Raw genomic sequence first — 97422 nt, forward strand, 5'->3', positions numbered from 1 at the left:
GGTCGCTGCCGGCGTCACGGCCGTCGCCGCGCTCGTGCCCACATCCATCTGGTTCCAGACGAGGGCGACCACACCCACGAAACCGATCACAAGCCCTGCTACGCGCAGCCCGGTCAAGCGATCCTTCAGCCACAGGAACGCGACGATAGCGCCCCACAGAGGCGTGGTGGCATTGATCACCGACGTCACGCCCGCGGACAGTGTGAGTTCGGCATACGCAAACAGGCAGAACGGCGCGGCCGAGTTCAGGATGCCCACAACGAAAAGTGGCCACGCATGCGTGCGCAGCGTATGAAAAGCATCGCGGGCGGACCTGCGCGTGATCAGCACGATCAGCAGGAACAACGCGCCGATGCCAACGCGCAACGCCATCAATGGCGCAACGCCAAAGTCGGTTACGCCGACGCGGATAAAAAGGAACGAGCCTCCCCACAGGGCGGCGAGGATGAGCAACTGGACGATGTTTATAGGATTCATTTTTGTGGGCGTCGAGCGCAGTGGAGTCGCGACGTGAAGCCATCGTAAGGGCGCAGCAGGGCTGGATGGTTCACGCTGGCGTGAAATGAAGACGTCATATGGCTATACGTATACGGCTGGATACGGCTGCCATCGTAGGCGTGCACCTTACACCGGCCAAACGAACATTTCTCACCGTTATGTGAGAAATATTACGATCGGGAAGCGTGGCAAGGGAATTGGCGCTGGTATGTACCGCGTCCTCAGGGTTATCTCTAGTATCTCGAAAATCTTCAAAATTTGTATGATGACCATATCACCCAACAAATCAGAGACTGCATGTTCGATAAAATTCCTGCGCAGGCTTTGAGCGACACGGTCGCGCAGCAGATTCAATTGCAGATCGAAAAGGGCAGCTTCGTGAAAACCGGCAAGCTGCCGACCGAAGCTGTGCTCGCCCAGGAGTTTGGCGTGAGCCGCACGGTGATCCGCGAGGCCATATCGCGGCTGAAGAATGAAGGCATGGTCGAGCCGCGCCAGGGCAGCGGCGTGTTTATTGTCGAGCGCGCGGGTATCAGGCCGCTGCGTATCGACTACGCGCAAGCCGTCGAGCCCGGCGCGGTCGTGCAGATCCTTGCGTTGCGGCGGGCGATCGAAGCGGAAGTTGCGTCGGAAGCGGCGATGCGCCGGACCGACGAGCAGATGGATGTGATCGAAGCGAAGCTGGCGCAGATCGATGTCGCCGCCGCGCAAGGTGAGGACGGCGTGACCGAGGATGTCGAGTTTCATCGTGCGATTGCCAGTGCAACCGGCAATCCGTATTTCCTGACCACGCTTGCCTTTCTGAACCAGTATCTCGAGGCCGGCACGCTCGTTACGCGCCGCAACGAAGCGCTGCGGGAGGACTTTTCGCGGCAGGTCCGCGAGGAGCACGCCCGGATCGTAGCTGCCATTCGCGCCCGCGATCCCATGGCTGCGCGCAACGCCGCGCAGACCCACTTATACAACGCCGCTCGCCGCCTCGCGGAAGCGGGCATTTGCTGATCAGTCAATTCGAAGGATAACGAAATGTCCAGAAACGTCGGAGTAGTCGGCTTGGGTGCAATGGGCTTGGGCGTCGCGCGTTCGTTGTTGCGCGCGGGCTTCAAGGTTCATGCCTGCGACGTGCGGTCCCAGGTGCTCGAAGCGTTCGCGGCCGAGGGCGGTATTGCGTGCGCGACGCCGGCCGAGTTGGGCAGCCAGTGCGAGGTCGTGGTGACCGTTGTCGTCAATGCGGCGCAAACGGAAACCGTGCTGTTTGGTTCCGACACTCAACCCGGCGCCGTCTCCACGATGAAACCCGGCAGTGTCGTGCTGGCCTGCGCGACGGTGTCGCCTGCCTTTGCGGTCGAACTGGGCAAACGCCTGGAAGCGGCTCGGCTGCATATGCTCGATGCGCCCCTGTCCGGCGGTGCGGCGCGCGCCGCGTCCGGCGAAATGACGATGATGACGTCCGGTCCCGCATCGGCGTACGCGGCCTGCGAGGATGTGCTCGAGGCGATCGCGGGCAAGGTTTATCGGCTGGGCGAGGCTCATGGCGCGGGCTCGAAGGTGAAGATCATCAACCAGCTGCTCGCGGGCGTGCATATCGCAGCGGCGGCCGAGGCAATGGCGCTTGGCCTGCGCGAAGGCGTGGACCCGGAGGCGCTCTATGAGGTCATCACGCACAGCGCGGGCAACTCGTGGATGTTCGAGAACCGCGTGCCGCACATTCTCGCAGGGGACTACACGCCGCTGTCAGCCGTCGATATCTTCGTGAAGGATCTCGGCCTTGTACTCGATACGGCACGCACGTCGAAGTTTCCGCTGCCGTTGTCGGCGGCGGCGCACCAGATGTTCATGATGGCGTCGACGGCCGGACATGGCGGCGAAGACGACTCCGCTGTGATCAAGATTTTCCCGGGTATCGAAGTGCCGAAGGGAGCCAAATGATGACGAAGGCCTTGCTAGGCTGCATCGCCGATGACTTCACCGGCGCGACCGATCTCGCCAACATGCTCGTGCGCGGCGGGATGCGCGCGGTGCAGAGCATTGGCGTGCCGGCATCGGATACGAAGATTGAAGCGGACGCGCTGATCGTCGCGTTGAAATCGCGCACCATTCCCGCAGCGGAAGCGGTTGCGCAATCGCTCGCCGCGCTTGAATGGTTGCGCGCGCAAGGCTGCCGGCAGTTCCTGTTCAAGTATTGCTCGACCTTCGATTCCACCGATAAAGGCAACATTGGCCTGGTCGCCGATGCACTGCTCGACGCGCTCGGCGACAACTTCACCATTGCCTGTCCCGCGTTTCCCGAGAACGGCCGCACGATTTTTCGCGGCAACCTGTTTGTGGGAGATGTGCTGCTGAACGAGTCGGGTATGCAGAACCATCCGCTCACGCCGATGACCGATCCGAACCTCGTGCGTGTGCTGCAGCGGCAGACGAAATCGAAGGTCGGGTTGATCGCTTACGACGTGATCGCCAAGGGTGCGCAAGCCGTGCATGACAAGATTACCTCGCTCCGCAACGATGGCGTACGTTTAGCCATCGCGGATGCAGTCTCGGACGCCGATCTCTATGTGCTGGGCGAGGCGTGCTCGGATCTCAAGCTGATCACGGGCGGCTCGGGCATTGCGCTTGGCTTGCCGAATAACTTCCGCGCAGCGAACCTGTTGACCGAAGCCGGCCACGCGTCGGACCTGCCGAAGATCGACGGTAAATCGGTCGTGCTGGCGGGCAGCGCATCGAAGGCGACCAACGAACAGGTCGCGCAATGGCGGGCGACGAGACCGAGCTTTCGCATCGATCCGCTCGCGTTGTCGCGCAGCGAGCCCGTGGTCGAACAGGCCGTTGAATTCGCGTCGAAACATGCCGGTGAACCCGTGCTGATCTACGCCACGTCCACGCCGGACGAAGTCAAGGCCGTGCAGAAGGAACTGGGCGTTGAGAGAGCGGGGCATCTGGTCGAACAGGCGTTAGCATTGATTGCAAGCAGGCTTCGCGATGCGGGCGTGCGCAAGTTCGTGGTTGCGGGCGGCGAGACCTCGGGCGCGGTCGTTCAGGCGCTTGGCGTGAAGTCGCTGCGCATCGGCGCGCAGATCGATCCGGGGGTGCCGGCGACGCAGTCTATCGGCGAAGAACCGCTTGCGCTGGCATTGAAGTCGGGCAATTTCGGCACGAAGGATTTTTTCGTGAAGGCGCTGAAGTCTCTCGACGGAGCCGCTTGATCATGACGACCATCGAAAGCCGCATCCGGGAAGAAATCTGCGAGACCGGCGCGAGTCTTTACGAACGGCGTTATACCGTCGGCACCGCTGGGAACATCAGTGCACGGCTCGACGACGGCTGGCTCATCACGCCGACCGATGCCTGCCTCGGACGCCTCGATCCAGCGGACATTGCCAAAGTCGATACCGAGGGTAATCACGTGTCCGGCGGCAAGCCGTCGAAGACGCTGGCGCTGCATCGCAAGATCTATGAGAACAATAGCGAGACGCGCGGCGTCGTCCATACGCATTCCACGCATCTGGTCGCGTTGACGCTTGCCGGTGTCTGGCGTCGCGACGACGTGCTGCCGCCAATCACGCCGTACTACGTGATGAAGGTAGGCCATGTGCCGTTGATTGCTTATCGGCGTCCGGGTGACCCTGTAGTCGCGGAACAAGTTGCGGCGCTTGCATCGAAGGTGCGCGCCGTATTGCTCGAAAGGCTCGGACCGGTCGTCTGGGAAAAATCGGTCAGCCACGCGTCGTATGCGCTGGAAGAGCTCGAGGAAACGGCTCGGCTCTGGCTCCTCGCGCGCTCGACCAACGAACCGCTTCCAGAACCGCTCGAGGAAGCGGACATCGAGGATTTGCGCAAGACCTTCAACGTGCGCTGGTAGCGCCTTGCCTGGTCGAATCACCAACACGAAACTGCCTCCCGGAGACAAGCATGACCCCTGACCAAGCGGTGCCTGGCGGCTCGCGCACGCCTGTAGCATCTGGCTACGAAATCGAAGAACTCACTCGCACCTATTCGAAGGTGTTCTGGCGCATCGTGCCGTTCCTCATGCTGTGTTATGTGGTGGCGTATCTGGATCGTGTGAACGTTGGTTTTGCGAAGCTGCAGATGTCGCAGGATCTGGGTTTCAGCGAGACCGTATTCGGCCTCGGGGCGGGCGTGTTTTTCTTCGGATACTTTTTATTCGAACTGCCAAGCAATATCCTGATGCACAAGATCGGCGCGCGGATATGGATCGCGCGGATCATGATCACCTGGGGCATTCTCTCGGCACTCTTCGTGTTCGTGAAGACACCGACGCAGTTCTACATTCTCCGTTTCCTGCTCGGTCTGGCCGAAGCGGGTTTCTATCCGGGCGTGATCCTGTACCTGACCTATTGGTTTCCATCGCATCGGCGGGCGAAGATTGTCGCCGTGTTCATGTCGGCTATTCCGGTGGCCGGGATCTTTGGTAATCCGCTGTCTGGCTGGATCATGCAGACCTTCTCGGACAGCAAGCACTTCGAAGGCTGGCAGTGGATGTTTCTGATTGAAGCGGTCCCGGCGCTGCTGATTGGCATCGCGACTATTCTTTATCTCGACAACAACATCCGCAGCGCGAAGTGGCTTAGCGAACGCGAAAAGCGCCTGCTGGAAGATGAAATCAGCGCGCAGCCACAGCATGCTGGCGACAGGACGAAACATTCGCTGCGCGCGCTTTTCGCCGATAGCCGCATGTGGTGGATGTCGCTCATCTACTTCGCGTTCGTCACCGGGCAATACGGTCTCACGTTCTGGATGCCGACCTTCATCAAGTCAACGGGTGTGAGCGGAGCATTCAATATCGGTTTGCTGAGCGCCATTCCGTTTCTTGTCGCGATCGTCGTGATGAACGTACTGGGACACAGCGCGGACAAACGCCGTGAGCGCCGCTGGCACCTGATCGTGCCCGCGCTTGGAGCGGCGGTCGGCTTCTCGGTGGCGGCATCGTTCGCGGGTAGTACGGCGGTATCGATCGTGGCGCTCTCGGTGGCCGCGGCTGGCGTACTGACCTGCGCGCCCTTGTTCTGGTCGCTGCCGACTGCCTTCATGTCGGGCGCCGCGGCGGCCGCCGGGATTGCGGTCATCAATTCGATCGGCAATCTGGCGGGCTTTGCGAGCCCCTACATGATCGGTTACCTGAAGGACCTGACGCACAGCACGGCGACGGGCATGTACGTGCTCGCCGGCATGCTGGTGATCGGCGCAATCGCCACGTGGCTCGTGCCGGCCAAGCTCGTGAATCGCTGAACTCATTCAAGGAGTCGATGTTATGCCCCGTTTTGCCGCCAATCTCACGATGATGTACACCGAACACGCGTTCCTCGACCGCTTTGGCGCTGCAGCGAAGGACGGTTTCAAAGGCGTGGAGTTCCTGTTCCCGTATGACTTTGCCGCAACCGATATCAAGGCTCGGCTCGACGAACACAGCCTCACGCAGGCCTTGTTCAATGCTCCGCCGGGCGACTGGGCGGCGGGTGAACGCGGGATCGCGTCGCTGCCGGGACGCGAGGAAGAGTTCGCGCGTGCGCTCGATAAAGCGTTGGAATACACCGCCGTGCTCGGCAACAAGACCTTGCATGTGATGGCCGGTCTCATCACGCCGGAACAGTCGCGCGAAAAACATCGTGCGGTCTATCTTAAGAACCTGGAACGGGCGGCGAGCGCTGCACGTGCAGCCGGTATTACGATCGTGATCGAACCGATCAATACGCGCGACATCCCCGGCTTTTTCCTCAACCGCCAGGACGACGCGCAGGCGATCTGCGAGGAGATTGGCGCAACGAACCTGCAGGTGCAATTCGATTGTTACCACTGCCAGATCGTGGAGGGCGATCTCGCAGTCAAGCTCAAGCGCGACATGAAACGCCCACATGCGGGCATCGGCCATATCCAGATCGCGGGCGTGCCGGAGCGGCATGAACCGGACCTGGGCGAACTGAATTATCCGTATTTGTTCGACCTCATCGATTCGCTCGGCTACGAGGGCTGGATCGGCTGCGAATACAGGCCGAAAGCAGCAACATCCGACGGACTCGGCTGGATTAAACCTTATCTGCAACGTGCGTGAGGGCACCATGAAAATTCTTATTACCGGCGGTGCCGGTTTTCTCGGACAACGGCTGGCACGCCGTCTTCTCGAGCGCGGCAATTTGATGGGCAAGCCGATCACAGGGCTCACGCTGCTAGACGTCGTGCGTCCGCCGGATCTTGGTGACGAGCGCGTGCGAGCCGAGACCGGCGACATCGCGGACCGCAGTGTGCTGGAACGGTGCGTTGGTGCTGACACGCAGGCTATCTTTCATCTTGCCGCGATCGTGAGCGGTCAGGCGGAAGCGGATTTCGACCTTGGCATGCGTATCAATCTCGATGCATCGCGGCTGCTGCTCGATGTGTGCCGCTCGCTCGGACACGCGCCGCGGGTGCTGTTCACGAGCTCGGTCGCGGTGTATGGCGGCACGCTGCCAGACGTGGTTCGCGACGATACGGCGCTGAACCCGAAGTCATCGTATGGAACGCAGAAAGCGATCGCTGAATTGCTGCTATGCGATTACTCGCGACGCGGTTTCGTCGATGGCCGCGTGCTGCGCTTGCCCACTATCAGCGTGCGCCCGGGGCGGCCTAATGCGGCGGCGTCATCGTTTGCCAGCGGCATCATTCGCGAGCCGCTGAATGGCGAGCGCGCAGTGTGTCCGGTGAGCGGCGATGTTCGCTTGTGGCTGTTGTCGCCGCAAAAGGCGATCGAGTCGCTGATCGCTGGTTGCGAACTCGAGCAGGAGGCGCTCGGCACATGGCCGGTGGTCAACATGCCGGGACTCTCGGTCAGCGTGGCGGAAATGGTCGATGCATTGAAAGAAGTGGCGGGGGAAGAGGTCGCTTCGCTGATCGACTGGCAACCGGACCTGAAGATCGAAAAGATCGTGGGAAGCTGGCCGGGTGCCTGGGAGACGTCGCGAGCCGAGAAGCTGGGACTGGCGGCCGATCGTAATTTCAGCGACGTCATTCGGGCTTTCATCGCAGAAAGCAAAGCTGCTTGAACGATCGAGGGGGGCGTCTCGTTTGGCGCAGACGCTGGACGAGACTCTTGCCCGCTAAAGCTCCAGCCGATACCCCACGCCGTACACTGAAACAATCGGCTCGCTGTCCGGGCGCACGACCTGGAGCTTGCGGCGTAGATTCTTGATGTGACTGTCGATGGTTCGATCCGTCACCACGCGATGGTCATCGTAAAGCTGGTTGAGCAGGTAATCACGCGGGAAGATCCGGCCCGGCGATTTCATCAGCAACGCCAGCATGCGCAGCTCGACCGGCGTGAGCTTCAGTTCCTCGCCGTCGAGCCGCGCGCTATGGAATTGCTGGTCCACTTCAAGGCCCGTTGCAACCGGTGCAGCGGCCACAGCCGGGGGGGCCGCGCGGCGCAGAATGGCCTTCACCCGGGCGACCACCTCGCGCGGACTGAACGGTTTGCAGACGTAGTCATCGGCGCCAATTTCAAGTCCACGCAGGCGATCCGCTTCATCCACGCGCGCGGTCAGGATGATCACCGGAAGGGTCGAAAACTGCCGCAGTTCACGGCAGATATCCACGCCATTGCGTCCCGGCAACATCAGGTCGAGCAGCATCAGCGAGGGTGGGGTGGTGCGAATGAATGGGATCACCTCAGCGCCGTCGCTGATCGACGTTGTTTCGAATCCCTCGACATGCAGATAGTCCGCCATCACCGCCGCCAGCTTCGGTTCATCCTCGACGATCAGGATTCGAACGCCGCGTCGCTCGGTACTCATGAAACGCCTCCTTCCGGTTCAAAATGTGCCGTTATCCAGACGCCGCCCAACGGCGACGGCCGCGCCATCGTGGTCCCGCCGTGCGCCGTCACGATCGCCCGGCACAACGCGAGACCGAGGCCGGCGCCACCGCTCTGGCGGCTGCGCGATTCATCGACGCGATACAGGCGCTCGAACAGATGCGGCAGCGCTTCGGCGGGCACGCCCGGCAGCGAATCCTGAACATCGAGTTGCCAGCCGCGGGGGCCGACCGACACCGAGACGCACACGCTTCCGCCCGGATCGGTATAACGCAGCGAATTGAGCAGCAGGTTTTTAAGCAACTGCACAAAGCGGGCGGGATCGACCTGGAAGGTCAGGCCGGACGTGCCATCCGCAGGGGACTCGCTGGACGCCTCCGGCAGCGTCAGGCTCAGCGCAATCTGCTTGGCCCTGAACGATTCCCGCATCGACTCGACCGACGCGCGGACAAGCTGGCCGACGTCAGCCGGCACTTTCCGGTAGCTCAACGCACCGACATCGCTCAACGATAACTCGTAGAGGTCCTCGATCAATTTGTTCAGCATCGCGACCTCGTTTTGCAGCGAGGCCAGGGAATGGCGATCGAACGCATGCACACCGTCTTCGATCGCTTCCAGTTCGCCGCGCAACACCGCCAGCGGGGTGCGCAACTCGTGCGAAATATCCGCGATGAAGTCCCGGCGCGAGCGCTCCGCGCGTTGCAGCGAATCGGCGAGCACATTGAAATCGCCCGCGAGCCGGTCCAGTTCGTCACGACGCCCGGCCGCGACCCGCGTGGTGTAGTCGCCGCCCGCAAGCCGGTGGGTCGCGATCATCAGCCGCTTGACCGGCGCCAGCACGATGCGCGCGAGCAACATGGCGACCAGCGCGGCCAGGATGACGGCCACGCCGGCGATCTCCCAGGTCGCGCGCGCCTGCTGGGCCTGGAAGGCGATATCGGCGGCATCGGAGAGCGTATTAGGCGCATTGGCGGCGACCCAGCCGACCACCTTGCCGTTGTAGACCACCGGCTTGAGCATCGCGTCGGGCGGTGGTTCGGAGTCCGTCGTAGCGACCAGATCATGGTTGGCGTCGAAGAGCGTGGCGGGCTGACGGTCGCCGCGTCCTCCCCGTGCCATCGGCGGCATGTGCGGCGGCGGACGGTCATAGGGCGGTTCGTCGAGGACAACGCTCCTGTCGACCCGGTCGTGGCTCGCCACCACGCCGGAGTCGGCGAACGCCGGGGCGGGCAGGCGCATTCCCCAGTGCGGACCTTCCTCCTTGCCCGACAGGGGGCCAAGCAGTTGCTGCACGCTGGCGCTGCCCGGAAAGGTGCGCCAACTGGGCAGCTTGTTCGTCTGCGCCTCGACCATTTCCTGCCGCAGCGCCTGGTCATGCGCGGCGTCGAGCAGCGCAACCCATTCTTCGGGATGCTGACGCAGGAAGTTCCAGCTGCCGTGAGCGGCGTATTCGGCCGTCACCTTCGCCATGACGGCGTTCAGACGCCCGGCGTCGCGCGCACGGACGTAATGCAGGAAACCGTTCTCGAAGCTCAGGCGCAGCGCATATCCCATCGTCAGGGAAATGGCGAGGCAGGCAATCAGCACCGCCAGAAACATTTTCCACGTAATGCCGAAACGAAACTTCCCGGCCCCCGCCCGCGAGCGGTTTCCGATCACTTTGAGACAGTTGCGCGAACCGGGGCCCTGCAGGTCGCCGGATGGTTCGGCCGGCGTTTTTGGGGCCGCTTCACCGGCTGCTCCGCCTAGGGGTGCGCCGAGTAGTTCGCTATGGGTTTCGCTGTGCATTCGCGGATTCTAGTGGAAACAGGGGGGTGTTTTACGTTTCCGCGACGTTCCCGCGCAACCTCCACGATTTCTCCTTCTTTTGTTCATCGTCAGTGCGAGATGCCTGACTACTATTTGATCCTGCCAATGGCGTCATTCCACCTACGCCACTTATCTGCCAACTTATCCGCCGATTTTGGAGAGAACACACATGCAAACCGCTTCGAGCGTTCAGCGCACCCCATCGAAGGTCTTCGGGCGCGGCGCGGTATCGCCCCGGAACAACGATACGCGGCCAGCGGCTGATGCGCCCGAGGCCGCGTCAGCGACCGGTGCGCACCGGGTCATCAAGCTGCGTGGCGCGCGCGTCTCGGACACGTTGCCGCGGGCCTGGGGCGAGTGCTGCCGGATTGTCGAATGGGTCAATCGCGAGGGGCAGTATTCGTGTCTCGCGGTGCCGGGCGACGCGTCGGAAGAAGAGATTCGTCATCGCATGCGCTCGCACAGGAATGGCCCGCAGCATCTCGTGACGGACGATCGGGAGTTGCCCGCTCGTGTCGTATTACCCCGCGTATAGCGGCAAAGCGATGGTTGGGCACGCTCGTTGAAATTCAGAAAATCCTTCAGGAAGTCGTCCAGGAAACACAGATGAAAACACGCATCTTTTTTGTCGAGGCCAATCCGGCGGTCCACGGGAAGCTGCGCGATGTCCTCGAAAGCCGCTACAAGGATGTCCATACGCTTGGCAGCGGTTACGCGTTGATCAGGCGCATGGAACAGGACGTCCCCGCGCTGATCGTGCTGCGCGACGGCTTACCCGACATGAGAGCCTCGGCGGTGCTGCAGGCGCTGCACCAGGCCGGCCACGACACGCCGGTTATCGTGATCGGAGACACGATGAGCACGCTGGGCTCGGTAGATTTGATCGTGTGCCTCGAACTGGGTGCCGACGACTACGTGAGAATGCCTTGTCACCCGCGTGAGTTGCTGTCGCGTGTCGAGAACGTGCTGCGTCGCGTGCCGCACAAAGCGCCTGCGCTTGCCGGTGCCCTGGGGCAGTGCGACATCGGCCAATTTGTCCTCGATTTCCACACCCGCCGGCTGACGCGCAACGGCGTGCCTGTCGCCATGCATTCGAGCATGTTCGCGTTGCTGTGCCTGTTCGCGGAACATCCGCTGGAGGTGCTGTCCCGGCGGGTTATTGCCGACAGGTTGCGAGGTGCCGGCGAAGGGCACTGCGACCGTTCGCTGGACGTGCTTGTCTGCCGGCTGCGGCGGATTGTTGAATCGGACCCGTCGAGGCCTCGTCTGATTCAGACCATCAGGGGGCGGGGTTATGTCTTTACCCCAGCTGGGTTGGGTGCCGCTCCGATTGAATTCGACGACGAGCCGCGTGTTATGCCACCGGAAGCCGCTTGGCAGCGGGCCACTGCCGTCAGGAGCTACGCGTAGCGGGCGGGGTTGGTGCTGGGTTGCTGCTTTCGACCTTAGCGGTCTGCGTGAGTTAGTTGATCTCTTGATCACTATTAGCCACTTTGCGTGGCGGCACGTCATTTTTGCAAACACGCAAAGAAACGAAGCAAAGAAACGCGTTTCCAACCGTCGGCAAGTTAGTGTCCCTAGCGTGCAGGCTAGAAGTTTCTGGCACCTGATAGCACGGTGCTCGCCAGATTGACGGATGTTTGAAGCCCGACCTCCGAACACGGATACCCACACGCTTCGCCACCAGTGACTGAACCTGCCACAGGTTCACCCCACGCTATCCGCGTACAACCGCCCACGAAAATAGGCACGCAGTCCACGTAGCCAACCCACCACGAAATGAGGCAACCAGCGCACGTCAGGCCGTCATGGTCTAGGGGCTTTGGACAAAGAAATGACGGGCGGCCACGCACAGTGGCTAACAGTGATAAAAAATACAGCTAACTCACGCAGACCACTAAGGCCGAAAGCACCAACCCGGCATTGACCCAGCCCCACGACCGCAAGAACCCCAAACCAAACCCCGAGTGCGAACGAACACCCCGCGAACGAGCTAACCTGCCTGCCGGGTCAGCCGCGCAAACGCCGTCAGGACCCGGTTGCAGGTCAGCGTGTGCCGCCAGAACCGCTCTTTCAGGTACGCGGTGGGCACCCACTGCCACGGCAGCACCACATCGACGAGACCCCACGCGGGCCGCCACCGCTCCGCCACCCGGCGACGCCGGAACAGGCTGATGCTCGGAATGCCGAGATTCGATGCCAGATGCCCGATGCCCGAGTCGTTGCCGATGAACCACCCCGATTCGTACACCCAGCAGGCCAGCTCGTGCAGGTTCGCGAAATGGGGCGCGGGGATATCGAACTTCTCCAGGTCGCGCCAGCGTTCGCGCTCGTGCGGCGCGATCACGAACTGCACGTCATAACCGCGCTTGCGCAAGCGCTGGGCCAGCCTGACGAACCGATGCGAGAACCAACGTTTGTCCTCGGTGCTGGCCTCGGGATGGATCATGACGCGCTTGGCGTTTCTCCGATGCTGGAGGCTCGCAGGCGCTGTAATCCCGTTATCCAGCACCGGTGCAGTGAGTGCCAGATCATCACGGCAGAAATCGGCGAAACGCTGCGCCATGCAGCCTGGACGGTCGCCGAACTCCACGTCGTGCAACGTCAGTACGTGCGGATGGACATCGACAAGATCGACCAGCGGCTGGTTCCATTGCATCTGGAAGAGCGTGTCATAAGGGGCAAACGCGGCTCCGATGTTTTCCTGCGGAAGCGGAAAGATAGCCACGCTGGGAAACCATTGCCGCAGCGCATGCGCCGGGGTGCCGTAGACGGTGACGTCGAAACCGTGGTCGATCAGGTTCCTAACGATCACCATGGAAACCAGCGTGTCGCCTATCGCGTTGGAGGCGACGAAAGCCACCCGGCCGACTGGGGCGCGAGGAGCGGGTGAAGTGTGAGTATTCATGCGTTGGCAGTGAGTGCGCGTAGCCGGTCGAACGCATCCGCCACCTTGTTGACCGACAACATGTATTTCCAGTAACGCTCCTTGAGCCGCCCAGTCGGCAGAAACGCGCTGCCGATCAGCACCTGACCTACCCCCCAGCCCGGGCGCCATGTGCGGGCCGTGCCGCGGCGCATGAAGAGCGAGAGCGTGGGGATCTGAAGGCTCGATGCAAGATGGCCGATGCCCGAATCGTTGCCGATGAACCAGCCGCATTCATACAGCCACGCGGCAACCTGGTCGAGCGGGCCCAGATCCGCGAGCGTGAGCCCCAGGCGCTCAATATGCGTCCAATGCTCGCGCTCTTCCGGCGCAACAACGAATTGCGGGTCAAAACCGCTGTCGCGCAGCTTGATCGCCAGGCTGATAAAACGGGACGGCAGCCAGCATTTGTCGGTTGTGCTCGCCATGGGATGGATCGCGACGCGCAGTGGGCGGTGCCGGTGCTGCAGGCCGGGCAGGGGCGTGATGCCATTGCCTTTGTCGACCTGGGCGAGGCGCAATTCGTCGCGGCAGAAGCGGGTCAGGCGTTCCGCCATGGAATCCGTCGAATTGGCGCTGCAAAGATGGGCGAGGATGAGGACTTTCGGATGCAGCCTTTCAAGATTGATGAACGGCTTGTTGGCGTGAAGTTGAATGACCGTGTCGAAGCGGGCGAGTTTTGCCGCGCAGTCGTCCAGTCGCAATTCGGGTTCGATGTCGATGCCGGGAAACCAGCTACGCATGTTATTGATCTGTTGGCCGAACACCGTGACCGCAATACCGTTCAGTCGAAGGTTGCGTGCCACAGTCATCATCAACAGCGAGTCGCCGAGCGCTGAAGACAGGATCAATGCCACGCTGGAAAGTGGCTGGGTTGCGTGCGGCATATATGCCTCCGGCGACGCGCTCCGCTGTCGGGGGAGTGCATTCCGCTCAAGTTGTATCCCTGAGCCGGAGGGAGTCTAAGATCACGCTCCATTACTTGGGTTACGGCATAACTTACCAATACTTAAGAGCACCATATTCTGAGGCAAAAAAATACCGATGTCGCGAGAATTTTTTATGATGGAGGGCCATCGAGTCTGGCGCTGATTAAGTGGGTGCGGTTTCAGGCCCGGCTGGCGTTACCGACCCCGAGGCGTACTTTAACAAAGTGCCCCGACCACGGGGCGCTCATGAGCGATTCCAGCGGCTGCAAATGCCGGTCGCTGGTTACATGCTGGTTACATAAATATAGTGCGGGGCCGCTGGCCTCGGGGACGAAAGCGAGGCGTGTCGGTGTGGCGATGGGCAGGGTGAAAGGTGCCCCACAATGACACCATCGGCACGGGGCTGTGTCGCGGGATGCGCTATCTGCGAGGAACCGGTAGCTCAAGAAATAGCCGCAGCCGGCTGAGTCCACGCGACCAGTTGCTGCAATGCTTCGTCCACGTTCAGATCGGATGTGTCGAGTGTCGCGTTTGTTAGCTGATAGAGACTCTCGCGCGCATCGAGCATCCTGTGGATGTGTTCCAGCGCCTCGCGCTGCAACGCCGACGTGGCGATCCGCGCGTCGTTTTGCGCCATCACGCGCGCGAAATGGACCTCCGGCCGCGCCTTCAGCCAGACGGTGAAAAACGTGCGCAGCAGGAGCTCGTAAGTCGCGGCCTCAGCAACGATGCTGCCCCCAGGCGCGAGCACCACGCGCGGATGGGTATCGATGATCCGTTCAATACATCGCCGCTCCAGCCGGCGCATGCCGGTCTGCCCATAGAGCGTAATCACTTCCCCGATCGCGATGCCCGCTTCCTGCTCAATCAGCTTGTCCAGCTCGACGAAGGGTGCATCGAGCTGTGCCGCAAGCAACGCACCGAGCGTCGATTTGCCGGCGCCGCGCAAGCCGATCAACGCAATGCGGTCGCCATGACCCATGCCCGAAAACCCCGGCGTCGAGATCAACTGTTGCCGCAGCCGCGCCAGCGTGGCGGGTGACTGCTGCTTCAGGAACTGCACGAGCATGGTGAGGTCGGCGTTCTGCGCGGCGGCATCGGAGAGGAAATCCTGCATGGGCACGTTGAGCGCCACGGACAGCTTGTGCAGCAGCGCCACCGACACGTTTCCTTCTCCGCCTTCCACACGCGCCAGATAAGGCACCGATACGCCCGACTGTTCGGCGAGCTGCTTGCGTGTCATGCCGCGCTGCGCCCTCAGGATGCGTACGCGCCGCGCCAGATGGCCGAGCAGGGTGTCCTGCGCGGACTTCGTGGTCGGCAATGGCGAAGCGTCACGGGTCTTGGTCGCCATATCGGTTCTGGAAGGGAAAGCCGCATTTTACGCGAGCGTCGCGCTGTTTTCGGGGTCGATGCGGGCGCAGTCATGCGCTGGATGGCCTTGGGTCTGCGTCATGAATAAGTATATTAAAAGATATATATCCGTGTATACGGTGATAGATGATCATCCATTTACGGATCAACGAGCACAAAATTTAGGGGTTTACGCCGAATTCTCACTTTTCGATTGCTCATGAAAAAATATCTTATAAGATATGTTCATCGAACAACCCTGGTGAATGAATGGCACACGAACTCCTCAACGTGCGAATCGACGGCGCGATAGCGCATGTCGAGTTGCATCGTCCCGAGAAGCGCAACGCGCTCAACAACGCGCTGATCGAGGCGCTCCATGCCGCTTTTGCAAGCTTCGGCGATGAGGTCAGGGCAATCACCCTGTCGGCGTCGGGCGCGCACTTCTGCGCCGGCCTCGATCTCGCGGAGAACAGTGTGCGCAGCTCCATCGAGGTACTACGCACATCGCAGCGCTGGCATCAGGTGTTTCAACGCATCCAGTTTTCGGACAAGCCGGTCATCGCCGTCATGCAGGGTGGGGTGATCGGCGGCGGGCTGGAACTCGCGCTTGCCGCGCATGTGCGCATCGCCGAAGTGGACGCGTTTTTCCAGTTGCCGGAAGCGCAGCGCGGGATTTTCGTGGGCGGCGGCGCGTCGGTGCGTCTTGCCCGCGTGATCGGCGCGGATCGCATGACCGAAATGATGCTGACAGGCCGCAAATATTCCGCCGCCGATGGGCATCGTCTGGGTCTCGCGCATTACCTCGCCGAGCCGGGTGGCGGGCGGCAGATGGCAGCAGAACTCGTCGCGCAGGTGGCAGCGAATGCGCGGTTATCGAACTGGGCCGCAATCAATGCGGTGGCGCGGATTCAGGACATGTCAATGAGCGAGGGTTTGTTCACCGAGTCGCTGACCGCCGCGTTGACGCAAAGCAGTCAGGATGCGCCCGAAGGGATGAAGGCGTTCCTGAACGGCGGCCGTTCGCCGGAGAGGGGGCAGGGATGAGTACCGAGACTGGTATCAAGCGCGTTGCGGTTGTTGGCACCGGCGTGATTGGGGCGAGTTGGGCCGCCTATTTTCTCGCGCAGGGCCTTCAGGTCAGCGCCACCGATCCGGCTCCGGGTGCGCGCGAACGGCTCACCGAAGCAGTCTTGCGGCATTGGCCGACACTGGTTGAAAGCGGGCTTGAAACGGGCGCGTCGTTCGACAATCTTAGCTTCCACGACACGCTCGAAGCCGCGCTCGAAGGTGCCCAGTTCGTGCAGGAAAACGGTCCTGAGCGCGCCGATCTGAAGCTCGCGTTGTTCGCGCGCATGGATGCAGCGCTCGACCAGAACGTCGTCATTGCATCGAGTTCTTCCGGCTTGTTGATGAGCGATGTACAGGCGGCGTGCCGCCATCCCGAGCGTGTGGTGCTCGGACATCCGTTCAATCCGCCGCATCTGATTCCGCTGGTTGAAGTGATCGGCGGGAGGCGGACATCGGCAGAAACGATCCAGCGGACGCTCGATTTTTATCGTGCCATCGGCAAGCGGCCGATCAATCCGAAGAAGGAAGTCAAAGGTCATATTGCGAACCGGCTGCAGGCCGCGTTATGGCGCGAGGCGTTCCATCTGGTGGCGATTGGAGCCGCGAGCGTGAGCGACATAGACGATGCCATCGCCTACGGTCCCGGCTTGCGCTGGGCTGTCATGGGGCCGTTTGCAAACCTGCATTTGTCGGGCGGCGAGGGTGGCATGCGGCATTTGCTCGACCACCTTGGCGGACCGATCGAAAGCTGGTGGGGTGACCTGGGCATGCCGGTGCTGACGCCGGAACTCAAGCAGAAAGTAGTCGACGGTATCGACACCGAACTGGCGAACCGAAGCGACACACAGATCACAACCGAGCGCGACGAACTGATCCTCGCGATGCTGCGCGCGAAGGCGGCGGCAGCGTCGATCCCGTGACTTGGCTGCATTGGAAATCAAAAACATTCGACGGAGACAAACATGAGCAAACCCAAAGTCATAGTGACCATTGCGCCAACGGGTGGCATGGCCAGCAAGAAGCAGAATCCCAGCCTGCCTACGCAGCCCGATGAAATTGCACGTGATGTCTACGACTGCTATAACGCCGGCGCGAGCGTGGTCGCCGTGCATGCACGACGACCCGACGATGGCGCGACTTGCAACGCGGATATCTATCGCGACATCAACACGCGGATTCGCGCGAAGTGCGACATCGTGATCAACAACTCGACCGGCGGTGGCGTGCACGGCGACATGATCGCGCAGGCGCCGAACGGGTACTGGGAAATCCTGTGGGAAGAGCGCCTGAAGGGCATGGATGCCGGCGCGGAAATGTGCACGCTCGACGCGACCACGATCATCGCGACATTCGGCGATAAGGAGTTGCTCATGCACACGTCGCCGGAACGGTCGAAGCATCTCGCCATCGAGATGAAAAAGCGCGGCATCAAACCGGAGTGGGAAGTCTTCAGTCCGACGCATATCGTGCAGGACGTCGCCGCACTGACAGCCGCGGGTTTCGACGACGAACCGTTCTTCATCAACCTGGTACTCGGCGTTCATCGCAACTTTCAGAACGCGATGCCTTATACGCCACGCGTGTTGCAGTCCATGGTCGATCTCTTGCCCAAAGGCAGCATCTTTTGCGTAAGCGGGATCGGTCCGGCACAACTGCCGTCGGCGATGAACTCGCTGTTGCTCGGCGGGCATGTACGCGTTGGGCTCGAAGACAACCTGTACTACGGCCCCGGTGAACTCGCGACCAATCTGCAACTGACCGAACGCATCGTCAGGCTCGTGCGCGAGATGGGCTACGAGCCGGCCACGCCAACTGAAGCGCGTGAAATCATGGGACTGCCGCGCAAGAACGGTCCGAGCCCCGACTTCGCGATGCGCTGAGCCCGACCGCCCCACAACAATAAAGCAGGAGACAAACGATGTCACAGTCACGCCGAAAGCTAGCGTTGGCCTATGGCGGTACGGGTCGCGCGCTGGTCGTTGTCAGAGGTGGCCAATGGGTCCTGAACTGAGCGCTCCGATTTGCAGGTTGCGCGAAGGGCTCGCGCAACCCGATATCGCGCGGGAAACGAGGCCCGATGGCAGTTTCGTGCTGCGTTCGCGTACGCCGCTCGCGCCGTTCCGGCGCAGCGTGATCGACTGGCTTGTGCATTGGGCCATGCTCACGCCCGATGTGCCGTTCCTCGCAGAACGGGTTCGCCGGCAAGGTGAAAGCGCAAGCTGGCGCGTGGTGACCTATGCCGATGCGCTGCGCCAAACGCGCTCGATCGGTCAGGCGCTGCTCGACTTGACGGTCGCTCCCGAGCGGCCGGTGACCGTACTCTCCGACAACAGCATCAATCATGCATTGATGACACTCGCGGCCATGCTCGTCGGACGGCCGAGCGCGACGGTGTCGTCGGCTTATGCGCGGGTGGCGAAGGACATGACGAAGCTGCACGGCATCTTGAGGCAACTCGATCCGGCGCTAGTTTACGTCGAAGACGGCGATGCTTACGGCCATGCGCTCGCCGCTGCACCGCTCGATTGTCCGATCGTCGCGACCATTGCGCCGAAGGCTGGATGGCTGCCATTCGATGCGTTGCTGTCAACCGCTGCAAGCTCTGACGTCGATGCGGCTTATGCGCGGATCGCGCCTGACGATATCGCGAAGCTGCTGCTGACATCGGGTTCGACGGGCAGGCCGAAGCTTGTCATCAACACGCACGGGATGCTGAGCGCGAACCAGCAAATGATCGCGCAGTGCTGGCCTTTCGTCGATGGCGCAGCGCCGGTCGTGGTCGACTGGCTGCCGTGGAGCCATACCTTCGGCGCCAATCACAACTTCAATCTGGTGCTGCGCAATGGCGGCACGCTGCATGTAGACGATGGACGTCCGGTGCCGGGTCTCATCGAACGCACGGTCGAGAACCTGCGCGACGTGGCGCCTACGCTGCATTTCAACGTCCCGCGCGGCTTCGATGCGCTCGCGCCGTTTCTCGAAGCCAACGACTTGTTCGCCGCACGATTTTTCGAGCGCCTGCAGATGTTGTTTTATGCAGCGGCGAGCCTGCCGCCCGCGCTGCGCGATCGTTTCGAGCGAGTGGCCGTGCGCCATCGCGAAGCACCGGTTTTCTTCGCATCGGCATGGGGTTCCACGGAGACTTCGCCGGTCGTCACGAGCGTCCATTTCCATCATGACGTGGCCGGCAACATCGGCGTCCCGACGCCCGGCAATGAGCTCAAGTTCGTGCCTTGCGCCGGCAAACTCGACATGCGGGTGCGCGGTCCGTCGGTGTTTCCCGGCTATCTGAACGATCCGGCGGCGACGGCAGCCGCCTTCGACGAAGAGGGTTTCTATCGCATCGGCGACGCCGGCAAGCTCTGCGATCCAGAGGATCCCAATGCCGGTGTGGTGTTCGACGGACGCATTGCAGAGGACTTCAAGCTGTCGAGCGGCACATGGGTATCGGTGGGCACGCTTCGACTGAAAGCCGTTGGCACACTCGCGCCTTTCGCCCTGGACGTGGTGGTCGCGGGTCATGACCGCGATGAAATCGGCCTGCTGATTTTCCCGACACAGGCGTTGCGCGCGCTTGCGGCCGACCTCCCTCTATTGGAAAGCACGGGGGAGCAATTAGGTCGTCATCCAGCCGTTCGCGAGACCGTGCTCGAAGGCCTGCGTCGCATGGCACGCGATAGCGGCACATCGCAACGCGCCGCACGGGCTGTGATCCTTTCCGGCGCGCCTTCGCTCGAGGCGGGTGAGATTACAGACAAGGGTTACGTCAACCAGCGAGCTGTGTTGACCCTGCGCGCAGACGAAGTGCAACGGCTTTTCTCCCACGCGGACTCGGTGATCGTCATCGAGTAACGCGAACCGAAGCACGCAAAGAAGGAGGTCAAGAAACCGATCGCATCCATCGCGATAGCCGGAGCCACATCCGGCGTCGCAAGGGGACGGCTTGTCCACGTTTTACACACAACAGGCCTGCGTGACGTCGTAAGGACGTGATTACTACCGCGTAGGGAGGGCGCGATCGGGCAATGAAAAAGGATGCCCGTGTCGCGCCCTGTTCTACCTATGTCATCGCATGCGATGCTTGAAATAGATCGTTGAACAAACATTTCTTCAGCATGTTCAAACAGCCGGCAGGGCGTTGCCGGCGCGTTTCGACGCAGGTCCGGGAAAACCTTCGCAGAAACCGGTTGATTGGCTAGCGTTACGAACTATATTTAAGAGAATAAAGAACACGGTCATGCAGGCGAAACGTTTAACTGCGGCTTACTCACTGTTTAACCACGTGTTTAACCGCGGTTTAAATATCGGCCTAATGCAGACCGGAAAGGCGAGCGAATAGACAGACCAAAGCGGCATCGATCGATCGCCGTGCTTGATCTATTCGCGCAAGGCGGGTCCCCGCCACGGCCGGCAACAGACACGTTGCAATCCGCGGGGGTGTCACAAAATCGCCAGCAGGCGAGGAGGTTCCGCCATGGATCCGGAAAGCGCCATTCCGTATGGCCGCAAAACTCAGCACGCCCCTGCACTGAAGGAAGTACACATCCTGTGGATTACCGCGGGCCTCGGTTGCGACGGCGATTCAGTATCTATTACCGCCGCTACGCAGCCCAGCATTGAAGACGTGCTGCTCGGCGCAATCCCTGGACTGCCGAAGGTGCATCTGCACAACCCGGTGCTGGCGTATGAAAACGGCGCGGAGTTCATGGCCCCGTTTCATGCTGCGGCGCGGGGTGAGATGGACAACTTCGTGCTCGTCATGGAAGGCTCGATTCCGAACGAAAAAATTAATCGCGAAGGGTACTGGGCCGCCATGGGAACGGATCCCGACACGCACGAACCCATCACGATTCCGCAGTGGCTCGATCGCCTCGCGCCCAAGGCGCTGGCCGTCGTCGGCGCAGGTACGTGCGCGACTTACGGCGGCATTCATGCGATGGAAGGCAATCCCACGGGTTGCATGGGCCTGGCGGACTATCTCGGCTGGGACTGGAAATCGAAAGCGGGCTTGCCTATCGTCAACGTTCCCGGTTGTCCGGTGCAGCCGGACAATTTTTATGGAGACGCTGCTGTACCTGCTTTATCAACTTGCAGGTCTCGCGCCCATGATTCCGCTCGATGCCGCGCTACGTCCGAAGTGGCTGTTTACGCGTACCGTGCACGATGGCTGCGACCGCGCGGGCTCCTATGAGCAGGCGCTGTTCGCGACGGAATATGGGAGTCCGAACTGTATTGTCAAGCTGGGATGCTGGGGACCGGTGGTCAACTGCAACGTGCCGAAGCGCGGCTGGATCAACGGCGTTGGAGGCTGTCCGAACGTGGGCGGAATCTGCATCGGCTGCACGATGCCGGGGTTCCCGGACAAGTTCATGCCGTTCATGGACCAGCCACCCGGCGCGGTCCTGTCATCGAATCTCATCAAGTCTTATGGCGGGCTGATTCGAAGTTTGCGCAAGCTCACCAATACGACCATCAACGATGAACCTAAATGGCGGCATAACCGTCCTGAGCTGACGACTGGCTATCGTCGCTGAACGGCTGCGCGGAACACATGGAAACCGCCGCTGGATGAAGGGTAATGAACCTAACGGCGGTCCCAGCGAGAGACAGAAGTATCCAGGAGGGGGTCATGGCGGACATTGCAGCACCTGAACTAAAGTCGGGCAAGGCATCACAGCCTGCCAAACTGGTCGAGATGAACTGGGATCCGATCACGCGGATCGTCGGCAGTCTCGGCATCTATACGAAGATCGATTTCGAGCAGCGCAAGGTCGCCGAGTGCTACAGCACGTCGTCGATTTTTCGCGGCTACAGCATCTTCATGAAGGGCAAGGATCCGCGCGACTCGCACTTCATTACCAGCCGTATCTGCGGCATCTGCGGCGATAACCACGCGACCTGCTCGGTGTATGCGCAGAACATGGCCTACGGCGTGAAACCGCCGAACATGGCGGAGTGGATCGTCAATCTCGGCGAAGCGGCCGAGTACATGTTCGACCACAACATCTTCCAGGACAACCTGGTGGGCGTGGATTTCTGCGAGCAGATGGTCAAGGAAACGAACCCGGGTGTCTGGGCGAAAGCGCAAAAGGCCGCCTCGCCACATGCGGAGATCCACGGCTACAAGACCATCGCGGACATCATGACCGCGTCGAATCCGTTCACCGGCGAGTTCTATCGCGAGACGCTGCATGTCAGCCGTTATACGCGGGAGATGTTCTGCCTGATGGAAGGACGTCACGTGCATCCGTCGACGCTGTATCCCGGGGGCGTGGGGACAGTGCCGACCGTGCAGTTGTTCACCGACTACATCACGCGGCTGATGAAGTATGTGGAGTTCATGAAGAAAGTCGTGCCGTTGCACGACGACCTGTTCGACTTCTTTTATGAAGCGCTACCGGGTTACGAGGAAGTGGGTCGCCGGAGGATTCTGCTGGGGTGCTGGGGATCGTTCCAGGACCCGGACGTGTGCGACTACAACTACAAGACCATGACCGACTGGGGCCGCAGCATGTTCGTCACGCCGGGCGTGGTGGTGGACGGCGAACTAGTGACAACCGATCTGGTCGAGATCAACCTGAACATCCGCATCCTGCTCGGCAGCTCGTTCTATGAGGACTGGGATCACGAAGAAACGTTTGTTCGTCAGGACCCGTTGGGCAACCCGATTGACCGCAAACATCCCTGGAACCAGACCACCTTGCCGCGGCCGCAAAAACGCAAGTTCGACGGCAACTATACGTGGGTGATGTCGCCACGCTGGTACGACAAACGCACCGGCGATTACCTTGCACTCGATACCGGCGGCGGTCCGATCGCACGTTTGTGGACGACCGCGCTCGCAGGTCTGGTGGATATCGGCTATGTGAAGTCGACGGGCCACAGCGTGAAGATCTATTTGCCGAAGACGGCGCTCAAACCCGAAGTCGAGTTCGAATGGAACATTCCAAAGTGGAGCAACGCGATCGAACGTGACCGCGCGCGCACTTACTTCCAGGCGTATGCGGCAGCTTGTGCGCTGCATTTCGCGGAGAAGGCGCTGGCCGAATTGCATGCGGGCCACACGCGCACCTTCACGCCGTTCCAGGTGCCCGATGAAGCCATCGGCTGTGGTTTTCATGAAGCGGTGCGTGGGGTGCTGTCGCATCACCTCGTGATCAAGGGCGGCAAGATTGCGAACTATCATCCGTATCCGCCGACCCCGTGGAACGCAAATCCGCGCGATATCTACGGCACGCCTGGACCGTACGAAGACGCGGTGCAGAACACGCCGATCTTCGAAGAGAACGGGCCGGACAAGTTCAAAGGCATCGACATCATGCGCGCGGTGCGCAGCTTCGATCCGTGCCTGCCGTGTGGCGTCCATATGTACGTGGGAGATGGCAAGACCGTCGATGTCGCGCATTCGCCGACCTTCGGCGTTCCGTCGGGCATGAAACCGGGAGGGCACTTATGAGCGGCGCGCGCGTGCTTGAAGAACAACAACAGCGCATCGACGAACTGATTGCAGCACTGGCGGCGCTGGACAACAAGCATGCGCGAGACATTGCGCAAGCGTTGCTGCAGGTGGTGCTTGATCTGCATGCAAGTGGTCTTGCGCGGCTGGCCGAAATCGTGACGGAGGCAGACGGCGCCGACGGGCCGATTGTCGCCCGGCTCATGCAGGACAAGCAGGTCAGCGCATTATTGTTGCTGCATGGACTGCATCCGCAGGATCTGGCAAGCCGGGTGCGGCACGCGGTCGAAGGGCTGCGCGCCCCGCTCGGTGCGCAAGGCATGGGGATCGAACTGGTCGATGCGCGGGAGGACCTGGTACGCGTTCGTCTGGCGGGCGTGCTGACTGGCAAGCACGTCACGCCTGCCGATGTGCAGAACGATATCGAGCGGGCAATTTTCGAACAGGCGCCGGACGTAGCGCACATTGAAATAGACGGGATGCCGGACGTCAATGTCCATGAGCTGCGGTTTGTTGCAACGCTGCCTACATCATGAACGCGCGCGGGGAGGGTCAACCCGGGCAACCCGGACAACCCGGCTGGGTTGCCGCGTTGCGGACGTTTGCCCGGCCACCGGTGACGACGTTATGCGAACTGTGTGGCGAACCGCTCGACAATGTCCATCCGCATCTGGTCGAACCGGAGCAGCACGCGCTGCGTTGCTGCTGCCGCGCGTGTGCGCTGCTGTTCGGCAATCAGCAGAATGCGCGATATAAGCGGGTGCCGGAACGCGGTACCTGGCTCGGCGGCTTTCATCTCAGCGACGAACAATGGGACGCGCTGGCGATCCCGATCGGTATCGCGTTTTTCTACCGGGATTCGGCGGCGCAACGCGTGATCGCGATGTATCCCGGTGCGGCCGGTGCGATGCAGTCGTCGCTCGATCTGAACGCGTGGGATCGTCTCGTTGTCGATAACCCCATCCTCGATACCCTCGAACCCGACGTTGAAGCGCTGTTGGTCAACCGCGTGGAAGGCGCACGTGAGTATTATCGCGTGCCTATCGACCAGTGTTATGCGCTGACCGGCGTGATTCGTGTGCGCTGGCGTGGCTTGTCGGGCGGTGTCGATGCATGGCGTGCGATCCATGCCTGTTTCGCCGCGCTGAAAGCGGGCGAGCGTTTGCCCGAGGGAGTGCCGAATGCCTGATCTTGACTTCGTCGTCGAGGGTGCAGAGGTCGCGCTGCATTCGGTGTCGCCGCTGCTGTTGTTCAAGCTGCGGGTGACCAATATGAAAACACCGAACGCGTCGAACACGCACGACGAGATAGCGAGCCTCGCGCTGCATTGCCAAATCCAGATAGAAGCGACCCGGCGTAGTTACGAGCCGGTCGATCAGGCGCGGCTTAGCGAATTGTTCGGCGTCCCGCAACGCTGGTCGCAAACATTGCGGACCCTATTGTGGACGCATGCGAACGCCGCTGTTCCTTCGTTTGCCGATACCTGCACGGTCGACCTGCCGGTGCCGTGCACGTTCGACTTCAATGTCGCGGCGACGAAGTATTTCGATGCGCTGGGAGACGGAGAGATTCCGTTGATGCTGCAATTCAGCGGCACTATTTTTTATCGCGACAGCGACGGCACGTTGCAAGTCGCGCGTGTTCCGTGGCACAAGGAAGCAGCGTTCCGCCTGCCGGTCGCAACGTGGCGCGCGATGCGCGATTACTACTACCCGAACAGCGCATGGCTGTGCGTGCAGCGCGGCGTGTACGAGCGGCTGGAGCGCTACCGTATCGAGCGGGGATTAACCGGCTGGGACGAGGCACTGACTGCCTTGCTGGACGATAGTCGCAGCGAACAGGCGTGGCCCGCGCAGGGAGGGTTGCAATGAACCCCATCGACGGGATCGTTCAGGCCGTGCTGTACGAGGGATACATGCTGTATCCGTACCGTGCGTCCTCGGTCAAGAACCGGCAGCGCTGGACCTTTGGCAGCGTGTATCCGCGAGCATGGGCCGACTGGTCCGGCAGCGATGCTTCGATGATGCAGACCGAATGCGTGATCGAAGGCGACGACGAAACGAGTGTAACGGTGCGTCCGTGTTTCCTGCATCTGATCGAACGGGACGTGCGTGAGTTGAACGAACCTGCGGCTGCATGGACGGGCGCAGATGAATTGTCGTCGCGGCCGGTGGCGTCGCTGGAAGTGGGCGGGCGGCGTTTCGACGCGTGGCAGGAGGCCGGGGAGCAGCACGTCGAGGTTCCGGCGCTGACGCTGGATGAATTGTGTATCGCGGGGCTGCGCCTGCCGTTTTCGCTACCCGGAAGCCGTGTTGTCGAACCGCTGATGGAGGCGGACGGCCGCGTGCTCGGCGCGCTCGTGCGTACAAGGGCGGCTATCGATGGCCGTGTGGAATGCTGTGCAACACGACTCGCTGAGCGCACCTTCCGGCTCACGGTACGCATAGTCAACGCCACGCCGGTTGACGAACCGCAGCGCTTGAATCGCGATGCGGCTTCGTCGTTCGCCTTGCTGTCATGCCACGCAGTGCTGGCGGTGGAGGGCGCCGCGTTCGTCTCGTCGATCGAGCCGCCGGACGAGCTCGCCGAAGCGGTTGCCTCTTGCATGAACATCGGTTTGTGGCCGGTGCTGGTCGGCTCCGCCGAGCGGCGCGACACCATGCTCGCGGCGCCGATCATCCTCTACGACTATCCCCAGGTAGCGCCGGAAAGCGCCGGCGATCTCTTCGATGCCACCGAGATCGACGAGATCCTGACGCTGCGAATCCTCACCATGACGGACGCCGAGAAACGCGAGATGGCCGCGGGCGACGAACGTTCGCGCGCGCTGCTCGAACGCACGGAAAACCTGTCCGCGAGCGACTTGCAGCGCCTGCACGGGACCTTGCGCGAAGTGCGGGTGGATACGGGGGGCTGGCCGGATGTATCGGAGGAATCAGGAGACCAACCCAACGCCGCTGCTCCATGGGCCGAGCTCGACGCCAAGCCGCGGCTCGTTTGCGTCAACGTCGACGGCGTGGCGTTGCAGGTAGGCTCACGCGTCGTGCTGCATCCCCACGCGCGCGCCGATATCTTCGACCTGGCCTTGCGCGATCAGATAGCGACCATCGAATCGATCGAGCGCGATTTCGAGGGCAACGTCCATGTGGCGGTAACGATCGACTGCGATCCGGGGCGCGACTTCGGACTGGCGCGCATGCCGGGTCATCGCTTCTTTTTTTCGCCCGACGAGATCGAACCGTTGCGCGAGGAGCGGTCGTCATGACCTCGATCCTGGTGGCCGGAGTCGGCAACGTATTCCTTGGCGACGACGGTTTCGGCGTCGAAGTCGTGCGGCGTCTGCACGCAAGACGACGCGATGCCTGGCCGCCGGATATTCGTGTGATCGACTATGGCATCCGGGGGATCGATCTGTATTACGCGCTGCTGGACGGCGTAGACCTTGCCATCCTCGTCGATGCAACGCATCGCGATGGACCGCCCGGGACGCTGTACGTGATCGAACCTTCTACAAATAACACTAATGAAGGTTTCAAAGGCGATGCCCCGCCCGTTCTGTTATCACCGCACGATCTGGATCCGGCGAAAGTCCTTCAGGCAGTGGCGGCGATGGATGGCGAAGTGGGGCGTATCGTCCTGATTGGTTGTGAGCCGGAAAGTCTGGGCACGGAGGAGGGGCAGGAAGGTCGCATGGGACTGAGCGAACCCGTCGCGGCGGCAGTGAAGGAAGCGGTAGAAACCATTGAAACGATGCTCGAAAACACGCAGGCGCAGACCACCGTGGTCAACGCCGGGCGCGTGTCGCAAGACCACTGGAGAGCATGATGAAGCTCTTGATGAAGTACTTGTTATTGCCGGCATTGATTGTCGGCATTGCGGCGAACCTGAAGGATATCCGCCGCTATATCCGCATTCGCAACATGTGACGGGCACGGCCATGAGCCCGTGCCCGTCACCGGTTCGCGACGAACCGCCCGTGATATCGCGGGTCGGTGCGGTTATTCGTGTGCGCGGACTGGTGCAGGGTGTGGGTTTCAGGCCAGCGGTATGGCGCCTTGCGCGCGATTGCGGTGTGAGTGGCGATGTATGCAACGACAGCGAAGGCGTGCTGATCCACGCATGGGCCGACGCAACCACACTCGATGATTTTGTCGCGGGCTTGCGCAGCGGCTGTCCGCCGCTTGGGCGGATCGATGCCATCGAGCGTTACGCGCTCCACCAGATACCGCCGCCTTACGGCGGGTTTCGGATTGTCGCGAGCGAGGGCGGGCAGGCGCATACCGGGGTGGTGCCGGACGCGGTAACGTGCCGTGCTTGTATCGACGAGACCTTCGATCCGTCGAGCCGTCGATACGGTTACGCGTTCACGAACTGCACGCACTGCGGGCCGCGCTTGTCGATCGTTCAGGCGATCCCTTATGACCGCCCGAATACAACGATGGCGGTGTTTCCGCTATGTGCCGCGTGCAGAAGCGAGTATGACGATCCGGCCGACCGGCGCTTTCATGCGCAACCGGTTGCATGTCCGGCTTGCGGACCGCACCTATGGCTGGAGCGAGCCGATGGCGCGCTCGAACAAGGTGATCCGCTGGATGCCACGCGTTGCTTGATCCAGCGCGGCGAGATCGTCGCGATCAAAGGGCTTGGCGGTTTTCAGCTTGCGTGCGCCGCGGCGGATCATGCGGCAGTTGCGAAATTGCGTGCGCTGAAACATCGCGAGCGCAAGCCGTTCGCCCTGCTGGCGCGTGACGTGGCGATGATCGAACGTTACTGCGTGGTGAGCGACGCGGACAAGGTCCTGCTGGCAAGCGCAGCCGGGCCGATCGTCATCATGCCGATGATCGATCGCGGCGCAAGCGATCCGTTTCCGGGCGTTGTACCGGGCATCGCCACGCTCGGTTTTATGCTGCCTTCAACGCCGCTGCATCATCTGATGATGCAACCGCTCGACAGCCCGGTCGTGCTGACCAGCGGCAATCTCGCCGACGAACCGCAATGCATCGATAACGACGAAACCCGCACACGTCTCGCAGGCATGGCCGATGCGTTTCTGATGCACGACCGCGATATCGCGCGGCGCGTGGACGATTCCGTCGCGCGGGTCATGGGCGGCGTACCGCGGTTGCTGCGCCGCTCGCGCGGTTATGCGCCCGCGCCGCTGCGTTTGCCGCGCGATTTTTCTAGTGCACCCGCGATTCTTGCGATGGGCGCGCAGCAGAAAAACACATTCTGCCTGCTGCGCGATGGCGAAGCGGTCGTCTCGCATCACATCGGCGAACTGGAGAACGGCGAGACGTATCGCGATTACATGGCGTCGCTCGCGCGTTATCAGCATCTATTCGAACACGACGCGCGTTTTGTCGCGGTCGACCTGCATCCCGAGTATCTGTCGCGCAAGCTTGGCATCGATATCGCGCGGCAACGGCATTTACCGCTGGCCGAGATCCAGCACCATCACGCGCATTTTGCAGCGTGTCTTGCGGAAAACGATATCGGCTTGGATACGGAGGTGCTCGGCATCGTGCTCGACGGGCTGGGCATGGGCTTGGACAACGCGCTTTGGGGCGGCGAATTTTTGCTCGGTGGATACGTGGATTTCGAGCGATTGGCTAACTTCACACCGGTCGCGTTGCCTGGAGGTGCGCACGCGATCCATGAGCCGTGGCGCAACACGTATGCACATCTGCGTGCCAGCCTCGGATGGCGGCGTTTCGTGAAGCAGTACGCGAAACTGGAACTCCATCGTTTCCTCGCCGACCGGCCGCTGACGGTCCTCGATCAGATGATCGACGGCGGGATCAATAGTCCGGCCGCGAGCTCGGCGGGCCGTCTGTTCGATGCTGTCGCCGCGGCGCTAGGCGTCTGTCGCGAACGTGTGCAATACGAAGGACAGGCTGCGATCGAACTCGAAGCGCTGATCGATACACGCACGCTCCATGACGAAGACGATGCGCTGGCGTATCCATTCGGCATCGTGGAAACGAATGGGCCGTCGTTAATCGACCCGCAGCCGATGTGGATAGCGCTGCTCGACGACTTGCTGCGTCCCACGCCGGTACCGGTAATCGCCGCACGTTTTCACAAGGGCCTCGCGATCGCCCTAGTGCAGATGACCAGCCGTTTGCTTGCATCCACGAAGGTCAATACCGTCGCGCTCTCCGGCGGCGTCATGCAGAACCGCGTGCTGTTCGAACAACTCACCGTGCGCCTGGCAGCGCGCGGCCTGAATGTGCTGGCACATCGCCAGGTGCCGTCTAACGACGGCGGCATCGCGCTGGGGCAAGCGGCAATAACTGCCGCGCGTGCCCTTGCGTCCGCGTATGTTGAACCACGGAGTACGTCATGTGCTTAGGCATTCCGGGACAGATCGTCGAGATCCGCGACGCGGACAATAACCTCGCATTAGTCGATGTAGGCGGGGTGCAGCGGGTCATCAATATCGCGTTCGTAGTGGATGACGACCGGCCGCTGTCCGCGTGTGTCGGTGACTGGGTGCTCGTGCATGTCGGCTTCGCGATGAGCCGTCTCGACGAGGCCGAAGCCATGCGCACGCTTGCGCTATTGCGTGAACTCGGCGAAGCGCAAGCGGAGATGGCCGCGATGATGGAAGGGGGCGGTGAGCTGCCACCCCCTGAGCAGTTTTACAACCACAACGGAGCCCGCCATGACTGAACATCGGGCGCTACAGGGGCTATATCCGTTCCTCCACGGCGATCATCAGGACGCGGCGAAACTTGATGCCGCGCTGCTCGAATCGATCGCGCAGAAGGCGCAGGCGAGCATCGACGCGAAGCGTACGTTTTTCGCGGATAACGCCGCGGCCGTGGTCGCCGTCGCGCATGCGATTGCGGATGTTTATCGTCGTGACGGCAGGCTATTTTCAATGGGCAACGGAGGGTCGAGTTGCGATGCCGCGCACATCGCAGTGGAGTTTCTGCATCCCGTAACTGCCGGACGTCCGGCGCTCACCGCTGTCAATCTCGTCGCCGATACCGCGATGATGACGGCCGTGGGCAACGACGTCGGTTTCGCGCATATCTACGTACGGCAACTGGTAGCGCAGGCGCGTCGCGGCGACGGGTTGATCGGTGTATCGACGAGCGGCAATTCCGACAACCTGCTCGCTGCATTCGCCAAGGCGCGCGAGATGGGCGTGGTGACCATCGGCCTCGCAGGGCACGACGGCGGCAAGATGGCAGCGCCGGGTGCGCTCGATCATTGCCTTGTGGTACCGAGCGACAGCATTCATCGCATCCAGGAAACGCACGTCGCGATTTATCACATCTTGTGGGACCTCGTCCATACGTTGCTCGCCGATGAACGCGGCAGCCTGGGTGTTCCCGACGCAGCGGAGCGCGCGTCATGAAATACGTCGACGAATTCCGCGATCCGGACAAAGCGCGCACACTTACGCAGGAGATCCGCAAGCTGGTCGAGCGCATCGTGCGCGACCGTGGCGGCTTAAAGCGGCCCTTGCAGATCATGGAAGTCTGCGGCGGCCACACGCATTCCATTTTCAGGTACGGGATTCACCAGATGCTGCCGCCCGAGGTCGAGTTCGTCCACGGCCCCGGATGCCCGGTCTGCGTCTTGCCGATGGGCCGCGTGGACGATTGCGTCGCGCTCGCCGAGCGGCCCGAAGTGATCTTCACGACCTTCGGCGACGCGATGCGGGTACCCGGTTCGCGCAAGAGCCTGCTGAAAGCGAAAGCCGATGGAGCAGATGTACGGATGGTCTATTCGCCGCTCGACGCGCTTGCGCTTGCACGTGCCAATCCGCATCGCGAGGTGATCTTCTTCGGGTTAGGTTTCGAGACCACGATGCCAAGCACCGCGATGACCGTGCTCCAAGCTCACGCCCAACGCATCAATAACTTCTCGCTGTTCTGCAATCACATCACGATCATTCCGACGATCAAGGCCATCCTCGACTCGCCCGACCTGCATCTCGACGGTTTTCTTGGACCCGGACATGTCAGCATGGTGATCGGCACGCGACCGTACCGTTTTATTGCCGAGCATTATCGGCGGCCAATCACCGTCGCCGGGTTCGAACCGCTCGATGTGCTGCAATCGGTGTGGATGGTGCTGCGGCAGATCGCCGAAGGCCGCTGCGAAGTGGAGAACCAGTACGGCAGGATCGTGCCGGAAGACGGCAATGCGCAGGCACTGTCGGCGATCGAGCAGGTGTTCGAGTTGCGCGAGTTCTTCGAATGGCGTGGCCTGGGATCGATCGATCATTCAGGCGTACGGATACGCGAGCCGTTCGCCGCATTCGATGCCGAACGCAAGTTCCCCGTCGCCAACCTGAAGATCGCCGATCCTAAATCCTGCCAGTGTGGCGAAGTGCTCAAGGGCGTTATCAAGCCGCAGCAGTGCAAGGTGTTCGGCACCGCGTGCACGCCGGAGACGCCGCTCGGCTCGCTGATGGTGTCAAGCGAAGGCGCATGCGCGGCGCATTACCGTTATGCCCGCATCGATACATCGGCGTTGTATGCGCGCGGTGCTGCGTCGGACAAGCTCAAGCAGGGAGTACAGGCATGAATGACCGGATCGGCAGGCTACGCGATGTCACGATCAATCTTGCGCACGGCGGCGGCGGCCGGGCAATGCGCGATCTGATCGAGGACGTGTTCGTCATCGCCTTCGATAACCCCGCGCTCGCCTCGCTCGAAGACCAGGCGGTATTTCCGCTCGCGGACCTCGCGCGGTTGGGCGACCGGCTTGCGTTCACCACCGATAGCTATGTCGTCGACCCGTTGTTTTTTCCGGGTGGTGACATCGGCACGCTAGCGGTATCGGGCACGGTCAACGACCTCGCCATGTCTGGTGCAAAACCCCTGTTTCTATCGTGCGGGATGGTGATCGAAGAGGGGCTTGCAGTGGATGTTCTGCGTCGCGTGGCAGCCAGCATGCAGCGTGTCGCGATCGAAGCCGGCGTGTCGATTGTCACCGGCGACACCAAGGTCGTCGAGCGTGGCTGCGCGGACAAACTGTTCATCAATACAGCAGGCATTGGCGTCGTTCCACCGGGAGTGAATATATCTGCGCGCCGTGCGCAAGCGGGCGACGTGGTGATCGTGAACGGCTTTCTCGGCGATCACGGCGCGGCAATTTTGGTCGCGCGGCAGCAGCTTGCACTGCAAGCCGATATTGCAAGCGATTGCGCGCCGCTGGGTTCGCTGGTCGATGCGATGCTGGGCGCGTGCAAGGACATTCATTGCATGCGCGATGCGACGCGCGGTGGCGTTGCTACGGTGCTGAACGAGTTCGCGGTGTCGTCCGGTGTGGCGATCCGCATCCAGGAAAACGCGCTGCCCATTCGCGAGGAAGTGAAGGGCGCCTGCGAGATCCTCGGCCTTGATCCGTTGTATCTCGCGAACGAAGGCAAGCTGGTTGCGCTGGTTCCTCCGTATGCCGCGCAACGCGTGCTTGCGGCGATGCATGCGCACCCGGCTGGCACACGGGCGGCGATCATTGGCGAAGTGGTAGCGGAGCCCACGGGCATCGTGGTGCTGCACACAGTGTTTGGCGGACAGCGCATCGTCGACATGCTGACGGGCGAGCAATTGCCGCGGATCTGTTAGCGAGTTTCGGGCACAAGGGGCGCAGCGTCATGCATGAACTGAGCATCGCGAATAGTGTCGTCGAGCTGTGCGCCGAACGCGCGATGGGCGCACGGGTGCTGAGCGTGACGCTGGAGATCGGCCGGTTGTCGGCGGTGATGCCCGACGCGATCCGCTTTTGCTTTGACGTTTGCGCGAAAGATACGGTGGTGGAAGGCGCGGCGCTGGAGATTGTGGAGACGCCGGGGCGCGCTCGCTGCCTGGACTGTGGCGGTAGCGTGGCCATGACCGACCTGCTAGATCGATGCGAGTGCGGAAGCGTCAACCTCGAACTGCTGGCCGGCAGCGAGCTGAAGATAAAACAGATGGAGGTGGTCTGATGTGTACCACATGCGGTTGCTCTAAAGGCGCAGGCACGGTCATGACAGACCCTGAGACCGGCGAGCGGATTGAAACGCCGGCGCAAGGGGAAAGCGGTGCTGCGCGCGAGCCGGGTTCGTGGCGGAAGCTTGCGGCCGGGCCGGGCGTCGGGAGCGTGGCCGCGCATCTGCACGCGCGGGCGCATCAGCATGGTCATGCTCACGCCCATGCTCATGCGCATGGTGGACACGAGCACGTTCACCACCACTATATGCAGGCGCCCGAAGCCGGCGCTGCGCACTTGGAAAATCACCCGAACACTGAACACGCGCCCACAACCGAAGCCGCGATCTCTGCTGCAACCCACGGCACGACGATCGCACTCGAACAGGACGTGCTCGCGAAAAACCAGTCGATAGCCGAACGCAATCGCGGCTGGCTGGCAAGCCGCCGGATCACCGCGCTGAATCTGGTCAGCTCGCCGGGGGCAGGCAAGACCACGCTGCTTGAACGTACTATCCGCGATCTGCACGATCTACACGACACGCAACCGATCCAGGTAATCGAAGGCGACCAGGCGACCCTCAACGACGCCGAGCGAATCCGCGCGACCGGTTGCCGCGTGGTCCAGATCAATACCGGTACTGGCTGTCATCTCGATGCCGGCATGGTGTCGCGTGCGCTGGAGCAACTCGACCCGCCGCGCCATTCGTGGCTGATGATCGAGAACGTCGGCAATCTCGTGTGCCCTGCGTTATTCGATCTCGGCGAGCAGGCGAAGGTCGTGATCCTGTCCGTCACCGAGGGCGAAGACAAGCCACTCAAATATCCGCACATGTTCCGCGCAAGCCGCCTGATGCTGCTGAACAAGATCGACCTGCTGCCGCACTTGCGTTTCGACGTCGAGCGTTGCATTGCGTATGCGCGGCAGGTGAATCCTGTAATCGAGGTACTGCAGGTATCCGCTGAAACGGGCGCAGGGATGGAGGCGTGGTATGCGTGGTTGCAAGCGACAGCGTTAGCCGAAGTTGGAGAAACAGTGCGTTAAGGCGTGAACCGGGCGGTCGGAACGTGAAAGGTATGAGTGCGGGGCTCATGATGCTAAAAAACATGTCTCAGCTTTTCAACGACCGCCCGACGAGTCTTCGGCACAAGATTACCGGCATCTACGCGTTTCTGCTCGTGCTGAATGTAGTGGCGTGGGCATGGGCGCTAACGGCTTTTTACGGGCAGCCGGCACTGCTCGGCACGGCGCTTCTCGCCTATACGTTCGGGCTTCGCCACGCCGTGGATGCGGACCACATAGCCGCTATCGATAACGTCACCCGCAAGCTGCTCCACATCGGCCGCAGTCCGCTCGCCGCCGGCTTGTTCTTCTCGCTCGGGCACTCGACGGTCGTGGTCGCGCTGACCGTCGCTGTAGCCTTCGCGGCCACTGCGCTGACGACGCATTTCGATGCCCTGAGAGGCATCGGCGGCCTCATCGGCACCGGCATTTCGGCGATGTTCCTGTTCGTCCTGGCCTTCGCGAACCTGGTTGTGCTGGCGTCCGTGATCAGGACGTTTCGCGCCGTTCGCCGCGGTGAGCCGCTGGTCGAAACGGACCTCGACCTGCTGCTGAACAATCGCGGTTTCCTCTCGCGTTTGCTTCGGCCGTTGTTCAAGCTGGTATCGCGCAGCTGGCATCTTTACCCGGTGGGTTTCCTGTTCGGACTCGGATTCGACACCGCGACCGAGGTGGCGTTGTTCGGCATTTCGGCTGCCCAGGCGTCGCACGGCGTGTCGTTCTGGTCGGTGCTCGTGTTGCCGATTTTATTCACCGCGGGCATGTCGCTGGTCGATACCACCGATGGCATCCTGATGCTCGGTGCTTATCGCTGGGCCTTTGTCCGGCCCATGCGCAAGCTTTACTACAACATCACGATCACGTTCGTGTCGGTGGTGGTCGCGGTGCTGATCGGCGGTATCGAGGTACTGGGTTTGCTTCAAGACCGCTTGGGGCTGAAGGGCGTCTTCTGGGATGCGATCGGCAGCCTCAACGAGCACTTCGGGCTGTTGGGCTACATCGTGATCGGCGTATTCATCGTGAGCTGGATCGTCTCCATAGCCATCTACAAGCTGAGGCGCTACGACGATATCAACGTGAAAACGCTATGACGTCAGCGCTGGAATAAATTGTAAGGAGTATCTACAGCCCAGTGGATCCAGAGTTTCCATGGGCCTTCGTGAACGCCTCGCGCCGCAAGAGCAGGTAAACTCTGCGGACTACAACCCCCAACCCGGACCGCCGGGGAGTTTTCTGCTAGCGTATAACCGGTTATCGGCATCAAAGAAGGAAGACGCATGATCAAACTTCATCCGAGACTGCAACTCGATCCGGATGCAGCGTCCGAGCGTCGCTGGCCTGTTACAGGATATCCCCTCACACTGAAGGTCACTGCTGCCTGGCACGCGCTTGCGCTGGCGGGCTGCGCCGCCGCGCCTGAAATGTGGCCATGGTGGCTGGCAGGCACGGCGCTCAACCACGCGACAGTCACGGTAGCGGGACTATGGCCGCGTTCGACGCTGCTCGGTCCCAACTGGACGCGCTTGCCTGCCATCCCCCGCAATGCAAACGCCATTGCGCTCACGCTGGACGACGGTCCCGACCCAGTCGTGACGCCCCAGGTCCTCGATCTGCTCGATGCATACGAGGTACGCGCCACGTTTTTCCTGATCGGCGAACGTGCGCGCCGCTATCCCGCGCTGACCCGCGAGATTGTCGCGCGCGGGCATAGCGTGGAGAACCACTCGCAGAAGCACGTGCATACGTTTTCCGTGACGGGCATGGGCGCGCTGAGCCGGGAAATCGATGCGGCACAGCGCACGCTGACGGAACTGACCGGCGAGCGGCCGGCTTTCTTTCGCGCACCGGCGGGCTTGCGCAATGTCCTGCTCGAGCCGGTCTTGCAAAAGTTCGATTTAAGGCTGGCCGCCTGGACGCGACGCGGCTTCGATACGCGCGAACGCGATCCGGAGGTCGTCGCACAGAGGTTGCTGCGCGATCTGGCACCGCGGGACATCCTGCTGCTCCATGATGGCGACGCCGCGACCACCGACGACGGTCAGCCCGTCCTGCTCTCGGTATTACCCCGTGTCATCGGCGCCGCTAAAAAGCAAGGGCTGCACTTCGTGACATTACGGGAAGCCTTCTGACTTCCCGGCTGCAGCTCGTACGCGAGTCGTCCGGGAAAATCGGCAGACGATTAAGTAAGAGACGTTACGCATTGTACGAAGCTGAGCGAGCCATCGATTAAGTCACGATTGCCTGACTTAATGCGCGCGGAACGCTCGGCAAACCGCTTGGCACGACATAGCGCTCTACGCGAAGCCTGCCGCTTCAGCGCCGTCGCCATGATCGACATGGCGAAACCGTGCATCGCGGATGCAGCCAATCAGACGCGGCATAGCGGCTTCAGTGCCCTGACAATGCCAGTGCACCGAGCGCAATGTACATCCCGTAACTTTTTCGACTTGGACAAGCTGCGAAAGGCGGCTAAATTTCCATGACCCAAGAGAGGAAACCGGTTGGCTTTTAAATGAATTTCTGGCGTTTCGTCGTATATGTGAGACTGATACGCCCGGATACTTTTTTCCGGCTGATTTAGCAGGCAAATTTCAGTATGATTTGCCCTCCATGCGGAGCTGATCCAAGTTCAAATAATTCATTTACCCGCATATGGCATTAAACAATCGGCACAAACTGCCGTTAAGTCGGTACGGGCGCCGGACTATCTGCCGGTCATCTTCTGATAGCCGATTAAAAATCCTCCGGCCAGAGCGGGCCCATTCATGTGCTGCCCGCGCAGGCGGGTCCTCATGAGGTGCTGGTGCCTTTCAATTCGTAAACATCGTATGCACGATCTGCGCTGGACCATGCCCGTTGCCCGATGGTCTGCCACCGCTGCCGCTGTCGCCGCCGATATTAGCTTCATCGAGCCGATCGTCCGCCGTCGTCTGAGCAGCCTGTCCCGTATCGCCCTCAAGGTCGCCCACGACTGCGTGGCTGAGCGCGACCGCGTGCGAGTTGTATTCGCGTCCCGGCACGGCGAACTAAGGCGCACCACGGACATCCTTCGCGCCATCAGCGCGGGCGAGCCGGTGTCTCCGACTGCATTCAGCCTGTCCGTCCTCAACGCAATGACCGGCATATTCGGCATCGCCCGCGGCGACCGTTCGCCCGCCAGCGCGATTTCCGCCGGCGCGGAAACGCTCGGGTATGCATTGCTCGAAGCCCATGCGCAGTTCGCGGCGGACCCCTCGTCGCCCGTGCTCATGGTGTATGCGGACGAGCCGGCCGATGCCGCGTACGGCACGATTGAAGACGAGGTGCAAGGCGGAGCGCTCGCGATCCTGCTCGACACCCACGCGGCGGCAGGACGTCTTGCATGCACAATATCGGGTACAGGGGGCCGCTCCGACGCTCCGGCGCCGACATTGGCAGCGACATTGGCTCCGGCTCCTGCGCATGACAACTTCCGTACGCAGAGCGAAGCGGTCCAACGTTGTCTTGACACGCATGCGCCCGCAGCATGGCAAAACGCCGGCACCACCTGGCAATGGAGCTGGCATGAAGGCGCGGCTTAACTACGGCTGGCGCCTGGTCGCCACGGGCATGAGCTTCGTCGTGTTCGGCGTCTGCGGGCTATTGTTCTCGGTGCTGGTGTTTCCGCTCGCATGGCTGTGGCCGCATCGTGCGTCGCGTCAGCGTGCGGTCACGACCATCATTCACTGGTTCTTCCGTGCGCTGGTCACCGTCTTGCAGTGGATCGGCGTGATGGAACTGGAAGTGAAGGGCGCGGCCGCGCTACGTGCGAGCGGGCCCGTGATTGTCGTCGCGAATCATCCGACCTACCTCGACGTGGTGGTGCTGCTCGCGCTCACGCCTTCTGCGTGCTGCGTGGTCAAGAACGCCCACTGGGGTAATCCGTGTTTCTGGGGCATCGTCCGGGCCGCCGAATACGTGAGCAACGTCGACCCGATCGAACTCGTGGAAGCGAGTGCACGCCAGATTGCAGCGGGCTATACCATGATCATCTTCCCGGAAGGCACGCGCAGTCCCGCGCCGAACCGGTTGCACGCATTCTCGCGCGGTTTCGCGCACATCGCCCTCAAGGCGGGCACGCCGATCCTGCCGGTGCTCATGGATTGCGACCCGCCGGCATTCACGAAACAGATGCGCTGGTATCACGTGCCATCGCGGGCGTTTCGCATCCGCGTGAACGTGCTCGAGCCGGTCGCGGCCGACAGGCTCGAGGCTCACGATTCTTCTTCCCCGGCCCTTGCCGCGCGCACTTTGACCAGCGCTATTGAGGCACACATTAACCAGCGCCTGTTCGACTATGGATTCTTTGAAACTGGAAATTAAGCAGCTTCTGATCGATGCACTCGATCTGGAAGACCTGACACCTGCCGACATCGGCGACGATGCGCCGCTCTTCGAAACCGATGGCATCGGGCTCGATTCGATCGACGCGCTCGAGATCGGTATCGTGCTGCGCAAACACTATCAATTGACTATCGCGGCGAACGACGAACGCACGCGGGAGCACTTCCGTTCGATCAGCACCCTTGCGGCGCTTGTCGCCAGCCAGCAAGGCGGGTTGAGCATCGCGAACGACACCGGGGAAAAGGGGAATAAATCGTGACCGAGACAGAGATCCTTGAGCGCATCCGCGCCATCTTCAAAGAGAACTTCGCGATCGAGCCTGACCGCGTGACGCCGCAAGCGCATCTGTACGAGGACCTCGACCTCGATAGCATCGACGCCGTCGATCTTGCGATCAAGCTGCAGGAAATGACCGGCCGGCGCATCAAGCCGGAAGAGTTCAAGTCGGTCCGCACGGTCGGCGATGTGATCGGCGCCGTGGAGTCGCTGCTGGCGGAACAGGGGTGATGCAAGCGGAGCATTCACGTTCCGGCATGCAGGATACCGCGGCGGATAAACCGGCGGCGGGCGAGGCCTTGACCTTGGGCGTTAAGCCTCTTGGCTGGATGCGGGCAGTCCTGCAAGTCGCCTTGAAGCTTGCTTACCCGATCATGATCTTGTGCGCATGGCGCTGGGATTCGCCGCGTTACATCGGCGCCGCACTGTTCGCGCTGCTGTGGCTGCAGCGCTGGGCCGGGACGGGCAGGTTCGCCACGTCGCTGCGGCAGCTTACCGCGACGGACTGGTGCGTAGTGGGCCTTCTGAGCTGCGCATCGGCGGCGATCGTGTTGTCCGGCAGCGTATTGCTGCTGCATCTATACCCCTCACTTGTGAACCTTGGCCTGCTGGTCGCGTTCGGCTCGACGCTCGTGCGTGGGCAAACGATGATCGAAAAATTCGCGCGCATGGGCAATCCAGAACTCGGTGAGCATGCGGTGCGGTACACGCGCCGGGTGACTCAGGTCTGGTGCGTGTTCTTTGTGCTGAACGGCGCGTTTTCCGCGTATACCGCGTTGTTCTGGCCGCCGGCTGCGTGGTCGCTGTACAACGGCGCGATCGCGTATGGCCTGATCGGCGTGTTGCTGGCCGGCGAGATCGTATGGCGCTATCTGGCCGTGCTGCCGCGAGCCGCGCGGTCGGAGGCCGCATGATTGCGTTGCACGATGTATTGTGGGCCAAGCGCGATGCCGGCACGCCGGTTTGCCGCGACGGTGCCGACATGCTCGATTTCGCCGGGTTCCGTGCGCGAGCGCTGGCCATCGCCGCGTGTTTGAGCGAGCAGCCGGCGCGACGCTATGCGTTGTGTATCGACGATCCATTCGACTTCGCCTGCGCGCTGTTCGCGTTATTCGCTTGCGGCAAGGAGCCGATGATTCCGGCGCATGCCGCGCCCGGTTATCTGGCCGATCTCTCCAATGCCTACGATGTTGCACTGACCGATGCCGACATGCCTTCGCTGGTCTCGCTGCCAGCGTCTGCCCGGATGCCCGCGTTGATCGATCCTCACGCGCCCCTCACGCTGTACACCTCCGGCAGCAGCGGCACACCGAAGCCGATCCGCAAGACGCTCGCGCAATTCAACGCCGAAGTCCATACGCTCGAGAAGCAGTGGGGCGAGCTTGTCGGCGACGCAACGGTGCTTGGCAGCGTCCCGCATCATCACATTTATGGACTGCTGTTTCGTGTGTTCTGGCCGCTCGCTGCCGGGCGCGCATTCGACCGTGCAATCAGCATCGAGCCACAACATTTGCAGGCGCGGATCGCGCAATGCGGGCAGGGGGGATCGGTCGTGGTGTCTACGCCCGCGCAACTTTCGCGCTGGCCCGAACTCGATGGTTTCGCAAGCCTGAGTCCCGTGCCGCGCGTGTTCTTTTCGTCGGGCGGTCCGCTTGCGGCAGAGGCAGCCAGCAAATATGCCGAGGTCTTCGGTGCTGCGCCGGTCGAGATCTACGGCAGCACGGAGACGGGCGGCATTGCGTGGCGTCAGCAGGATAAAACGGATGCGTGGCAAGCGTTGACCGGTATCGAGGTTCATCGCGGCGACGACGGTGCGCTTAATCTGCGCTCGCCGCATCTGGGCCACGACGACTGGCATCGTACCGACGACACCGTCGCGTTCGACCCCGATGGCCGTTTCCGGCTGCAAGGCCGCCTCGACCGCGTGATCAAGCTTGCGGGCAAGCGCGTGTCCTTGCCGGAACTCGAAGCACGGCTCGCATTGCATCCGTATGTAGGGCAGGCGGCGGTGGTGTCGCTTGAAGGGATGTCGCGCGAGCGTGTCGGCGCGGTGGTGGCGCTCACCGAAGCCGGCAGCGAAGCGCTGCTGGAACGAGGGCGCGTGGCGCTCGCGAAGATCTTGCGCCGCCACCTTGCGGTGTATTTCGACATCGTCGTGCTGCCGCGTTTCTGGCGCTTCCGTTTCGCGCTTCCCTTCGATGCCCGCGGCAAGTTGCCGGCGGCCGCTGTTGCCGCAGCATTCGACGCGCGCGCAGACGGTCTCGAAGTGCTCTCCGAAGCCCGCAGCGAGAAGGCGTTGCACTACGAGCTCCGCGTGCCGCCGACGCTCGTGCATTTCGCTGGTCACTTCCCCGGCTTGCCGATCCTGCCGGGTGTCGTACAGGTCGACTGGGCGATGCGATTGGCGACTGACCATGTGCCGGGCGTCCGCGCGCTGGCATCGATCGATCAGTTGAAGTTCAAGGCGCCGGTGCCACCGGGCGCGCTGCTCGATCTCACGTTGACGCATGACGCGTTGCGGCAGCGTGTGCAATTTGCGTATCGGCTGAGCGGTCGGGATTGCGCGTCGGGTGTTTTTGTTTATCGGGTGATCGCATGAGCTTCGCGCCGTGCATCGTCATCCCGATCTACAACCACAAGGACGCGATCGGCGCGACTGTCGCGAATCTCAGCGTGCACGGCTTGCCGCTTTTTATCGTCGATGATGGCAGCGATGACGCCACCCAGCACGTACTCGCCGCGCTTCGCCAACAGTACCCGGACAAGCTCAAGCTGATCCGTTTGCCGGTCAACGGCGGCAAGGGCGCAGCGGTGATGGCGGGCCTGCGGGCCGCGCTCGAGGCTGGTTTCACGCATGGCTTGCAGATCGACGCCGACGGACAGCATGACGCCGCCGATGTGCCGCGCTTCATCGAAGCGGCGCGTGCGGGGCCGGGCGCGGTAATCCTCGGTCGTCCTGTCTACGACGAATCCGTGCCGAAGTCGCGTCTCTACGGCCGTTATCTGACGCATGTGTGGGTGTGGATCGAAACGCTCTCGTTCACGATCCGCGACTCGATGTGCGGCTTCCGCCTGTATCCGCTCGACGTGGTCTGCGCGCTGATCGATGACGTCCGGTTGCCGACGCGCATGGATTTCGACATCGAGATCCTGGTGCGTTTGTACTGGCGCAGGACAGCGTTCCGTTCGATTCCGACACGCGTCACGTACGCGAGCGACGGCGTTTCACACTTCGACGTGCTGTGGGACAACGTGCGTATCAGCCGTACTCACACGCGGCTTGTCGCGGGCATGCTGTGGCGGCTGCCGATGTTGCTTGCACACAAGCTGATGCCGCGAGCTTCGGCCACATCGGCGGATGAGAACGATCAGCACTGGTGGCATATCGCGGAACGCGGCAGCCATCTCGGCATGTCCTTGCTTGCGCTGAGCTGCCGTCTCTTCGGCACGCGCTTCACGGCGTTATGGCTGCATCCGATCGTCGCGTATTTCTTGCTGACAGGGCGCAGTGCCCGGGCTGCATCGCGCAGCTACTTCATGCATCTTCAACAGGCAGCGCCGCAAGACGGGACACCTCGGCCGGGATGGCTGTCCGCGTATAAGCACATGCTGGCATTCGCGCAATCCGGCTTCGATAAACTCGCCGCATGGTCGGGCCGCGTCAACATAGAGGACGTGAAGTTCGACGATCCTGCCGCGTTCGAAGCGTTGAGCGCGAGCGGGCGCGGTGCACTCGTGATCGGCGCGCATCTCGGCAACCTCGAGATGACCCGGGCGCTCGCCACGCGCGGTGCGCACGCGAAGGTCACCGCTGTTGTCTATACCGAGCACGCACGCCGGTTCAACAGCGTGCTGGCATCGGCGAATAGCGAGTTCGCGCAGCGTCTTGTCGAGGTCAGCGACTTCGGCCCCGAGACGGCGATGATGATGCAGGACCGTGTGGATGCGGGCGAGTTGCTGGTGATCGTCGGCGACCGTGTGCCGGCGCATGATTCGGGCCGCACGACCGAAGCGCAGTTCCTGGGTTCGACGGCGCCTTTCGCGCAAGGGCCTTATGTGCTCGCCCATGCACTGGGTTGCCCCGTGTACCTGTTTTTCTGCCTGAAGGAAGCGCAGGGTTACCGGCTCTATTTCGAGCCGTTCGCGGAGCGTATCGAGTTGCCGCGCCGTGAGCGTGCGCAGCATCTCGCGGCGTGGGCGCAACGTTATGCAGCGCGTCTCGAACACTATTGTCGCAAGGCGCCTTATCAATGGTTCAATTTTTTCGATTTCTGGGCGCGTCCCAATGGCAATGGAGGCGCGAATGGCCGAACATGATCTGAGTCCCAACGTACGTAACGTAGCGCTTATGGCCGACGAAGCAATCGTCATCGGCGGCCGGCGGTTGACTATCGAAGAAGTCGTTTCGATTGCGCAGCGGCGCATGCCGGTTGCGTTGAGCGCCGATCCGGCATGGCGGGCACGCATCGAACGCGGCGCCGAATTCTTGCGCCGGCATTTGGCCCAGGGCGCGACCGTCTATGGCGTCAACACCGGTTACGGCGACTCGTGCGTGGTCGATGTGCCGATGGAACTCGTCGAAGTCCTGCCCCTGCAACTGCTGCGTTATCACGGCTGCGGCATGGGCCAGCATCTCGACGACGCGCAGACCCTCGCGGTCATCGCCGCACGGCTCAATTCGCTTGCATACGGCTTTTCCGGCGTGCGGACCGTGCTGCTCGAACGGCTCGCCGACCTGATCAATCATCGTGTGCTGCCCAGGATTCCATCGGAGGGGTCGGTGGGGGCGAGCGGCGACCTGACGCCGTTGTCCTACGTGGCAGCGGCGCTCGTTGGCGAACGCGACGTGCAGTACGGCGGCGAGTTGCGCGATGCGCGCAACGTCTGGGCCGAACTGGGCCACGCGCCGCTTACGCTCGCGCCGAAGGAAGGGCTCGCACTGATGAACGGCACCGCGGTCATGACGGGGCTGGCGTGCCTCGCGTTCGCCCGAGCCAGTCATTTGACGCGGCTCGCCGCACGCCTGACCGCGCTGTCCACCGTCGCGCTCGACGGCCGCGCTGCGCACTTCGACCCGATGCTCTTCGAAGTGAAACCGCACGCGGGCCAAGCCGAAGCCGCGACATGGATTCGCGAGGATCTCGCCGGCCGCGAGGACACGCCGGGCCATCGCCTGCAAGACCGCTACTCGATCCGTTGTGCGCCGCATGTGATAGGCGTCGCGCGCGACGCGCTGTCATGGGTGCGTCGGGACGTTGAAAACGAACTGAACAGCGCCAACGACAATCCGCTGATCGATCCCGACGGCGAACGCGTGTTGCATGGCGGCAACTTCTACGGCGGCCACATTGCCTTCGCGATGGACTCGCTGAAAGTCGCCGTCGCGAATCTGGCCGACCTGATGGATCGCCAACTGGCGTTGCTGGTCGACGATAAATTCAACAACGGCCTGCCGCGCAGTTTGTCGGGCGCGGCGCCGGAGCGCGCATCGATCAATCATGGCTTCAAGGCTGTGCAGATATCGTCGTCGGCGTGGACGGCGGAAGCGCTCAAGCTGACCATGCCCGCCAGCGTATTTTCTCGTTCGACCGAAGCGCATAACCAGGACAAGGTAAGCATGGGCACGATCGCCGCACGCGATTGCCTGCGTATCCTGGAGTTGACCGAGCAGGTTGCCGCGGCCCATACGCTCGCGACCGTGCAGGCTGCACGTTTGCGTCAACGTTTCAACAATACGACGCCCATCCCCGCGCCACTGCACGCATTCATGGAGAGCGTGACGGCCGCATCACCGTTCGTCGATGAAGACCGCGCGCTCGAAAGCGACCTGCGCGCGTTGACTGCGCGGATCGCGGCGTGCGAGCTGGTGAGCGGTTATTGTGGAGAAGGACAGCATGACTGAAGCTGAGGCACCCAAGGTCCTGACGGCGAGCGCGACAGTCGAAGTGCCGTTCCACGACGTCGACGCCATGAACGTCTGCTGGCATGGGCATTACTTGAAGTACTTCGAGATCGGCCGGGCCGCGCTGTTGCGCGTGTTCGACTACGACTATCGCGAGATGCAGGCGTCGGGATATCTCTGGCCCATCGTCGAAGCGCATCTGAAGTACGTGCGTCCAGCCACCTATGGGCAGCAGATTGAAGTCCGCGCGCAATTGCTGGAGTATGAAAACCGCCTGAAGATTGGCTATGAGATCGTCGATGCCGCTTCCGGCGAGCGGCTAACGAAGGGTTACACGATCCAGGTTGCCATCGACGCAGCGACGCAGGAACTGCAATTCGTGTCTCCGCCGGTGGTGTTCGAGAAGCTGGAGCGCGCATGGGCACGTTGAAGCTGCGCAGTGTCATAAGTGTCATAGCGGCTGCGTTTATCGCGTTCTCGCCGGCGGTGCTGGCCGCATCGGCGAATGATACGGGCCTCGTTTCGCAGATAGCGGCGCATCTCGCGCAAGCGAAGGGCGTTCGCGCGCAGTTCACGCAAACCCAAACGCTTTCAGCGATGAAACAGCCGCTCGTCAGCACGGGTTCGCTGATTTTCTTCCGCGAGCGCGGCGCGATCTGGCAGATCGATACACCGTACAAAGCGACCTACGTCATCACCGATATCGGGGTGAGCGAGGTGAACGCCAGCGGCCAGCGCACGAGCACGAATAGCGGCAACGGCGTGCGTGGTGTGGCGCAAGTTTCGCGGATGATGCGCGCGATGCTGGGTGGCGATCTCTCGGCGCTCTACGCACAATTCGACGTGCACGCCGACGGCACGCCCGCGCAGTGGCGTATGCAACTGACGCCGAACCAGCCGCAGCTCGCCCAGTCGATCAAGGGCCTGGAGATGAGTGGCGGCGGCTATTTGCAGGCGTTGCGCATCACGCTCGCGAATGGCGACATCACGCGTATCGACTTCGCGAACAGTGCGGCGGTGAGTGAACTGGCGCCGACTGAGCGCACGCTTTTCGGAGCGCCGTAATGCAGGTGCCGCAATCACGAGCCGCGAAACCGGTGTGGCGCACACGTGCCGCATGGCTGCTGCTCGCGCTTGTCGCAGCGCTTTATTGTGTGTGGCGTTTCGCCGGGCCTTCGCCGCTGCAGACGAACCTGCTTGCGTTATTGCCCGCGACGGAAGCCGATCCGGTCGCTGAAAAAGCCGTCGATACGCTAGCCACCGCGCTCGGTGATCGTACGGTTTTTCTCGTGACCAGCAACGACGCAGCACATGCGAAAGCTGCGGCGAAACAGCTTGGCTCGACGTTGTCTGTAAGCGGGGCGTTTGGCTCGGTAACCGCAGAGTTGCCGCCGTTCGATGTATCGAAGATTGCCGGGCTCTACATGCCATATCGATTCGGCTTGCTTGCACCGGCCGATCGCGCGGCGCTCATGGACGGCACCGTCTCTCTGCACGACACACTCGCGCGACGCCTCTACAGCCCGCTGCGTAGCGGCCTCGCGACTGAGCTCGCCGACGACCCGCTCGGCTGGCTCGAACACTGGCTTGCAGGCTTGCCGCTTGCGACCTCAAACCTGGAGATTGAAGACGGGATGCTGGTTGCGCATCGAGGGAATGCAACCAGCGTTCTTGTGATGGCGACGTTGCCGGGTTCGGCGTATGAATCAAAGGTTCAGCATGCCGTCCATGACTCCGTGGCGCGCAGTGAAGGTGCGCTCAAGCACGATTTCCCCGATGTAACCCTGGCCCGCACCGGCGCTGTTTTCTACGCCGAGGCGGCGCGTGCCGCCTCGGAGCGTGAGGTACATCTGATCGGCGTCGCGTCGGTCTGCGGGATTGCGTTGCTGATGTTATGGGTGTTCCGTTCGCCGCGGCTGATTCTGCTCGGGTTCGTTTCGACGGCGCTTGGTATCGTGTGTGCGCTCGCTGCCACCATGCTGATATTCGGCAAGCTGCATCTGCTGACGCTCGTGTTCGGCGCGAGTCTGATCGGCGAGGCAGTCGATTATTCGATCCAGTATTTCGTGGTCTATCTCGGTGCAGGACGTGACTGGGATGCACAGCGCGGCGTGCGTGCCGTGCGGCCGGCGCTGATGGTCGCATTGACGACGAGCCTGCTGGGCTACACCATCCTCACATGGGTGCCGTTTCCCGCGCTCAAGCAGATCGCGTGTTTTGCAATCGTGGGGATCTGTACCGCGTTCGCGTCGGTGTTGTGGTTGTTGCCGGCGCTGCTGGTTCGAGCGCCCAAGCGCAGTCCGCAGCGCGTATTCGCCGGAGCGGCGCGTCTGCTTGCCACGTGGCATGCGTTGATTGGCGGGCGGCGGGCCTGGGGTGTCGCGGCTCTTCTGCTGATCGTTGCAGCGCCGGGCTGGCTACGGCTCACGAGCGACGACGACATCCATCTGCTGATCGAACGCGATCCTGTGCTCATGGCGCAAGAGCAGAAGGTGCGCGACGCGGTCGGTGTCGACAACAGCACGCAGTTTTTCGTCGTGCGCGGCGAGACGTCCGAGATCGTGCTAGAGCGTGCTGAAGCGCTGGGCGCGAAGCTCGACGGTTTGACGGGCGCAGCGAGGCTGAGTACCTGGCAATCGGTGACGTCGTTCGTACCATCGGCGAAGCGGCAGGGTGAGGACCATACGCTGCTGAGCCAACGCGTATTCAGCGATCCGGCCGCGTTGCGCGCGACGCTCGTTCAAGCCGGTTTCCGCGATGAAGTGGCCGATGCATGGCTCGCGGCCTACGCGAAGTCGGGCCACGCGGTGCTAACGGTCGATAGCTGGCTTGCGGCGCCGTGGTCGCAGCCGTTCCGTCATCTATGGCTCGGCAAAATGGACGTTGCTGGCTATGCCGCCGTCGTGATCCCGCAGGGCGTTACATCCGCGAACGAACCTGCGCTGATCGCAACCGCGCACACGCTGCCGGGCGTAAGCTTCGTCGATAAAGCCGCGAGCGTCTCGACGCTGTTCGGCGCGTATCGTGTCGACAGCGGCATCTGGCTCGCGGGCGCGCTGTTGCTCGTGCTCCTGCTGATGATGGTGCGCTACCGGCTGCTCGGCGGCATCGTCGTCACGCTGCCAGTTCTGCTGGCGGTCGGCGTGACGCTCGCGGTGTTTGGTTATGCAGGCGTGCCGCTGAACCTGTTCAACTGGCTCGCATTGATGCTGGTGCTCGGCGTGGGCGCAAACTATGCGGTATTTCTGCGCGAAGGCGCCGCGCGCGCCGACGCGGATCTCGGCGCGGTGTGGACGGGCGTGCTGTTATCGGCGGCAACGACCTTGCTTTCCTTCGGTTTGCTCGCCATGAGCGCGATGCCCGCGCTGAAAAGTTTCGGCGCGACGCTGGCGCTCGGTATCGCGGTATCGGCGCTGCTTGCGCCGGTCGGCATGCCATCGGAACGAAGGAGGGCCACATGAACGCGCCACGTGTTTATCTGCATGCGCTGGGGTTGATCAACGCGCTCGGGGGGAGTGTCGACTCGATCGTGCCCGCGCTCGCCGCCGGTGTTGCACCCGGCATGGGGACGATCCATACCGGTATCGGCGATGCTTTTGTCGGTAGCGTGACCGTGCCGCTCAACGTCGCGCCGCCGGAATCGCTTGCGCGTTACGACTGCCGCAACAACCGGCTGTTGCTCGCCGCGCTCGCGCAGATCGCGCCGGCTGTGGAGGCCGCCCGTGAACGTTACGGCGCGCACCGGATCGGCGTGGTGCTTGGCACGAGCACGTCGGGCATCGAAGCGGCCGAGGCTGCGTTCGTCTACCAGGCACAAGCGGGCAAGTTGCCGCTGAGCTTCGACTACCGGCAGGTGGAGATCGGCACGGTGGCGCCGTTTGCCGCGGCTGCACTCGACATCCACGGCCCCGCATTCACGATCTCGACCGCGTGTACGTCCAGCGCGAAGGCGTTCGTCTCGGCACGCCGGTTGTTGCAATTGCACTTGTGCGATGCGGTCGTGGTCGGCGGGGTCGATTCATTGTGCGAGTTGACCGTGCAGGGTTTCGCGTCGCTCGAATCGACCAGCGTGGTCCGCTCCAATCCGATGAGCCGCAATCGCTGCGGGATCAACGTGGGTGAGGGCGCGGCCGTGTTCCTGATGAGCCGCGACGAAGGCCCGGTAGTCCTCACCGGCGTGGGCGAATCGAGCGATGCGCATCATATCTCCGCCCCCGATCCGCACGGCGCGGGCGGTGAAATTGCATTGCGTGCTGCACTGGCGGACGCGGGTCTCGCGCCGTCTGATATCGCTTACGTGAACCTCCATGCAACGGCGACGCGCAAGAACGACGACATGGAAGCGCATCTGATGGCGCGGGTATTCGAGGGCGGCGTAGCGGCGAGCGGCACCAAGCCGCTGACCGGGCATCAACTCGGCGCAGCGGGCGCGACTGAGCTGGGGTTCGCGTGGCTTACGCTTGCGCGCAACGACGTCGCGTTGCCGCGTCATCTGTGGGACGGCGAGGCCGACCCGGCTTTGCCGCGGCTCGATCTTGTCGAAAACGCGCGCTATCTGCCACGCGCGACGGGTACGACGGGCACGCAGTACGTGATGAGCAATTCGTTTGCGTTTGGCGGCAGCAACGTCAGCCTGATTCTCGGCCGGTGATGACCATGACGATCCATACGACCGGCCACGGCTTCGGCCCTATTGAAACGATCTTGCCGCACCGGGGCACGATGCTGCTGCTCGACCGGGTCAGCGACTGCACGGACGAGACCCTGACAGCCTACGCAAGCGTGCGCGCCGATGCCTGGTACGCCGATGCCGATGGCGCGATGCCGGCGTGGATCGGCATCGAACTGATGGCGCAGGCGATTGCCGCGCACGTCGGTTTGCTCGCGATGCGCGCAGGCGGTCGGGCACGTCCCGGCGTACTGCTCGGCTCACGCCGATACGAAGCGCATATCCCGGCATTTGCACGCGGCGCCCAACTGCGCATCGAAGCGAAAGAACTGCTGCGCGGCGACGATGGCCAAGGCCACGGCGCCTACGAATGCGCGATCCATCACGACAGCGTGTGCTGCGCCGAGGCGGTCATCAAGGTGTATCAACCGGCTGATTTTCAGTCGTTCATCGAAGGGAGTTTCGGATCATGAGCCGGCGTGTTCTTGTAACGGGCGCAAGCCGCGGCATCGGCCGCGCGATCGCGTATCAACTCGCGGCGGATGGCTTCACGGTCTCCGTGCATTGCCGCAGTGGGCGCACTGAAGCCGAAGCTGTCGCGACCGGCATTGCCGCGCAGGGCGGCACGGCAAAGGTGCTGCAATTCGATGTACGCGACCGTGCCGCGTGCCGCGAGGCCCTGGAAGCGGACGTGGCGACGCACGGTGCGTATTACGGCATCGTCTGCTGCGCGGGCGTGACGCGCGATGCGGCGTTTCCAGCGCTTACCGAAGAGGACTGGGACATTGTGATCGAAACCGGCCTCGACTCCTTTTATAACGTCGTACATCCGCTGACCATGCCGCTCGTGCGGGCGCGGCAGGGAGGGCGCATTGTGACGATCGCCTCCGTCTCGGGCGTGATGGGCAATCGCGGCCAGGTCAACTACAGCGCAGCGAAGGCCGGATTGATCGGCGCCACGAAGGCGCTCGCCGTCGAACTGGCAACGCGCAACATCACCGTCAACTGCGTGGCGCCTGGACTGATCGATACCGGCATGCTTGATGGTGTGCCGCTCGAGCAGGCGTTGAAGACGGTGCCGATGAACCGCGTCGGGCAACCGGCCGAAGTGGCGTCCGTGGTGAGCTTCCTGATGTCGGATGCGGCCTCGTATGTCACGCGGCAGGTGATCGGCGTCAATGGCGGGATGATTTGATGAAACGCGTGGTCATTACCGGCATGGGTGGCGTTACGGCGTTCGGCAACGCCTGGGACGAGATCGAAGCGAAGCTGAAAAGCGGTCGCAACGCCGTGCGCCGGATGCCCGAGTGGGACTACTTCGAGCTGCTGCATACGCGGCTTGCGTGCCCATTGCCCGACTTCACCGCACCGGCACATTATCCGCGCAAGAAAACCCGTTCGATGGGCCCCGTCTCCCTGTATTCGGTGCGCGCGAGCGAACTGGCGCTGACCGATGCGGGTCTCGTCGACGACCCGACGATCAAGGACGGGCGCATGGGCGTGGCCTACGGATCGTCGTCGGGATCGGTGCAGCCGATTCGCGCCTTCGGCACCATGCTCGAAACCGGTTCGATGAGCGACGTGACATCGAATAGCTACGTGCAGATGATGCCGCACACAACGGCCGTCAACGTCAGCCTGTTCTGGGATCTGAAAGGCCGCATTGTGCCGACGTCCTGCGCGTGTGCATCGGGCAGTCAGGCGATCGGTTACGCCTACGAGATGATCGCGGCCGGCAAGCAGACGCTGATGCTCGCGGGCGGCGCGGAAGAACTGTCCGGGCCGGCCGTTGCTGTGTTCGACACGCTTTATGCCACCAGCACGCGCAACGACGAGCCGCATCTGACGCCGCGCCCCTTCGATGTCGCTCGCGATGGCCTCGTGGTCGGTGAAGGCGCAGCCACTTTAGTCCTTGAAGAGTATGAACACGCGCTCGCACGCGGGGCGCGCATTCATGCGGAGATAGTCGGCTTTGGTTGCAATTCCGATGGCGCGCACATGACGCAGCCATCGGCCGAGACCATGGCCTTCGCCATGCAGCTCGCACTGCGCGACGCGCAGCTTCCCGCCGAAGCAATTGCTTATGTCAACGCGCATGGCACGTCGACGGATCGCGGCGATGTAGCCGAAAGCCACGCGACCGCGCAGACCTTCGGCGCACGCATGCCGATCAGTTCGCTGAAGAGCTATGTCGGCCATACGCTGGGCGCATGCGGTGCGCTGGAGGCGTGGTGGACCATCGAGATGATGAAACGCAACTGGTATGCGCCGACGCTGAATCTGACGCAGGTCGATCCGGCTTGCGCGCCGCTTGATTACATCTTGGATAGCGGCCGCACGATCGATGCCGACTATGTCATGAGCAACAACTTCGCGTTCGGTGGCATCAACACATCGCTGATTTTCAGGCGCGTGCCATGAGTGCGGTTATGCCTACACCTACGCCTGCGCAGCGCGGCTTGTCACGCGTGGTCGTGACCGGCATGGGCATTGTTTCCTGCCTGGGCAATACGCTCGACGAGGTCTCCTCGGGTTTGCGCGAAGGCCGTAGCGGCATTACGCGCGTCGATGCGTGGCGTGAACGTGGTCTCGCAAGTCAAATCGCGGGCGTGGCGTCAGTCGCGGGCGAACCGCCATTCGATCGCAAGCTCGAACGCTTCATGGGCGACACGGCTCGTTTTGCATGCCACGCAGCGCGCAAGGCGATAGACGATGCGGGACTCGATCCCGCCACGTTACGTTCGCCGCTTGCTGGCGCGGTGATCGGTTCGGGTACCGGCACGATCTCCGCCTACGATGCCGCAATGGCGATTGCCCACGCGCGTGGTATCGAAAGAGTGTTGCCGTATGTGGTCCCGCAGGTGATGGGCAGCACGGCATCGGCGAATGTTGCGCAAGTGTTCGGGCTCGAGGGCGTGACGTATTCGCCGTCCTCGGCTTGCACGACGTCGGCGTTGGCGATCGGCCAGGCGATGCAACTGATCCAGACCGGCCGCCAGCAGATTGTGCTGGCCGGCGGCAGCGAAGGTTTGCACGACAACATGACGCTGATGTTCGACGCCATGGGCGCATTGTCGAGGCATTTCAACGACACGCCGGAACGTGCATCGCGGCCCTATGACAGCACGCGCGACGGTTTCGTGATTGCGTCGGGCGGTGGCGTGCTGGTGCTTGAATCGCTGGACCATGCGTTGTCGCGGGGCGCACGCATCCATGCGGAATTGACGGGCTTCGGCCATTGCACGGACGGCGCAGGCATGGTGACGCCGCACGCATCGGGGATCGCGCGCGCCATGCGCGGCGCACTCGATGAAGCAGGCACGCGCCCGGCCTATATCAACACGCACGCACCGTCGACACCGCTTGGCGACATCGAAGAACTGCATGCGTTGTCCGCTGTATTCGGCAGTGACATCCCGTTGTTTTCATCGACGAAGAGACTGTCGGGTCATCCGCTCGGAGCATGCGGCGTGCACGAGGCGATCTATACGTTGCTGATGATGCGCGATGGTTTTATCGCCGGAACGGGACCGATCGAAACGCCCGATCCGTGCTTGAACGACATGCCGATCGTACATACAACCCGCGCGATGAAGATCGATACTGCGATGTCAGTTTCATTCGGATTCGGCGGCAGTTGCGCCAGCCTGATCTTCGATGCGTGGAAGGGTGTCTGAAGTTTCCGATGACCGTAACGAACATAACAAACACAAAGACCGTAACAATAACTAACCGGGGAAACACGATGAAGAGCAAGTATGCGTTGGGCGGGCTGATGGTGGTTGTAGCGACGTTGACCGGGTGCGCGACTCAAGTGAAGTCATTGCCGCTTGCGCCGGTTGTCGCTCAGTCGGCGCCGGGCGCGCAGGTTGCGTTGTACTTCGGCTCGCAGGCTCATCCTGCGGTGCAGAGTCAGTTGGGACAAACCTCGACGTCGGTGCGTATCGCGCGTGACGCGAACGGGCAGGATGCGTCCTGCAATCGGGCGCTTGCCGATGCGTTGCAGAAGTTGCGCGCGTACGCGCGTGATCACAACGCGAATGCCGTCATCAACATCGGGACGAGTTTTCATAGCACTGAATCGGCGTCGGCGACCGAGTTCACGTGCGGCGTGAGCATGAGCGCAGCGGCTTTGCGGGTGCGTGGGGATATGGTCGTGCTCGACGCGCAGTAACGCTGAATCGATGCAAAGCTGCAATCAACTGACCTTGGTCGCAGCAACATTGACGAGCGTTTCACGACGCTTGCCGGGCAGCGGCCGATGCAACCCGAGCCGCTCAAGGAGTCCGAAGTCAGCCGCACGGCTCCACCACAGGTAAGGCATGGAAACGTTCTGTAAACCGAATGTGAACCCGGCATCGTGGATCATATCGAGGTAACCGTTCGCACTTTTCTGCACGTGCATGGGATGGCGAAACAGCAGCCGGATCACCCAGGACTTGATGTAGGCATCGGTAGATTCGGCGAATAGCAAAACCCCGCCGGGTTTCAATACCCGGCGAAATTCATCAAGGGAACGGCCTTGCTCGACGAGGTGATGAAAGGTCTGGTGGCAGAACACGATGTCGGCGCTCGCATCGGGCAAGGGCAGCCGCGCGCAGTCGCCGTGCAGCAACTCGATCTCGCCGGTCCAGCCGTCGTCCTGCAAGCAAGCCCGTGCGGCCTCCTGGGCTTCCACGAGCGAAGGCTCATGGAAATCGACTCCAATGATCCGGCCGGGCCCGAACGCCTTTCCGAGCAGCCGGAACGATTGGCCTTGCCCGCAACCCACGTCGACGATCACGGGGGCCTCGGGCAGCGTTGTATCGACCAGCCGCTTGAGGTCGTTGATCGCCACGCGCAGTACGTGATGTTCCCAGATAGCGGTGCGCAGAAACCAGAGCCCGAAGGCCGTCTCCGGCACAAAGGCAACGCGGGATGTTTCGGATGACGACACGAGTTGCTCTCCGGCAGGAAATGACGCGATCAGGGCGCACGTCATTGTAATGGCAAGTAAGGCATGTGCAGAAGCACGAGATTGACAACGTGCGCCGCACGACCCTCAGAGATAGTCCCAGACAAACGAGGTCCCATTGAATACCGATTCATCGCAGCAAAACATGACCGTCGATGTCGCTATCATCGGCGCGGGTCCCTCGGGTGCGGTAGCGGCCGCGCTGCTGAGAAAGGCGGGCCGCTCGGTCCTCGTGCTGGAGCGCCAGCATTTCCCGCGCTTTTCGGTCGGCGAGAGCCTGCTGCCGCAAAGCATGGCGTACCTCGAAGAGGCCGGCATGCTGCAAGCAGTTGTCGAGGCCGGCTTCCAGTACAAGAACGGCGCGCATTTTGTCTATCGGGACCAGTCGTCGTCCTTCGATTTTCGCGATAAACACTCGCCGGGCTGGGGCACGACGTATCAGGTCGAACGCGCCGTATTCGACGATCTGCTGATCCGGTGCGCAGCGGAGCAGGGTGCCGAAGTGCGTTTCGGCCACACCGTGCAGGCGATGCAAACGGGTGCCGAACCCGAGCTGGATGTCATCGATGAAGCAGGTGAAGCGTACCGCGTGCAAGCCCGTTTTGTACTCGATGCAAGCGGCTTCGGCCGTGTCTTGCCGCGTCTTCTGAATCTCGAAGCGCCGACGCGGATGCCCACGCGCGCGGCCATCTTCACGCATGTTCGCGACGGCATTCCGGCCGGCGCCACGGACCGCAACAAGATCTGCGTCGCGACCCATCCTGAGCATCGCAATGTCTGGTTCTGGATGATTCCACTGGCGGGCGGACGCTCGTCGGTCGGGTGCGTAGCCGAAGCGAGTTTCCTCGAGTGTCCCGAGAGCGAACGCGATGCAAAATTGCGTGCGCTGATCCAGCAGGAGCCGACGCTCAACGGGCTCATCGGGCAGGCGCCGTTCCTGATGCCGGTGCGGCATATCGGCGGGTATTCGGCGAACGTCGAGCGGCTGCACGGTCCGGGTTATGCGCTGCTCGGTAACGCCGGCGAATTCCTCGATCCGGTGTTTTCATCGGGCGTGACGATCGCGCTGCGCTCCGCGCATCTGGCGGTGCAGACGCTCGAGCGGCAGCTCAACGGCGAGACGCCCGACTGGCAAACGGCTTACGATGTGCCGCTGCGAAAGGGTATAGATACGTTCCGTGCGTTTGTCGAACGGTGGTACACGGGCGAGTTGCAAGACATCATTTTTTATCCGCATAAAACGCCTCCTATCCAGCGTTTTATCAGCGCGGTGCTGGCGGGTTACGCGTGGGATGAATCGAATCCGTACGTGGCCGATCCGGTGCGCAGGCTCAACGCGCTTCACGAGATATGCAAGGGCGCCTGATCGCCGATGCATGAGTCTTGCGGGCATCACTCCCTGTCCCGTGAAGCCTGCGGTGCGCGGTAAGCACAGGCTTGTCCAAGCCATCGCCATGCCGCGTAAACTTTCGTTCCGTAAGGATCGGGCCGTGCAGACATAGGCATTAAACGGGTAGCATGTAACGCCTCGGCAAGCACACGGACCCTGCTTGGCCGAGCCGATCCTGCGTTCGCTCGCGGCGTCGCAAACGAGCATCGTAGATAAAAAACGTGCCGTACCGGAGGAGACAAAGTATGCGCAAGATGCGTTGGATGGTCGTATTTCTATGCTTCCTGGCAATCGCGATCAACTATGTCGATCGTGCGAACCTCGCTGTCGCCGCACCTCAGATAGAGAAGGCGCTCAATATCGGCCCCGCACAAATGGGCCTCGTGATGAGCGGCTTCTTCTGGACCTACGCGTTGATGCAGATGCCGTTCGGCTGGTTCGTCGATAAAGTCGGCGCGCGCATTGCGTTACCGCTCGCCGTAGGCTGGTGGTCGGTGTTCACCGCGCTGACGGCGGCGACCACGAGCGTCGCAGGCATGTTCGGCTGCCGCCTGATGCTCGGCGTCGGCGAAGCGGGCGCGTATCCGGCGTGTGCGAAGCTTGTCGCGCAATGGTTCAAACCGGCGCAACGTGCGTTCGCCACCAGTATCTTCGACAGCGGCTCGCGGGTCGGCTCGGCACTCTCCATCCCCGTCGTTGCGCTGATCATCAGCGGGTTCGGTTGGGAAGCATCGTTCGTCGCGACCGGAGCGGTCGGTCTCGTGTGGGTGCTCGGCTGGTTCCTGATCTACCGCAATCCGTCGCGCGGCGACCTGACCGGCGCTGAAAATGCAGCGCCCACACCGCGTGAAAAAACATCGAGCCAGAACGTCACGTGGGCATCGCTGTTCAGGCATCGCACGCTGTGGGGCATGATGCTCGGCTTCTTCTGCCTGAACTTCGTGATCTACTTTTTCATCACGTGGTTCCCGAGTTATCTCGTGCAGACACGCGGTTTTTCGCTCAAGTCGCTTGGCACGCTCGGCATGATTCCGGCGCTTATTTCGATTCCTGGCGGCTGGCTGGGTGGCATCGTTTCGGATGCGCTTTATAAACGCGGCTGGAGCCTGACGAAGTCGCGCAAGACCTGCATGGTCGGCGGCATGCTGCTCTCGTCGATCATCACGCTGTCCGCGTTCACCACGAGCACGTATGTGATGCTCGCGTCGTTCGGCATTGCTTACGGCAGCCTCGCGTTCGCCGCCGCCAGCATCTGGTCGCTTCCCGGCGACGTCGCGCCAACGCCGGATTACGTTGCATCCATAGGCGGCATCCAGAACTTTGCGTCGAACCTTGCGGGTATCGTCATCACGACGTTCACCGGCTTCATGGTCCAGCTCACCAAAGGGTCGTTCACCATTCCGCTGGTTGTCGCGGGCGGATTCTGTTTCCTCGGTGCGTTCAGCTATCTCGTGATCGTGGGCAAGATCGAGCCGCTTCGGATCCGCGATGGCGAGGCGTGCGACATCGCTGCATCGCAGGGTGCGGAGGGGGCTTAGCGCTGTGGGGGTGTAAGTCCGCTGTGGGGGTGTAAGTCTTGAGCCAACTGGACCGATACCCCACAGCAGCCTTTGCTGCGTCGCACGAGAAAATTTCGCATCGTCCGATGTTTCGTTGTATACTGCGTCCCCGATTGAGCAAACGGTTGTGGAGCAAGGCTAACCGGCCGTGCTGACCTCGTCTTCGATCGTTGCAAAAGATGTAAAAAAGGAGTGGTAGTTCAGTTGGTTAGAATACCGGCCTGTCACGCCGGGGGTCGCGGGTTCGAGTCCCGTCCACTCCGCCAGCATTCACGAGAAAGGCGAACTCCGGTTCGCCTTTTTTATTGCCCGCTGCTGTAACATCGGGCGTTTCGTATTAGGCAGAATCGTCACGCATGCTCGACTTTTTCCGTAATCACCAACGCCTGATGATGGCCCTGTTGATCCTGATCGTCGTGCCGGGATTGGGAATTGTGGGTATCCAGGGCTTCAGCAGTTTCTTCGACGAAAACGCCAATGTCGCCAGCGTCAACGGCCACAAGATCACGCGTGTCGAATTTGACGGCGCAATGCGCCAGCAAGTCGATCGCGCGCGGCAAATGCTCGGCGCCCAGTTCGACCCGAAGATGTTCGAAACGCCGGAAATGCGCGCCTCGCTGATCGACAGCCTGGTGCAGCAGCGCGTGCTCGCCGACGAAACCCAGCGGCTCCATCTGACCGCCTCCGACGAAGCCGTGCGCCGCGCATTGCTGGCCGACCCGACCATCGCTTCGCTGCGCAAGCCCGATGGTTCCATCGACGTGGAACAGTACAAACAATTGCTCGCCATGCAGGGCATGACGCCTGAGCAATACGACGAACGCGTGCGTTATGGCCTCGCTTCCCAACAGATTCCAGGCAGCATCCAGGCCACCGCCTTCACGTCGAAGACGCTGGCGCAAAGCCTGACCGAGATCGCCGAGCAACGCCGTGACGTACAAGGTCTCGCGTTCCGCACCGTCGATTACACAGCGAAGATCCAGCCCACCGACGCGCAACTGAAGTCGTATTACGACGCGCATCGTACCGAGTTCGCGACACCTGAGTCGGCGACGATTCAATACCTGGTGATGTCGCCGGCTACGTTGTCGGCAGCGGTTAAGCCGTCCGACGCCGACTTGAAGAAGTATTATGACGACAACATCGCGCGTTTCAAGACGCAGGCGCAAGTCCGCGTGAGCCACATCCTGATCACGGCGCCGAAAGACGCAAGCGCCGCTGACAAAGCCAAGGCCAAACAACAAGCCGAAACGCTGCTCGCGCAGGTCAAGGCGCATCCGGACCAGTTCGCGCAGATCGCGCAGAAAGATTCGCAGGACCCGGGATCGGCGTCGAAGGGCGGTGACCTCGGTTATTTCAGCCGCGGCATGATCGCAGGCGGCCAGGCATTCGACGACGCCGCATTCGGCCTCAAGAAGGGTGAAATCAGCTTGGTCGTGCAAACCGATTTCGGCTATCACATCATCGAAGCAACTGACGTGAAGCCGTCTGTCACGCAGTCGCTCGACGAAGTGAAGGACACGATCACGAGAGACGTCGTCGCGCAGCAAGCGGCGAAAAATCTGGCTGACGACGCGGAAGGGTTCACCTCGACGGTGTACGAACAATCGAAGTCGCTGCAACCCGCCGCCGATAAATACAAGCTGCAAGTCCAGACCGCGACCATTGGATCGAAGCCCGATCCGAAGCTGCCGCCCGATAGCCCGCTGAACAATCCGAAGTTCCTGGCTGCCGTATTTGCGCCCGACTCCGTGAAGCAGCACAACAACACGCAGGCTATCGACGTCGGCAGCAGCACGCTGATTGCAGGCCGTGTGACGGACTACAAGCCGGCAGCAATCCCCGCACTCGATGCGATCAAGGACGCGGTACGTACCAAGGTCGTGGCAGAACAAGCGGCACAAGCTGCGCGCAAGGACGGCGAAGCCAAGCTGGCCGAACTGCAGAAGTCGAAAGCGACTACGGGTTTTTCGTCGGTATCGAAGGTATCGCGTAACGACGCGCAGGGCATGCCGCCCGCCGCGCTCGCAGCAATCTTCAAGGCGGATTCATCGAAGTTGCCAACCTATGTGGGCGTCGATCTGGGTGCTGACGGATACGCTATCTATCGTGTGAATGGTGTCGAAAAGCCTGAGCCGGTGACCGCGGATCGTCTGACCGGGGCGCAACAGCAAGTAGCGCAGGTGTACGCGCAGGCCGAGATGGAGTCGTATCTCGACGCATTGAAGGAACGCTCGAAGGTGAAGATCACGAACGTGCCGACCACGGCCGATCAGACGCAATGATCCTCGTGATCTAAGCTTTGCGACATCCATAAAAAACCCCGCTGGCGCAAACCAGCGGGGTTTTTTCATATCGGGCTTCTTCAAATCGAAGGCGCTCGATGGAAGGGTTGAAAGAAGACCTGAAAGGTCAGAGGCAAGCCTGGATGTCGCCGGTGGTGTCGCTGCCGGCCGCGCCCGCAGCGCGGAAACCGACCCATGAGCCCGGACCCGAATAGTTGGGGCGTACGACGGCGGCAGCGCCGTTCGGCGGTTGCTGACCCGGAACATAGACATCGGTTGCCATGTCGTTCGCGAGTGTGTCCTGCGAAATGACTTGTTGCTGTGATTTATCGGCCCATTTCTGCGCGATACATTGTGCGACGGCTTTCGGTGGTTGCTGGCTCGTGCCAACCTGGCTGACGCCAGGGGACATGGGCGCGGCGCAAGCCGACATCGCAACGGTCAAAGCGAGAACTGGTAAATATTTCACGTTACCTCCTTTCAATGCGCTCACAGCGGAGCCGGGGTTTTTCAGGGTTACGCGAAAGTCTTGATACTGAATCGTGGCCCTATTCCGCGCATGGCTGAAAGCCAACCGGGCGGCGCGCTGACAGGATTCAAGCCGGGGCGATATCATTGAATTGCTTCAATAGTGAGGTCCCCCGGTCATTTCGATGGCGCGCCCAGCAAAGGTCTTAAAACTGGCCAGACGTTGTTCAATAGCAAAGGCTGGGCCTGAGGGGTCGGATGAATCTGGTCGGCCTGGAACATTTCCGGCTTGTTTTCAATACCCGCCAGTAAGAACGGGACCAGCGGCACGTGTTTTTCTTTCGCTAATTGTTCATAGACGCCGTGAAACTTTTGCGAGTAGTCGAGGCCATAATTAGGCGGAACGTACATGCCGACGAGTACGACTGTCGCGTTGATCGCCTGGGATTTCTCGACAATGCTCCGCAAGTTCGCTTCGGTCGTTGTAAGCGGCACGCCGCGCAGCGCGTCGTTGGCGCCGAGTTCCACAATGACAATCTTCGGCTTGAGCCGGTTGAGCGCGGCGGGCAGGCGGGCGAGGCCGCCGCTGGTGGTGTCGCCGCTGATGCTTGAATTGGCGACGCTATAATCGAAGTGCTCCTGCGTCAGCTTCGTGCGCAGCAACGCTACCCAGCCTGTATCGCGCGGCAGGCCGTATTCCGCGGAAATGCTGTCGCCGAGGACCACGATCGACGGGTTGCCGGCCGTGGCCGCCACTGCGGCCGCGTTAGTCGTTGTGTCCGCAGCAAGGACACGCGTAGCGCACGTGCATACAAGCAAGGCCAGCGTGGCGCGGGTTGTCCAGTTCACCTTAAGTCTCTCCATGCAAAACAATATCGAACCAGTCATTGAAGTACGGGGTTTAAGCAAGCGGGTGAAGGACGCGACGGGCGAATTGATCATCCTCGATCAGATCGACCTGTCGATCGAAAAGGGCAGCAGTGTCGCCATCGTCGGCGCGTCGGGCTCGGGCAAGTCGACGCTGCTCGGTCTGCTCGCCGGTTTGGACAGCGCCACCGGCGGCTCGGTTCGCCTGCTCGGGCGCGACCTGGGCACGCTCAACGAAGACGAGCGCGCGGCATTGCGGAGCGGCTCGGTGGGATTCGTATTTCAGTCGTTCCAGTTGATGCCGCATCTGACCGCGCTGGAAAATGTGATGCTGCCGCTCGAATTGCGCGGCGACGTGCCGCATAAGGAGATCGCGACGCGTGCACGGGACCTGCTCGAACAGGTCGGTCTTGGTCAACGCACGGCGCACTATCCCAAGCTGCTGTCCGGCGGCGAACAACAACGTGTCGCGCTCGCGCGTGCATTTGTCACGCATCCGGCGGTGCTTTTCGCCGATGAACCCACAGGCAGTCTGGACGCAGCAACGGGTTACGCGATCATCGACCTGATGTTCGAGATGAACCGGCGCAATGGGGCAACGCTGATCCTCGTTACGCACGATGCTGAACTCGCCGAGCGATGCGACGCGACGGTGACGATAGAAGCCGGGCGTCTCGTGAACGGCTTGAACGTGTAGTGGGTTGCGGGCGTCTTCTCATGCGAAGACGCCCGCAACTCGACAGCAGCGCTTACAGACTCTTCAATGCAGCCTGCGCACGCGCGATCAATGCCGACGTCGACGAATCGTGCTTGGCGGGATCAGCCTTCTCGCTGGTGATATCGGCTTCAACCACCTTGCCGAGAATCTTGCCCAGCTCCACGCCCCACTGATCGAACGAGTTGATGTCCCACACTGCGCCTTGCACCAGCACCTTGTGCTCGTAGAGCGCGATAACTGCGCCGAGCGTCTCCGGCGTGAGGGCATCGAGAATGATCGTGGTCGTCGGGCGATTGCCGGGGAAGCTCAGGTGCGTCGCGAGTTCTTCCTTGCCCGGTCCCGCAACCTTCTTCGCTTCTTCCAGCGTGCGTCCGAGCATCAGCGCTTCGCTTTGCGCGAAGCAATTGGCGAGCAGCTTGGCGTGATGATCGATAAGCGGATGCTCCGGCGTCAACACCGCGATGAAGTCGATCGGAATCAGCGTCGGACCTTGATGCAGCATCTGATAAAACGCGTGCTGGCCGTTCGTGCCGGGCTCACCCCAGATCACGGCGGCGGTCGGGTAGTCGACCATGGTGCCATCGAGCCGCGCCGACTTGCCGTTGCTCTCCATCTCCAACTGCTGAAGATACGAAGACAGGTAACGCATGGCTTGCGAGTACGGCGCGACCATCACGCTTTGCGACTCGAAGAAGTCGCGATACCAGATGCCGATCATGCCCATCAGCACGGGCAGGTTGCGTTCGAACGGCGCGGTGCGGAAATGCTCGTCCATTGCATGCGCGCCGGCCAGCAGCTTTTCGAAATTCTCCGGGCCGACCGAGATCACGATCGACAAGCCGACGGTAGACCATAGCGAGTAACGGCCGCCGACCCAGTCCCACATCTCGAAGACGTTTTCCTTCGCGATACCGAACTTGACCACTTCCTCAGGATTCGCCGATACCCCCACGAAGTGCTTCGACAGCGCTTCTTCAGGGCAACCGCTTTTCAAGAACCACTCGCGCATGGAGCGCGCATTTGTCATGGTTTCGAGCGTGGTGAACGTCTTCGATACCACGATAGCCAGCGTCTCCTCGGCATTCAGGCCCTTGAGCACGTTGTAGATATCGGCGCCATCGACGTTGGAGACGAAATGCGTGTCCAGACCCGGCAATGCGAGGTGCTGCAATGCATGCACGACCATCTTCGGCCCGAGATCCGAGCCGCCAATACCAATGTTCACCACATGCCGGATCCGCTTGCCCGTATAACCGGTCCACGAGCCGTCGCGCACCTTGTTCGCGAACGCGGCCATCTTGGCTTTTTCAGCGCGGATTTCTTTCTGGAACGGGGAGTGGTCGTCGGTTGCGCGCAGGGCCGTGTGCAGCACCGCGCGATGCTCCGTGACGTTGACGATATCGCCGGCAAACACGGCGTCGCGCTTTTCCGCGACCTTTGCTTGCTGCGCGAGTTCGACGAGCAGCTTGAGCGTGGCTTCGGTGATGCGGTTCTTCGAGAAATCGATGGAAATGCCGCCGCCGTCAAAAGTCAGGCGCTCGGCGCGGGAAGGCGTTGTGTCGTTTTGCGGCGCGAACCAGTCGCGCAGGCGCTCGTCACGGATGGCATCGTAATGCGTCTGGAGCGCCGGCCAGGCAGGGAGCGAATTGAGCGTCATAACGGTCCGTTTGTCAGAGGGTGGCGGGGAAATGCGAATCGCACATCGAATCGCACATCATCACGCGGGGTCTGATTATGTTCCATCCCGACCCGCTTACGCGCGAGTCAACAAGTATAGCCACGATGGATGAAAGAATGCTTGCATGGCGGCAAAGGCATGCTGCCCGGGGTTCCGTGCGCCACGAATGAATGTCTCGCGCGGCCTGGTCACGCCGCGTAGAACAGCCGGTTGAGCAAACTGCGCACCTTCGGCGCCAACTCGCCCGCGGTCAGTCCCGCCGGTCCCTGGCCCTCTTGAGTCAGCACCTCCGCAGCCAGCCCATGCAGATAAACGCCTGCAAGCGCGGCTTCATAAGGGGGCAGCCGCTGCGCCAGAAACGCGCCGATCAAGCCGCCGAGCACGTCGCCCGTCCCGCCCGTCGCGAGCGCTGCGTTGCCGGTGGGGTTCACCGAAACACGGCCATCCGGCGACGCCACGATCGTGCCCGTGCCTTTCAACACAGTCACCGCGCTGTAACGCGCCGCCAACTGCCGCGCCGCCGAAATGCGGTCCACCTGCACCTTTTTAACATCGGAGCCGAGCAGCCGTGCCGCTTCCAGCGGGTGAGGCGTCAACACGCACGGATCGCCGCGAGCACCCCGTTCAGCCACCCCGGCTGCCAGCTTTTCATCCGATGAAATCAGGTTCAGCGCGTCGGCATCGAAGAGCTTGGGGACATGGAGTGCGAGGACATCGGCGAGAACCTTCTTGGCGCGCTCGCTCTGGCCCATGCCGCAGCCCACTGCGAGCGCGTCCATTTTGTCGAGGGAAAGCTGGTCCACGTGGTGGAGCATCAGTTCGGGATGCGGTGGGTCGTAAGGCGGCGAATCGGTGCCGATGAACGCCACGTTCACCTTGCCCGCGCCCCCGTACAACGCCATGCGTGCCGCCAGAATCGGTGCGCCGCACATGCCGGTGTCGCCGCCGAGCACGGCTAGCGTGCCGAACGTGCCCTTGTTGGTCGCGTAATCGCGAGGTGGTAAATGCGTGCCGAACAACGACGGCGCGTTGAGCACGATGGACGGTTCGACCGGCGGCTTGACGCCCAGATCGGCGATATAAAGCTTGCCCGTCAGGTCGCGGCCATCGCCGGTGAAATGACCCGGCTTCGCGCCGATAAACGTCATGGTGTGTGTGGCGCGCACGGCTTGCGGACGGCCGTCGGCGCTGCGGCTGACCGGTTCGCCTGTATCGCTCGACAAGCCGCTCGCGATATCCAGCGCAAGCACGCCGCCGCTCGCTTTCGAGCGCCGCGACAGGCGCGCGGCAAGATCCGCGAATACGCCTTCCAGCGGCCGTCCGAGACCAATGCCGAACATGCCGTCGACGAGCCAGCCGAAGTTATCGAAGAAAGGGGGCGGTTCGGTCGTGATTTTCACGCCGGCTTTTTTGGCTTCGGCCAGCGCCCAGCGGGCGTCGTCGGGTTTGACTTCCACCGGCAGGCAGACTTCCACGTCGATACCCGTTTGCTCCAGGCGCGCCGCCATCACAAGCGCATCGCCGCCATTGTTGCCGGGGCCGGCTACGATCCAGACGGGAAGCCCGGCGAGATGCGGAGCGTGCCTGTCCGTATCGACGACGAATTGCGCCGCCGCAGCCCCGGCGCGTGCCATTAGCGTATTCGCGGGCAGGGCGGCCGCCGCGCGGTGTTCGAGCGAGCGGAGTTCATCGAGTGTGAGGAGTGCCAGCGCGTGATCGCGTGGCTCAACATACAGCGGGGGAGTATTTGAGGTAGCGTCGGTCATGGCGGCAGCGGAGGAGAAGTGCGTGAGCTCACCGCAATTATCACGCCCAAATGCCCGCAAGCGTCGAACGCCGTGGATTTGTAAAGCGCCTTGCTTCCGCTAAGGACGCTTACGACCCCAACATCGTGCCCGATGCCCGTCAAACCCTCCTAGAACCGGTCCATCCGCAACGCGCTCAGCGTTTCCATGGGTACGTCGGGCATGGTCCCGGAGACCATCGCCGCGATCACTTTAGCGGCCCCGCAAGCGATGCCCCAGCCCGCCGGACCATGCGCCGCGTTGACAAACAGACGGGCGTGCGCGCTCGGACTCACCACGGGCAAACCATCGGGCGAGATCAGCCGGATGCCGTCCCACGCCCGCGCCGCCGATACCTTCGCCGCTCCCGGAATCCAGTCGTGTGTCGCCTGGCCGAGCAGCGCCAAGGCGCGGCGCGTCATGCTTTCGGTCATCGGCTTGTGCGCCTTGGCCACGCTTTCCAGTACCGCGCCGCCCGTCACGCGCATGCGCTGGTTGATCCGCGTCATCGTGATGCGTTTCACCGAATCGACGACCGTGATGTGCGGCGCGCGTTCCTCGTAAGCAATCGGCGCGGTCAGCGTGTGCAGGCGCAGCGGATGCAAGGGCAACGCGATTCCCAGAGTGGCCAGCAAGGCTGGCGTGCCGGTACCGGCCGCCACCACGATGGCATCGGCGCCGATCAGTTCCACATCGCGGGACTTGCGGCCCCGGCCGTCGACTTCACCCGCGCGCGGTCCGAGTTCCACGGCGGCGCGCTGGGCATCGGCGCGGATGGCCGTTACTTCGCGGCCAAGCTGAAACTGCACGCCGCTGTCTTCCAGCACCTGTTTCAGCAACTTGGTGAACAACGGGCAATTGGCGGTGCGGGCATCGCCGAGCAAGACCCCGCCGGCGAGCGGCGGATCGTCGGGAATGGACGGCTCGGCGGCCACGCATTCGTCGGGTGTCAGCATCTTGTGTGGCGTCTCGAAGCGCTGCAGCAACGCAATGGCCGACTGCGCCAGTTCGAGATCGCGTTCATCGCGGAATACGTGCAGCACGCCGGTGCGTTGTTCGTAATCGAGCGCGTATTTCGTGTCGATATCTGCGATGACATCGCGCGATATCTCCACCAGCGGCCGCAACGCCGCGTATTGCTCCGTGAAACGCTCGGGATCCTTGAGCAGCGCAAGTTGCTTCGCAAACTCGCGGGTATCGGAATTGAAGCCGGGTTTGAACACGACGCCGGTTTTTGCTGCGCGGCGCGTCTGCATGAAGGTTGGTCCGAACCACACATCGAGCGGCGAGGGCAGCACGGAGCCGCCATGACCGTAGGTCGCGCCCTGCGCAACAGTGGCATGGCGCTCGACCACGCAGACGCGGTGCCCGTTTGCACGCAATTGATACGCGGTGGCGATGCCGGCGATTCCGCCGCCGATGACGATGACATCCATGATTCGTTCTCGCCCGAAGGCGCAAGACCAGACTGGTTCACGAGCCGGCGCCCGAACATGACCGGGCGCCCGGGATTCGCCGGGATTCTCGTGAGAGAAGCGAGCCGGCGTTTAACGACGACTACGCCGGTCGAGGAAAGCGCGCCATGATAGCGCCAAACGCGCGCCGCCGGGACGGCGAGAGGCCCGCCGCAGGCCAGCCGAAGCCCCATCCGGCAGCGGAAAACCCAGGCGTGGCAAGGCTTCTGAAGCGCATCGCAGCACCTTCGCAAAAACATTACAGCGGCATTTGAGAGATCGGGGCATCCCCTTCGGGGCGTTTCACGGCTTGGCTGCGGGTCCGTTTTCGAGACACTTCCGGGTTATAATCCGGGTCTTCTCACCGCCAAATGCGGCACTGCCGCAAGCGGCTCCGACGTCGCTCGTCTTGACGTCTGCCTCGGCGTCTCAGACGTCATTTAAGCACCGTGACAATGGCCCACTTCTCGTGTTTCCCCGGCGCTTCGGCCCTCTCCGATTTCCGTCAAACCCGCCTGCTCGAAACATTGACGCGCATCGACCCGAATATTGTCGGCGTGCGCGGCCAGTATCTGCATTTCGTGAACTCGATCGAACCGCTCTCCGATGAAGACAGCAACCGCATCCATGCGCTGATGCACTACGGCACGCCGTTTGAGGCAATAGCCGAACGCGGCGCGCACGAAACCTTCATGGTTGTGCCGCGTTTCGGCACCGTGTCGCCGTGGGCGAGTAAGGCCACCGATATTGCACATCACTGCGGCCTCACGCAGGTCCGCCGGATCGAGCGCGGTATCGAATATACGGTTTTGCTGAAGGGCGGATTGCTCGGAACCGGTATTGGCGGCAAGAAGGCGCTGAACGAGCAAGAGCGCACGGCGGTTGCCGCCGCACTGCATGACCGGATGACCGAAAGCGTGGCGCCGTCGCGGGACCACGCGCTGCATCTCTTCGACGAACTGCCGGCCCAGCCGTTGCAAGCTGTCGATATCCTCGGCCACGGCCGCGGCGCGCTGGAAACGGCGAACGCCGAACTGGGTCTGGCGCTCGCGGATGACGAAATCGACTATCTCGTTGATTCGTTCAAGCAGTTGCAGCGCAACCCAACCGACGTCGAACTGATGATGTTCGCGCAGGCCAACAGCGAACATTGCCGCCACAAGATTTTCAACGGGCAGTGGACCATCGACGGCGAGCCGCAGGACATTTCGCTCTTCAACATGATCCGCAACACCGAGAAGCTGAATCACGCCGGCACAATCGTCGCGTATTCGGATAACTCGGCGATCATGGAAGGCGGCACGGCCGAGCGCTGGTTCCCGCGTGGTTCCAACGAGCATTACGGCCGTCACACCGAATTGACGCACACGTTGATGAAGGTCGAGACGCATAACCACCCGACCGCCATTTCGCCGTTTGCGGGCGCCGCGACGGGCTCGGGCGGCGAAATTCGCGACGAAGGCGCAACCGGTCGCGGCGCGCGTCCGAAAGCGGGTTTAGCGGGGTTCACGGTATCGAACCTGGACTTGCCCGATGCACGCCAGCCGTGGGAAAACGCCCGCGACAGCGCCGTGCCGGTGCCGCAGCGTAATCCCTCCGATGCCCACGAGCCGTATGGACGGCCGGAGCGTATTGCATCGCCGTTGCAGATCATGATCGATGGTCCTATCGGCGCGGCTGCGTTTAATAACGAATTTGGCCGACCCAATCTGGGTGGCTATTTCCGCGCTTATGAGCAGAACGCCGCCGGACGCGTGCGGGGTTATCACAAGCCGATCATGATCGCGGGCGGGATCGGCAACATCTCGGATCAGCACACGCACAAGATGGATTTGCCTGCGGGGTCGTTGCTGATCCAGATCGGCGGTCCGGGCATGCGCATCGGTATGGGTGGCGGTGCGGCGAGTTCAATGGCCACCGGCGCGAACACCGCACAACTCGACTTCGATTCCGTCCAGCGCGGTAACCCGGAAATCCAGCGTCGCGCGCAGGAAGTGATCAACGCGTGCTGGCAGTTGGGCGCCGAGAACCCGATTCTGAGCATCCACGACGTGGGCGCGGGCGGGTTGTCGAATGCGTTCCCTGAACTGGTCGATGGGGCGGACAAGGGCGCGCGTTTCGAACTGCGTCGTGTTCAGCTTGAAGAATCCGGTTTGTCGCCGCGTGAAATCTGGTCGAACGAAGCGCAGGAGCGCTACGTTCTGGCGATTGCGCCGGAAAGCCTCCCGGCCTTCGAAGCCATCTGCACGCGTGAACGCTGCCCGGTAGCCGTGGTGGGTGTTGCGACGGAAGAACGCCAGTTGCAGTTGATCGACGACTTGAAGAGCACGGACGAAAAGCTCGAACCCGTCGATATGCCCATGGAGGTCCTGCTCGGCAAGACGCCAAAGATGCATCGCGATGTGAAGCGCGAGGTCTTGAAGTTCGAACCCGTCGATGTGACCGGCATGGTGTTGTCGGAGATCGCGGTCAGCGTGCTCAAGCACCCGACGGTTGCGAGCAAATCGTTCTTGATCACGATTGGTGATCGGTCGGTGGGCGGCACGACTGCGCGTGATCAGATGGTCGGTCCGTGGCAAGTGCCCGTCGCCGATTGCGCGATTACCACGATGGACTACGCTGGCTTCCGCGGCGAAGCGATGACCATTGCCGAGCGCACGCCGTTGGCTGTTATCGATGCACCGGCGTCCGGCCGCATGGCCGTGGGTGAAGCGGTGACGAACATTGCGGCGGCGCCTATCGAATCGTTGAACAAGCTGAAGCTGTCCGCTAACTGGATGGCTGCATGTGGCAGTCCCGGCGAAGACGCAGCGCTGTTTGACACTGTGAAGGCCATCGGCATGGAATTGTGCCCGGCGCTCGGAATCAGTATTCCTGTCGGCAAGGATTCGCTGTCGATGCGCACCAAGTGGCAGGACGCCACGGGCGCGGCGAAGGAAGTGGTGTCGCCGGTATCGCTGATCATCTCGGCGTTCGCGCCGGTTGAAGATGTACGCCGCCAGCTCACGCCGCAGTTGCAGCGTGGCACGGATACTGTGCTGATCTCCATCGATCTGGGTCGCGGCAAGAACCGTCTCGGCGGCAGCATTCTGGCGCAAGTGACGCAGCAAATCGGCGATACGGTTCCTGACGTCGATGACGCCGAGGACCTGAAGCGTTTCTTCAACGCGATCCAGTCGCTCAACGCCTCAGGCAAATTGCTCGCGTACCACGACCGATCCGATGGCGGCCTCTGGGCGACCGTCTGCGAAATGGCGTTCGCGGGGCACGTGGGTGTGTCGCTGAATGTGGACATGCTGATACTCGATCCCAACCACGAATCGGATTACGGCGATGCCAAGGACTGGGCGAAGCAGACTAGCGGACGTCGTGAGGACCGGACGATTCGCGCGTTGTTCGCCGAGGAGTTGGGCGGCGTGATCCAGGTGCCTCTGGCCGATCGCGATGCTGTGCTGGCGGTGTTGCGCGAACACGGGCTGTCGGCGTGTTCCGAAGTGATTGGCAAGCCGAACGAGCGTGATGCCATCGAAATTTATCGCGACGCGAAGAAGATCTTCGACGCGCCGCGCCATGAATTGCAGCGTGCGTGGAGCGAAGTGAGCTGGCGCATCGCACGTCTACGCGATAACCCCGCCTGCGCCGATGCCGAATACGACGCGTTGCTCGACCCCGCAGATCCGGGCATTTCGCCGGTTCTGACTTTCGATCCGGCGCAGGATGTGTCGGCTCCATTCGTTGGCAAAGGCGCGCGTCCGCGTGTCGCGATCTTGCGCGAGCAGGGCGTCAATTCGCATCTGGAAACGGCTTACGCGTTCGACCGGTCGGGCTTCGATACGCACGACGTTCACATGAGCGACTTGCTGGAAGGCCGCGTCACGTTGGCGGACTTCGCGGGCGCGGTGGCGTGCGGTGGTTTCTCCTACGGCGACGTGCTCGGCGCAGGCGAGGGCTGGGCGAAGACCATCCGCTTCAATCCGCGGCTTGCTGACATGTTCGCCGAGTTCTTTGGCCGTGCGGATACCTTTGCGCTGGGTATTTGCAACGGTTGCCAGATGATGAGCAGCCTCGCTTCGATGATTCCCGGCGCCGATGCATGGCCGAAGTTCACGCGCAACAAATCGGAGCAATTCGAGGCGCGCTTTTCATCGGTTGAAGTACAAAGCTCCCCGTCGATATTCTTCGCCGGGATGGATGGCTCGCGAATTCCGGTCGCGGTTGCACACGGTGAAGGCTTTGCGGATTTCTCGCAGCAAGGCGATTCGGCGAACGCTCTAGTCGCCATGCGTTTCGTCGATAACCAAGGCGCTGCTACCGAGCGTTATCCGTTTAATCCGAACGGCTCGCCGCAGGGGATTACGTCGGTGACAACGCCTGATGGACGCTTTACGGTGCTGATGCCGCATATGGAGCGTGTGCACAGGAACGTGCAGATGAGCTGGACGCCGGATGAATGGACAGAGGACGGGAGCCCGTGGTTGCGTGTGTTCCAGAACGCGCGGCGCTGGGTGGGATAAAGAAGGAACGGGTGCCCTTGGCTAAACCAAACAAGGGCGCCAACTACGGAACTGAAAGCGCAATGAAAAAGCCCCGCTGGCGCAAACCGGCGGGGCTTTTTCACATCGGCGAAAAGCCGACAATTACTTGATAACAGCCTTTTTCTGCAAACCTTCTTCAAAAGCCTGCAGCTTTTCCTGCTGAATCTGCTTCGCAATCTGATCCTTGACTTGCTCAAGCGGAGGCGGCGCAACATCGCGAATATCGTCCAACCGAATGATGTGCCAGCCGAACTGCGTCTTCACCGGCGTATCCGTCATCTCACCCTTCTTCAGCTTCTCGGCAGCCGCACCAAACTCCGGCACATAAGCCTGCGGGCTCGACCAGTCCAGATCACCGCCATTCTTGCCCGATCCCGGATCCTTCGAATACTGCTTCGCCAGATCTTCAAAGCTCGCGCCAGCCTTGATCTTCGCAATCAAGTCCTTAGCCTGGGCTTCATCGGCTACCAGGATATGGTGCAGGTGATATTCCTTGCCACCACCGGCTTGTTTCACCATATCGTCGTAACGCGCCTTGATTTCAGCATCGGTCGGCGCATTGGTCTTCACGAAATCTTCAATCAATGCCCGCAATACCACCGTCTGCTGAGCCACGGCAATCTGCGCCTTCACGTCAGGACGCGTCGCAATACCGCGTCGCATCGCTTCCTGCATCAGGATCTCGCGATTCACCAGCTCTTGACGCACGGCCGCCTGCAATTGCGGCGTGTCCTGCTGACCCTGCTGAACGAGCTGCGCAACGAGAGCATCCACACGGGACTTAGGAATCGGCGTGCCGTTCACCACGGCAATGTTCTGAGCAAACACAGGCGCCGCCGCGAACGCGGCCAGCAGCACCCAGATACGGGGATTTTTAAAAATCATCAATAGTTCCTGATCAGAACGAGGGCTGGGAATCTTGGCTGAAAGCACAACTGAGCTGAGGGACGGTTACTCGGTCACTCGAACTGTTCTGCGAATTCTTCGGGTGTAAAAGCCTTGATGGCAAGTGCATGAATTCCCTGCCGCAGCTCGTCGGCCAGCGCATCATACACCAGCCGGTGCCGCGCCACGCGTGGCTTCCCGGCGAATCGGACCGCCACAATAGTGACCGTATAGTGGCTGCCCGCCGAGGCTCCGGCATGGCCGGCGTGCGCCGCGCTGTCGTCGTCGATATGAACCGACTCGGCATCCAGCGCCGCGTTAAGCCGCGCTTCAAGATAGGCAATCTTGCCTTCAGCCGACGCGTTGACGAAGTTCTCGATAAAGCCGGGATTGCTCATTTCCCTTCATCCTCTTTCATGTACTTCGCGAGCCACAAACTCTGCGCGACGATAAACACCACCAAACACCCGGTCGCGCCGAACAGCTTGAAGTTCACCCATTGATCCGTGGTGTAGTTGAAGGCGACGAACAGGTTGACCACGCCGAGGATGGCGAAGAACAAGGCCCACGCGAGATTCAACTGACCCCACACGCGATGCGGCAATACGATCTGCTTACCCATCATCGCTTCAATGAGGTTCTTCCCGAAACCGACCTGCGACACGATCAGCGCGCCGGCGAAAAGCCAGTAAAGCGCGGTAGGTTTCCACTTGATGAACGTGTCGTTATGCAGCACGAGCGTGGCGCCGCCGAACACGACCACGACACCGAGGCTGACCCACAGCATAGGGTCAACTTTGCGATGCCGGAACGCGACCCACGCAATCTGCACGAGCGTGGCGACAATCGCGACAGCAGTCGCGGTGTAGATGCCCCAGATCTTGAATGCGACGAAGAAGAGGAGGATCGGAAACAGATCGAACAGAAATTTCATGTCGTAGGGACGAGGAGGGCATCGATTTGAAAGCGCGCACGCATCGCGCGTAACCGAATCACAACCGCAGGTCATGACCGGCACGCGACGACGCCTGGCGAGTGGATAACCGCAGGTCAGGCCGCATTTATCTGAAAGCGCGCGGCGAGTTGACTTGCCGCGGCAATGCCGACTGACTGGCTCACTCGCCTGACGCTTACTTGGGTTCGAATTGTAGCGCAGCCGAGTTGATGCAGTAGCGCAGGCCGGTCGGCGCGGGACCGTCTTCGAAGACGTGGCCCAGATGCGCGCCGCAGTTTTTGCATTGCACCTCGATACGCAGCATGCCGTGCGCGTGGTCGGTCTTTTCCTTGATCACTTCGCCGTTGATCGGCTTGAAGTAGCTCGGCCAGCCGCAGCCGGCATCGAATTTCGTATCCGATTCGAACAACGGCGTGCCGCAGCACACGCAGTCATACACGCCACGTTCCGTGTGGTCCCAGTATTCGCCGGTGAACGGCCGCTCGGTGGCGGCGTGGCGCGTCACCTGGTACTGGATATCGGTCAATTCCTTGCGGTAGGCGGCGTCGTCCTTCTGCAGCGGAGCAACGGGGTCCTTCGTAAGGTCGTCTCGGTTCATGGTTCTATCTCCAGAGCTTGAGTTGCGCCTAACAAGGCGGCTCAATTATTTGGGGGCTGTTTCAGGAAGAGCAACTGACTTCCAGGTCGCTCGCCCAGTCGGGCGGCAGGCCGGCATACGCTTCAAATTCAGGTTGTTCGTCAAAGGGACGGCGCAGTACGCGCGCCAGTCGCTCGACCTCGGAAAAATCCTTTTCCTTCGCCAGCCGGATGGCGTTTTCGGCCAGATGATTGCGTAAGACATACTTTGGATTCACGGCGTTCATCGCACTTGCACGCGCTTCGTCGCTCTGTGTTTCCTCCGACAAACGCAGCCGGTAGTCGTTCGCCCAGACATCGAAAGCGGCCCGATCGAGGAACAGATCGCGTACCGGCGCGTCGCCGGAAGCATCCGCCTTGCGCATTTTGGCAAGATTGCGGAACGTCAGCGTGAAATCGGCGCGATTCGCGTTCATCACTTCGAACAGGCGGTTGACGAGTTTGTCGTCGCCTTCGCGGATCTCGGCCAGACCGAGTTTCGCGCGCATCCGGCGCTCGAGCGCGGGCGCGAAACGGTCCTTGAACCCTTCCAGCACCCGCTGCGCGTCTTCGATGACCTGTTCGTTGCGATTGTCGCCGTCGTATTGCGGGCCGAACAGCGGCACCAGCGCCTGCGCGAGGCAAAACAGATTCCAGTAGCCAATCTGCGGCTGCATTTTATAAGCGTACCGGCCCTGCGAGTCCGAGTGATTGCAGATGTGATTCGCGTTGAATCCATCGATAAACCCAAACGGGCCGTAATCGATCGTCAGCCCGAGAATCGACATATTGTCCGTGTTCATCACACCATGGCAAAAACCAACGGCTTGCCAGTCCGCCATCAGGTCGGCGGTGCGTTGGGTGACTTCGTTGAGGAGCGCGAGATAAGGATCGCCGGGATCGTCGGCTACGCGGCAGTGCGGGTAGAACCGGTCGATCACGTGATCGGCGAGCTTTCGCAGTTCGTCCACGCGGTCGTTCGCGTAGAAGTGCTCGAAATGCCCAAAGCGCACGAAACTCGGCGCGACCCGCGTCACAACGGCCGCCGTTTCCATGGTTTCGCGCCTGACCGGCTGGTCCGATCCGATCACGCACAACGCCCGCGTGGTCGGAATGCCAAGATGGTGCATGGCCTCGGAGCACAAATATTCGCGTATCGATGACCGCAGCACCGCGCGCCCGTCGCCCATGCGCGAATACGGCGTGCGTCCCGCGCCTTTTAGCTGCAGCTCGAGGCGCTTGCCGCCATGCTCGATCTCGCCCAGGCCGATCGCGCGGCCATCGCCGAGTTGACCGGCCCACACGCCGAACTGATGCCCCGAATACACCGACGCATAGGGCAACTTCTCCGCCGGCCATTCGCGCGCGGGATTGCCTGCGAATAACTCGGCAAACGCCGGATCCTGCGCATCCGCGGCGTTGAAGCCGAGTTGCGCGGCGATATCGGCGGAAATGCCTACCAGATAAGGCTCCGGCAACGGTGCGGCGGGCAGGCGGGTGAGGAAGGCGGAACCGAGTGAAACGAACGCATCGGGCCTGTCGGTTTCGATCGACGCGAGCAGCGAATCCACGGGCGCAGGGCTTGCCGGTTCGGCAACTGCTGCGGTGCTGCTTGGGGAAAACGACATATTGAGCACCTCATGATTAACCGATATTGTAAATCCGCGCCCGCGCCGCTGCACAAGCGCGCGCCACGCGGCGTCGGCATTGGGCTCCCGCATTAGATTAAGAATCAACTCAGGAGTCGAAAAAGACATCAATTCAGTCGTAGATCAGGCATTAAATCCCGTGCATCCGGACTTGTGAGGAACTCGCCCATGACGTCGCCGCTTTTCGGCCAGATGATGGATGTACCGCTGCTCGCTTCATCGTTGATATCCCACGCTGCACGCCATTTCGGGGATACCGAAATTGTCTCGCGCCGTATTGAAGGCGATATTCATCGCTATACCTGGCGCGATTGCGAAAAGCGCGCGAAACAACTGGCGCAGGCGTTGACCGGGCTCGATGTCAAACCCGGCGAACGGGTGGGTACATTGGCGTGGAATGGATATCGCCATCTGGAATGCTATTACGGCGTGACCGGCATGGGCGCCGTCTGCCACACGATCAACCCGCGGCTTTTCCCCGATCAGGTTGCGTTCATTGTCAATCACGCTGACGATGAATACATCGTCTTCGACATGACGTTCAGCGCGCTCGTCGACATCATTGCGCCGGAGTGTCCGAACGTGAAGGGCTGGATTGCGCTGGGCGACGAGACCTGCATCAGTACCCATCTCGCTAATATGGCCACGCCCGTGCTCAGCTATGAAACGCTGCTGGCGAAATACGACGGCGACTATACGTGGCCGGTCCTCGACGAACGTTCTGCATCGTTTCTCTGCTACACGTCCGGCACGACCGGTAATCCAAAGGGCGCGCTCTACACCCATCGATCCACTGTGCTGCACGCGTTCGGCGCCTCGCTCCCGGACGCCATGGGCTGTTCCGCCCGCGACGCGATCCTGCCTGTCGTGCCCATGTTCCACGTCAACGCGTGGGGCATTCCACACGCTGCGCCGCTGGTCGGCGCGAAGCTCGTGCTGCCCGGCAACTGTCTCGATGGCAAAGCGCTCTACGAACTGATGGAAGCCGAAGGCGTGACGTATTCGGCAGGTGTGCCAACAGTCTGGCTCGCCTTGCTGAACTACATGAAGCAGGCGGGGGTGCGCTTCACTACGCTCAAGCGCACGGTGATTGGCGGCTCGGCGTGTCCGCCGGCCATGCTGCGCGCATTCGAGGACGACTACGGCGTGGAAGTCATTCACGCTTGGGGCATGACGGAGATGTCGCCGCTCGGCACGCTTGCCAAACTGACCTGGAAACAGCAGCAACGCTCGCCGGAAGAACAACGGCATCTGCGTGAGAAGCAGGGTCACGTGATGTTCGGCGTGGACATGAAAGTAGTCGGCGATGACGGCAGCGAGCTGCCGTGGGACGGCAAGTCGTTCGGCGACCTGCACGTGCGCGGGCCGTGGGTGATTGACCGGTATTTCCGCAAGGACGATTCGCCGCTGATCGACGGCTGGTTTCCGACTGGTGACGTAGCGACTATCGATGCCGATGGTTTCATGCACATCACCGATCGCAGCAAGGACGTGATCAAGTCGGGCGGCGAGTGGATCAGCTCGATCGATCTGGAAAACGTGATGATGTCGCACCCGCAGGTGGCGGAAGCGGCGTGTATCGCGTGTTCGCATCCGAAGTGGACGGAACGGCCGCTGGTGGTGGTCGTGCTGCGACCGGAAGCGACCGTCACGCGTGAGGAATTGCTCGCGTTCTACGACGGCAAGGTGGTGAAATGGTGGAAGCCCGACGACATTGTTTTCGCCGATGAACTCCCGCATACGGCCACCGGCAAGCTGCAAAAGCTCCGGCTTCGCGAGTTATATCGTGAACATGTGCTGCCGACCGTTGCCGAAAAAGTCGTCTGATTTTGATTGAGGAAAGCAATTTGCACATTGCTGGTTCGGATAAACCAGTTGCGAGACGCCCAGCCGGTCATCAACGACGTAGGGATGGCCGCGCTGGCATTATTGGTGGCCGAGTCAGCGCCGCCCCAAAAGGAAACCATTGTTCGGTTAATCGAGAACATGCTTGCACTGCCGCAGCGAGCCTGAGTCGTATAGCGCTCCGTTGATTCATACACATTTCCCTCGATATCCACCCGTTCCCTCCCGGGCTTCTTCCATCTCAAAAATAACGAAATTGAACGAGCGTTCTTTTTGTGTATTCTTGTCAGGCAACTCACAATCACAGCAACAGGATAATCAGCGCTTTCCGGGCATTTCCCGGAAAATCTGGTTAGCGCAGGCATCGAATGGAGGTAGACAAATGGCAGTGGATTACACGACCCGCGACGGCATCGCCGTTATTACGCTGAACAATCCGCCGGTGAACGGCCTTGGATTCTCCACCCGGCTGGGCTTGGTGGATGGCGTCGAGCGCGCGCAGGCGGATGCGTCCGTCAACGCGATCGTGATCATCGGCGCGGGGAAGGCGTTTTCCGGCGGCGCCGATATCACCGAATTCAACACGCCCAAAGCGACGCAGGAACCCACGCTTCACACGGTCATCAAGGTCGTGGAAGGCAGCGCGAAGCCTGTAGTCGCGGCACTCCACAGCGTGGTCATGGGCGGCGGCCTCGAACTGGCGCTGGGCGCGCATTATCGGGTGGCGTCGGCGGGCGCGCAGGTCGCGTTGCCCGAAGTCAAGCTCGGCCTCCTGCCGGGCGGTGGCGGCACGCAGCGCTTGCCGCGCGCGGTCGGCCTGGAAACGGCGCTCAACATGATCGTGTCGGGTGCGCCGGTGTTGTCAGAGCAACTGGCGGGCACGCCGTTGTTCGATCACATGGCAGAAGGCGATCTGCTCGACGAAGCGATCAGGTTCGCGCAAAAAGTAAGCGCGCAAAGCGGTCCGCATCCGAAGGTTCGCGATCGCAAGATTGAACATCCGAACGCGGAAGGTTTTATCCAGTTCGCGCGCAACATGGTCACGCCGGTGGCGAAGAACTTTCCGGCGCCGCTCAAATGTATCGATGCAGTGGAAGCCGGCGTGAAGCTCGGTTTCGATAAAGGCCTGACTGCCGAGCGCGAATGTTTCGTGGCGCTGGTGCAGACGCCGGAAAGCCGCGCGCTGCGGCACGCGTTCTTCGGTGAACGTGCGGCGAGCAAGATTCCGGACGTGCCTTCGACCACCCCGGTGCGCAAGATCGAACGCGTTGGCGTGATTGGCGCGGGGACAATGGGCGGCGGTATCGCGATGAATTTCGTCAACGCCGGCTTGCCGGTCACGCTACTGGAGACGAAGCAGGAAGCGCTCGATCGCGGTCTCGCCACCATCCGCAAGAACTATGAAAGCGCCGTGAAGAAGGGCCGTCTGACGCCGCAGAAGCTTGAAGAGCGGCTTGCGCTGATCACGCCGACGCTTTCCTACGATGCACTAAGCAACGCGGACCTGATCATCGAAGCGGTATTCGAAGAACTCGGCGTGAAAGAGCAAGTGTTCTCGAAGCTCGATCAGGTGGCGAAGAAGGGTGCGATCCTGGCATCGAATACGTCTACGCTCGACGTCGACAAGATCGCCGCGTTCACCAAGCGTCCCGAGGACGTGGTCGGCATGCACTTCTTCAGCCCGGCCAACGTCATGAAACTGCTGGAAGTCGTGCGTGGCGCGAAGACGTCGAAGGACGTGCTCGCGACCGTCATGCAACTCGCCAAGAAGATCAAGAAGACGGCCGTAGTGTCGGGCGTCTGCGATGGTTTTATCGGCAACCGGATGATCGAGCAGTATCTGCGCCAAGCGCTTTTCATGCTTGAAGAAGGCGCGTTGCCGGCGCAAGTGGATCGCGCTATGGAAAAGTTCGGCTTTGCAATGGGACCGTTCCGCATGAGCGACCTGGCGGGTAATGACATCGGCTGGGCGATTCGCAAACGGCGTTATCTGGAGAAGCCGGACCTGAAGTATTCGAAGATCGCGGACCGTTTGTGTGAAACCGGACGCTTCGGACAGAAGACCGGCGCGGGCTGGTACGACTACAAGCCGGGCGATCGGACTGCACAGCCCTCGAAGACTGTGGACGAAATGATCGTTGCGTATTCCAAGGAACGAGGTGTCACGCGCCGCAAGATTTCCGATGACGAGATTGTCGAGCGGCTGGTGTTCGCGCTCGTCAACGAAGGCGCGCTGATCCTGGAGGAAAGGATTGCATCGAAGGCATCGGACATCGACATGGTCTACCTGACCGGCTACGGTTTCCCGCTGCATCGCGGCGGGCCGATGCTGTATGCGGACACGGTCGGCCTGTACAACGTCGAGCGCGCGATGCGCAAGTACGCCGCGCAACCGAACGGCGATGCATGGAAACCCGCGGCGCGCGTGACCGAACTGGCTGCGGCGGGCCGCGGCTTCAACAGCTAGTGACTACCCGGTGAGATCTGCAATGAAAGGCGCTGACGAAGTCCTGCTTGTGATAGATGTCCAGAATGATTTCATGCCTCGCGGCGCGTTGCCGGTCGCTCACGGTGACGAAGTCGTGCCCGTGATCAACCGGCTGGCGAGTGCGTTTTCGCATGTCGTGTTGACCCAGGACTGGCATCCGGCGAAGCATATTTCATTCGCCGAACATCACCCGGGGCGCGCGCCTTTCGACATGGCCACGCTGAGCTACGGTCAGCAAGTCCTGTGGCCGACGCATTGCGTGCAGGACACGGACGGCGCGGCGCTGCATCGCGATCTGCATGTGCCGAACGCACGGCTGGTGATTCGCAAGGGTCATCACGTGGATGTCGATAGTTATTCGGCCTTCATGGAAGCCGATCGCAAGACGCCGACGGGCCTCACGGGGTATCTCCGCGATGTCGGCGCAAAGCGCGTCTATTGCTGCGGGCTGGCGACGGATTATTGCGTCGCGTGGTCCGCACTCGATGCGCGCAGCGCGGGCTTCGAAGCGGTCATTATCGACGACGCCTGTCGCGCGATCGATCTCGACGGCTCGCTTGCGCGGGCGTGGGAGCAGATGACGGCGGCGGGTGTATCGCGGATCGGATCGACGGACTTGCTGCGCTGAACACGGTGGACCGGATGATCCGGATAAACCAACAACACTATTCGTATTCGAAGTGGAGACAAGCATGACTGACGCGGTAATCGTATCGACGGCACGCACGGGCCTCGCCAAATCCTGGCGCGGCGCATTCAACATGACCCACGGCGCGACGCTCGGCGGCCATGCAACGCAGGCGGCTGTGGCGCGAGCGGGCATCGACCCGGCGCGCGTGGAAGATGTGATCATGGGTTGCGCAAATCCGGAAGGCGCGACCGGCATGAACATCGCGCGGCAGATCGCGCTTCGGGCGGGCCTGCCGGTCAGCGTGCCGGGCATGACCGTCAACCGCTTTTGTTCGTCGGGGTTGCAAACCATCGCGCTGGCGGCGCAACGCGTGATCGCCGGCGAAGGCGATGTGTATGTGGCGGGCGGCGTGGAATCCATCTCGTGCGTGCAGAACGAGATGAACCAGCACATGCTGTTCGACGGGTGGTTGAAGGAACACAAACCCGGCATCTACTGGTCGATGTTGCAGACGGCCGAGAACGTCGCTAAACGCTACGAGATCTCGAAAGAGCGGCAGGACGAGTACGGCGTGCAGTCGCAATTGCGCGCGGCGGCGGCTCAGGCTGCGGGCAAGTTCAACGACGAAATCGTGCCGATCACGGTGCTGGCCGGTGTCGCCGATAAAGCCACAGGCCGCATGTTCACGAAGGAAGTCACGCTATCTTCCGATGAAGGCATTCGCGCCGATACAACGCTCGAAGGGGTATCGAAGATTCGCACCGCGATGCCTGGCGGCGTTGTATCGGCGGGCAATGCCAGCCAGTTTTCCGATGGTGCGTCGGCGTGTGTCGTGATGAACGCGTCGCTTGCCGAGAAGGAAGGGCTGAAGCCGCTGGGAATTTTCCGGGGTTTCGCGGTTGCGGGTTGCGAGCCGGATGAAATGGGTATCGGACCGGTGTTCGCGGTGCCCAAGCTGCTGAAGAAAGCGGGCCTGAAAGTCAGCGATATCGACTTGTGGGAACTGAACGAAGCGTTCGCCGTGCAAGTGCTGTATTGCCGCGATACCCTGGGCATTCCCGCCGACCGCCTGAACGTGAACGGCGGTGCGATCGCGGTGGGACATCCGTATGGTGTCTCGGGTGCGCGGCTCACGGGGCATGCGTTGATCGAAGGCAAGCGGCGCGGCGCGAAGTTTGTCGTGGTGACCATGTGCATTGGTGGCGGGCAGGGTGCAGCCGGGTTGTTTGAAGTGGTGTGATTTTGTACGGTCGCCCGGCGTTTTGGATACGCTCGGGCGACCCGTCGCGGCACATCATCACCCCCGGCCTTAAAAGGTTTAGCCAAAGGTCTTCCTCAGCGTCGCCACCGAGATGTGCGGCCATCCCAGGTTCACGAAGGCAGGGGGGGTAGGCGGGACGGTCTGAGCTGGGTTAAGCAGATGAAATATCGGGAAGTCCAGCAGCACCATTTGCGCGTATTGCAGTTGCATAAATGAGTGACCGGTGTTCTCGTTCGTCGCGGTTTCGATCCAGAACGTGGCATAGACGATAGCCGTCTGAGCGTTTTCTTCCGGTTGCGGGTTGCCCCCGACGGTGACGGTCTCTCCGACGAGAAACTGAATATTTTCGATGCCGCCACCGAACTGTGGCAAATCCACAGGCACGGTAGGGCCTCCTGCCCCAATATTGGCCGTGGCTAAGAACGTGACCGGCCTTTGGGTGGCAATGTTGAGGGCAGTTCCTTTAAATGTATAACCTTCATTGACTAGTTTTTGGATATCGTTTTGTAGAAAGACGATAGGGTCGTTCACCAATGCCTGATTTTGCGGCGTGTTCAGTATCGGAGGTTCTGGCGGAACCGTTTCATATGGAGTTCGGGTGTTAAGGTTAAAGATCGCCTGCAAGGGCGGCGGAAGTGGCGTGGGGGCAGGAGGAATGCTGAGATCGTACTGCGGGAACGGTGTCGCCGGCGCCTTTATAGTGAGCTTTTCTGACGATCCGGCTGCGTTGAAAACAACACCCGGTGCATTCGGCGGCACCCCAAAAGGCGTGCTGTTGAAAGATGGAAATTTCGAAAAACTATATTCAGAGCCTGGAATCTTCAGCACCGGGGGGCCAGTGAAAGGCTCGGCAATACCTTCCGCGAGCAGTGAATTCCCGTGTGGAATCGTTCCCATGCGAGCAACGAGTTGCGCGGGACCGGGGATACTCTCGGGTGGAAAAGTGGTGTCCGGTTGCGTGATCCAGATACCCGGTTCAATGTGCAGCGCCCCGTCATGGCCGGCGTCGCTGATCTTCTGCAGATAGGTTAAGCCGAACAGCGGAATGTCGTCTTGTCCAAAGCCGCGATTAGGAATCACTGATCCAATAGGGTCCAAAATCAGGGTTTCGCGAGTATGGTTCAATTGAAGGTAAAGATCCGTTTTATCATGAAAATCCGGACGGGCTATTAGATTGAATCCGTGTCCCTTCCACGTGCCTGCGAGGGCTGCCAGCAGCCCCAAGCCAGCGGTGATGTCACTGGGAGTGAATCGTCCTGATGATATTCTGGGCATGACAAGTATCTCCATATGTCGATTGAAAAATCCCGGCATTTATCCCGAGCGCGACTTAACTCGTGGGTGTTATGCGGGGTGTTACGCGTTAACCTTGCTTGCAAGTACGGTCAGCTTTTTATATGCACGGACCGCTTGCAGCCACTATGCATTCGACCATCAGCGACGGATTATTAATTTATAATAGTGATTCGTTTTATTTTTATGATAAATGTGATTCGATATATATTTGAATAATAATTTTATTATGAATCGCACTGATCAATTTTTCGAATATTCGACTTCCGTTGCTTATTGCTATAAATTACCCCGATCTAAAAATTGATCCACAGGCATTACTACTGATTCGCTTAGCGTTGATGCGCAAACGTTTGCTAAAAATCGTATTTTTATATCGAAAATATTTAAAGTAACTTGCTCCCTTTGCAAGGGAGCATATGTGCGTTTGCGCACATTCAGTGACAGGCTTTTTTAAATTTACAAGTCTTAAAACCAATCGAAAGTTTCCCGTTTTATCGCCTGCAGCCGACGAGACGAGTTGATCTCCTGCCAGACCAACTCGCAGGCTTCATCGCGGCGCTGCCTCGCCTGCTGCTAATTGAGGTCGGATAGTCATCGATCGCGAAGAGATTTCCCTTCCCATCAATCCGAAAACGATATCTGCACAGCTTCGACTCACTGGGTTTAACCTCCAGGTAAAAGCCGTGGGAATCTGTTAATTTAATGGCCGCGCCGTTTGGCATCGCTCGCCGGATGTTGATGCCGGTCAAGGCAGCAAGACAGCATGTAGCGTTCCCGTCGACGGATGTCCGAGCCGAACGATATCCCCTTCAGTAGGCGCTTGTTTCCCGACGCATGGCGACGGGCAACACATGAAGATGAACAGCCGTTTATGCCGATGGCAACGCCAGAAGGGCTTAGCGGAGATTTATTGCACACTAACGAACGAAGGTGAACAGGTTGCTAAGACACATCGTCATGTGGAAGTTGAAGGAAAGCGCCGAGGGCGCCACCCGCGCTGAAAACATCGTCAGGCTCAAAGCCAAACTCGAAAGCTGCCGCAGCATCGTTTCGGGGCAAGGCCACTTCGAAGTCGGCGTTGCACAGCCCGGCTATGAAGCCACGTACGACGTGGTCCTCGTCTCCGATTTCGACAATCAGGAAGCCCTCCAGGCCTATCAGGTCCATCCCAAGCACCTGGCGATCAAGGACTTCGTTGCAGCGGTACGTGAATCGCGCCAATGCATCGATTACGATGTCTGAGGCCATGACCGATTTTTCCACACTCCCCGAAAGCCCGTTCGTCGATTCGCTCGGCGTGCAGCTGGTCACCGCTGAAGATGGCTCAAGCGAAGTCGTGCTGCCATTGACCGGCACGCACATGAATACCTGGGGCATTGCGCACGGCGGCGTGACCATGACCCTCGCCGACGTAGCCCTTGCGATGGCCGCGCGCAGTCTCGCCGATGACGGTATCGGCGTGGTCACTGTCGAAATGAAAGTCAACTTCATGCAGCCCGGCCGCGGCGAACTCCGTGCATTTGCCCGCGTGCTGCACCGCTCTACCACCATGGCGTATTGCGAAGGCGAAATTCGCGACAGCGAAGGCCACTTCGTCGCAAAAGCGCTTGGTACGTTCAAATACATGCGCAAGCTCGCCGTCGGCCGCGATATCGCGCAGCAACGCCTTCGTTCCGATCCGTCCGCAACACCCGGTCCCAGCGACGCCTGACGCCGCTACTGGGGCGCGGCTCGCGCCCCGGCTTATCCCGGGACCGTACAGGAGCATCACGATGTCAGCACACAATTCAATCAATCGCCAGATCCTCCTCGTCTCGCGCCCGCAAGGCGCGGCAAGCGTCGAAAACTTCAAACTCGTCGAAACCTCGCTCGAGCCGCTGGCCGACGGTCAGGTGCGCGTGCGCAATCACTTCCTCTCCCTCGATCCGTACATGCGCGGCCGCATGGACGAGTCGAAGTCATACGCCGCATCGCAGCCGCTCAACGAGGTGATGATCGGCGGGACGGTGGGCGAAGTGGTGGAATCGAAGAATCCGAAATTTGCTGTCGGCGACAAGGTGGTCGGGATCTACGGCTGGCAGGAATTCGGTACATCGGATGGCAAGGGTCTGCGTAAGGTCGACGATACCCATATCCCGCTTTCAGCCTATCTCGGCCCGGTCGGCATGCCCGGCGTGACCGCGTGGCTCGGGCTCAACAAGATCATCGAGCCGAAAGCAGGGGAGACGGTCGTCGTCAGTGCAGCGAGCGGCGCGGTGGGCAGTGTGGTCGGCCAATTGGCGAAAGCGGCAGGCTGCCGCGCGGTGGGCATCGCGGGCGGGGCGGACAAATGCCGCTATGTCACTGAGACGCTCGGCTTCGACGCGTGCGTCGACTATAAAGCCGGCAACCTCTATGAGGACCTCAAGGCGGCGTTGCCTAACGGCGCCGACGGTTATTTCGAAAACGTCGGTGGCGAGATACTGGACGCCGTGTTGTCGCGCATGAACGCGTTCGGCCGCATTGCGTTGTGCGGAATGATTGCCAATTACGACGGTTCGCCGATGCCGCTCAAAAAACCCGGCCTGCTACTCACGCAACGGTTGAAGGTGCAGGGTTTTATCGTCAGCGAATCTCCGGAAGTGTGGCCCGAGGCGCTCAAACAACTCGGCGGCCTCGTTGCGCAAAACAAGCTGCAATATCGCGAGACCATCGCGCAGGGACTGGAAAATGCGCCTGAAGCGTTTCTCGGATTGCTCAAAGGCAAGAACTTCGGCAAGCAGCTCGTCAAGCTGATCTGAACGTTCGGGTTTATAAGATCGAAAGGAGACACAGTGGACCAGTTCGACGGCAAGGTGGCCGTGATCACGGGCGCCGGCAGCGGATTTGGCCGCGAGTTCGCCTTGAAGGGCGCGGCGCTTGGCATGAAGCTCGTGCTCGCCGATGTCGATGTGAAAGGCCTCGCGGAAACGGTCGAGATGGCGCGCGGTTCGGGCGCTGAAGCGCTCGGTGTGCCTACGGACGTCTCCGATGCAACGCAGGTCGACGCCCTCGCACGCGCCACCATCGATGCATACGGCGCCGTGCATCTGCTCTTCAACAACGCGGGCGTCGGCACGGGCGGCTTCGTCTGGGAAAGCAGCGCGAACGACTGGGCGTGGGTGTTCGGCGTCAACGTAATGGGCGTCGCGAACGGCGTGCGCGCGTTCACGCCGTTGATGCTCGCGCAGAACGAACCCGCGCATATCATCAACACGGCGTCGGTGGCGGGTTTGCTGTCGGCGCCGGGGATGGGCGTCTATAACGCATCGAAACATGCGGTCGTCGCGTTGACGGAGACGCTGTATCACGACTTGAAGATTGTCGGCGGGCCGGTGGATTGTTCGCTGCTGTGCCCGGCATTCGTGCCTACAGGCATTGCAAACGCCGAGCGGGTGCGGCCCGAGGGCTTGCGCAACGATGAACCGCTGACGGCTTCGCAACGCACGGCCGGCCAGCAGCTCACCAAGGCAGTGGAGGGCGGCAAGTTGAGCGCGAAACAGGTAGCGGAATTGACCTTCGAGGCCGTGCGCGAACGGCGGTTTTATGTGCTGACGCATCCGAAGATTCTGGCGTCGGTGCAACTGCGTTTCGATGACATCACGCAACTGCGCAATCCAACCGATCCGTTGTCGTTGAAGCCTGAGGTGAAGACGCGGACGTAGGGTGATGGTGAATTGACGCCGGCCTTATGTCATCATCGCGAACTTTCAACGCCAGTCACTGCCCATGCCGCTGAATCCCGCCGTTGCACAGGTACTCGAACTCATCGCGAAGGCCAAGCGGCCGCCGTTCCATACGCTTGAGCCAACTGCCGCGCGGGCTTCCTACGAGCGCAGCGCGCTGATCCTCGACATCGCGCCGGCAGAGATGTTCAACGTTCACGAATTCAACATCCCCACGCGCGATCACGCATCCATCCGAGCGCGCCTCTATTACCCTGTCGAACCCAACTGGGCCGCACCTACACCAACGCTGGTCTACTTCCACGGCGGCGGTTTCATGGTCGGCAGCATCGATACCCACGATTCACTGTGCCGACGCCTCGCCGCTGACTCCGGTTGCGCGGTGGCATCGGTCGATTACCGGCTCGCACCCGAGCACAAGTTTCCAACCGCCGTGCACGATGCCTTCGACGCCCTCACGTGGGTCCACGCACAAGCGCCGTCGCTTGGCCTGGACAGCACGCGTTTCGCGGTCGGCGGCGACAGCGCGGGCGGCACGCTAGCCACCGTGTGCGCATTGCTCGCACGCGATGCCGGCATCGCACTACGCCTCCAGTTGCTGATTTATCCCGGCGTAAGCGCGCGGCAGGACACGCAATCTCATGCGCAATTTGCCGAGGGTTTCGTGTTATCGGCGAGAACTATCCAGTGGTTTTTCTCGCACTATCTACGCAACGATAAAGACCGCGACGACTGGCGTTTTGCCCCGCTGGATGCGCGTGGACCCATGCCGGATTTCACCGGCGTTGCCCCTGCGTGGATCGCCGCCGCCGATCACGATCCGCTCTTCGACGAAGACATAGCGTATGCGGCCAAGCTCGAAAGGGCAAACATCCCGGTCGAATTGATCCGCTATGAAGGCATGACGCACGAGTTCTTCAAGATGGGTGGTTTCGTGCCGGAAGTGGCGAAGGCACATACGGACGCAGTAAATGCGTTGCGCCGATACCTGGACGTCAGTGAGGGCTAGAGAGGGGCGGCAAAAACTTTACGCGCACAAAGTTTCGCTCGAAAGTCCTAAGCCACCCGCACGATCGTGAACGCATCGCTTCGTTTGAACGCACCGGGGCGTTTGATCTGATGTGAACCGTCGTCGTCGCTGAGTTCTTTGATTTGCAGCGTCAATTCGCCGTCGACGGCCGCTACCCGCAGGGCAGTCGTACTGCGCGTGCCATAACCTTCCGCCTCGATAAACGCCGCCGACAACACGCGCTCACGCTCAAGCGAGAGACCGGTGGACGGCAGCAGGTGGTCATCGGCGAGTTGAGGGTTGCGCATGGTCTCGATCAACTGGTCCAGCGACGGCCTCTCGTCGACATGAACCAGGTCTCTTAGTGCCTCGCGTTGCGCGACGAGCTTGGGCCAAGGTGTGTCGAGCAGACTATTCGACAGCCCGTGAATGCCCGCGTCGAGCAGCGAAGGCGGGGCATCGGCGCGATTACCGTACCAGGCGAGTTCACGCCGCGTAAAGTCGCCGACAATCAGATTGAAGCCGTTGTACAAATGCCCGTCGCGCGCTACGGCGTCCAGATAGGCCATCGGCGCGACCGGTTCACTGGATAAAAAATCACTGACCAGCGTGCCGCGAGTGGGCGCGTTGGGCCGCATTTCCGCGGGCGCCCGATAATTCGTCAGCGCAGCAAAACGGCCATCGCGCGTGACGCCAAGCCAGGTTCCGCCGCCCGTGAGATCGCGTCCAGCTAGCACGCCCGGTGCGTTTTTCCACCAGTGCAACGGCTCGGTTTCGCGATGAAAAAACTCGTCGCGATTGGCGGCGAGTGTGAGCAACGGACGGTCAAACCCCGACGACACCGCGTCCAGTTGCCAATCGAAGACAATCAGGCACATGAGCGAACCGTCCGCGATAAGTCAGGCTTCGCTCGGCAGCGCATACGGCAGCGGCGAAAATTTGAGCGTTGGGCCATCGGCTGCCCCGACGTGCACCGAGCCCTGATCCAGCGCCGCGAGCTTGATTTCAACCAGCGCATCCACGCCGCCTTCGGGCGCGGGCGCTACGTTGACCACGAGGCCGCAAGGCTGGCCGGGGTCGTCGGAGTGGAACAGTTCGTCTCCGGGTTTAGCGGCATCGGCATGAGCGAGTGACGTCCGCCGCTTGATCGTGCCGCGATATTGGCTGCGCGCGACAACCTCCTGCCCCGGATAACACCCTTTCTTGAAATTGACGCCGCCGAGCACATCGAAGTTGACCATCTGCGGGACGAATTGCTCCGCAGTCGCGTGCGTGATGCGCGGCTCGCCGGCGTGAATGTCGAGCCAGTCCCATAGCTCGGCCGGCGCGCGCGTCAACTGGTTCTCCATCGCGGCGAGGCGCGCTTCGACTTCGGCTTTCGGGCCAACCCACAAAAAGCGCGGCCGGCCTGCGGCATCGGGGACGCGGATCAGCGAGCCCAGCGGACCGTCCACTTTCACATGCACGCCGTCAGGCATGGCGTCGAACAGATGGGACAGCGTCTTGCGGACATCGCCGGCAAAACCGACGGCGGCGAGCGACGGCGTCGCATCGACGAGCTTCGCTTTCGCGCGCATCACGAACATCGACAAGCGTTTTTGCACCGATACCTGCACGTCGGCGGCGAGCATCAACCGCACTGCGTCACCGCAGCGCCACATCAGGAACGACGCCAGCAAGCGGCCTTTCGGCGAGCAATAACCAGCCAGACGCGCCGTGGATGCATCGAGATGCTGGACATCACTCGTCAATTGCGTGTGAAGGAAAGCGGCGGCGTCGTCGCCGGTGGTGTCGATGATGCCGAACTGCGTCAGCGGCACGAACACGCCTGCATGAAGGACGGCATCGAAAGGGGATGAAAGCGATGAGACGGTCGGGGAATTCATGAACCTGACTTTGACGGATGCGAACAAAGTTATTATATGGGTCTAATCCCGAGCGTGTTTCGCATGTCCCTTTTAAAGAAATGTTTGATCGCGGCTGTCGTCGCGGTCGTGGTTGCCGGTGCGCTCGTTGCGGGCATGCTCAAGTGGGCGAACAGCCCGGTCGACCTGGCCTCACCTGAACTCGACATCACCATCAAATCCCACAGCACGCTGCGCAGCGTGGCCCTCCAGCTGGACCGCGGCGGCGCGCACGTCCAACAGCAGTTGTTCGTGCTGATGACGCGCGCGCTCGGTCTTTCTGCGCAGCTCAAGTCCGGCAACTACGCGTTCAAGACGGGCATCACGCCGTATGAGATGCTGCAGAAAATTGCCCGCGGCGACGTCAACGAGTACGTGGCGACGGTGATCGAAGGGTGGACGTTCCAGAAAATGCGCAACGAACTGGACAGCAATCCGGCGCTGCAGCACGACACCGCCGGCATGACCGACACCGATTTGCTGAAGGCGATCGGCGCGCCGGACGACGTGATTGCGCGAGCGAGCGCGGAAGGCCTGTTTTTCCCCGACACCTATCTCTTCGATAAAGGCACCAGCGATATCGCCGTCTATAAACGCGCGTACAAGCTGATGCAGCAGCGCCTGAGCGAAGCCTGGAATACCCGCGCGCAGAATCTGCCGTACAAGACGCCGTATGACGCACTGATCATGGCGTCGATTGTCGAAAAGGAAACCGGGCACGCTGCCGACCGGCCGCTGGTCGCGGCCGTGTTCGCCAACCGGTTGCGCATCGGCATGCCGCTGCAGACGGACCCTTCGGTGATCTACGGCCTGGGCCCTGCCTACGGCGGCCGGCTGCACAAAAAAGATCTGCAAACCGACACTCCGTACAATACCTACACGCGCATGGGCCTTCCGCCCGGTCCGATCGCGCTGCCGGGCGTCGCGGCGCTCGCGGCGACGGTCAATCCTGCGTCCAGCACGGCACTCTATTTCGTGTCGCGCGGCGACGGCAGCAGCTTCTTTTCAGACAATCTCGGCGACCACAATCGGGCCGTCGACAAGTACATCCGGGGTCAATGATGGTGCGCGGCAGATTCATTACGTTTGAAGGCATCGACGGGGCGGGTAAAACGACGCACCTCGCGTGGTTTCGTCAGCGCCTGGACGAAAAAATCGCATCGACGGGCCGCTCGGTCGTGATCACGCGCGAACCCGGCGGCACGACGCTGGGAGAAAGCCTGCGCGACTTGTTGCTCAATCAGCCGATGGACCTCGAAACCGAAGCGCTGCTGATGTTCGCCGCGCGCCGGGAACATCTGGCCCAGATCATTGAGCCGGCGCTGGCCCGGGGGGACTGGGTCCTGTCGGATCGTTTCTCCGATGCCACCTTCGCCTACCAGGGCGGCGGCCGCGGTTTGCCGCGCGACAAGCTCGAAGCGCTGGAGCGGTGGGTGCAGGGCGGTTTTCAGCCGGACCTGACCGTGCTCTTCGACGTGCCGACGAACGTAGCCAGCGAACGGCGCGGCGCGGTCCGCTCGCCGGACAAGTTCGAGAGTGAATCCGATTCGTTTTTCGGGCGCACGAGGGCCGAGTATTTGCGGCGAGCCGCGGAGTCGCCTGAACGGTTTGTGATAATCGACGCTACGCAGTCGATTATCGATATACAGAAACAACTTGAGAAAGTTATCGCAAATATTTGATTTTTATAAATATACTTGAACATAGAAACTACTTTAAGTCTCCGTGCCCGAAGGCTCTTGATCGTTAAAGCAGCGCCATACCGATCTCGAAAAAACTTCAAATATTGTCAACAAGTATTTGAATTCATTGAATTTCACTTGCAAGTTAAAGTAAATTGAAACTTGCAGGATTGCGTCGCAAACATCTGATCCAAAAGACTTTTCATGATCTATCCGTGGCAAACCGATGACTGGTCCCGTCTTGAGCAACTGCGTGCAAGCTGGCCGCACGCGCTGCTCCTGCACGGCCGCGCGGGTATCGGCAAATTGCAGTTCGCGCAGCATCTTGCTCAAAGCCTGCTCTGCGAATCGCCGACTGAAACGCGCGAACCGTGCGGACATTGCGTTGCCTGCCTGTGGTTCAGCCAGGGTAACCATCCCGACTATCGCGCGCTGCTGCCGGAGGCGCTCGCCGGCGAATTGATCAGCGACGACAAGGTGGCGGACACCGAGGACGGCAAGAAATCGAAGGTGCCGAGCAAGGAGATCAAGATCGATCAGGTGCTCGGACTGATGAATTTTTTTAGTATCGGTTCGCATCGCGGCGGTTTGCGGGTCGTGCTGGTGTATCCGGCCGAATCGATCAACGTGTTCGCCGCGAACGCGCTGCTCAAGACGCTCGAAGAGCCGCCGGCCGGCGTGGTATTTATCCTCGTGACAGCACGCATTGACCGCTTGCTGCCGACGATCATCAGCCGCTGCCGTCAATGGCCGATGAGTCTCCCAGCCACCGAGCCCGCCATTGCGTGGCTGGCGCAGCAGGGCGTCGAGCGTCCGGCGGCTTTGCTGGCGGAAGCGGGCGGTGCGCCACTGACTGCACTCGCGCTCGCCACCGATGAAAATCGCGCGCTGCGCGATTTCGCGCTGGCACAACTGGCCGCCGGTCCCGCTTGCGATGCTTTTGCATGCGGCGAAAACCTGCAGAAGCTGGCGGTGCCGATGGTGCTCGGCTGGCTCCAACGCTGGCTTTACGATCTGCTCGCTCAGAAAACGGCGGGGCGGCCGCGCTACTTTCCGGCGGCATCGAAGGCGCTCGAGCGCTGCGCCGCGCAGATCGATACCGAGCGTTTTGCCCGCTTTCAAAAGATGGTGACGCGGCAACGCGCGGTGGAAAATCATCCGCTGAACGCGCGACTGGTCTTCGAGGAACTGTTCCTGGGCTATCGCGACGTGTTTAACACCGCCTGATTAGCGACTCACTTTTTTGCACACGAACACACTATGAAACCCAATTTCCGCGACGCTACGCTCGACGATCTCCCCGGCATCGTGGCCATCTACAATTCCACGGTGCCGTCGCGTCTCGTGACCGCCGATCTGGAGCCGGTCACGGTCGAAAGCCGGCTCGCGTGGTTTCACGCTCACGGCCCGCAGGCACGCCCGCTATGGGTGGTCGAAGAAAACGGCACGGTGGTCGCGTGGCTGAGTTTTTCCGATTTCTACGGCCGCCCAGCCTATCTGCGCAGCGCGGAAGTCAGCATTTATCTCGCTGAAAGCGTGCGCGGCAAGGGGCTTGGGAAGCAGTTGCTGCAAGCGGCGCTGGAACGCGCGCCGGCATTGGGTATCAATACACTGCTGGGATTTATCTTTGGCCATAACGAACCGAGCCTGCGCCTGTTCAAGGGCTTCGAATTCCAGACGTGGGGTACGCTGCCGCGCGTCGCGGTGCTGGATGGCGTTGAACGAGACCTCGTGATCCTCGGCCGACGCCTTGGCTAGAGACTCAGCCCAACCCGCTTTAACGGAACCCCCATGTTCGTCGATTCGCATTGCCACATCAATTTCGAAGGCCTGGCCGACCGTCTCCCCGAAGTGCTCGACAAGATGCGTGAGCTGAAGGTGACGCATGCGCTGTGCGTGTCGGTGGATCTGGAAACGCTGCCTTCCGTGCTGAAGATCGCCGAGGAAAACGAGCACATCTACGCGTCGGTTGGCGTACATCCCGATCACGAGGACGCGCGTGAACCAAGCGTGGCCGATCTCGTGGAACTGGCGCGGCACCCGAAAGTGGTCGCTATCGGCGAGACGGGGCTGGATTATTACCGCTTGGAAGGCCGCAGCATCGCCGATATGGAATGGCAGCGCGAACGTTTCCGCACGCATATTCGCGCGGCGCATGCGACCGCGAAGCCGCTAATCATCCACACGCGTTCGTCGTGGGAAGACACCTTGCGGATCATGGCCGAGGAACGCGCGAGCGTGCCGGGCGGCGTGATGCACTGCTTCACCGAACCGTGGCACGTCGCCGAGGCGGCGCTCGCGCAGGATTTTTACATTTCGCTGTCGGGCATCGTGACGTTCAAGAGCGCGAAAGAGGTGCAGGACGTCGCGGGACGCGTGCCGCTCGAGCGTTTGCTGATCGAGACCGACTCGCCGTATCTCGCGCCGGTGCCGTATCGTGGGAAATCGAATGAACCTGCGTACGTAAGTTATGTCGGACGCTTCATCGCGCAATTGCGCGAGATGCCGGAAGACGCGCTGGCCGCCGCCACCACGCGTAACTTTTTTACGCTGTTCAAGATCCCGCAGCCGGCCGGTCACTGAGCCCGCAACGGTCGTGCTTGAACGCTTGTTTGACTGACTATTAGAACGTTAAGTAATCCCCAAGGAACACATGCTTACATTTTCGACGGTTTCCTCTTCGACCACTTCAACGCCCTCGGCTAATCAAACCGCCTTGCTGAGCAAAACGTGGCGGACCTTCGTGACGGGCCTGGTGCTGACGGCCGCCGCCATCGCGCAACCGGCCTTCGCCGCGCCCGCCGATTCAATGATCAAGGCCGTAAAGTTCGACGACGTTTCGGCCGTTAAAAAGCTATTGGCGCAGGGCGTGGACCCGAATCTGGTCGATAACACCGGCGCGCCGCTGCTCGTCATCGCAGCGCGGGAAAAGTCGGACAAGGTCGGCAAGCTGCTCGCCGACAACCCGAACATCGACCTTGAAAAGCTGGATTCCGCTGGTGAAAACGCGATGATGCTGGCCGCGCTCAACGACGACCTGAACTTCGTGAACATGCTGATCGCGAAGGACGCGGAGGTGAACAAGAAGGGCTGGACGCCGCTGCACTACGCCGCGACCAACGGTCACGACGACGTGGTCAAGGTGCTGCTCGACCATTCGGCTTACATCGATGCAGGTTCGCCCAACGGCACGACCCCGCTGATGATGGCGGCGCGCGGCGGCCATTTGTCGACGGTCAAGTTGCTGCTCGATGAAGGCGCCGACTTGCGGGTGAAGAACCAGATTGGCCTGACGGCGGTGGATTTCGCGAAGCAATATCACGAAAAAGACGTGGCGGAAGGGCTGGCGGCGCGGCTTGCATCGATGCAAAACCAAGGTGCAACGGGCGCATCCGGGGTCCCGCAAACCGGTACAAACAGTGCAAAATGACGCTCGCGCGGCGAGGAACCTGACTCAGGTCTGACGCAAGTCTGATGCAAGTCCGACTGACAACAACAGGTCCCGTCCGCGCGATACGAGGAACAGCGAGCAACTATCCGGGGAACTGCGAGCCCAGGGAGGGCGTCACTCAGGGTGCGCTCGCTGAAAAGCCGGGCTTTGGCCAATAAAAACGCGCTGTTTTCAATAGCGTTTCCGGGCCGGCCCGCAACCGCCAACATAAGAAAGGATCATCATGCAGCGGGTTTTTGTCATGGCCAGTGTGCTCGTGTTTCCGCTCAGCGCGGCCGCGTTCACGGGCAACGATCTGAACATGCTTTGCACCAAGACGGACACGGCCTCGCGCAGCGCATGCGCGGCTTACATAGAAGGTGCCGCCGACGGCATCTACAACACCATCGAAGCCATTGGCGGTACGTCGGGACCGCAGGTGGGCCAGTATTTTTGCCTGCCAGTCGATGTCAAACCCCAGGAACTGACGGACGCAGTGCGCAAGTTCATCGCCGACAATCCCGCGCGCAGCAACTTCAACGCTACGACCATGGTGTCGCTCGGGCTCGGCAAGGCTTTTCCCTGCAAGGCTGACAAGTAAGCCGCGGCCTGAAGTGACAGGTTCGTTCATGCCGCGCGCCGGTTCATCGGCTGGCGCCGGCGTGTCCCATGCTGTCATGCAATAGAATAGTCATCTCATCATGCGCCACGCTGGTCAGGTCGACCGGCCGTTGGCGCCGCTGCGCCCAAGGCGCAACCGGGTTTCTCACCATCCCGCGTCGTATGCATCTCTCCGATATCACCGTTCAAGGCTGATTCCACGACGACGATGATCTCTTTCGACTCCTTCGGGCGGATCGCTTCCGCCCCGCTCAATTCCTGGCCCGGCACGTTCGTCGTGGCGGCGCTCGCCGTGGTGTTTGCGATCGGCGCGCATTGGATCGGCGCGCGAATCCTGGTGCGGATTGCGCGGCCGTATCCGTTGATGAGCGTGGTATTGCGCTTTGTCGACAACCCCGCGCTCGCGCTGCTGATCATTCTCGCGCTGGGTTTCGTGGTGGTCGAAGCACCCGATACGCTGCCGTTCGCCGCGGCACTGCGCGACTTGCTTACCGTACTCCTGATCGTCGCGCTGACCTGGCTTGCCGTGCGTTCGGTGGGCGCGGTGGCCGAGGCGCTGGTGCAGGCCCATCCACTCGATAGCCAGGACAATCTGCAAGCGCGCCGGATTCACACGCAGGCACGCGTGCTGGCGCGGTCGGTGATGGTGGTGATCGTGATCATCGGCTTTGGCGGCGCGCTGATGACATTTCCCGCCGTGCGGCAGGTTGGCGCGAGCTTGCTGGCGTCGGCTGGCGTGGCGGGACTGGTCGCCGGTATCGCGGCGCGACCGGTGCTGGGCAATTTGATCGCGGGATTGCAGATCGCGCTGTCGCAGCCCATCCGGCTCGACGATGTGGTGGTGATCCAGGGCGAATGGGGGCGGGTGGAGGAGATCACCGGCACCTACGTGTCCATTCGCATCTGGGACCAGCGGCGTTTGATCGTGCCGCTGCAATGGTTTATTGAGAATCCGTTCGCGAACTGGACGCGCAACAATTCGCAGATCATTGGCACCGTATTTTTCTACGTCGATTACCGCATGCCGGTCGCGCCGTTGCGCGAAGAACTCGAACGCATTTTGCAGAGCGCGCCGGAGTGGGACAAGCGCGTGCAAGTCTTGCAAGTCACCGACGCCACCGAAAAGTCCATGCAGATTCGCGTGCTCGTCAGTTCGTTCGATTCCGGCTTGAACTTCGATCTTCGATGCCGCGTGCGCGAGGGTCTGCTGAACTTCGTGCAATCGACGTATCCGCAGTTCCTGCCGCGGACGCGAGCGGATTTCTCACCGGAAGGCGAGCACGTCGACTTTGCCCCGCCGCTTGAACGCGGCGTGGCGGATGGCGCAAACGCCACAAACGCCACAAACAGAGCGATCAGGCCGCCGGCATCGAGCCGGACAGCCAATACGGAAGCCGATCCGGTGGCAAGCCGGGGAGAGCGTTACGGACCGGATGCATCGGCGCATTCGGCGGCGACCACGGCCCCGAACGCACCTGCCGGCACTGCGGCCAAACCGGCGGAACGGCGTTGAGGAAATGCCGTGGCATCGAGATTGCGGGCAGATTGCGGGCAAGCTCATGAAGCGAAAGTACGCGGCCACGGAAAACCCGAAACGCGACAAACCTTGAATTGAGATTGAACAAATGCCCGCGCATTCCCCCCTGCTCGAGCGGGCAGGTTTGGCTTTTCCCTTGGTTGCCGATTTTTGAGCGTGCGCCTCAGTGCCCGA

91 protein-coding genes and 1 tRNA gene are annotated in these 97422 nt (G+C 61.4%); 71 read left to right on the forward strand and 21 right to left on the reverse strand.

The genetic code is table 11. The features are described from left to right. The coding region (locus EOS_RS37245) for a DMT family transporter (protein ID WP_047897303.1) at nucleotides 1-477 on the reverse strand (477 nt) is incomplete at its 3' end. A gap of 318 nt (nucleotides 478-795) precedes the next feature. Here EOS_RS37245 and EOS_RS37250 point away from each other — a divergent pair. The 7 genes from EOS_RS37250 to denD are packed head-to-tail and all read left to right on the forward strand — an operon-like array spanning nucleotide 796 to nucleotide 7532. Further along, nucleotides 796-1500, forward strand: a complete 705-nt coding sequence (locus tag EOS_RS37250) for a FadR/GntR family transcriptional regulator (RefSeq protein ID WP_047897231.1) — start codon at nucleotides 796-798, stop codon at nucleotides 1498-1500. A 24-nt stretch (nucleotides 1501-1524) separates the two neighbouring features. Beyond that, nucleotides 1525-2427: an L-threonate dehydrogenase gene (gene ltnD, locus EOS_RS37255; RefSeq protein ID WP_047897232.1), complete on the forward strand. Its 903-nt coding sequence runs from the start codon at nucleotides 1525-1527 to the stop codon at nucleotides 2425-2427. Beyond that, entirely contained in the window at nucleotides 2427-3701 is a 1275-nt protein-coding gene (otnK, locus tag EOS_RS37260) for a 3-oxo-tetronate kinase (RefSeq protein WP_047897233.1), read from the forward strand. The genes ltnD and otnK overlap by 1 nt, the downstream gene beginning before the upstream one ends. A 2-nt stretch (nucleotides 3702-3703) precedes the next feature. Then, a complete protein-coding gene (gene otnC / locus EOS_RS37265; protein ID WP_047897234.1) occupies nucleotides 3704-4357 on the forward strand; it encodes a 3-oxo-tetronate 4-phosphate decarboxylase in 654 nt (217 codons plus the stop codon). Between the two features lie 50 nt (nucleotides 4358-4407). Then, nucleotides 4408-5745: an MFS transporter gene (locus EOS_RS37270; RefSeq protein ID WP_047897235.1), complete on the forward strand. Its 1338-nt coding sequence runs from the start codon at nucleotides 4408-4410 to the stop codon at nucleotides 5743-5745. Nucleotides 5746-5767: 22 nt separating this feature from the next. Further along, a complete protein-coding gene (gene otnI, locus EOS_RS37275; protein WP_047897236.1) occupies nucleotides 5768-6565 on the forward strand; it encodes a 2-oxo-tetronate isomerase in 798 nt (265 codons plus the stop codon). Between the two features lie 7 nt (nucleotides 6566-6572). Beyond that, nucleotides 6573-7532 carry a D-erythronate dehydrogenase gene (gene denD, locus EOS_RS37280; RefSeq protein WP_047897237.1) on the forward strand — a complete coding sequence of 320 codons (960 nt, stop codon included), beginning with the start codon at nucleotides 6573-6575 and terminating at the stop codon, nucleotides 7530-7532. Between the two features lie 54 nt (nucleotides 7533-7586). On the opposite strand, the gene EOS_RS37285 is transcribed toward denD, so the two are convergent. After that, a complete protein-coding gene (locus EOS_RS37285; RefSeq protein ID WP_047897238.1) occupies nucleotides 7587-8279 on the reverse strand; it encodes a response regulator in 693 nt (230 codons plus the stop codon). After that, complete coding sequence (locus tag EOS_RS37290) at nucleotides 8276-10087, reverse strand: ATP-binding protein (protein ID WP_235443089.1); 1812 nt, start codon at nucleotides 10085-10087, stop codon at nucleotides 8276-8278. The genes EOS_RS37285 and EOS_RS37290 overlap by 4 nt, the downstream gene beginning before the upstream one ends. Nucleotides 10088-10277: 190 nt before the next feature. On the opposite strand from EOS_RS37290, the gene EOS_RS46720 reads away from it, so the two are divergent. Next, nucleotides 10278-10643 (forward strand): DUF2866 domain-containing protein, encoded by a 366-nt coding sequence (locus EOS_RS46720; RefSeq protein WP_063177470.1) that lies wholly within the window; start codon nucleotides 10278-10280, stop codon nucleotides 10641-10643. Nucleotides 10644-10714: 71 nt separating this feature from the next. Then, nucleotides 10715-11518, forward strand: coding sequence for a winged helix-turn-helix domain-containing protein (locus EOS_RS37300; protein ID WP_053064180.1), 804 nt, complete (start codon nucleotides 10715-10717; stop codon nucleotides 11516-11518). 583 nt (nucleotides 11519-12101) lie between these two features. Here EOS_RS37300 and EOS_RS37305 read toward each other — a convergent pair. The 3 genes from EOS_RS37305 to EOS_RS37315 form a co-directional block, all read right to left on the reverse strand. Continuing rightward, nucleotides 12102-13016 (reverse strand): glycosyltransferase family 9 protein, encoded by a 915-nt coding sequence (locus EOS_RS37305; protein WP_047897239.1) that lies wholly within the window; start codon nucleotides 13014-13016, stop codon nucleotides 12102-12104. Next, complete coding sequence (locus EOS_RS37310; protein ID WP_047897240.1) at nucleotides 13013-13921, reverse strand: glycosyltransferase family 9 protein; 909 nt, start codon at nucleotides 13919-13921, stop codon at nucleotides 13013-13015. Before EOS_RS37310 ends, EOS_RS37305 begins: the two co-directional genes overlap by 4 nt. 484 nt (nucleotides 13922-14405) lie before the next feature. After that, nucleotides 14406-15317 (reverse strand): helix-turn-helix transcriptional regulator, encoded by a 912-nt coding sequence (locus EOS_RS37315; RefSeq protein ID WP_047897241.1) that lies wholly within the window; start codon nucleotides 15315-15317, stop codon nucleotides 14406-14408. A 269-nt stretch (nucleotides 15318-15586) separates the two neighbouring features. Here EOS_RS37315 and EOS_RS37320 point away from each other — a divergent pair, with 269 nt between their 5' ends. From EOS_RS37320 to EOS_RS37500, 39 genes are all read left to right on the forward strand, one after another. Beyond that, a complete protein-coding gene (locus EOS_RS37320; protein ID WP_047897242.1) occupies nucleotides 15587-16363 on the forward strand; it encodes a crotonase/enoyl-CoA hydratase family protein in 777 nt (258 codons plus the stop codon). Next, the gene (locus EOS_RS37325; RefSeq protein ID WP_047897243.1) at nucleotides 16360-17307 is read left to right on the forward strand and encodes a 3-hydroxyacyl-CoA dehydrogenase NAD-binding domain-containing protein; all 948 of its coding nucleotides are present in this window, start codon (nucleotides 16360-16362) and stop codon (nucleotides 17305-17307) included. Before EOS_RS37320 ends, EOS_RS37325 begins: the two co-directional genes overlap by 4 nt. A gap of 42 nt (nucleotides 17308-17349) precedes the next feature. Beyond that, on the forward strand, nucleotides 17350-18267 hold the full coding sequence (locus EOS_RS37330; RefSeq protein WP_047897244.1) for a BKACE family enzyme: 918 nt from the start codon (nucleotides 17350-17352) through the stop codon (nucleotides 18265-18267). A gap of 115 nt (nucleotides 18268-18382) precedes the next feature. Then, nucleotides 18383-20239, forward strand: coding sequence for a feruloyl-CoA synthase (locus tag EOS_RS37335; RefSeq protein ID WP_047897245.1), 1857 nt, complete (start codon nucleotides 18383-18385; stop codon nucleotides 20237-20239). Between the two features lie 622 nt (nucleotides 20240-20861). Continuing rightward, a complete protein-coding gene (locus EOS_RS37340; RefSeq protein WP_200908746.1) occupies nucleotides 20862-21578 on the forward strand; it encodes an NADH-quinone oxidoreductase subunit B family protein in 717 nt (238 codons plus the stop codon). Then, nucleotides 21544-21921, forward strand: a complete 378-nt coding sequence (locus tag EOS_RS47820; protein ID WP_200908747.1) for a hypothetical protein — start codon at nucleotides 21544-21546, stop codon at nucleotides 21919-21921. Before EOS_RS37340 ends, EOS_RS47820 begins: the two co-directional genes overlap by 35 nt. Before the next feature lie 95 nt (nucleotides 21922-22016). After that, nucleotides 22017-23843: a nickel-dependent hydrogenase large subunit gene (locus EOS_RS37345; RefSeq protein ID WP_047897246.1), complete on the forward strand. Its 1827-nt coding sequence runs from the start codon at nucleotides 22017-22019 to the stop codon at nucleotides 23841-23843. Continuing rightward, nucleotides 23840-24379, forward strand: coding sequence for a NifU family protein (locus tag EOS_RS37350; RefSeq protein WP_047897247.1), 540 nt, complete (start codon nucleotides 23840-23842; stop codon nucleotides 24377-24379). Before EOS_RS37345 ends, EOS_RS37350 begins: the two co-directional genes overlap by 4 nt. After that, a complete protein-coding gene (locus EOS_RS37355) occupies nucleotides 24376-25032 on the forward strand; it encodes a DUF5947 family protein (RefSeq protein WP_053064181.1) in 657 nt (218 codons plus the stop codon). Before EOS_RS37350 ends, EOS_RS37355 begins: the two co-directional genes overlap by 4 nt. Next, a complete protein-coding gene (locus tag EOS_RS37360; RefSeq protein ID WP_047897248.1) occupies nucleotides 25025-25714 on the forward strand; it encodes a DUF6084 family protein in 690 nt (229 codons plus the stop codon). Before EOS_RS37355 ends, EOS_RS37360 begins: the two co-directional genes overlap by 8 nt. After that, nucleotides 25711-27108 carry a hypothetical protein gene (locus EOS_RS37365; protein ID WP_047897249.1) on the forward strand — a complete coding sequence of 466 codons (1398 nt, stop codon included), beginning with the start codon at nucleotides 25711-25713 and terminating at the stop codon, nucleotides 27106-27108. The genes EOS_RS37360 and EOS_RS37365 overlap by 4 nt, the downstream gene beginning before the upstream one ends. Beyond that, nucleotides 27105-27668, forward strand: coding sequence for a hydrogenase maturation protease (locus EOS_RS37370; protein WP_047897250.1), 564 nt, complete (start codon nucleotides 27105-27107; stop codon nucleotides 27666-27668). The genes EOS_RS37365 and EOS_RS37370 overlap by 4 nt, the downstream gene beginning before the upstream one ends. Next, a complete protein-coding gene (locus EOS_RS49450; protein ID WP_407639216.1) occupies nucleotides 27665-27769 on the forward strand; it encodes a DUF6893 family small protein in 105 nt (34 codons plus the stop codon). The genes EOS_RS37370 and EOS_RS49450 overlap by 4 nt, the downstream gene beginning before the upstream one ends. A gap of 11 nt (nucleotides 27770-27780) precedes the next feature. Continuing rightward, the gene (hypF, locus tag EOS_RS37375; protein ID WP_082163668.1) at nucleotides 27781-30195 is read left to right on the forward strand and encodes a carbamoyltransferase HypF; all 2415 of its coding nucleotides are present in this window, start codon (nucleotides 27781-27783) and stop codon (nucleotides 30193-30195) included. Next, the gene (locus EOS_RS37380; RefSeq protein WP_047897251.1) at nucleotides 30186-30515 is read left to right on the forward strand and encodes a HypC/HybG/HupF family hydrogenase formation chaperone; all 330 of its coding nucleotides are present in this window, start codon (nucleotides 30186-30188) and stop codon (nucleotides 30513-30515) included. The genes hypF and EOS_RS37380 overlap by 10 nt, the downstream gene beginning before the upstream one ends. Next, nucleotides 30508-31209 (forward strand): D-sedoheptulose-7-phosphate isomerase, encoded by a 702-nt coding sequence (locus EOS_RS37385; protein ID WP_047897252.1) that lies wholly within the window; start codon nucleotides 30508-30510, stop codon nucleotides 31207-31209. The genes EOS_RS37380 and EOS_RS37385 overlap by 8 nt, the downstream gene beginning before the upstream one ends. Then, nucleotides 31206-32387, forward strand: a complete 1182-nt coding sequence (gene hypD / locus EOS_RS37390) for a hydrogenase formation protein HypD (protein ID WP_047897253.1) — start codon at nucleotides 31206-31208, stop codon at nucleotides 32385-32387. Before EOS_RS37385 ends, hypD begins: the two co-directional genes overlap by 4 nt. After that, nucleotides 32384-33430: a hydrogenase expression/formation protein HypE gene (hypE, locus tag EOS_RS37395; RefSeq protein ID WP_047897254.1), complete on the forward strand. Its 1047-nt coding sequence runs from the start codon at nucleotides 32384-32386 to the stop codon at nucleotides 33428-33430. The genes hypD and hypE overlap by 4 nt, the downstream gene beginning before the upstream one ends. Nucleotides 33431-33459: 29 nt before the next feature. Beyond that, nucleotides 33460-33789, forward strand: a complete 330-nt coding sequence (hypA, locus tag EOS_RS37400) for a hydrogenase maturation nickel metallochaperone HypA (RefSeq protein WP_047897255.1) — start codon at nucleotides 33460-33462, stop codon at nucleotides 33787-33789. Nucleotides 33790-33830: 41 nt separating this feature from the next. Continuing rightward, nucleotides 33831-34817, forward strand: coding sequence for a hydrogenase nickel incorporation protein HypB (hypB, locus tag EOS_RS37405; RefSeq protein ID WP_235443090.1), 987 nt, complete (start codon nucleotides 33831-33833; stop codon nucleotides 34815-34817). 50 nt (nucleotides 34818-34867) lie between these two features. After that, nucleotides 34868-35926: a HoxN/HupN/NixA family nickel/cobalt transporter gene (locus EOS_RS37410; RefSeq protein ID WP_047897310.1), complete on the forward strand. Its 1059-nt coding sequence runs from the start codon at nucleotides 34868-34870 to the stop codon at nucleotides 35924-35926. Nucleotides 35927-36112: 186 nt separating this feature from the next. Next, complete coding sequence (locus EOS_RS37415) at nucleotides 36113-36964, forward strand: polysaccharide deacetylase family protein (RefSeq protein ID WP_047897256.1); 852 nt, start codon at nucleotides 36113-36115, stop codon at nucleotides 36962-36964. Nucleotides 36965-37663: 699 nt separating this feature from the next. Then, entirely contained in the window at nucleotides 37664-38395 is a 732-nt protein-coding gene (locus EOS_RS37420; protein WP_047897257.1) for a beta-ketoacyl synthase chain length factor, read from the forward strand. Beyond that, nucleotides 38379-39176: a lysophospholipid acyltransferase family protein gene (locus EOS_RS37425; RefSeq protein ID WP_047897258.1), complete on the forward strand. Its 798-nt coding sequence runs from the start codon at nucleotides 38379-38381 to the stop codon at nucleotides 39174-39176. The genes EOS_RS37420 and EOS_RS37425 overlap by 17 nt, the downstream gene beginning before the upstream one ends. Next, nucleotides 39151-39456 (forward strand): phosphopantetheine-binding protein, encoded by a 306-nt coding sequence (locus EOS_RS37430; protein WP_047897259.1) that lies wholly within the window; start codon nucleotides 39151-39153, stop codon nucleotides 39454-39456. The genes EOS_RS37425 and EOS_RS37430 overlap by 26 nt, the downstream gene beginning before the upstream one ends. Beyond that, complete coding sequence (locus EOS_RS37435) at nucleotides 39453-39704, forward strand: acyl carrier protein (protein ID WP_031359256.1); 252 nt, start codon at nucleotides 39453-39455, stop codon at nucleotides 39702-39704. Before EOS_RS37430 ends, EOS_RS37435 begins: the two co-directional genes overlap by 4 nt. Continuing rightward, entirely contained in the window at nucleotides 39704-40387 is a 684-nt protein-coding gene (locus tag EOS_RS37440) for a COG4648 family protein (protein ID WP_047897260.1), read from the forward strand. Before EOS_RS37435 ends, EOS_RS37440 begins: the two co-directional genes overlap by 1 nt. Beyond that, entirely contained in the window at nucleotides 40384-42072 is a 1689-nt protein-coding gene (locus EOS_RS37445) for an AMP-binding protein (RefSeq protein WP_047897311.1), read from the forward strand. The genes EOS_RS37440 and EOS_RS37445 overlap by 4 nt, the downstream gene beginning before the upstream one ends. Further along, on the forward strand, nucleotides 42069-43790 hold the full coding sequence (locus EOS_RS37450; protein ID WP_047897261.1) for a glycosyltransferase family 2 protein: 1722 nt from the start codon (nucleotides 42069-42071) through the stop codon (nucleotides 43788-43790). The genes EOS_RS37445 and EOS_RS37450 overlap by 4 nt, the downstream gene beginning before the upstream one ends. Beyond that, nucleotides 43777-45375: an HAL/PAL/TAL family ammonia-lyase gene (locus tag EOS_RS37455; protein WP_047897262.1), complete on the forward strand. Its 1599-nt coding sequence runs from the start codon at nucleotides 43777-43779 to the stop codon at nucleotides 45373-45375. Before EOS_RS37450 ends, EOS_RS37455 begins: the two co-directional genes overlap by 14 nt. After that, nucleotides 45368-45805, forward strand: coding sequence for an acyl-CoA thioesterase (locus EOS_RS37460; RefSeq protein ID WP_047897263.1), 438 nt, complete (start codon nucleotides 45368-45370; stop codon nucleotides 45803-45805). The genes EOS_RS37455 and EOS_RS37460 overlap by 8 nt, the downstream gene beginning before the upstream one ends. Then, complete coding sequence (locus EOS_RS37465; RefSeq protein ID WP_047897264.1) at nucleotides 45793-46440, forward strand: LolA family protein; 648 nt, start codon at nucleotides 45793-45795, stop codon at nucleotides 46438-46440. The genes EOS_RS37460 and EOS_RS37465 overlap by 13 nt, the downstream gene beginning before the upstream one ends. Further along, nucleotides 46440-48836 (forward strand): MMPL family transporter, encoded by a 2397-nt coding sequence (locus EOS_RS37470; RefSeq protein WP_047897265.1) that lies wholly within the window; start codon nucleotides 46440-46442, stop codon nucleotides 48834-48836. The genes EOS_RS37465 and EOS_RS37470 overlap by 1 nt, the downstream gene beginning before the upstream one ends. Continuing rightward, nucleotides 48833-50026, forward strand: a complete 1194-nt coding sequence (locus EOS_RS37475; protein WP_047897266.1) for a beta-ketoacyl-[acyl-carrier-protein] synthase family protein — start codon at nucleotides 48833-48835, stop codon at nucleotides 50024-50026. Before EOS_RS37470 ends, EOS_RS37475 begins: the two co-directional genes overlap by 4 nt. Before the next feature lie 5 nt (nucleotides 50027-50031). Further along, on the forward strand, nucleotides 50032-50517 hold the full coding sequence (locus EOS_RS37480) for a hotdog family protein (RefSeq protein WP_087882051.1): 486 nt from the start codon (nucleotides 50032-50034) through the stop codon (nucleotides 50515-50517). Then, nucleotides 50514-51239: a 3-ketoacyl-ACP reductase FabG2 gene (locus tag EOS_RS37485; protein WP_047897268.1), complete on the forward strand. Its 726-nt coding sequence runs from the start codon at nucleotides 50514-50516 to the stop codon at nucleotides 51237-51239. The genes EOS_RS37480 and EOS_RS37485 overlap by 4 nt, the downstream gene beginning before the upstream one ends. Continuing rightward, nucleotides 51239-52465, forward strand: coding sequence for a beta-ketoacyl-ACP synthase (locus EOS_RS37490; protein WP_047897269.1), 1227 nt, complete (start codon nucleotides 51239-51241; stop codon nucleotides 52463-52465). Before EOS_RS37485 ends, EOS_RS37490 begins: the two co-directional genes overlap by 1 nt. Further along, a complete protein-coding gene (locus EOS_RS37495) occupies nucleotides 52462-53721 on the forward strand; it encodes a beta-ketoacyl synthase N-terminal-like domain-containing protein (protein WP_235443091.1) in 1260 nt (419 codons plus the stop codon). The genes EOS_RS37490 and EOS_RS37495 overlap by 4 nt, the downstream gene beginning before the upstream one ends. A gap of 68 nt (nucleotides 53722-53789) precedes the next feature. Then, on the forward strand, nucleotides 53790-54218 hold the full coding sequence (locus EOS_RS37500) for a hypothetical protein (RefSeq protein WP_047897270.1): 429 nt from the start codon (nucleotides 53790-53792) through the stop codon (nucleotides 54216-54218). 24 nt (nucleotides 54219-54242) lie between these two features. Here the strand turns inward: EOS_RS37500 and EOS_RS37505 are convergent, their stop codons facing one another. Next, nucleotides 54243-54980 (reverse strand): class I SAM-dependent methyltransferase, encoded by a 738-nt coding sequence (locus EOS_RS37505; RefSeq protein WP_047897313.1) that lies wholly within the window; start codon nucleotides 54978-54980, stop codon nucleotides 54243-54245. 163 nt (nucleotides 54981-55143) lie between these two features. Between EOS_RS37505 and EOS_RS37510 the strand changes: the two genes are divergently transcribed. The 4 genes from EOS_RS37510 (at nucleotide 55144) to EOS_RS37525 (ending at nucleotide 60232) form a co-directional block, all read left to right on the forward strand. Next, entirely contained in the window at nucleotides 55144-56364 is a 1221-nt protein-coding gene (locus EOS_RS37510; RefSeq protein WP_407639219.1) for an NAD(P)/FAD-dependent oxidoreductase, read from the forward strand. A gap of 269 nt (nucleotides 56365-56633) precedes the next feature. After that, nucleotides 56634-57926, forward strand: a complete 1293-nt coding sequence (locus EOS_RS37515) for an MFS transporter (RefSeq protein ID WP_047897272.1) — start codon at nucleotides 56634-56636, stop codon at nucleotides 57924-57926. A gap of 210 nt (nucleotides 57927-58136) precedes the next feature. Next, nucleotides 58137-58213: transfer RNA gene (locus EOS_RS37520), tRNA-Asp, on the forward strand. A 90-nt stretch (nucleotides 58214-58303) separates the two neighbouring features. Beyond that, nucleotides 58304-60232 (forward strand): SurA N-terminal domain-containing protein, encoded by a 1929-nt coding sequence (locus tag EOS_RS37525; RefSeq protein ID WP_047897273.1) that lies wholly within the window; start codon nucleotides 58304-58306, stop codon nucleotides 60230-60232. A gap of 127 nt (nucleotides 60233-60359) precedes the next feature. Here the strand turns inward: EOS_RS37525 and EOS_RS37530 are convergent, their stop codons facing one another. Together EOS_RS37530 and EOS_RS37535 are read right to left on the reverse strand one after the other, a co-directional pair. Beyond that, complete coding sequence (locus EOS_RS37530) at nucleotides 60360-60701, reverse strand: hypothetical protein (RefSeq protein ID WP_047897274.1); 342 nt, start codon at nucleotides 60699-60701, stop codon at nucleotides 60360-60362. 176 nt (nucleotides 60702-60877) lie between these two features. Further along, the gene (locus tag EOS_RS37535) at nucleotides 60878-61564 is read right to left on the reverse strand and encodes an arylesterase (protein WP_047897275.1); all 687 of its coding nucleotides are present in this window, start codon (nucleotides 61562-61564) and stop codon (nucleotides 60878-60880) included. Here EOS_RS37535 and EOS_RS37540 point away from each other — a divergent pair. Next, a complete protein-coding gene (locus tag EOS_RS37540) occupies nucleotides 61563-62264 on the forward strand; it encodes an ABC transporter ATP-binding protein (protein WP_047897276.1) in 702 nt (233 codons plus the stop codon). The genes EOS_RS37535 and EOS_RS37540 overlap by 2 nt on opposite strands. A gap of 52 nt (nucleotides 62265-62316) precedes the next feature. Here EOS_RS37540 and pgi read toward each other — a convergent pair whose 3' ends face one another. The 3 genes from pgi to EOS_RS37555 form a co-directional block, all read right to left on the reverse strand. Further along, a complete protein-coding gene (pgi, locus tag EOS_RS37545; RefSeq protein ID WP_047897277.1) occupies nucleotides 62317-63942 on the reverse strand; it encodes a glucose-6-phosphate isomerase in 1626 nt (541 codons plus the stop codon). A 209-nt stretch (nucleotides 63943-64151) separates the two neighbouring features. Next, complete coding sequence (locus EOS_RS37550; RefSeq protein ID WP_047897278.1) at nucleotides 64152-65729, reverse strand: NAD(P)H-hydrate dehydratase; 1578 nt, start codon at nucleotides 65727-65729, stop codon at nucleotides 64152-64154. A gap of 149 nt (nucleotides 65730-65878) precedes the next feature. Next, a complete protein-coding gene (locus EOS_RS37555) occupies nucleotides 65879-67183 on the reverse strand; it encodes an FAD-dependent oxidoreductase (RefSeq protein WP_047897279.1) in 1305 nt (434 codons plus the stop codon). A gap of 473 nt (nucleotides 67184-67656) precedes the next feature. On the opposite strand from EOS_RS37555, the gene purL reads away from it, so the two are divergent. Next, complete coding sequence (gene purL, locus EOS_RS37560; protein ID WP_047897280.1) at nucleotides 67657-71715, forward strand: phosphoribosylformylglycinamidine synthase; 4059 nt, start codon at nucleotides 67657-67659, stop codon at nucleotides 71713-71715. A 123-nt stretch (nucleotides 71716-71838) separates the two neighbouring features. On the opposite strand, the gene EOS_RS37565 is transcribed toward purL, so the two are convergent. From EOS_RS37565 to EOS_RS37585, 5 genes are all read right to left on the reverse strand, one after another. Next, nucleotides 71839-72621 (reverse strand): peptidylprolyl isomerase, encoded by a 783-nt coding sequence (locus EOS_RS37565; protein ID WP_047897281.1) that lies wholly within the window; start codon nucleotides 72619-72621, stop codon nucleotides 71839-71841. Nucleotides 72622-72695: 74 nt separating this feature from the next. Next, nucleotides 72696-73019, reverse strand: coding sequence for a BolA family protein (locus tag EOS_RS37570; protein WP_047897282.1), 324 nt, complete (start codon nucleotides 73017-73019; stop codon nucleotides 72696-72698). Then, nucleotides 73016-73555, reverse strand: coding sequence for a septation protein A (locus EOS_RS37575; RefSeq protein ID WP_047897283.1), 540 nt, complete (start codon nucleotides 73553-73555; stop codon nucleotides 73016-73018). The genes EOS_RS37570 and EOS_RS37575 overlap by 4 nt, the downstream gene beginning before the upstream one ends. Before the next feature lie 196 nt (nucleotides 73556-73751). Further along, nucleotides 73752-74174 carry a peptide-methionine (R)-S-oxide reductase MsrB gene (msrB, locus tag EOS_RS37580; RefSeq protein WP_047897284.1) on the reverse strand — a complete coding sequence of 141 codons (423 nt, stop codon included), beginning with the start codon at nucleotides 74172-74174 and terminating at the stop codon, nucleotides 73752-73754. Between the two features lie 61 nt (nucleotides 74175-74235). After that, on the reverse strand, nucleotides 74236-75819 hold the full coding sequence (locus EOS_RS37585) for a protein adenylyltransferase SelO (protein WP_047897314.1): 1584 nt from the start codon (nucleotides 75817-75819) through the stop codon (nucleotides 74236-74238). Between the two features lie 189 nt (nucleotides 75820-76008). Between EOS_RS37585 and EOS_RS37590 the strand changes: the two genes are divergently transcribed. The 4 genes from EOS_RS37590 (at nucleotide 76009) to EOS_RS37605 (ending at nucleotide 82044) form a co-directional block, all read left to right on the forward strand. Beyond that, entirely contained in the window at nucleotides 76009-77667 is a 1659-nt protein-coding gene (locus tag EOS_RS37590; RefSeq protein WP_047897285.1) for a 3-(methylthio)propionyl-CoA ligase, read from the forward strand. A gap of 400 nt (nucleotides 77668-78067) precedes the next feature. Continuing rightward, the gene (locus EOS_RS37595) at nucleotides 78068-80152 is read left to right on the forward strand and encodes a 3-hydroxyacyl-CoA dehydrogenase NAD-binding domain-containing protein (protein WP_047897286.1); all 2085 of its coding nucleotides are present in this window, start codon (nucleotides 78068-78070) and stop codon (nucleotides 80150-80152) included. A gap of 22 nt (nucleotides 80153-80174) precedes the next feature. Next, entirely contained in the window at nucleotides 80175-80801 is a 627-nt protein-coding gene (gene pncA / locus EOS_RS37600; protein WP_047897287.1) for a bifunctional nicotinamidase/pyrazinamidase, read from the forward strand. A gap of 64 nt (nucleotides 80802-80865) precedes the next feature. Next, nucleotides 80866-82044 (forward strand): acetyl-CoA C-acyltransferase, encoded by a 1179-nt coding sequence (locus EOS_RS37605; protein WP_047897288.1) that lies wholly within the window; start codon nucleotides 80866-80868, stop codon nucleotides 82042-82044. Nucleotides 82045-82122: 78 nt separating this feature from the next. On the opposite strand, the gene EOS_RS37610 is transcribed toward EOS_RS37605, so the two are convergent. Together EOS_RS37610 and EOS_RS49455 are read right to left on the reverse strand one after the other, a co-directional pair. After that, nucleotides 82123-83340: a heme-binding protein gene (locus EOS_RS37610; protein ID WP_047897289.1), complete on the reverse strand. Its 1218-nt coding sequence runs from the start codon at nucleotides 83338-83340 to the stop codon at nucleotides 82123-82125. Nucleotides 83341-83852: 512 nt separating this feature from the next. Continuing rightward, nucleotides 83853-84110: an Arm DNA-binding domain-containing protein gene (locus EOS_RS49455; protein WP_407639217.1), complete on the reverse strand. Its 258-nt coding sequence runs from the start codon at nucleotides 84108-84110 to the stop codon at nucleotides 83853-83855. A 190-nt stretch (nucleotides 84111-84300) separates the two neighbouring features. On the opposite strand from EOS_RS49455, the gene EOS_RS37615 reads away from it, so the two are divergent. The 5 genes from EOS_RS37615 (at nucleotide 84301) to EOS_RS37635 (ending at nucleotide 88074) form a co-directional block, all read left to right on the forward strand. Further along, nucleotides 84301-84603, forward strand: a complete 303-nt coding sequence (locus tag EOS_RS37615) for a Dabb family protein (RefSeq protein WP_047897315.1) — start codon at nucleotides 84301-84303, stop codon at nucleotides 84601-84603. Between the two features lie 4 nt (nucleotides 84604-84607). After that, a complete protein-coding gene (locus EOS_RS37620) occupies nucleotides 84608-85072 on the forward strand; it encodes a PaaI family thioesterase (protein WP_407639218.1) in 465 nt (154 codons plus the stop codon). Between the two features lie 61 nt (nucleotides 85073-85133). After that, complete coding sequence (locus tag EOS_RS37625) at nucleotides 85134-86141, forward strand: NADP-dependent oxidoreductase (protein ID WP_047897291.1); 1008 nt, start codon at nucleotides 85134-85136, stop codon at nucleotides 86139-86141. Nucleotides 86142-86174: 33 nt separating this feature from the next. Beyond that, a complete protein-coding gene (locus EOS_RS37630; RefSeq protein ID WP_047897292.1) occupies nucleotides 86175-87044 on the forward strand; it encodes an SDR family oxidoreductase in 870 nt (289 codons plus the stop codon). Nucleotides 87045-87108: 64 nt separating this feature from the next. Then, nucleotides 87109-88074, forward strand: coding sequence for an alpha/beta hydrolase (locus tag EOS_RS37635; protein ID WP_047897293.1), 966 nt, complete (start codon nucleotides 87109-87111; stop codon nucleotides 88072-88074). A gap of 47 nt (nucleotides 88075-88121) precedes the next feature. Here the strand turns inward: EOS_RS37635 and EOS_RS37640 are convergent, their stop codons facing one another. Beyond that, a complete protein-coding gene (locus EOS_RS37640; protein WP_047897294.1) occupies nucleotides 88122-88952 on the reverse strand; it encodes an NRDE family protein in 831 nt (276 codons plus the stop codon). A 21-nt stretch (nucleotides 88953-88973) separates the two neighbouring features. After that, nucleotides 88974-89960: a CAF17-like 4Fe-4S cluster assembly/insertion protein YgfZ gene (gene ygfZ / locus EOS_RS37645; RefSeq protein WP_047897316.1), complete on the reverse strand. Its 987-nt coding sequence runs from the start codon at nucleotides 89958-89960 to the stop codon at nucleotides 88974-88976. Between the two features lie 63 nt (nucleotides 89961-90023). Between ygfZ and mltG the strand changes: the two genes are divergently transcribed. From mltG to EOS_RS37685, 8 genes are all read left to right on the forward strand, one after another. Further along, entirely contained in the window at nucleotides 90024-91040 is a 1017-nt protein-coding gene (gene mltG / locus EOS_RS37650) for an endolytic transglycosylase MltG (protein ID WP_047897295.1), read from the forward strand. Further along, entirely contained in the window at nucleotides 91040-91660 is a 621-nt protein-coding gene (gene tmk / locus EOS_RS37655) for a dTMP kinase (RefSeq protein ID WP_047897296.1), read from the forward strand. The genes mltG and tmk overlap by 1 nt, the downstream gene beginning before the upstream one ends. Nucleotides 91661-91864: 204 nt before the next feature. After that, nucleotides 91865-92887, forward strand: coding sequence for a DNA polymerase III subunit delta' (locus EOS_RS37660; RefSeq protein WP_047897297.1), 1023 nt, complete (start codon nucleotides 91865-91867; stop codon nucleotides 92885-92887). 33 nt (nucleotides 92888-92920) lie between these two features. Next, nucleotides 92921-93418, forward strand: coding sequence for a GNAT family N-acetyltransferase (locus EOS_RS37665; protein ID WP_047897298.1), 498 nt, complete (start codon nucleotides 92921-92923; stop codon nucleotides 93416-93418). A 33-nt stretch (nucleotides 93419-93451) separates the two neighbouring features. Then, nucleotides 93452-94243: a TatD family hydrolase gene (locus EOS_RS37670; RefSeq protein WP_047897299.1), complete on the forward strand. Its 792-nt coding sequence runs from the start codon at nucleotides 93452-93454 to the stop codon at nucleotides 94241-94243. 70 nt (nucleotides 94244-94313) lie between these two features. Next, nucleotides 94314-95090 (forward strand): ankyrin repeat domain-containing protein, encoded by a 777-nt coding sequence (locus EOS_RS37675; RefSeq protein ID WP_047897300.1) that lies wholly within the window; start codon nucleotides 94314-94316, stop codon nucleotides 95088-95090. Between the two features lie 244 nt (nucleotides 95091-95334). Continuing rightward, the gene (locus tag EOS_RS37680) at nucleotides 95335-95691 is read left to right on the forward strand and encodes a Rap1a/Tai family immunity protein (RefSeq protein ID WP_047897301.1); all 357 of its coding nucleotides are present in this window, start codon (nucleotides 95335-95337) and stop codon (nucleotides 95689-95691) included. Between the two features lie 228 nt (nucleotides 95692-95919). Next, nucleotides 95920-97224: a mechanosensitive ion channel family protein gene (locus EOS_RS37685; RefSeq protein ID WP_047897302.1), complete on the forward strand. Its 1305-nt coding sequence runs from the start codon at nucleotides 95920-95922 to the stop codon at nucleotides 97222-97224. Nucleotides 97225-97422 lie beyond the last annotated feature (198 nt).

Source organism: Caballeronia mineralivorans PML1(12) (assembly GCF_001028175.1).
In the GTDB taxonomy this organism is placed as follows: domain Bacteria; phylum Pseudomonadota; class Gammaproteobacteria; order Burkholderiales; family Burkholderiaceae; genus Caballeronia; species Caballeronia mineralivorans.

What these genes read in the sequence shown, in the direction of transcription:
- EOS_RS37590 (WP_047897285.1), top strand. Translation starts at nt 76,009, where the DNA reads ATGACGTCGCCGCTTTTCGGCCAGATGATGGATGTACCGCTGCTCGCT.
- EOS_RS37540 (WP_047897276.1), top strand. Translation starts at nt 61,563, where the DNA reads ATGCAAAACAATATCGAACCAGTCATTGAAGTACGGGGTTTAAGCAAG.
- EOS_RS37585 (WP_047897314.1), bottom strand. Translation starts at nt 75,819, where the DNA reads ATGTCGTTTTCCCCAAGCAGCACCGCAGCAGTTGCCGAACCGGCAAGC.
- EOS_RS37685 (WP_047897302.1), top strand. Translation starts at nt 95,920, where the DNA reads ATGATCTCTTTCGACTCCTTCGGGCGGATCGCTTCCGCCCCGCTCAAT.
- EOS_RS37380 (WP_047897251.1), top strand. Translation starts at nt 30,186, where the DNA reads ATGTGCTTAGGCATTCCGGGACAGATCGTCGAGATCCGCGACGCGGAC.
- EOS_RS37290 (WP_235443089.1), bottom strand. Translation starts at nt 10,087, where the DNA reads ATGCACAGCGAAACCCATAGCGAACTACTCGGCGCACCCCTAGGCGGA.
- denD (WP_047897237.1), top strand. Translation starts at nt 6,573, where the DNA reads ATGAAAATTCTTATTACCGGCGGTGCCGGTTTTCTCGGACAACGGCTG.
- EOS_RS37605 (WP_047897288.1), top strand. Translation starts at nt 80,866, where the DNA reads ATGACTGACGCGGTAATCGTATCGACGGCACGCACGGGCCTCGCCAAA.
- EOS_RS37500 (WP_047897270.1), top strand. Translation starts at nt 53,790, where the DNA reads ATGAAGAGCAAGTATGCGTTGGGCGGGCTGATGGTGGTTGTAGCGACG.
- EOS_RS37285 (WP_047897238.1), bottom strand. Translation starts at nt 8,279, where the DNA reads ATGAGTACCGAGCGACGCGGCGTTCGAATCCTGATCGTCGAGGATGAA.
- EOS_RS37430 (WP_047897259.1), top strand. Translation starts at nt 39,151, where the DNA reads ATGGATTCTTTGAAACTGGAAATTAAGCAGCTTCTGATCGATGCACTC.
- EOS_RS37515 (WP_047897272.1), top strand. Translation starts at nt 56,634, where the DNA reads ATGCGCAAGATGCGTTGGATGGTCGTATTTCTATGCTTCCTGGCAATC.
- EOS_RS37315 (WP_047897241.1), bottom strand. Translation starts at nt 15,317, where the DNA reads ATGGCGACCAAGACCCGTGACGCTTCGCCATTGCCGACCACGAAGTCC.
- EOS_RS37465 (WP_047897264.1), top strand. Translation starts at nt 45,793, where the DNA reads ATGGGCACGTTGAAGCTGCGCAGTGTCATAAGTGTCATAGCGGCTGCG.
- EOS_RS37370 (WP_047897250.1), top strand. Translation starts at nt 27,105, where the DNA reads ATGACCTCGATCCTGGTGGCCGGAGTCGGCAACGTATTCCTTGGCGAC.
- EOS_RS37360 (WP_047897248.1), top strand. Translation starts at nt 25,025, where the DNA reads ATGCCTGATCTTGACTTCGTCGTCGAGGGTGCAGAGGTCGCGCTGCAT.
- otnC (WP_047897234.1), top strand. Translation starts at nt 3,704, where the DNA reads ATGACGACCATCGAAAGCCGCATCCGGGAAGAAATCTGCGAGACCGGC.
- EOS_RS37425 (WP_047897258.1), top strand. Translation starts at nt 38,379, where the DNA reads ATGAAGGCGCGGCTTAACTACGGCTGGCGCCTGGTCGCCACGGGCATG.
- EOS_RS37485 (WP_047897268.1), top strand. Translation starts at nt 50,514, where the DNA reads ATGAGCCGGCGTGTTCTTGTAACGGGCGCAAGCCGCGGCATCGGCCGC.
- pgi (WP_047897277.1), bottom strand. Translation starts at nt 63,942, where the DNA reads ATGACGCTCAATTCGCTCCCTGCCTGGCCGGCGCTCCAGACGCATTAC.
- EOS_RS37510 (WP_407639219.1), top strand. Translation starts at nt 55,144, where the DNA reads ATGACCGTCGATGTCGCTATCATCGGCGCGGGTCCCTCGGGTGCGGTA.
- EOS_RS37640 (WP_047897294.1), bottom strand. Translation starts at nt 88,952, where the DNA reads ATGTGCCTGATTGTCTTCGATTGGCAACTGGACGCGGTGTCGTCGGGG.
- tmk (WP_047897296.1), top strand. Translation starts at nt 91,040, where the DNA reads ATGGTGCGCGGCAGATTCATTACGTTTGAAGGCATCGACGGGGCGGGT.
- EOS_RS37350 (WP_047897247.1), top strand. Translation starts at nt 23,840, where the DNA reads ATGAGCGGCGCGCGCGTGCTTGAAGAACAACAACAGCGCATCGACGAA.
- EOS_RS37445 (WP_047897311.1), top strand. Translation starts at nt 40,384, where the DNA reads ATGATTGCGTTGCACGATGTATTGTGGGCCAAGCGCGATGCCGGCACG.
- EOS_RS37270 (WP_047897235.1), top strand. Translation starts at nt 4,408, where the DNA reads ATGACCCCTGACCAAGCGGTGCCTGGCGGCTCGCGCACGCCTGTAGCA.
- EOS_RS37450 (WP_047897261.1), top strand. Translation starts at nt 42,069, where the DNA reads ATGAGCTTCGCGCCGTGCATCGTCATCCCGATCTACAACCACAAGGAC.
- EOS_RS37595 (WP_047897286.1), top strand. Translation starts at nt 78,068, where the DNA reads ATGGCAGTGGATTACACGACCCGCGACGGCATCGCCGTTATTACGCTG.
- EOS_RS37670 (WP_047897299.1), top strand. Translation starts at nt 93,452, where the DNA reads ATGTTCGTCGATTCGCATTGCCACATCAATTTCGAAGGCCTGGCCGAC.
- hypF (WP_082163668.1), top strand. Translation starts at nt 27,781, where the DNA reads ATGAGCCCGTGCCCGTCACCGGTTCGCGACGAACCGCCCGTGATATCG.
- EOS_RS37535 (WP_047897275.1), bottom strand. Translation starts at nt 61,564, where the DNA reads ATGGAGAGACTTAAGGTGAACTGGACAACCCGCGCCACGCTGGCCTTG.
- EOS_RS37635 (WP_047897293.1), top strand. Translation starts at nt 87,109, where the DNA reads ATGCCGCTGAATCCCGCCGTTGCACAGGTACTCGAACTCATCGCGAAG.
- EOS_RS37415 (WP_047897256.1), top strand. Translation starts at nt 36,113, where the DNA reads ATGATCAAACTTCATCCGAGACTGCAACTCGATCCGGATGCAGCGTCC.
- otnI (WP_047897236.1), top strand. Translation starts at nt 5,768, where the DNA reads ATGCCCCGTTTTGCCGCCAATCTCACGATGATGTACACCGAACACGCG.
- EOS_RS37300 (WP_053064180.1), top strand. Translation starts at nt 10,715, where the DNA reads ATGAAAACACGCATCTTTTTTGTCGAGGCCAATCCGGCGGTCCACGGG.
- EOS_RS37550 (WP_047897278.1), bottom strand. Translation starts at nt 65,729, where the DNA reads ATGACCGACGCTACCTCAAATACTCCCCCGCTGTATGTTGAGCCACGC.
- EOS_RS37320 (WP_047897242.1), top strand. Translation starts at nt 15,587, where the DNA reads ATGGCACACGAACTCCTCAACGTGCGAATCGACGGCGCGATAGCGCAT.
- EOS_RS37310 (WP_047897240.1), bottom strand. Translation starts at nt 13,921, where the DNA reads ATGCCGCACGCAACCCAGCCACTTTCCAGCGTGGCATTGATCCTGTCT.
- EOS_RS37680 (WP_047897301.1), top strand. Translation starts at nt 95,335, where the DNA reads ATGCAGCGGGTTTTTGTCATGGCCAGTGTGCTCGTGTTTCCGCTCAGC.
- EOS_RS37440 (WP_047897260.1), top strand. Translation starts at nt 39,704, where the DNA reads ATGCAAGCGGAGCATTCACGTTCCGGCATGCAGGATACCGCGGCGGAT.
- hypE (WP_047897254.1), top strand. Translation starts at nt 32,384, where the DNA reads ATGAATGACCGGATCGGCAGGCTACGCGATGTCACGATCAATCTTGCG.
- EOS_RS37330 (WP_047897244.1), top strand. Translation starts at nt 17,350, where the DNA reads ATGAGCAAACCCAAAGTCATAGTGACCATTGCGCCAACGGGTGGCATG.
- EOS_RS37565 (WP_047897281.1), bottom strand. Translation starts at nt 72,621, where the DNA reads ATGATTTTTAAAAATCCCCGTATCTGGGTGCTGCTGGCCGCGTTCGCG.
- EOS_RS37335 (WP_047897245.1), top strand. Translation starts at nt 18,383, where the DNA reads ATGGGTCCTGAACTGAGCGCTCCGATTTGCAGGTTGCGCGAAGGGCTC.
- EOS_RS37660 (WP_047897297.1), top strand. Translation starts at nt 91,865, where the DNA reads ATGATCTATCCGTGGCAAACCGATGACTGGTCCCGTCTTGAGCAACTG.
- hypB (WP_235443090.1), top strand. Translation starts at nt 33,831, where the DNA reads ATGACAGACCCTGAGACCGGCGAGCGGATTGAAACGCCGGCGCAAGGG.
- pncA (WP_047897287.1), top strand. Translation starts at nt 80,175, where the DNA reads ATGAAAGGCGCTGACGAAGTCCTGCTTGTGATAGATGTCCAGAATGAT.
- EOS_RS37420 (WP_047897257.1), top strand. Translation starts at nt 37,664, where the DNA reads ATGCACGATCTGCGCTGGACCATGCCCGTTGCCCGATGGTCTGCCACC.
- EOS_RS37365 (WP_047897249.1), top strand. Translation starts at nt 25,711, where the DNA reads ATGAACCCCATCGACGGGATCGTTCAGGCCGTGCTGTACGAGGGATAC.
- EOS_RS37525 (WP_047897273.1), top strand. Translation starts at nt 58,304, where the DNA reads ATGCTCGACTTTTTCCGTAATCACCAACGCCTGATGATGGCCCTGTTG.
- otnK (WP_047897233.1), top strand. Translation starts at nt 2,427, where the DNA reads ATGACGAAGGCCTTGCTAGGCTGCATCGCCGATGACTTCACCGGCGCG.
- mltG (WP_047897295.1), top strand. Translation starts at nt 90,024, where the DNA reads ATGTCCCTTTTAAAGAAATGTTTGATCGCGGCTGTCGTCGCGGTCGTG.
- EOS_RS37575 (WP_047897283.1), bottom strand. Translation starts at nt 73,555, where the DNA reads ATGAAATTTCTGTTCGATCTGTTTCCGATCCTCCTCTTCTTCGTCGCA.
- EOS_RS37340 (WP_200908746.1), top strand. Translation starts at nt 20,862, where the DNA reads ATGGATCCGGAAAGCGCCATTCCGTATGGCCGCAAAACTCAGCACGCC.
- EOS_RS37610 (WP_047897289.1), bottom strand. Translation starts at nt 83,340, where the DNA reads ATGCCCAGAATATCATCAGGACGATTCACTCCCAGTGACATCACCGCT.
- EOS_RS37410 (WP_047897310.1), top strand. Translation starts at nt 34,868, where the DNA reads ATGCTAAAAAACATGTCTCAGCTTTTCAACGACCGCCCGACGAGTCTT.
- EOS_RS37325 (WP_047897243.1), top strand. Translation starts at nt 16,360, where the DNA reads ATGAGTACCGAGACTGGTATCAAGCGCGTTGCGGTTGTTGGCACCGGC.
- EOS_RS37665 (WP_047897298.1), top strand. Translation starts at nt 92,921, where the DNA reads ATGAAACCCAATTTCCGCGACGCTACGCTCGACGATCTCCCCGGCATC.
- purL (WP_047897280.1), top strand. Translation starts at nt 67,657, where the DNA reads ATGGCCCACTTCTCGTGTTTCCCCGGCGCTTCGGCCCTCTCCGATTTC.
- hypD (WP_047897253.1), top strand. Translation starts at nt 31,206, where the DNA reads ATGAAATACGTCGACGAATTCCGCGATCCGGACAAAGCGCGCACACTT.
- EOS_RS37555 (WP_047897279.1), bottom strand. Translation starts at nt 67,183, where the DNA reads ATGGATGTCATCGTCATCGGCGGCGGAATCGCCGGCATCGCCACCGCG.
- EOS_RS37250 (WP_047897231.1), top strand. Translation starts at nt 796, where the DNA reads ATGTTCGATAAAATTCCTGCGCAGGCTTTGAGCGACACGGTCGCGCAG.
- EOS_RS37480 (WP_087882051.1), top strand. Translation starts at nt 50,032, where the DNA reads ATGACGATCCATACGACCGGCCACGGCTTCGGCCCTATTGAAACGATC.
- EOS_RS37305 (WP_047897239.1), bottom strand. Translation starts at nt 13,016, where the DNA reads ATGAATACTCACACTTCACCCGCTCCTCGCGCCCCAGTCGGCCGGGTG.
- EOS_RS37385 (WP_047897252.1), top strand. Translation starts at nt 30,508, where the DNA reads ATGACTGAACATCGGGCGCTACAGGGGCTATATCCGTTCCTCCACGGC.
- EOS_RS37675 (WP_047897300.1), top strand. Translation starts at nt 94,314, where the DNA reads ATGCTTACATTTTCGACGGTTTCCTCTTCGACCACTTCAACGCCCTCG.
- EOS_RS37455 (WP_047897262.1), top strand. Translation starts at nt 43,777, where the DNA reads ATGGCCGAACATGATCTGAGTCCCAACGTACGTAACGTAGCGCTTATG.
- EOS_RS49450 (WP_407639216.1), top strand. Translation starts at nt 27,665, where the DNA reads ATGATGAAGCTCTTGATGAAGTACTTGTTATTGCCGGCATTGATTGTC.
- EOS_RS46720 (WP_063177470.1), top strand. Translation starts at nt 10,278, where the DNA reads ATGCAAACCGCTTCGAGCGTTCAGCGCACCCCATCGAAGGTCTTCGGG.
- EOS_RS37345 (WP_047897246.1), top strand. Translation starts at nt 22,017, where the DNA reads ATGGCGGACATTGCAGCACCTGAACTAAAGTCGGGCAAGGCATCACAG.
- ltnD (WP_047897232.1), top strand. Translation starts at nt 1,525, where the DNA reads ATGTCCAGAAACGTCGGAGTAGTCGGCTTGGGTGCAATGGGCTTGGGC.
- EOS_RS37490 (WP_047897269.1), top strand. Translation starts at nt 51,239, where the DNA reads ATGAAACGCGTGGTCATTACCGGCATGGGTGGCGTTACGGCGTTCGGC.
- hypA (WP_047897255.1), top strand. Translation starts at nt 33,460, where the DNA reads ATGCATGAACTGAGCATCGCGAATAGTGTCGTCGAGCTGTGCGCCGAA.
- EOS_RS37470 (WP_047897265.1), top strand. Translation starts at nt 46,440, where the DNA reads ATGCAGGTGCCGCAATCACGAGCCGCGAAACCGGTGTGGCGCACACGT.
- EOS_RS37475 (WP_047897266.1), top strand. Translation starts at nt 48,833, where the DNA reads ATGAACGCGCCACGTGTTTATCTGCATGCGCTGGGGTTGATCAACGCG.
- EOS_RS37570 (WP_047897282.1), bottom strand. Translation starts at nt 73,019, where the DNA reads ATGAGCAATCCCGGCTTTATCGAGAACTTCGTCAACGCGTCGGCTGAA.
- EOS_RS37620 (WP_407639218.1), top strand. Translation starts at nt 84,608, where the DNA reads ATGACCGATTTTTCCACACTCCCCGAAAGCCCGTTCGTCGATTCGCTC.
- msrB (WP_047897284.1), bottom strand. Translation starts at nt 74,174, where the DNA reads ATGAACCGAGACGACCTTACGAAGGACCCCGTTGCTCCGCTGCAGAAG.
- EOS_RS37355 (WP_053064181.1), top strand. Translation starts at nt 24,376, where the DNA reads ATGAACGCGCGCGGGGAGGGTCAACCCGGGCAACCCGGACAACCCGGC.
- EOS_RS37460 (WP_047897263.1), top strand. Translation starts at nt 45,368, where the DNA reads ATGACTGAAGCTGAGGCACCCAAGGTCCTGACGGCGAGCGCGACAGTC.
- EOS_RS37625 (WP_047897291.1), top strand. Translation starts at nt 85,134, where the DNA reads ATGTCAGCACACAATTCAATCAATCGCCAGATCCTCCTCGTCTCGCGC.
- EOS_RS37495 (WP_235443091.1), top strand. Translation starts at nt 52,462, where the DNA reads ATGAGTGCGGTTATGCCTACACCTACGCCTGCGCAGCGCGGCTTGTCA.
- ygfZ (WP_047897316.1), bottom strand. Translation starts at nt 89,960, where the DNA reads ATGAATTCCCCGACCGTCTCATCGCTTTCATCCCCTTTCGATGCCGTC.